Annotated in this window: 107 protein-coding genes and 3 pseudogenes (2 of these 110 only partly in view); 38 read left to right on the top strand and 72 right to left on the bottom strand. The window is 46.0% G+C overall.

The window, feature by feature from the left end; translation table 11 throughout:
* The 4 genes from NSQ12_RS04405 to glvA all read right to left on the bottom strand — a co-directional run.
* On the bottom strand, positions 1-1,578 hold the 5' portion of the coding sequence (locus NSQ12_RS04405; RefSeq protein WP_339176027.1) for a peptidase G2 autoproteolytic cleavage domain-containing protein. The gene continues 756 nt to the left of window position 1, outside the view; only the first 1,578 of its 2,334 coding nucleotides appear in the window; it begins with the start codon at positions 1,576-1,578; its stop codon lies off the left edge, out of view.
* 122 nt (positions 1,579-1,700) lie between these two features.
* On the bottom strand, positions 1,701-3,284 hold the full coding sequence (gene malP / locus NSQ12_RS04400) for a PTS maltose transporter subunit IIBC (protein WP_339176025.1): 1,584 nt from the start codon (positions 3,282-3,284) through the stop codon (positions 1,701-1,703).
* A 14-nt stretch (positions 3,285-3,298) separates the two neighbouring features.
* The gene (glvR, locus tag NSQ12_RS04395; RefSeq protein WP_029726859.1) at positions 3,299-4,063 is read right to left on the bottom strand and encodes a MurR/RpiR family transcriptional regulator GlvR; all 765 of its coding nucleotides are present in this window, start codon (positions 4,061-4,063) and stop codon (positions 3,299-3,301) included.
* 64 nt (positions 4,064-4,127) lie between these two features.
* Positions 4,128-5,477: a maltose-6'-phosphate glucosidase gene (gene glvA, locus NSQ12_RS04390; protein WP_014476180.1), complete on the bottom strand. Its 1,350-nt coding sequence runs from the start codon at positions 5,475-5,477 to the stop codon at positions 4,128-4,130.
* A 335-nt stretch (positions 5,478-5,812) separates the two neighbouring features.
* Between glvA and NSQ12_RS04385 the strand changes: the two genes are divergently transcribed.
* Genes NSQ12_RS04385 through NSQ12_RS04365 form a run of 5 tightly spaced genes read left to right on the top strand, consistent with a single transcriptional unit; the run spans position 5,813 to position 9,103 of the window.
* Positions 5,813-6,127 carry a WXG100 family type VII secretion target gene (locus NSQ12_RS04385; RefSeq protein WP_042978114.1) on the top strand — a complete coding sequence of 105 codons (315 nt, stop codon included), beginning with the start codon at positions 5,813-5,815 and terminating at the stop codon, positions 6,125-6,127.
* 5 nt (positions 6,128-6,132) lie between these two features.
* Entirely contained in the window at positions 6,133-7,356 is a 1,224-nt protein-coding gene (locus NSQ12_RS04380; protein WP_032723008.1) for a hypothetical protein, read from the top strand.
* A gap of 11 nt (positions 7,357-7,367) precedes the next feature.
* Positions 7,368-8,135, top strand: coding sequence for a hypothetical protein (locus NSQ12_RS04375; protein WP_003243767.1), 768 nt, complete (start codon positions 7,368-7,370; stop codon positions 8,133-8,135).
* 31 nt (positions 8,136-8,166) lie between these two features.
* A complete protein-coding gene (locus NSQ12_RS04370) occupies positions 8,167-8,724 on the top strand; it encodes a YfjD family protein (protein WP_339176020.1) in 558 nt (185 codons plus the stop codon).
* 49 nt (positions 8,725-8,773) lie between these two features.
* The gene (locus NSQ12_RS04365; protein ID WP_010886445.1) at positions 8,774-9,103 is read left to right on the top strand and encodes a YnfA family protein; all 330 of its coding nucleotides are present in this window, start codon (positions 8,774-8,776) and stop codon (positions 9,101-9,103) included.
* A gap of 35 nt (positions 9,104-9,138) precedes the next feature.
* On the opposite strand, the gene NSQ12_RS04360 is transcribed toward NSQ12_RS04365, so the two are convergent.
* From NSQ12_RS04360 to NSQ12_RS04305, 12 genes and pseudogenes are all read right to left on the bottom strand, one after another.
* Entirely contained in the window at positions 9,139-9,318 is a 180-nt protein-coding gene (locus NSQ12_RS04360; RefSeq protein WP_064671914.1) for a small acid-soluble spore protein H, read from the bottom strand.
* 53 nt (positions 9,319-9,371) lie between these two features.
* Positions 9,372-11,189, bottom strand: coding sequence for an acetoin dehydrogenase operon transcriptional activator AcoR (gene acoR, locus NSQ12_RS04355; RefSeq protein WP_339176017.1), 1,818 nt, complete (start codon positions 11,187-11,189; stop codon positions 9,372-9,374).
* A 115-nt stretch (positions 11,190-11,304) separates the two neighbouring features.
* On the bottom strand, positions 11,305-12,681 hold the full coding sequence (gene acoL, locus NSQ12_RS04350) for an acetoin dehydrogenase complex dihydrolipoyl dehydrogenase (protein ID WP_339176015.1): 1,377 nt from the start codon (positions 12,679-12,681) through the stop codon (positions 11,305-11,307).
* Positions 12,682-12,701: 20 nt separating this feature from the next.
* Positions 12,702-13,898 (bottom strand): acetoin dehydrogenase complex dihydrolipoyllysine-residue acetyltransferase, encoded by a 1,197-nt coding sequence (gene acoC / locus NSQ12_RS04345; RefSeq protein ID WP_015252544.1) that lies wholly within the window; start codon positions 13,896-13,898, stop codon positions 12,702-12,704.
* Positions 13,899-13,911: 13 nt separating this feature from the next.
* A complete protein-coding gene (gene acoB, locus NSQ12_RS04340) occupies positions 13,912-14,940 on the bottom strand; it encodes an acetoin:2,6-dichlorophenolindophenol oxidoreductase subunit beta (protein ID WP_339176012.1) in 1,029 nt (342 codons plus the stop codon).
* Between the two features lie 3 nt (positions 14,941-14,943).
* Positions 14,944-15,945, bottom strand: a complete 1,002-nt coding sequence (gene acoA, locus NSQ12_RS04335) for an acetoin:2,6-dichlorophenolindophenol oxidoreductase subunit alpha (RefSeq protein ID WP_003242898.1) — start codon at positions 15,943-15,945, stop codon at positions 14,944-14,946.
* Positions 15,946-16,179: 234 nt separating this feature from the next.
* Positions 16,180-16,275, bottom strand: a pseudogene (locus NSQ12_RS04330) (hypothetical protein); the annotation flags it as partial.
* A 61-nt stretch (positions 16,276-16,336) separates the two neighbouring features.
* Positions 16,337-16,789, bottom strand: coding sequence for a DUF6884 domain-containing protein (locus tag NSQ12_RS04325; RefSeq protein ID WP_088325455.1), 453 nt, complete (start codon positions 16,787-16,789; stop codon positions 16,337-16,339).
* 176 nt (positions 16,790-16,965) lie between these two features.
* On the bottom strand, positions 16,966-17,943 hold the full coding sequence (locus NSQ12_RS04320; protein WP_015252549.1) for a tRNA-dihydrouridine synthase: 978 nt from the start codon (positions 17,941-17,943) through the stop codon (positions 16,966-16,968).
* 733 nt (positions 17,944-18,676) lie between these two features.
* Entirely contained in the window at positions 18,677-18,961 is a 285-nt protein-coding gene (locus tag NSQ12_RS04315) for a YfzA family protein (protein ID WP_088325454.1), read from the bottom strand.
* Positions 18,962-19,567: 606 nt separating this feature from the next.
* Positions 19,568-20,968 (bottom strand): 23S rRNA (uracil(1939)-C(5))-methyltransferase RlmD, encoded by a 1,401-nt coding sequence (gene rlmD / locus NSQ12_RS04310; protein ID WP_003233644.1) that lies wholly within the window; start codon positions 20,966-20,968, stop codon positions 19,568-19,570.
* A 113-nt stretch (positions 20,969-21,081) separates the two neighbouring features.
* On the bottom strand, positions 21,082-21,945 hold the full coding sequence (locus NSQ12_RS04305) for a DNA-3-methyladenine glycosylase (RefSeq protein WP_339176009.1): 864 nt from the start codon (positions 21,943-21,945) through the stop codon (positions 21,082-21,084).
* A 117-nt stretch (positions 21,946-22,062) separates the two neighbouring features.
* On the opposite strand from NSQ12_RS04305, the gene corA reads away from it, so the two are divergent.
* Positions 22,063-23,022, top strand: coding sequence for a magnesium/cobalt transporter CorA (corA, locus tag NSQ12_RS04300; protein ID WP_339176007.1), 960 nt, complete (start codon positions 22,063-22,065; stop codon positions 23,020-23,022).
* 98 nt (positions 23,023-23,120) lie between these two features.
* Positions 23,121-23,981: an NAD(P)-dependent oxidoreductase gene (locus NSQ12_RS04295; RefSeq protein WP_327837964.1), complete on the top strand. Its 861-nt coding sequence runs from the start codon at positions 23,121-23,123 to the stop codon at positions 23,979-23,981.
* Positions 23,982-24,018: 37 nt separating this feature from the next.
* Here the strand turns inward: NSQ12_RS04295 and pdaA are convergent, their stop codons facing one another.
* Together pdaA and NSQ12_RS04285 are read right to left on the bottom strand one after the other, a co-directional pair.
* Positions 24,019-24,810 carry a delta-lactam-biosynthetic de-N-acetylase gene (gene pdaA, locus NSQ12_RS04290; RefSeq protein ID WP_327837966.1) on the bottom strand — a complete coding sequence of 264 codons (792 nt, stop codon included), beginning with the start codon at positions 24,808-24,810 and terminating at the stop codon, positions 24,019-24,021.
* A gap of 100 nt (positions 24,811-24,910) precedes the next feature.
* Positions 24,911-25,096: an SE1561 family protein gene (locus NSQ12_RS04285; protein ID WP_003223132.1), complete on the bottom strand. Its 186-nt coding sequence runs from the start codon at positions 25,094-25,096 to the stop codon at positions 24,911-24,913.
* Between the two features lie 144 nt (positions 25,097-25,240).
* Here NSQ12_RS04285 and yfkAB point away from each other — a divergent pair, with 144 nt between their 5' ends.
* Both yfkAB and mscC read left to right on the top strand, forming a co-directional pair.
* On the top strand, positions 25,241-26,362 hold the full coding sequence (yfkAB, locus tag NSQ12_RS04280) for a radical SAM/CxCxxxxC motif protein YfkAB (protein WP_003233655.1): 1,122 nt from the start codon (positions 25,241-25,243) through the stop codon (positions 26,360-26,362).
* The gene (gene mscC, locus NSQ12_RS04275) at positions 26,363-27,205 is read left to right on the top strand and encodes a mechanosensitive ion channel protein MscC (RefSeq protein WP_010886444.1); all 843 of its coding nucleotides are present in this window, start codon (positions 26,363-26,365) and stop codon (positions 27,203-27,205) included. It abuts the gene before it with no gap.
* Between the two features lie 38 nt (positions 27,206-27,243).
* Here the strand turns inward: mscC and NSQ12_RS04270 are convergent, their stop codons facing one another.
* Together NSQ12_RS04270 and cax are read right to left on the bottom strand one after the other, a co-directional pair.
* Entirely contained in the window at positions 27,244-28,038 is a 795-nt protein-coding gene (locus tag NSQ12_RS04270) for a YfkD famly protein (RefSeq protein WP_259266346.1), read from the bottom strand.
* 70 nt (positions 28,039-28,108) lie between these two features.
* Positions 28,109-29,164, bottom strand: a complete 1,056-nt coding sequence (gene cax, locus NSQ12_RS04265; RefSeq protein WP_259266345.1) for a calcium/proton exchanger — start codon at positions 29,162-29,164, stop codon at positions 28,109-28,111.
* 167 nt (positions 29,165-29,331) lie between these two features.
* Here cax and NSQ12_RS04260 point away from each other — a divergent pair, with 167 nt between their 5' ends.
* Complete coding sequence (locus tag NSQ12_RS04260; protein ID WP_259266344.1) at positions 29,332-30,507, top strand: MFS transporter; 1,176 nt, start codon at positions 29,332-29,334, stop codon at positions 30,505-30,507.
* Positions 30,508-30,705: 198 nt separating this feature from the next.
* Here the strand turns inward: NSQ12_RS04260 and NSQ12_RS04255 are convergent, their stop codons facing one another.
* From NSQ12_RS04255 to yfkJ, 3 genes are read right to left on the bottom strand one after another with little or no spacing between them, the layout of a single operon-like run.
* Entirely contained in the window at positions 30,706-31,533 is an 828-nt protein-coding gene (locus tag NSQ12_RS04255) for a YihY family inner membrane protein (protein WP_014479170.1), read from the bottom strand.
* Between the two features lie 23 nt (positions 31,534-31,556).
* Positions 31,557-31,877, bottom strand: coding sequence for a hypothetical protein (locus NSQ12_RS04250; RefSeq protein WP_003233665.1), 321 nt, complete (start codon positions 31,875-31,877; stop codon positions 31,557-31,559).
* A 17-nt stretch (positions 31,878-31,894) separates the two neighbouring features.
* Positions 31,895-32,365 carry a protein-tyrosine-phosphatase gene (gene yfkJ / locus NSQ12_RS04245; protein ID WP_003243480.1) on the bottom strand — a complete coding sequence of 157 codons (471 nt, stop codon included), beginning with the start codon at positions 32,363-32,365 and terminating at the stop codon, positions 31,895-31,897.
* Positions 32,366-32,567: 202 nt separating this feature from the next.
* Here yfkJ and NSQ12_RS04240 point away from each other — a divergent pair, with 202 nt between their 5' ends.
* Positions 32,568-32,783: a DUF1128 domain-containing protein gene (locus NSQ12_RS04240; protein ID WP_015715504.1), complete on the top strand. Its 216-nt coding sequence runs from the start codon at positions 32,568-32,570 to the stop codon at positions 32,781-32,783.
* A gap of 109 nt (positions 32,784-32,892) precedes the next feature.
* A complete protein-coding gene (locus tag NSQ12_RS04235; RefSeq protein ID WP_032723003.1) occupies positions 32,893-34,083 on the top strand; it encodes an MFS transporter in 1,191 nt (396 codons plus the stop codon).
* Between the two features lie 39 nt (positions 34,084-34,122).
* Here the strand turns inward: NSQ12_RS04235 and yfkM are convergent, their stop codons facing one another.
* A complete protein-coding gene (gene yfkM, locus NSQ12_RS04230; RefSeq protein ID WP_003233673.1) occupies positions 34,123-34,641 on the bottom strand; it encodes a general stress protein 18 in 519 nt (172 codons plus the stop codon).
* Between the two features lie 242 nt (positions 34,642-34,883).
* Between yfkM and NSQ12_RS04225 the strand changes: the two genes are divergently transcribed.
* Positions 34,884-39,272 (top strand): multifunctional 2',3'-cyclic-nucleotide 2'-phosphodiesterase/3'-nucleotidase/5'-nucleotidase, encoded by a 4,389-nt coding sequence (locus tag NSQ12_RS04225; protein ID WP_339176000.1) that lies wholly within the window; start codon positions 34,884-34,886, stop codon positions 39,270-39,272.
* 37 nt (positions 39,273-39,309) lie between these two features.
* On the opposite strand, the gene NSQ12_RS04220 is transcribed toward NSQ12_RS04225, so the two are convergent.
* The 4 genes from NSQ12_RS04220 to treP form a co-directional block, all read right to left on the bottom strand.
* Entirely contained in the window at positions 39,310-39,975 is a 666-nt protein-coding gene (locus tag NSQ12_RS04220) for an NAD(P)H-dependent oxidoreductase (RefSeq protein ID WP_003243096.1), read from the bottom strand.
* A 139-nt stretch (positions 39,976-40,114) separates the two neighbouring features.
* A complete protein-coding gene (gene treR, locus NSQ12_RS04215) occupies positions 40,115-40,831 on the bottom strand; it encodes a trehalose operon repressor (RefSeq protein ID WP_003233679.1) in 717 nt (238 codons plus the stop codon).
* 20 nt (positions 40,832-40,851) lie between these two features.
* Positions 40,852-42,540, bottom strand: a complete 1,689-nt coding sequence (gene treC, locus NSQ12_RS04210) for an alpha,alpha-phosphotrehalase (RefSeq protein WP_088325447.1) — start codon at positions 42,538-42,540, stop codon at positions 40,852-40,854.
* Positions 42,541-42,609: 69 nt separating this feature from the next.
* Positions 42,610-44,022, bottom strand: coding sequence for a PTS system trehalose-specific EIIBC component (gene treP / locus NSQ12_RS04205; RefSeq protein WP_003233682.1), 1,413 nt, complete (start codon positions 44,020-44,022; stop codon positions 42,610-42,612).
* 192 nt (positions 44,023-44,214) lie between these two features.
* Between treP and NSQ12_RS04200 the strand changes: the two genes are divergently transcribed.
* Genes NSQ12_RS04200 through NSQ12_RS04185 form a run of 4 tightly spaced genes read left to right on the top strand, consistent with a single transcriptional unit; the run spans position 44,215 to position 48,207 of the window.
* Positions 44,215-45,756 carry a spore germination protein gene (locus NSQ12_RS04200; RefSeq protein ID WP_015715500.1) on the top strand — a complete coding sequence of 514 codons (1,542 nt, stop codon included), beginning with the start codon at positions 44,215-44,217 and terminating at the stop codon, positions 45,754-45,756.
* Positions 45,737-46,891, top strand: a complete 1,155-nt coding sequence (locus NSQ12_RS04195; RefSeq protein WP_339175996.1) for a Ger(x)C family spore germination protein — start codon at positions 45,737-45,739, stop codon at positions 46,889-46,891. The genes NSQ12_RS04200 and NSQ12_RS04195 overlap by 20 nt, the downstream gene beginning before the upstream one ends.
* A 15-nt stretch (positions 46,892-46,906) precedes the next feature.
* Complete coding sequence (locus NSQ12_RS04190; protein ID WP_003233686.1) at positions 46,907-47,107, top strand: hypothetical protein; 201 nt, start codon at positions 46,907-46,909, stop codon at positions 47,105-47,107.
* A gap of 23 nt (positions 47,108-47,130) precedes the next feature.
* Positions 47,131-48,207, top strand: coding sequence for an endospore germination permease (locus NSQ12_RS04185; RefSeq protein WP_029726872.1), 1,077 nt, complete (start codon positions 47,131-47,133; stop codon positions 48,205-48,207).
* On the opposite strand, the gene NSQ12_RS04180 is transcribed toward NSQ12_RS04185, so the two are convergent.
* The 3 genes from NSQ12_RS04180 to NSQ12_RS04170 all read right to left on the bottom strand — a co-directional run bounded on the left by NSQ12_RS04180 (position 48,204) and on the right by NSQ12_RS04170 (position 50,292).
* Positions 48,204-49,619, bottom strand: a complete 1,416-nt coding sequence (locus NSQ12_RS04180; protein WP_339175994.1) for a sodium:alanine symporter family protein — start codon at positions 49,617-49,619, stop codon at positions 48,204-48,206. The two genes, NSQ12_RS04185 and NSQ12_RS04180, sit on opposite strands and share 4 nt — an antisense overlap.
* Positions 49,620-49,743: 124 nt before the next feature.
* Positions 49,744-50,136: a DUF1992 domain-containing protein gene (locus NSQ12_RS04175; RefSeq protein WP_339175992.1), complete on the bottom strand. Its 393-nt coding sequence runs from the start codon at positions 50,134-50,136 to the stop codon at positions 49,744-49,746.
* Positions 50,137-50,154: 18 nt separating this feature from the next.
* Entirely contained in the window at positions 50,155-50,292 is a 138-nt protein-coding gene (locus tag NSQ12_RS04170; protein ID WP_010886442.1) for a hypothetical protein, read from the bottom strand.
* 92 nt (positions 50,293-50,384) lie between these two features.
* Between NSQ12_RS04170 and ltaS the strand changes: the two genes are divergently transcribed.
* Positions 50,385-52,334: a lipoteichoic acid synthase gene (gene ltaS / locus NSQ12_RS04165; protein ID WP_003233694.1), complete on the top strand. Its 1,950-nt coding sequence runs from the start codon at positions 50,385-50,387 to the stop codon at positions 52,332-52,334.
* Between the two features lie 33 nt (positions 52,335-52,367).
* On the opposite strand, the gene nagE is transcribed toward ltaS, so the two are convergent.
* Positions 52,368-53,726 carry an N-acetylglucosamine-specific PTS transporter subunit IIBC gene (gene nagE / locus NSQ12_RS04160; RefSeq protein WP_003243372.1) on the bottom strand — a complete coding sequence of 453 codons (1,359 nt, stop codon included), beginning with the start codon at positions 53,724-53,726 and terminating at the stop codon, positions 52,368-52,370.
* Positions 53,727-53,897: 171 nt separating this feature from the next.
* On the opposite strand from nagE, the gene map reads away from it, so the two are divergent.
* From map to NSQ12_RS04140, 4 genes are all read left to right on the top strand, one after another.
* Entirely contained in the window at positions 53,898-54,647 is a 750-nt protein-coding gene (gene map, locus NSQ12_RS04155) for a type I methionyl aminopeptidase (RefSeq protein ID WP_003233698.1), read from the top strand.
* 81 nt (positions 54,648-54,728) lie between these two features.
* Complete coding sequence (locus NSQ12_RS04150; protein ID WP_003242951.1) at positions 54,729-55,043, top strand: DUF3243 domain-containing protein; 315 nt, start codon at positions 54,729-54,731, stop codon at positions 55,041-55,043.
* A gap of 106 nt (positions 55,044-55,149) precedes the next feature.
* On the top strand, positions 55,150-55,305 hold the full coding sequence (locus tag NSQ12_RS04145; RefSeq protein WP_032679057.1) for a hypothetical protein: 156 nt from the start codon (positions 55,150-55,152) through the stop codon (positions 55,303-55,305).
* A 156-nt stretch (positions 55,306-55,461) separates the two neighbouring features.
* Positions 55,462-55,599: a YflJ family protein gene (locus NSQ12_RS04140; protein WP_003239885.1), complete on the top strand. Its 138-nt coding sequence runs from the start codon at positions 55,462-55,464 to the stop codon at positions 55,597-55,599.
* A gap of 40 nt (positions 55,600-55,639) precedes the next feature.
* Here NSQ12_RS04140 and NSQ12_RS04135 read toward each other — a convergent pair whose 3' ends face one another.
* On the bottom strand, positions 55,640-56,305 hold the full coding sequence (locus tag NSQ12_RS04135) for an MOSC domain-containing protein (protein WP_339175988.1): 666 nt from the start codon (positions 56,303-56,305) through the stop codon (positions 55,640-55,642).
* Between the two features lie 66 nt (positions 56,306-56,371).
* Here NSQ12_RS04135 and NSQ12_RS04130 point away from each other — a divergent pair, with 66 nt between their 5' ends.
* Positions 56,372-56,647 (top strand): acylphosphatase, encoded by a 276-nt coding sequence (locus NSQ12_RS04130; RefSeq protein WP_003233709.1) that lies wholly within the window; start codon positions 56,372-56,374, stop codon positions 56,645-56,647.
* Here NSQ12_RS04130 and nosA read toward each other — a convergent pair.
* The 10 genes from nosA to NSQ12_RS04080 all read right to left on the bottom strand — a co-directional run bounded on the left by nosA (position 56,638) and on the right by NSQ12_RS04080 (position 66,926).
* Positions 56,638-57,729, bottom strand: a complete 1,092-nt coding sequence (gene nosA, locus NSQ12_RS04125) for a nitric oxide synthase (protein ID WP_044052598.1) — start codon at positions 57,727-57,729, stop codon at positions 56,638-56,640. The two genes, NSQ12_RS04130 and nosA, sit on opposite strands and share 10 nt — an antisense overlap.
* Before the next feature lie 118 nt (positions 57,730-57,847).
* A complete protein-coding gene (locus tag NSQ12_RS04120) occupies positions 57,848-58,642 on the bottom strand; it encodes an MBL fold metallo-hydrolase (RefSeq protein WP_144453930.1) in 795 nt (264 codons plus the stop codon).
* 55 nt (positions 58,643-58,697) lie between these two features.
* Positions 58,698-59,999 carry a citrate transporter CitM gene (gene citM / locus NSQ12_RS04115; protein WP_339175984.1) on the bottom strand — a complete coding sequence of 434 codons (1,302 nt, stop codon included), beginning with the start codon at positions 59,997-59,999 and terminating at the stop codon, positions 58,698-58,700.
* A gap of 42 nt (positions 60,000-60,041) precedes the next feature.
* Positions 60,042-60,167 (bottom strand): hypothetical protein, encoded by a 126-nt coding sequence (locus tag NSQ12_RS04110; RefSeq protein ID WP_268548357.1) that lies wholly within the window; start codon positions 60,165-60,167, stop codon positions 60,042-60,044.
* 25 nt (positions 60,168-60,192) lie between these two features.
* Positions 60,193-61,152 (bottom strand): tripartite tricarboxylate transporter substrate binding protein, encoded by a 960-nt coding sequence (locus NSQ12_RS04105; RefSeq protein ID WP_339175981.1) that lies wholly within the window; start codon positions 61,150-61,152, stop codon positions 60,193-60,195.
* 2 nt (positions 61,153-61,154) lie between these two features.
* Positions 61,155-61,835: a two-component response regulator CitT gene (gene citT, locus NSQ12_RS04100; protein WP_003242754.1), complete on the bottom strand. Its 681-nt coding sequence runs from the start codon at positions 61,833-61,835 to the stop codon at positions 61,155-61,157.
* A complete protein-coding gene (yflR, locus tag NSQ12_RS04095) occupies positions 61,807-63,435 on the bottom strand; it encodes a two-component sensor histidine kinase CitS (RefSeq protein WP_339175979.1) in 1,629 nt (542 codons plus the stop codon). The genes citT and yflR overlap by 29 nt, the downstream gene beginning before the upstream one ends.
* A 127-nt stretch (positions 63,436-63,562) precedes the next feature.
* Positions 63,563-64,999 (bottom strand): anion permease, encoded by a 1,437-nt coding sequence (locus NSQ12_RS04090; protein ID WP_003233725.1) that lies wholly within the window; start codon positions 64,997-64,999, stop codon positions 63,563-63,565.
* A 126-nt stretch (positions 65,000-65,125) separates the two neighbouring features.
* Positions 65,126-66,388 (bottom strand): pectate lyase, encoded by a 1,263-nt coding sequence (locus NSQ12_RS04085; protein WP_339175977.1) that lies wholly within the window; start codon positions 66,386-66,388, stop codon positions 65,126-65,128.
* A gap of 190 nt (positions 66,389-66,578) precedes the next feature.
* Positions 66,579-66,926 (bottom strand): general stress protein, encoded by a 348-nt coding sequence (locus NSQ12_RS04080; protein WP_003233729.1) that lies wholly within the window; start codon positions 66,924-66,926, stop codon positions 66,579-66,581.
* Positions 66,927-67,169: 243 nt separating this feature from the next.
* Here NSQ12_RS04080 and NSQ12_RS04075 point away from each other — a divergent pair, with 243 nt between their 5' ends.
* From NSQ12_RS04075 to NSQ12_RS04050, 6 genes are all read left to right on the top strand, one after another.
* Positions 67,170-67,538, top strand: coding sequence for a YfmB family protein (locus NSQ12_RS04075; protein ID WP_003233730.1), 369 nt, complete (start codon positions 67,170-67,172; stop codon positions 67,536-67,538).
* Positions 67,539-67,647: 109 nt separating this feature from the next.
* Entirely contained in the window at positions 67,648-68,595 is a 948-nt protein-coding gene (gene yfmC, locus NSQ12_RS04070; RefSeq protein ID WP_339175975.1) for a Fe(3+)-citrate ABC transporter substrate-binding protein YfmC, read from the top strand.
* 72 nt (positions 68,596-68,667) lie between these two features.
* Complete coding sequence (fecD, locus tag NSQ12_RS04065) at positions 68,668-69,669, top strand: Fe(3+) dicitrate ABC transporter permease FecD (RefSeq protein WP_015482945.1); 1,002 nt, start codon at positions 68,668-68,670, stop codon at positions 69,667-69,669.
* Positions 69,666-70,667: a Fe(3+)-citrate ABC transporter permease YfmE gene (gene yfmE / locus NSQ12_RS04060; RefSeq protein WP_003243506.1), complete on the top strand. Its 1,002-nt coding sequence runs from the start codon at positions 69,666-69,668 to the stop codon at positions 70,665-70,667. The genes fecD and yfmE overlap by 4 nt, the downstream gene beginning before the upstream one ends.
* Positions 70,668-70,679: 12 nt before the next feature.
* Positions 70,680-71,480 (top strand): Fe(3+)-citrate ABC transporter ATP-binding protein YfmF, encoded by an 801-nt coding sequence (gene yfmF, locus NSQ12_RS04055; RefSeq protein WP_003233737.1) that lies wholly within the window; start codon positions 70,680-70,682, stop codon positions 71,478-71,480.
* 104 nt (positions 71,481-71,584) lie between these two features.
* Positions 71,585-72,595 (top strand): NADP-dependent oxidoreductase, encoded by a 1,011-nt coding sequence (locus tag NSQ12_RS04050; protein WP_339175973.1) that lies wholly within the window; start codon positions 71,585-71,587, stop codon positions 72,593-72,595.
* Positions 72,596-72,657: 62 nt separating this feature from the next.
* Here NSQ12_RS04050 and NSQ12_RS04045 read toward each other — a convergent pair whose 3' ends face one another.
* Positions 72,658-73,104: a GNAT family N-acetyltransferase gene (locus NSQ12_RS04045; RefSeq protein ID WP_160243281.1), complete on the bottom strand. Its 447-nt coding sequence runs from the start codon at positions 73,102-73,104 to the stop codon at positions 72,658-72,660.
* A gap of 68 nt (positions 73,105-73,172) precedes the next feature.
* Positions 73,173-74,303 carry a DEAD/DEAH box helicase gene (locus tag NSQ12_RS04040; protein ID WP_003233750.1) on the bottom strand — a complete coding sequence of 377 codons (1,131 nt, stop codon included), beginning with the start codon at positions 74,301-74,303 and terminating at the stop codon, positions 73,173-73,175.
* A 172-nt stretch (positions 74,304-74,475) separates the two neighbouring features.
* Here NSQ12_RS04040 and NSQ12_RS04035 point away from each other — a divergent pair, with 172 nt between their 5' ends.
* On the top strand, positions 74,476-76,032 hold the full coding sequence (locus tag NSQ12_RS04035; RefSeq protein ID WP_003233752.1) for an ABC-F family ATP-binding cassette domain-containing protein: 1,557 nt from the start codon (positions 74,476-74,478) through the stop codon (positions 76,030-76,032).
* A gap of 119 nt (positions 76,033-76,151) precedes the next feature.
* Here NSQ12_RS04035 and NSQ12_RS04030 read toward each other — a convergent pair whose 3' ends face one another.
* Positions 76,152-76,307 (bottom strand): hypothetical protein, encoded by a 156-nt coding sequence (locus tag NSQ12_RS04030; RefSeq protein WP_080479521.1) that lies wholly within the window; start codon positions 76,305-76,307, stop codon positions 76,152-76,154.
* Between the two features lie 113 nt (positions 76,308-76,420).
* Between NSQ12_RS04030 and NSQ12_RS04025 the strand changes: the two are divergent.
* Positions 76,421-76,619 (top strand): annotated as a pseudogene (locus tag NSQ12_RS04025) (hypothetical protein); the annotation flags it as partial.
* Here NSQ12_RS04025 and NSQ12_RS04020 read toward each other — a convergent pair.
* From NSQ12_RS04020 to yfmT, 6 genes are all read right to left on the bottom strand, one after another.
* On the bottom strand, positions 76,603-77,793 hold the full coding sequence (locus NSQ12_RS04020; protein WP_003233759.1) for an MFS transporter: 1,191 nt from the start codon (positions 77,791-77,793) through the stop codon (positions 76,603-76,605). The pseudogene NSQ12_RS04025 and the gene NSQ12_RS04020 sit on opposite strands and share 17 nt — an antisense overlap.
* Before the next feature lie 65 nt (positions 77,794-77,858).
* Positions 77,859-78,281 (bottom strand): MerR family transcriptional regulator, encoded by a 423-nt coding sequence (locus tag NSQ12_RS04015; RefSeq protein WP_014479143.1) that lies wholly within the window; start codon positions 78,279-78,281, stop codon positions 77,859-77,861.
* 124 nt (positions 78,282-78,405) lie between these two features.
* A complete protein-coding gene (locus NSQ12_RS04010) occupies positions 78,406-78,852 on the bottom strand; it encodes a YfmQ family protein (RefSeq protein WP_003243426.1) in 447 nt (148 codons plus the stop codon).
* A gap of 122 nt (positions 78,853-78,974) precedes the next feature.
* Complete coding sequence (locus tag NSQ12_RS04005) at positions 78,975-80,864, bottom strand: ABC-F family ATP-binding cassette domain-containing protein (RefSeq protein WP_160243286.1); 1,890 nt, start codon at positions 80,862-80,864, stop codon at positions 78,975-78,977.
* A 133-nt stretch (positions 80,865-80,997) separates the two neighbouring features.
* Positions 80,998-81,858 (bottom strand): methyl-accepting chemotaxis protein, encoded by an 861-nt coding sequence (locus NSQ12_RS04000; protein WP_003233767.1) that lies wholly within the window; start codon positions 81,856-81,858, stop codon positions 80,998-81,000.
* A gap of 13 nt (positions 81,859-81,871) precedes the next feature.
* Positions 81,872-83,329, bottom strand: coding sequence for a benzaldehyde dehydrogenase (gene yfmT, locus NSQ12_RS03995; RefSeq protein WP_339175969.1), 1,458 nt, complete (start codon positions 83,327-83,329; stop codon positions 81,872-81,874).
* A gap of 249 nt (positions 83,330-83,578) precedes the next feature.
* Between yfmT and NSQ12_RS03990 the strand changes: the two genes are divergently transcribed.
* The 3 genes from NSQ12_RS03990 (at position 83,579) to NSQ12_RS03980 (ending at position 87,105) form a co-directional block, all read left to right on the top strand.
* Positions 83,579-84,964 carry an amino acid permease gene (locus tag NSQ12_RS03990; RefSeq protein WP_015715491.1) on the top strand — a complete coding sequence of 462 codons (1,386 nt, stop codon included), beginning with the start codon at positions 83,579-83,581 and terminating at the stop codon, positions 84,962-84,964.
* A gap of 92 nt (positions 84,965-85,056) precedes the next feature.
* Positions 85,057-85,764 (top strand): YjjG family noncanonical pyrimidine nucleotidase, encoded by a 708-nt coding sequence (locus NSQ12_RS03985; RefSeq protein WP_160243290.1) that lies wholly within the window; start codon positions 85,057-85,059, stop codon positions 85,762-85,764.
* A gap of 111 nt (positions 85,765-85,875) precedes the next feature.
* Positions 85,876-87,105, top strand: coding sequence for an MFS transporter (locus NSQ12_RS03980; RefSeq protein WP_003243467.1), 1,230 nt, complete (start codon positions 85,876-85,878; stop codon positions 87,103-87,105).
* Positions 87,106-87,134: 29 nt separating this feature from the next.
* On the opposite strand, the gene NSQ12_RS03975 is transcribed toward NSQ12_RS03980, so the two are convergent.
* The 7 genes from NSQ12_RS03975 to cypD all read right to left on the bottom strand — a co-directional run bounded on the left by NSQ12_RS03975 (position 87,135) and on the right by cypD (position 97,992).
* Positions 87,135-88,070, bottom strand: a complete 936-nt coding sequence (locus NSQ12_RS03975; protein WP_015482937.1) for a putative nucleotide-diphospho-sugar transferase — start codon at positions 88,068-88,070, stop codon at positions 87,135-87,137.
* Positions 88,071-89,249, bottom strand: coding sequence for a glycosyltransferase family 2 protein (locus NSQ12_RS03970; protein ID WP_003233779.1), 1,179 nt, complete (start codon positions 89,247-89,249; stop codon positions 88,071-88,073).
* A 28-nt stretch (positions 89,250-89,277) separates the two neighbouring features.
* A complete protein-coding gene (locus tag NSQ12_RS03965; protein ID WP_038428585.1) occupies positions 89,278-90,189 on the bottom strand; it encodes a putative nucleotide-diphospho-sugar transferase in 912 nt (303 codons plus the stop codon).
* 23 nt (positions 90,190-90,212) lie between these two features.
* A complete protein-coding gene (locus tag NSQ12_RS03960) occupies positions 90,213-91,181 on the bottom strand; it encodes a GDP-mannose 4,6-dehydratase (protein WP_003244102.1) in 969 nt (322 codons plus the stop codon).
* Positions 91,182-91,187: 6 nt separating this feature from the next.
* Positions 91,188-91,952 (bottom strand): glucose-1-phosphate cytidylyltransferase, encoded by a 765-nt coding sequence (locus NSQ12_RS03955; RefSeq protein WP_014479136.1) that lies wholly within the window; start codon positions 91,950-91,952, stop codon positions 91,188-91,190.
* 235 nt (positions 91,953-92,187) lie between these two features.
* Positions 92,188-94,107, bottom strand: coding sequence for a lipoteichoic acid synthase LtaS1 (gene ltaS1, locus NSQ12_RS03950; protein WP_198878967.1), 1,920 nt, complete (start codon positions 94,105-94,107; stop codon positions 92,188-92,190).
* 699 nt (positions 94,108-94,806) lie between these two features.
* Positions 94,807-97,992, bottom strand: a complete 3,186-nt coding sequence (cypD, locus tag NSQ12_RS03945) for a bifunctional P-450/NADPH--P450 reductase (protein ID WP_198878924.1) — start codon at positions 97,990-97,992, stop codon at positions 94,807-94,809.
* Between the two features lie 149 nt (positions 97,993-98,141).
* Here cypD and NSQ12_RS03940 point away from each other — a divergent pair, with 149 nt between their 5' ends.
* Positions 98,142-99,215, top strand: coding sequence for a DUF3900 domain-containing protein (locus NSQ12_RS03940; protein ID WP_198878925.1), 1,074 nt, complete (start codon positions 98,142-98,144; stop codon positions 99,213-99,215).
* A gap of 69 nt (positions 99,216-99,284) precedes the next feature.
* Here the strand turns inward: NSQ12_RS03940 and NSQ12_RS03935 are convergent, their stop codons facing one another.
* The 5 genes and pseudogenes from NSQ12_RS03935 to NSQ12_RS03915 form a co-directional block, all read right to left on the bottom strand.
* The gene (locus NSQ12_RS03935; RefSeq protein ID WP_204551429.1) at positions 99,285-100,754 is read right to left on the bottom strand and encodes an excalibur calcium-binding domain-containing protein; all 1,470 of its coding nucleotides are present in this window, start codon (positions 100,752-100,754) and stop codon (positions 99,285-99,287) included.
* 179 nt (positions 100,755-100,933) lie between these two features.
* A pseudogene (locus NSQ12_RS03930) lies at positions 100,934-101,272 on the bottom strand (FAD-dependent monooxygenase); the annotation flags it as partial.
* Positions 101,273-101,340: 68 nt separating this feature from the next.
* On the bottom strand, positions 101,341-101,985 hold the full coding sequence (locus NSQ12_RS03925; RefSeq protein ID WP_014479129.1) for a Bax inhibitor-1 family protein: 645 nt from the start codon (positions 101,983-101,985) through the stop codon (positions 101,341-101,343).
* A gap of 109 nt (positions 101,986-102,094) precedes the next feature.
* A complete protein-coding gene (locus NSQ12_RS03920) occupies positions 102,095-102,262 on the bottom strand; it encodes a YezD family protein (RefSeq protein WP_003244522.1) in 168 nt (55 codons plus the stop codon).
* Positions 102,263-102,415: 153 nt separating this feature from the next.
* Positions 102,416-103,288 (bottom strand): STAS domain-containing protein, encoded by an 873-nt coding sequence (locus NSQ12_RS03915; RefSeq protein WP_116316367.1) that lies wholly within the window; start codon positions 103,286-103,288, stop codon positions 102,416-102,418.
* A 197-nt stretch (positions 103,289-103,485) separates the two neighbouring features.
* On the opposite strand from NSQ12_RS03915, the gene NSQ12_RS03910 reads away from it, so the two are divergent.
* The 3 genes from NSQ12_RS03910 (at position 103,486) to hmoA (ending at position 104,864) form a co-directional block, all read left to right on the top strand.
* Entirely contained in the window at positions 103,486-103,980 is a 495-nt protein-coding gene (locus NSQ12_RS03910; RefSeq protein WP_003244106.1) for a hypothetical protein, read from the top strand.
* A 91-nt stretch (positions 103,981-104,071) separates the two neighbouring features.
* Complete coding sequence (locus NSQ12_RS03905) at positions 104,072-104,434, top strand: VOC family protein (RefSeq protein WP_198878927.1); 363 nt, start codon at positions 104,072-104,074, stop codon at positions 104,432-104,434.
* A 103-nt stretch (positions 104,435-104,537) separates the two neighbouring features.
* Positions 104,538-104,864 (top strand): heme-degrading oxygenase HmoA, encoded by a 327-nt coding sequence (hmoA, locus tag NSQ12_RS03900; protein ID WP_124059987.1) that lies wholly within the window; start codon positions 104,538-104,540, stop codon positions 104,862-104,864.
* A 36-nt stretch (positions 104,865-104,900) separates the two neighbouring features.
* Here the strand turns inward: hmoA and NSQ12_RS03895 are convergent, their stop codons facing one another.
* The 8 genes from NSQ12_RS03895 to NSQ12_RS03860 all read right to left on the bottom strand — a co-directional run.
* Positions 104,901-105,596, bottom strand: coding sequence for a DUF421 domain-containing protein (locus NSQ12_RS03895; protein WP_014479125.1), 696 nt, complete (start codon positions 105,594-105,596; stop codon positions 104,901-104,903).
* A gap of 74 nt (positions 105,597-105,670) precedes the next feature.
* On the bottom strand, positions 105,671-107,011 hold the full coding sequence (lplD, locus tag NSQ12_RS03890; protein ID WP_160243292.1) for an alpha-galacturonidase LplD: 1,341 nt from the start codon (positions 107,009-107,011) through the stop codon (positions 105,671-105,673).
* 8 nt (positions 107,012-107,019) lie between these two features.
* Entirely contained in the window at positions 107,020-107,907 is an 888-nt protein-coding gene (locus NSQ12_RS03885; RefSeq protein WP_042978042.1) for a carbohydrate ABC transporter permease, read from the bottom strand.
* A 13-nt stretch (positions 107,908-107,920) separates the two neighbouring features.
* Entirely contained in the window at positions 107,921-108,877 is a 957-nt protein-coding gene (locus NSQ12_RS03880) for a sugar ABC transporter permease (protein WP_014479122.1), read from the bottom strand.
* 54 nt (positions 108,878-108,931) lie between these two features.
* Entirely contained in the window at positions 108,932-110,440 is a 1,509-nt protein-coding gene (locus NSQ12_RS03875) for an extracellular solute-binding protein (RefSeq protein ID WP_129010169.1), read from the bottom strand.
* Positions 110,441-110,561: 121 nt separating this feature from the next.
* On the bottom strand, positions 110,562-113,135 hold the full coding sequence (locus NSQ12_RS03870; protein WP_160243296.1) for a hypothetical protein: 2,574 nt from the start codon (positions 113,133-113,135) through the stop codon (positions 110,562-110,564).
* A 43-nt stretch (positions 113,136-113,178) separates the two neighbouring features.
* Entirely contained in the window at positions 113,179-115,170 is a 1,992-nt protein-coding gene (yesZ, locus tag NSQ12_RS03865; protein ID WP_160243298.1) for a beta-galactosidase YesZ, read from the bottom strand.
* Between the two features lie 7 nt (positions 115,171-115,177).
* Positions 115,178-115,343: the 3' portion of a rhamnogalacturonan acetylesterase gene (locus NSQ12_RS03860; protein ID WP_198878928.1), read on the bottom strand. The gene runs 488 nt beyond the window's last position; the window shows 166 of its 654 coding nt (coding positions 489-654); its start codon lies beyond the right edge, outside the window; its stop codon occupies positions 115,178-115,180.

Genomic DNA, 115,343 nt, shown 5'->3' with positions numbered 1-115,343 from the left:
AATAATCCCGCTTCCTTTATGTTTAAACAAAAAGTACGGCGTCACAACGCCGCCAATCTTAAAATCTGTTTCGTAGCCTGAAAAGTCACAATTAGAAACATTAAGATCAGGGTCAACAGAAAAAATCCCAACTGTACCACTGTTATTTTTAGGCGATCTTTGCCCCCATACATTACTAACTACAGACTCGTACATACCGCTCCCAAAAACAACACCCTTTTCGGCTGAATCGATCAATGTCACACCATCAATCATTACCTTACCGACAGAATTGTCGCCACCTACAATATAAAGATCGTTATCAGCAGTTTTAAATCCTCGAATCGTTATATTCTTTAAATTGATTAGACGCCCTTTATAATACACGCTTACGACTGAATTTCCCTTATAGTTAATGGAGGAATCATCGCATATAGCATGAAAATTAACCACATTGACGCCATCGTAACCTGAAATTTGCAATGCATTCGGCCCTGCCCCTTTGTACAAATCACTCGGCTTAGGGTTATATGCGATACAGTTAGCCAGCTGAACGTCATGAGCTGATGCTGATTGAGGATCACTTGCTGTGTGGTGTCCTATATGCCGAATGCAAAAACTAATTGCATTTTCATAGGCACGGCAGTTCACAAGTTGAACTCTTTTTGCAGCCGGAGCATAATCATGAGCTTTAATTTCAAATCCTCGAACTCCTCCAATTGCGATGCAGCTATCAACCATTACATCCTGAGAGCCATCATCGATTTCAAAACAGTTTGTATTTGAAGACCCATCATTTAACCCCATCGGATGGTAAGAAAGACAATGACTGAAAGTCGTATGCTTTCCAAAGTGACATGTGAAATTATCATCGCCAGAGCCTGTTGCTTCGCAATATGAGAAGGTTACAAAGTTGCAGCCACCAGGCTGATAAAAGGTAGGATCATCATTTTCTCCGTGTCTGTTATAATTAGGGCTTGTAGCATCAAACCCGTGAAGGCCGGCATTTTTTGCAAAAACATGCTCTACAAAAGAGTAATCCACATTTGCAAAAAGCAAGCAGCTTGAAGTGGGCCCCTTAGGGATCTTCCATCCAGCAGGACGCGTATCTTTATTCCAGTCCAGTGTCAAATGTCCAATGTAGATATTTTCATTACCATTTGTATGATCACTATTGGTGAGTACAGAGTGACCAACTGGCGTATCGTCTAATAACTTGATGATGGTCCTTTTTTTACCCGCTCCAACCAGCATTGTATTCGAAGGAACGAGCAAGCCAGATATCCTAAATACGCCTGCAGGGACTTTTATGAGATAACCGCCTTCGGCCATCGCATCATGAAATGCTTGCGTATCATCTGTGACCCCGTCTCCTTTAGCTCCATAATCCATTACGTTTCGTTCATCAAGGTACTCAAATCTGTTCTCATACATTTTGAGTCTTTCATTTAAGTTTTCAAAAGTTGTTATTCCATTACTTAATGCAATCCCAATCTTACTATCAATCGTTTCGAAATTCTCGGCAAGCTTGGAATCAATTTCAATACTTTCAGTGCTTTCAGGTTTGTAAAGACCTAAAAACGTTGTATAATTTTCCATTTTTACTCCCCCTATTTGTTTCAGTTTTTAAGAAACATAACATCCCTTGCACTTATAAGTGGCAAACGTATGACAAACAAAAATGCGCTGTCTTTAAACAGCGCAAGATAAAATAATTTTGACTATTCATTCAGTAATTTTTCCACACGCTCCCGCATCTGCGGTACGCTTAATCCGATAATTACCTGAAACGCCTTCCCGTTCCTGACAACGCCGTGTGCGCCAAGCGCGCGGAATACGCTGTCGGGTTCAACCTTTGTTTCATCCTTGACACTGACTCTGAGGCGGGTGGCGCAGTTTGTGACTTCAGTGATGTTGTCTTTTCCGCCCAGCGCTTCAATATACAGAAAAGCGGTGTCATCAGCCGTTTCAGCAGCGGAGGCCGTTTCATCCTTGTTTTTTCTTTCTCTGTATTCCTTTTTCGAATATAGCTTTGTTTCCTGCTGTTCATCCTTTTCCCGTCCTGGTGTAGCGATATTGAATTTGAGGATTAAAAATCTGAAGACGAAAAAATAAATTGCTGTAAACGAGAGCCCGATCAAAATTTGATACACATATGTCATACCGTGGCTGCCAAAGAGCGGAATCCAGTTCAAGGTTACCGCCTCAATCAGTCCGCCTCCCATATTTCCGACGACGCCGGCCATATACATAACTGTCGACATTGTGGCGGCAAGCACGGCGTGAACCGCAAATAAGAAAGGTGAAATGAATAAGAACGTAAACTCAATTGGCTCTGTAATACCGGCGACAATCGCTGTCAGTGTGACAGGAATCAGCAGCCCTGCGACGAGTTTTTTCTTTTCCTTTTTGGCTGTCACATAAAAAGCCAGGGCGATACCCGGAATACCGAAGATTTTCGAGTTGCCGTGAAGCGCGAATCCGCCTTGCGGAAAGAGCTCCTTCAGCGGTTTGGCGCTTTGCGAATATTCGCCAAGATGCTGTGCCCAATACGTGACGATCCCGCCTTCCGCTACAGCCGGGCCATAAATAAACGGCGTGTAAATAAAGTGATGAAGGCCGGTCGGAATTAAAATCCGTTCCAAAAACGTGTATATCCAAACGCCCATCGCCCCAGAAGCAACCAGGAAGCTTTGAAGCGAGCCGATTCCCGATTGAACCATCGGCCAAATATAAGACACAGCCAAGGCAATTGGGATCATAATAAAGAAGGAAATCATCACGATATATGTTGAGCCTTGAAAGATGCCGAGAAAATCGGGCAGTTTTTTATCAAAATAGCGATTATGCAAAAAGACGACAATCGAAGAAATAAAGATGGCTCCGATAATGTTGGTATCGAGCGTTTTTATGCCCGCAATCATCGTTAACCCGCTCGTTCCGCCTACCTCTTGATTCATGTCGACGCCAAATGCTCCTCCCCATACCGTCAATATCGCGCTGACAAAATAGTTGAATGTCAGGTAGACAGTAAGCGCTTCCAAACAAGCGCGTGCCTGAGCTTTCTTCGCCAAAGCAACCGGGATGCCAATGGCGAATAAGAGCGGCATTTGGTTAAAAACAGTCCAGCCGCCCTGCTCAATAATATACCAGCACTGATACCAAAAACCGTCGGGATCGGCGAGCGGGCCCATGAGGGTTTTATTTTTAAAGAGCGTGCTGATACCGACGATAATGCCGGCGAACGCGAATAATAAAACAGGCACAAACATCGCGCTTCCAAAGCGCTGAATTTTTTGCATCATACCAGAACCCCCTGCTACTCATTGTCATTTTTTTCTGCCTCTTTGTAATCAACATATGCGCGGAACAATGCTTCGCCAACGAGAAAAAACGGTGCAAAAGCGACAATTTCCGTTTTATCGCTTAATGTCACAGGTTTGCTTGTCGCATAAAGATTATGCGGAGTCAGCTGGGCGAGGACATTGTTTTTTAAATTCGTAATGGAAATAAAGGGAATACCCTTTGCAGAAAGCATTCTTGCCTGAGGAATCAGCTCCGGTGTTTCTCCGGAAAGAGAAATGATGATAAACAGATCGTTTACTTTAAAATCATCGCGCATCAAATTAAATTCATTTGTGTCTTCAATTAAAATAAGATAGCGATGGCGCGGAATAAACATTCTTTGCAGGTCGCGGGCGCATATCTTTTGCGCATTTCCAGAACCGTAGACGAAAATGCGGTCAGCTTCATCAATCAGCTGGCACATGTCCGTCATGTCCTTTGTCCTTAAGAACTTCAAATTTGCTTCAATATCATCAAGCAGCTTTTCAAAACTCATACTCTCGCCTTCTTCCGGCTGATCTTCCCACTTTAAAAAGACGCGAAATTCACTGTAGCCACTGAAACCGAGCTTTTGGGCAAGCCGTAAAATTGAGGAACGCGATACACTGCAAGCTTTGGCCAGCGCGTCGATTCCAAGGTGATAGCATGTGTGCTTATGATTCAATATATATTTTAAAATATGAAAATCGTTGTCATTCAATTTGCTGTAGTGCTGATTGATCAGTTCTTCGAGCTGCATATCAGATCCCCCCATTTTCTTTCTATTATATACAATTACAGATTCGAAAATGGGGGAATTTCAGTTATGATATACGGGTCGGGCTTTGATCAAGCTCAGGCCAGAAGTCTTTGTTGGCCTCCATTAAATCCTCAAGAATGAGTCTTGCCACACGCGCGTTCGGCACTGTTTTTGACAAAATTAGCGCCTGCCACAGCTTTTGGAACGATTTCTCCGCCCACGCTTCAACAGTCAGCTTCTCAACGGATACCTGCTGCTCCATAAGCCCTTTTTGGAATTGCGGAATGGTGCCGACGGTAATCGGTTCAGGCCCATTTGAGCCGACAATGCATGGCACCTCGACCATCGCAGTCGGGTCAAAGTTCGCAATTGCGCCGTTATTTTCAACGATCAACAGCATTCTTTCACCTGTGTTGTAGGCAATCGCCCGGGCAAGATCAACGATATATGATGCGTGGTCATCGATTTTGATTTCGCTGTTTTCTGTGGACTGCTCACGTGTAATCATGTCACATTGGCTGAAAATAAAAGCTTCGCGCCCTTCCATCACTTCATTTGCCCGCGTATGATTCGGATTTGATTTTTTCACCATATCATCCGGGAACAAATAATATTGCAAATACGTATTCGGCAGTGTATCAGGATCTGCGGCCTGCACGTCACGCGCTTTGGCGAATGTGTCATTCCAGCTCGCTTCCACCGCTTCAGCCTCTGTTTTCGGAATATAGCCGTATTGAGATACATGCTCCTTCAGCTTCGGCATTAAATCGTTGCCCTCTTGATCCTGAATTGATGTCCACCAGCCGAAGTGATTTAATCCGTAATAGCGGACCTTCATTTCTTTTCTTGAGGATAAGCCAAGAATTTGCGCCATCCGGTCTTCGATCCCAACCGGCATATCACAGATATTGAGAATTTTAGAATTCGGTCTAAGGCGTCTCGTAGCTTCAGCCACAATTGCCGCCGGATTGGAATAATTGAGCATCCACGCATCAGGCGAGTATTTTTCCATGTAATCTAATATTTCAAGCACACCGCCGATCGAACGCATACCGTATGCGATCCCGCCCGGCCCGCACGTCTCCTGGCCGACAACTCCGTACTTTAACGGAATTTGCTCATCAAGCGCACGCATCGCGTATTTCCCTACTCTGATGTGCGCCATAACAAAATCGACATCTGTAAAAGCTTCTTCCGGGTCAGTCGTCGCTGCAAATTCAATATCCGGCGCTTTTTCTCTGATAAAAACGTCACAGGCGCCTGCAATTCGATCCTGTCTCTCCTTATCATTATCATACAGCTTCAGCTTTCTGATCGGAAACTCCTCCAAATGGTCCAAGAGCATGAGTACGATCCCTGGAGTGAAAGTGCTCCCTCCGCCCGCTATTACGATTGAGAACGATTTTTTCTTCATATGACGACCTCCTCGATAACGTTTACAATTCCATTTATACCATGAGATAGCCCGTCCCGTAACACGTTTGGCGCACTTAGGTCATTTGATCAACTTTAGTGTTTTTTCCCATAGAGCGGGAAATTTCTCATTTGCCTTATGTCTGAGGAATTTGTTTTTTTTACCTTTTTTGTAATCTTAAAGTCTCACCAACTGTGAATTTTAAGTGAATATACGCCCTTCCAATTCTTATGAAAAGGTTCTTTTGTACGATTCGGATACATGCCGAATTATTTATAATCATTTATATAAAACATCCAATTGTGCGTGAATTTAGAAAAGGCAGGGGACAAAAGTTGGACTCATATAAAGTCATTGAGCTGGCAAACAAGTACAGTGCGGCCGCAGAAGAGGTCAGAAGCTCCAAAATGCTGCTTGAATCCCGGTTATCTGCAATGGGAGATGCTTGGCAGGGCAAAGCAAGAGATTCGTTTGACCAGGATTTCGAGGAAACGAAAGCCGCCTACGATCAATTCGAACAGGAGCTGCTTGAAACAAGCCAAGAGCTGAAGGCTGCCGCTGTCAAAATAGAAGAACGAAAAGCTGAAATTGCCAGAATGGAAGAACTGGAGCGTAAAGCAAGAGAGGAAAGACATAAACTCGGGAGGTGAACGGTGTGTCAGGAAACATTGCAGTTGATCCGGATAAGCTCGAACAGCTTGCAAATGATGTTGTCACTGAATTAACTGATATGGAAAACAAATATAAGGACCTGCATGTGGAGCTGGGGCAGATGATTTTGCAATGCGATCCCCGCTACAGCAGCTGTTTTTCTGGAGTGGGCGATGCGTGGAGCTCAGGAAAGGCGCTCGTCACCAAGCTGAGTGACAATGAGATTTTCATCAGAAAAACGGGCGATAAATTTGTGGAACAAGATGATATTTTGCGAAAGCTCTACAATGCCTACGACAAATACGGTACGATGACAAGCTTAACCGCCCTTATGCTGACGCAGGGAAAATATTACGGATTAGGGCTTACGAAATTTGTGAAACAGCCAAGCGGCTTGCATACAGCCCAGCACTCAAAACTGCTCTTGGATATTTCTAGGGCCGTTGACAGCTCACGTTATCAAAAAGCGGCAAGAGTGCTTTTGAATCCTAAATATTTGTTAAAAAAGACCAACCGTCCATTTTCAGATTTGGTACATAAAAAGTTTACAAAATACTTTCCTCAGGACACGGTGGATTTTTCAAACAGCGTCAGAAGCTACACAAAAGGATTTCTTAATGAAGCCGGCGTACGCTCCACTTTGAAGGATGTGGGAAAAACGGGCTTGAGATTCGCGAAAGGAAATGCCATTACCGCCACACTGATTACCGGAGCGACCGAAACATTCGGAGCAGGCGTGAAAATTGCTGAAAATTATGCAAAATACCAGGACAAACCCGAAGTTCTCAAGCGTGAAAACGCCAAGGCCGTCGGGAATGCTGTGAATAATACGATTTTTGTTGCCGGCGGTGCCACAGCTGGTGCTGTTGTGGGCGGTGCAATTGGAAGCTTTGCAGGACCTGTGGGTACTGTCCTTCTTGGGGCAGCAGGTTCATACATTGGCGGAGTCGTCGGAGAACAAATCGCCAAATATACAGCCGGTTTTGCCGAAAAAGCAGCCTTAAAGCTGAAAGAACCGATCCATGCTGTCGTTGATACAGCCAAAAAAGGACTGGAATCAGCCGGCAAAGTCGTCAAATCAGTGAATGACGGCATAGATGCGGCGAATAAAACGATACATAAAGGGATAGACAGTGCGAAAAAAGGAATGGAAAAAGCAAAGAAAACAGCGGATTCGCTCATACACGGCGCAACCCATTTCCTTAAAGGGAAATTTTCATTTGGATAGGAGAATAAACAATGAAGCAGTTTACAATCAGTATAGAAGAACTCTTGTTTTGTTTTTACAGCGAAGGGTTTTTCGAACAGGGAATGGCCTTAAAACAAGCCTATTTTCCCGAAATAGAAGATGAACAGCTCGGCGCTTTGTTCGAAGCAGCTTGCCGCTCACTCTTAGCTAAGGATGCAGCGGAATATCGGAACCATCAATATCGGTTAAAGGACGAGTACTGTCCGTTTATCCATGTATTAAACGACGCTGACTATACAGTGAAGCTTTCTAAATTTAACGGGCAAGGCGCCGAACAGAATGTGTCCTGCCATGTATCAAAATTCGGCACCTACTCTCACGAACTCCTTTTTGATGAACAAGTCCATCGCATTACAAAAATGGAATCAAGTGAAGGGTTACTTGCTAAGACAGATGAGTTTTTACATATAATAGATACAGAGGATAAAAGAGAATCGATTGTGACATTGACATCAAATGAATTTGAAAAACTCTTGGAGGGCGCTTCAGACAACCCTTCATATCTAAAAGAGTTCCTTGAAAAACATGACCACCAAGAGGACGTTACCCGATTTGCAAATGATCTGGCTTTGCGGAAAGGGAAAATGGATACACTTATGCGTCTGGCATATGGCAAAGATAACACTCCTGAAGTGGCTGACATGGCATTCGTCCTGCCGGGGGCCCACCATACTTGGCTTGTCACAGGCATCACCCAGAATGAATTTTCTATCCTCCCTGCTCATAAGGATGTTGTAAATCAAATCATTTCAAAATGATAAGAATTGAATTAACAAAAGGAGAAAAGCATTGAAAAACCAAGAAATCATTGAAGTCAAAAGCAAAATGTTCCTGAGAATATGGGCTTTTGTCGGATCTGCCGGTATGGGATTAGCATGTTTGTGGCTCTTTTATATGGGTATTACGTTTCAAACGAAATATTACCTATTAGCCATACCTGCTGGCTTTCTGTTCACCTTGTTTTGTTTATATTTATTTATCATCTTCTTTCCGGCTTTCACCCCGCGGGGAAATACCATTTTCCGCATCAAGACAGGAAAAAATGGAGAAGTGTTCACTGACAAAGTGTCTGTTACGTTTACTGATATCAAGAAAATTGAGATGAGCCGCCATAAATTTAGTCTAAAAGGAATCTTCCAAGAAGATATATTGATCCAAACCGTTGATCAGAAGACCATTCGCATTCCCACTTGGAACATCATTCCGAATCCGTTGTTTTTCGAAGCGGTTGAACGCTATATCCTTCCCCATTTGAGTGAAGAGGCGAAAAGCAATTGGATCGGACAGTTTACAGAGGTTCAGCGAAAAGCGTATTTGAAGGAATTTGAGAATCATCCGAAGCTTTAAAAGCTCTCCTCCTCTATAATGAAAGATAAATGCAAATTGAGGAGTGCTCATGATGCTGATTACCATTCTTTTATTTCTCGCGGCAGGGCTTGCTGAAATTGGCGGCGGATATCTGGTTTGGCTATGGCTGAGAGAGGCAAAGCCAGCCGGCTACGGAATCGCCGGGGCGCTGATCCTCATTGTATACGGCATTCTTCCGACGTTTCAGTCCTTCCCATCTTTCGGCCGTGTATACGCCGCTTATGGCGGAGTATTCATCGTGCTTGCGGTCCTGTGGGGATGGCTTGTTGACCGGAAAACACCTGATCTGTATGACTGGATCGGCGCATTCATTTGTCTCATCGGTGTCTGTGTTATTTTATTTGCGCCGCGCGGATAACAAAATGGCCTGCTTATGAAGCGGGCCATTTTTGTTTAATCCTCTTTTAAGCTGTTCAGCTGCACTTCATGCTCCTCTTGCGGTTCGTCAAGCGGATAAATTCTTGCTGTTCCGTTTTCTTCATTCACGTGCTGAATGTATATAGGAACGCCGTTGTATGTTACTTTTTTCATGTCGGGAGATTCTACAATTTCTTTCGCCCTTTGAATATTCATCGTAACACCCTCCTTCAATACATAACGTTTCCATTTCCTGAAGGAAGTATGCTTTATGATTCAGCGGACAAGTTGAATTTTTTCAGGCGTTTGTAGAAAGTGCTTCGGGGGATCCCGCTGATTTTTGCGGCTTGAGAGACGTTTCCTTTTGCAGATTCAAGCGCTTTGATCATCATATCCTTTTGGATTTGCTCACGAAAAGTAAGCACGCCGGCAGCAGCCGGCTTTTTTTCTGCAGAGCTGGCCGGCAATCCAGCGGCTTCCAGTAAAGCGGGAAGCGATTCATCCCTCAGCCGGCCGTCCGGAAATCTGATAGAAAGACGTTCAAACACATTAAACAGCTCGCGGATATTCCCCGGCCACTTCCATTGCTTCAGCACATTACAAAAATCAGAAGGAAGTTCGCCTGGCCAATGATTCTTCTGTTTGTAGTACTCAAAGAGATCCGGGATATCCTCGGTGCGATCGCGTAATGGAGGGAGTTCAATTGGATAGACATGAAGACGGTAAAACAAGTCCTCTCTGATTTTTCCGTTTTCGGCAAGCTCGCGTAAATCACAATGTGTGGCGGCAATAACTCTGATATCAACCGGAATTTCTTTCGTCCCGCCGATTGGCGTTATCTTGCGTTCCTGAAGCACCCGTAAAAGTGCAACCTGCATCGAGTGGGAAATTTCTCCGATTTCATCTAAAAATAATGTGCCTTGATTCGCTTTTTGAAAGGCGCCTTTATAGCCATTTCGTTTCGCTCCCGTAAAAGCGCCCTCTGCATAGCCGAACAGTTCGCTTTCAATCAAATCAGACGGAATCGCTCCGCAATTGACAGCAACAAACGGACCGTGCCGTCTCTCACTGTTCTCATGAAGCGCGCGAGCCGCGACTTCCTTTCCCGTACCAGTTTCGCCCGACAAACAGACCGTTGCATCTGCCGCAGCTGCACGTTCAAGGTTCATCAGCATCGCTTGCGATCGGCCGCTTTTCCCGATCACTCCATTGAATCGGAACACCTTCTTTTTCTTTTGTTCCGAAAGATAAAAACAAGTGCTGCCATCTCCTATGGTGACAGCTTTTTCGATTGAGTAGCCCCGTTCCTTCAACTCATACAGGTGCCGGCCCTGCCAATCAGGCATTGAGGTTCGAATCGGTGTGCTCGCACTGATGATGTGCTGCTTGTTATTGCATAGCACCATCGGCACACTGGATGCAGCCCTCTCTCCAAAACGGCTGATCAGCTCGAGCTCTTTCTCACGGCTTTTAGCTGCGAGTTCCCGTTCAGCTGCATAGGCGATCGCAGTGGCAATACCGAGCATATGAGGATGATCGCCTGCCGCCGGACACGATATGTCAATCACACCCGCAAGGCTGCCATCCTCATGGTGAATCGGAGCGGCTGAACAGTTCCAAAGATGGGAAGCAATGGAGTAATGCTCTGATCCTTGTATCGCAACCGGCTCGCTGATGTGGAGCGCCGTGCCAATCGCATTTGTTCCGACAGCCGTTTCCGTCCAGCATGCCCCTTCGACAAAGTTGATGCGTTTGGCTTCATAGAGCGCGCGGGGATGGCCGTCCAATGCCAGAACAACACCGTCTGAATCAATTAGCAGCGCCATCATTTCCATTTCTTTTATGGCAGGCAGCAGTTTTTCGAGGTAAGGCTTTGCGGTCGTCAAGAAGAATGAATGTTTTTTTGACTGCTGATCCAGCTCCGTTTGCTGTAAAACCTTCGGGCCTTTTTCTAAATAAGGATTGACCTCAGCTTTTTTGCAGCGATGCCATGACTCTGCAATCCGTTTTCTTAATCGGGCTTCGTCAAGCACACCGTCTTTCACAAAACGTTTCCAGGTTTGCAAATCGTTTGGGACCGAATTCATTTCCTTGATCGCTCCTCCCTTACACGCCGTTTTCATCTATTGTAGGGGAAAAATAAAGCGCTTTCAACAATAAAAAAGCAGGCGCCTTATATCCATGCGCCTGCTTTTTCCTTTATTATGCATGTACCGCAAGGCCGATCGTGCTTAACAGCGCCTCATGCAATGTTTCCGATAAAGTCGGATGCGCGGCGATAAAATGCTCCGCCATATCTGCCGTCATCTCACCATTCATGATCGCTGCCGCTTGGCCGATGAGCTCGGTTACGTCCGGGCCAATCATCGAGACACCTACGATTTCGCCGAATTCCGGTTCAGCCACGAACTTGACCTTTCCTTCCGCTTGCTGTTTAATGAGTGCCTTGCCGTTTGCGGAAAAAGGAAATTCGCCAATTTTCACATCGCCGTATATGCTTCTTGCCTGACGTTCTGTCATTCCGATACACGCGATTTCCGGGGACGTATAGATGCAGCGCGGCACATGTTTCTCATTGATTTTGACATCCCTTCCGGAAGCATGAGAAGCAGCGATGATGCCCTCATGAAAAGCGGCATGCGCCAGCTGAATGCCCCCTATAGCATCTCCGCACGCGTAAATATGAGGCACGTTCGTTTGCATGTGCCCATTCACCGGAATGCCCTTTGGAGAAAAATCAACTTCGGCCTGTTCAAGCTGTAATCCGTCAAGACGGGGTTTTCTGCCGATAGCCACCAGCACATAATCGGCCTTCGTTTTAAACTCTCGCTGACCGCTTTTCCATATTGCCGTTTTGGCCGTCCGATCCACCCGCTCTAATCTGGATGAGGTATGCACTTCGACACCGTCTTCCTCAAGTTTCTCCTGAAAAAGACGGGCAATATCTTCGTCTTCAGCCTGGATCAGCTGGTCCGCTGTTTCAATGATGGTCACCTTCGATCCCAATCTGGAGAACAGCCCTGCATACTCACACCCGATGACACCGCCGCCGACAATGACTAGTGAAGACGGAATCTCGGAAAGAGAAAGCGCGTCTTTGCTGTCGAGGATCCATTCGCCGTCAAACGGGGCGAAAGGCAGCTCGATTGGCTCTGATCCGGAGGCAATCAATACTTGGTCCGCCTCTCTGATTTCTTTTCCTTTTTCTCCTTCGATTAAGAGCTTTCTTTCAGAAAGAAAGGAGGCTGTTCCCTTTACAACCTGTATTTGATTTTTCTTCATTAGGTACTGAACGCCTTGGACAAGCTGACTGACAACCTGTTGTTTTCGGCTTTGCATTTTACTCCAATCGACTGATATCGCACCTGCCGGAAGTTCGATCCCAAAGCTGTCGGCATGCTTGATTTTATCAAGAACGTTTGCGCTTTCTAACAAAGACTTTGTCGGGATGCAGCCTTCATTCAGGCAGGTCCCCCCAAGCTTGCCTTTGTCAATAAGCAGCACGTTTCTGCCCTGCTGTGCCGCGGAAACCGCAGCCGCATAGCCTGCAGGTCCGCCGCCGATAATGGCTAATGTCATGTCGTTTTCACCTGCTTTTCCTATAAAATTAATGCTGCGGGTTCTTCCAAATATGTTTTCATCGCCTTCAGGAATGCAGCGGCAGGGGCGCCGTCACACGCTCTGTGATCAAATGTCAGGCTGAGTGGCAGGATCGTGCTTCTGACGATCTCCTCCCCTTGATACACCGGCGTGTCATAGCTTGCTCCGATGCCGAGAATGCCTGTTTCCGGCGGATTTAGTATCGGTGTGAAATGCTCAACTCCAAACGCGCCAAGGTTTGTAATGGAGAAAGTAGATCCTTGCAGTTCTTCGCTTCCCGCACGTCCCTCGCGTGCTTTTTTGGCATTTTCTGAGATAGATTGAGCCAGTTCTATCAGCGATAGCTTTTCAGCATGGCGGATGACAGGCACCACTAAGCCATTTTCCAAGGCTACAGCCATACCAAGGTGCACATGGGGATGTGTGATGATGCGCTCATTTTGATAAAAGCTGTTCAGCACAGGGTGAGCTTGCAGAGCGAGAACGGCGGCTCTTGAGATAAAATGAGTGATCGTCAGTTTTGTGCCGTATCTCTCTTCCGCAGTTGGTGAAAGCTGTTTTTGAAGAGTGGCAAGCTTGGTGATATCAGCTTTCATCGTGATCGTCAGCTGCGCGCTGTTTGCCAGGCTTTCCTGCATTCGGGTAGCGATGACCTTTCTCATGCCTGTCACCGGGATTTCCTGCGCTTTCTGCTCCGACACAGGCTTTGCCTGATCTTTTTTCTGTTCAGCAAGAGCCTTTGTTACGTCATCCTTCACGATTCGTCCGCCTGGTCCAGTTCCTTTCAGTTGTTTTAGGTCTAATCCTGCTTTTTCTGCTATTTTCCTGGCGACTGGAGATATTTTCATTCGATCTTTTTTGGAGGCTGCGGGTTTGTTTTCTTGTTTGACGGGCTGAACGGCTTGCGGCATATTGTCTTCAGCAACAGGCGCGCTCGCCTCTTCCTGCACCGACTCATTGGCGTCCCCGATATAGCAGATCGCTGTGCCGGGCGGAACCTCTTCTCCCTCTTTCACTTTGATATCGATCAGCGTTCCTTTTTCAGGCGCTTCGATCTCCATTTCAATTTTCTCCGATTGAATGCTGGCAATGCTTTCTCCCTTTTCAACCGGGTCGCCTACTTTTTTATTCCATATCGATACTTCCCCTTGTTTCATGGCCATTCCCAATTTTGGCATCACTACTTTTACCGCCATTTGTGTTCCCCCTTTAATTCATTGCCGGCTCGCCAAGCAATTCAAGCGTGACGCTGACAATTTTATCTGGTGTCGGCAAATATTGATCTTCAAGCACTGGTGAAAACGGAACCGGTGTATGCGGCGCTGTAATCCGTTTAATCGGCGCATCAAGCAAATCAAAGCCCTTGTCAGCGACAAGCGCAGCAATATCCGTGGCAATGCTGCATCGCGGATTGGCTTCATCAATGATGATCAGACGATTTGTTTTTTCTAACGATGTGAAAATCGCATCCTCATCCAGAGGGGACAGACTGCGCGGATCAAGGACCTCGGCTTCGATGCCCCTCTCTGAAAGCTGTGCAGCCGCTTCAAGCGCAGTATTGACCTGCTTGCCGACTGCAAAGAGCGTAACATCATTGCCCTCGCGTTTGATATCCGCTTTTCCGAGGGGAATTGTATAATAATCTTCCGGCACCTCGCCCTTCATGTTGTAGGACGTTTTGTCTTCAAAGAAGAACACCGGATCATTATCTTCTATTGCTGCAAGCAGAAGACCTTTGGCATCATACGGATTGGATGGAACAACCGTCTTCAGTCCAGGGATGCTCGTGAAAAGGCCATACAGCGCTTGTGAATGCTGGGCAGCGGCCCGGAACCCTGCTCCGTATGTGGTGCGGACGGTAATCGGCACTTGCGCTTTTCCGCCGAACATATAACGGAATTTTGCCCCTTGGTTGATCACCTGATCAAAGCAAGTGCCGATAAAATCGTTAAACATCAGCTCGGCAATCGGTCTCAAACCGGTTGATGCCGCAGCCATAGCCGCACCCATATAACCCGCCTCAGAAATTGGAGTGTCCAGCACTCTTGTACGCCCGAATTCCTGTACGAGTCCCTTCGTGACCCCTAATACACCGCCCCATGCTTCATCATCCTGCAAATGATCGACCGCCGCTCCCCCGGCGACATCCTCACCGATCAAAAGCACATCTTCGTCTCTTCTCATCGCAAGCTTCATTGCTTCATTGATCGCGTCTGACATGCTTATGACTCTCGCCATCTCTTACATTCCTCCTTTTTCATATGACACGTACACATCTGTCAGCAGCTCCGAATCTTTTGGATATGGGCTGTCTTCGCTGAACGAGACGGCTTTTTCAATCGATTCGCTGACACGCTGTTCAATGTCTGACAGCTTATTAGCATCTGTTTCTTTTAAAAGGTAGTTTTTAAAACCTTGAATGGCATCCTTTTCTTCAAGGTGCTCAACTCTTTCATCCTTCGTTTTATAGGTTTGGGCATCTCCTTCGAAATGGCCGTAGTTTCTGTAGGTCATACATTCAATCAAAGATGGGCCTCCGCCGTTTCTTGCTCTTTCTATCGCTTCCTCGGCTGCCTGGTAAACTGCTAAAATATCTTTGCCGTCAACTGTAACCCCCGGCATGTTATAAGCAGCGGCCCGATCGGCGATTGAATCACAGGCTGATGCGTACTCAAATGGGGTGGCTTCGCCATAGCCGTTATTTTCGGCGACAAATACGACAGGAAGGTTCCATACAGCCGCTAAATTCAGCCCTTCGTGGAAGGTGCCTTGGTTATTTGCCCCGTCCCCGAAAAAGCAAACGCTTACATTTTTAGTCTGTTTATATTTAGCCGTGAGCGCTGATCCGCATGCGAGCGTAAAGCCGCCCCCGACGATTCCATTTGCGCCTAACATGCCTTTATCAAGATCCGCAATGTGCATAGAACCGCCCTTGCCTTTGCACAATCCGGTCGCTTTCCCGAAAATTTCCGCCATCATGCCGTCCAGGTCACAGCCTTTGGCGATACAATGTCCATGTCCCCTGTGGGTGCTTGTAATGCTGTCGCCATCATGTAAATGAGCGCACACCCCTACAGCCACGGCTTCCTCACCGGCATATAAATGAACGAATCCGGGAAGCACTCCCTGGGCGAACAGTTCATGCACTTTGTCTTCAAAGCCCCTGATCTCCAGCATCTTTTGGTACATCCACAGCGCTTTTTCCTCAGTTAATGACAAGCCTTCTCGTTTTAACAATTTCATTTTGTGCGCCTCCTTCTATTTAGGGTTCACCATTATAAATGCAAGAAGTGTGCCAGTCTTTTGAGCCCGTAAAATCAATCTTCTCGTCTTCACTTTGGAGACAGTTTGAGACGTGTGTCTCGTTTTGTCTCAAACTGATTCATTTGTCTCGTTTTACAGCCTGCAAAAAAAAAAAGACCGGATATCACCCGGCCTTTGACAATGATCGACGTATTTATTTCCTTGGAAATCTTTTTAACTTCCTAGTTCCTCTGCATCGTTTGACTGAATAGCTGCTTTTGAAAGAAAATCAATTGAATATTTGACATATGCGATACCGCCATCTTTTCGGCATCTGTTTTTAATAACCCGCTGGCACACATGTTCACACTCTTTTCTACATATGTGCGTGCTACAGTTCATGCTTTTCTTCAACAGCCCGGTTCAGCGCTTGGAGCATGTAGCCTATGCCTTTGTAAGATGATAGCGGCCAGCTGATATGCTGGTGTTCTCCGATGACGGCGTTTAGAACGCTTCGATATTTTTTTCCGCCAAGCATGACTAGCTCTTCGATATCAGAAAAGCCTTTTTCGTGAAATTGACGGCTCAGCTCGTCCGTTGTCATGATTTCCGGATGACCGGTGCCAAAAGTGACATCGTAATTTCCCGAAACGAGATCATCAGGGCGGAGGAACCCGTGCTTCGCAGACAAAATCACCCACTCATCGAAAAATGTTTTTGCATACCGCTCGCACGCCTGATGAAACGGGCTGAGATAAGCGTCCTCTGCTCTTACCGGCCCGGCATCAAGCTGGACGTCCCAGATTTTTTTCTTGCCGCAGGGGATGATGCATAGTCGTTTCATTTTCCTCTCCCCCTTTATAAGATATCTCCACTAAATATACCATTATTTACATACAATAAATTAGAGAAAAGACAGGCTGAGTAAAAGCTGCGTACAAAAAAGACCCGGATTTACCGAAAATCCAGGTTTATTTTAGTCAAGAATTGTATTAGCCTCTTTTGAATCAAGCACTGCTGTTACTCTATCCCATCAAGATACTTTCTCTCAAAGTCGTCGAGCAATGCACGCACTTCATCTGTTGACTTTGTGTTCATGCATTGATTTCTTAATTCACTTGCCCCTCGGAACCCGCGGAGATAAATTTTGAAAAAGCGAGGAAGAGGCTTGTACGGACGGGCTTCTAATGCTGAATATTTATCATGAAGATCCAGATGCAGCCTTAAGAGATCAAGCAATTCCTTGCTGCTATGCTCTTTCGGCTCCTTTTCAAAGGCAAATGGATTTGTAAAAATACCGCGCCCAATCATAATTCCATCAACACCGTATTGTTCAGCAAGTTTTAAGCCAGTTTGGCGGTCAGGAATATCCCCGTTTATTGTTAGCAATGTATCTGGTGCCACCTCGTCACGAAGTTTCTTAATCTCTGGGATGAGCTCCCAATGCGCATCTACTTTGCTCATTTCTGCCCTTGTACGCAGATGAATAGAAAGATTCGCAATATCCTGTTTCAAAATGTGTGTCAGCCACTCGCGCCATTCATCTACATCCGTGTATCCAAGTCTTGTCTTCACGCTTACAGGCAATCCCCCTGCTTTTGCAGCTTGTATTAATTCTGCCGCAACTGCAGGACGGCAAATAAGGCCGCTTCCCTTTCCATTCCCCGCCACATTAGGCACAGGGCAGCCCATATTGATATCTAGTCCTTTAAATCCTAACTCTGCCATGCCAATACTCATTTTACGGAAGTTTTCAGGCTTATCTCCCCATATATGGGCCACAATTGGCTGTTCATCCTCTGTAAAAGTCAAACGGCCGCGCACGCTATCCTTCCCATCCGGGTGGCAATAGCTCTCTGAGTTTGTGAACTCTGTAAAAAACACATCCGGTCTGCCTGCTTCACTTACTACATGCCGGAAAACAACATCTGTCACATCTTCCATTGGTGCCAGTACAAAAAATGGCCGTGGCAATTCACGCCAGAAATTATCTGTCATAATACATTCAAATCCTTTCATTATGGGATACGGCTGAACCTTTATCCCAAATTAAAAACTGACCATGCTTCTTTTTACACTTATCGCATGCGAAAGCATTTCTTATCAATCTATAGTAAATTTTGAACATTTCACGTGGGATGATTATCTACCCTATTTTTTATATTGTGGTTAACACTTGCGCTGACCTTCGTCTTTCTTAGTGGCCTTGCTTTTGAACTTTTTGGATAAAAAGGATTCCAACCTAAATAGAATATCATATGAGTTCTCCATATTACCAACGCAAAATAATTGCCCTGTTATTGAAGATAAGATATTTAACACTACACCATATCCGTATCTCTATATCATATTTGCGGAAAAACTAATAGAGATAAAGCAAATTGAGTTGGGGGTGGTATAACTGAGTACTCAAGAGAATGAAAAAACCTACTTAAGCTGCTACCACTTGTGAATCACATGGAGTAAAGAGGATGAGAAGAGAAAATAAACCCTTATTTAAAAGAATTCAAGAACTTCAATCTGAATCATTTGGGATTTGCTCATGATTTAGAAAATAACCAACGCAGCAAGTGGCAACCTACTATATATTTGTATAGGGTTATAATTCGGTAATCCTGATCCAGAACCATAAAATAGATTGCTGACTAAGTGTCGCAGTCTTCACTCATAAGATAATTAAGAAAGTGTTCATTTTCTTTCATCATTAAAAAAGGCATCAGAAGTTATTGCTTTAATTTCGAATATCCTTTGTTACCCCTGTAATTATTTGTATAATAGTGAAAACTCCCAAGAAAACAGTAATAATATTAAACCATGGATTATCATAGAATGAAAGATATGTTTGAAAGAAATCCAGTTCAACTATGTTTGCTGGGAATCCATTCATTTCTCTATACTTAGGACCCCATCCCGTTAATTCTACAAAATTAAAATAAAACTGAGATACTAAAAATGCCAAAAATGTTTGAAACCAACTTCTTTTATATAACGGTCGTTTTTTATATACTTTATCCATTTAATTATCCATTTCCTTCTCTGCAATACTTTTTAGCCAAGTGTCAATCTAAAATCATTATATTATGAAGCATGATTGTCGCAAGGATATAACCATTGTAGGTATTACTGTAATAGTTGTTATCGTCTCGGCACTATTATTTAATTGTTGTAGTGCTCATACGTTATGCATTTTAAAATGGGGTTGGCCATCATTTTCACCTCTTTCATTTATTACAATGTTTCAACTTTTTACATCGAATGACTCTTGAAATGATATACGCCATACTTTCCTTATATTCCTATCATCAATATTTCACACATAATAACTGCAAGTCAATATATAATTTTACAAATTATGAAAATACATCTATGATTTTACATCATTCTACTCATGTATTTTAAACATACTGGGAGGATATTTTTCCGGTTAAATAACGCTTTTTTTCACCTGCTTTTCAACACGTTTTTTCAATTCTTTTCGCCAGTTAAAATAAAGATCTCCGAGAATGAGAAGGAAGATAAAATTGAGAAAAGACAGTTAGGACAAGGGCTGCACATGAAAAAGACCTGGAAATCGGAATTGTTTATTTTACCGAAATCCAGGTCTGATTAGGTATTGTTTATTTTAGTTGGACGATTTTAATACAAGCCTCGCCACTGCTTCAACATGCGCCGTCTGCGGAAACATATCGACAGGCTGAATATAGTCCACGCGATAGTCCTTCGAAAGCGTCTGCAAATCTTTCGCAAGCGTGGATGGATTGCAGGAAACGTAGACAAAGCGTTTCGGTTTGACTTTTTTGATCGTGTCCAAGAACGTGCTGTCACAGCCCGTTCTTGGCGGGTCTACAATGACGACGTCCGGGCGGAAGCCTTCTTTCGTCCATTTCGGGAGCCAGTGCTCGGCTGTTCCTGTTACGTATGTGGCATTTGCCATGCCGTGTTTTTTGGCGTTTTTCTTAGCATCGTCAATTGATTCCTTGATGACGTCCATGCCGCGGACTTCCTTTGCTCCGTCCGCCACCCACATGCCGATAGTGCCGACGCCGCAATACGCATCAACGACTTTTTCTTTTCCGGTCAGCTGCGCCGCTTTTTTCACTTCATCATACAGCTTGACGGTCTGTTCCGGATTGAGCTGGAAGAAAGCGCGGGCGCTCAATTCAAAAGATACGTCGCCCAGCACTTCTTGAATTACTGTTTTTCCGGCGAGCTGTTTTGTTTTCTCGCCAAAAATCACTGAAGTTTTCGCCCCGTTTACATTCTGAATAATGGATTTGACCTCTGGCAATCGCTTTTGAATCGCTTTGACGATTTCTTCCTTGTGCGGAAGCGTTTCTTTTGCGGTTACAAGCACGACCTGCACTTCGCCTGTTTCAAAGCCGACTCTCGTCACGATCGTGCGAACGTCGCCTTTTCGTTTTCTTTCATTATAAACAGACACATTGAAGTCCTCTAAAATGCGGCGGACGATGCCTGTTGTTTTGTTCGTTGCCGGATGCTGAACGATACAGTCTTTAATCGGAACGATGTCATGAGAATCAAGGCCGTATAAGCCGGCGATGATGCTGCCGCTTTGCGAGCGCCCGATCTGGAATTGGCTTTTATTGCGGTAATTCCACGGGTTGTCCATGCCGATCGTTTCTTTGATTTCCATGTTTTCAACTTTAAACTTCGTATGGCGTTCAAGAGACTGAATGACGATATCGCGTTTTTCCCGAAGCTGCTGGCTGTATGCAAGGTGCTGAAGCTGACAGCCGCCGCATTGTTCATAAACAGGGCAAGGCGGTGCCACCCGGTGCTCAGATGCCTTGCGGATTTTCTTAATGCGGCCCTCCGAAAACTTCGGCTGGACCTTTGTGGCCTGCACAACAACTTCTTCGCCAGGAAGCGCGCCGGGCACGAAGACGACTTTTTTCTTAAAATAGCCGACACCTTCTCCGTTAATGCCGAGACGCTTAATCGTCAGCGGAAAAGTTTGTCCGACCTTCAGTTCGACGGGCGCCTGTTTCTTTTGTTGGTTCACGTTGTTCTCTCCGTTTCTATATGAAGCTTTCTGCGGATGGCAGAAAGTGAAATGGTTTTTTCACATCTTTCTAGTATAACACGTTTGCAGGATTTCCTTCATTGTCAGACGAATTATTCTATACTCCTCCACAAATACAAAGACGCATAGCTTAAATAAGGCTCCCACTCCTCGCTCATCGCCAGCATGACATCCTTTGCCGGCTTATCGTCCAGCTGAAAGTGGCGTTTGATGGCATTCTGGAGGCCGATATCGGCAAGCGGGAATAAATTGGGACGGCCAAGTCCGAACATGAGGACGTTTTGCACGGTCCACGGGCCGATACCCCTGATTTTGATCAGTTTCTTCATAATGTCTTCATCCGCCATATGCGGCAGCTCTGACAAGCTGAGTGTGCCTTCTGCGATCATCCTTGATGTATCAATGGTGTATTCCGCTTTTCTCATGCTGAATTGCAGATCACGCAGATCCTGATAATCGAGTTCCGCAATCGTTTCCGGCTTTGGATAGCACCACACGCCATCCTTCTGCTCGCCAAACGCATGAACAAACCGTTCTGTTAGCGTGTAAGCGAAGGAAAGATTGAGCTGCTGGTGGATAATGCATTTCATCATGCAGTTGTACACGCTGTAGTCCAGAACAAGCGGCGTCCCGGCATGCTCTTCAAAAATGGCGGACAGGCTCGTTTTTGAAAAATGATCCAGAACGTGCTGCAAATGATTTTCCCATTGAAAAATCCGCTTGATTTCCTTCATCATTTCTCCCTGATCCGTTTCCCCGCTGACGAGGAACTCAGGCTCGCCCGCATGTCCTAACGCCTGTACCTTTACAATACATACGTCCCCCGCTTGATTTCTGATTGGCACACGGACTTCCCTCGCCTCTCGATCAACAGCATTGAGGGGGTCTAAAGACAGCCTGTCCAGCACGCGGTCAAAATGATACGGAGGCGTGACAGATACTTTTTCCTTCCACATGAGATCCACCCTTTTTCCGTTTTTGTTCAGTATAACATGCCACTGGAATTAGGCAGAGAGTACCGTATACTTTTCTCATAAAGACCGCATGATATAATGGCAGGTGGAGGGTTGTTTATGATCAACATTACCGCAATCACAACAGAGCATCAGCTGCTGAAAAATATACCGATCGAACGAGTGGAACAGCCTGATATTGCATGGTACTGGGTTGATTTTTACGGCCCGGAGGATACGGAAACGGCGTTATTGAGAAATTTTTTTCATTTTCACCCGCTTGCCATTGAGGATTGCTTCCAGCACATGCAGCGGCCGAAGCTTGACCATTATGACGGCTATCGTTTTTACGTGATTCATGCGCTGAATAAGGAAACACTTGAGACGGAGGAAGTCGATATCTTTCAAGGCGAAAAATTTGTCGTCACCTTTCATTTACACGAAACGCCCGGAATCGCTAAAGTCCGGGAGCGTTTGTATGCTTCACCGGACATATTGAAAAAAGGGCCCGGGCATATTTCTTATATGATCATGGATCAGCTTGTTGATGAATATTTTCCTCTCGTGTATAAAATTGAAGACCGGCTGAATGAAATTGAAGAAAGCCGTCCCCACAAAACGTATGGAACGCTGATGAACGAGGTGTTTGATCTCAGAACAGACCTATTGCATTTGAGACGGACGATTATCCCGATGCGTGATTTGCTCTACCGGATTTTAAGCCTTGACCATGTGAAAGAGCAGCGGGAAACGAAAGCCTATTTCAGCGACATATATGATCATTTGTTAAAGTTGTCTGAAATTGTGGAATCCAACCGTGACATGACGTCTGACTTGCGTGACAGCTACGTGACGCTAAACTCAAACCGGATGAATGCGATTATGATGACACTGACGATCGTATCAACCATTTTTATCCCGCTCACCTTTATTGCCGGTGTATACGGTATGAACTTCGACTTTATGCCGGAGCTGCATTGGAAATACGGATATTTCGCTGTACTTGGCCTGATGGCCGCGCTTGTGATTGGAATGCTGATTTGGTTTGTACATAAAGGATGGTTCAATATTTTTAAATGAGGACAGCGAGCAGCTGTTCTTTTTTGTTGTAAGCCGATCGCTATGCATATTCTGTTCATATTGTTTATAATGGAAAAAATATTCAGGGAGTGATCAGATTGAAAATTGCTGTCATCGGACTCGGCAAAATGGGACAGCCCATTGCCCGAAATGTTCTTCATGCAGGCTACGAATTGACTGTCTATAACCGGACGAAACAAAAGACGGAAGACCTTGTCACAGAAGGCGCACAGGCAGCTGATACGCCGCGGCTGGCGGCAAACTCCGCTGATATTGTCATTACTATGCTTGCAGATGATGATTCTGTCAGCGCCGTGACATTCGGAGAAGACGGGCTGCTTGAAGGATTAGCAGAGAACGGCATTCACATCTCGATGAGCACAATCAGTGTTGAGTTCTCAGAAAAGCTCGCAGCAGCTCATGCAGAGAAAGGACAATTTTTTCTCGCCGCTCCTGTTCTTGGCAGACCGGATGCCGCAGCCAAAGCCGCGCTCCGTATCATAACAGCCGGACCGGCGGAAGCAAAGCAAGCTGCCAAGCCTCTGCTCGACAGCCTGAGCCAGCAGGTATTTGACGTCGGCGAAGAAAGCAAGACGGCAAATGCAGCGAAAATCAGCATCAATTTCTTGCTTGTGTCCATGCTGGAGGCGTTATCTGAATCCTTTTTAATGATGGAGAAATACGGCTTAGAACAAAAACAATTTTTAGAAATCGCCAGCGCGCTCTTTGGTTCTCCAGTCTATCAAAATTACGGAACCATTATGGCCGAGCAGAAATTTGAGCCGGCCGGCTTCAAAATGTCTTTAGGGCTGAAGGATACCAACCTGGCACTCGCCGCCGCAAAACGGGTTTCTGCAAATCTTCCTCTTGCCGAGCTGGCCAAAAGCCATTTTGAAAACGGGATTGAGAAAGGCTTCGGGGATCTGGACTGGGCCGCACTGATTAAATGTATAAAATAAAGAAAAGCCTCTCCGTTTAAGGAGAGGTCTTTCTCTTTTACAAAGACGGCAGCCTCATTTCTTTCTCAAACATCAGATCATCAATGCTTTTAAATGTGTAGCCCTGTTTTTTCAGATCTGTAATCGCGTCATCCAGCGCTTCTGCATTGTCCCTCGATACGGTGTGAAGCAGGTAAATGGCTCCCGGGTGCGCCTGCTTGATCATATGATCGTAGGCATATTTCTTCCCCTTTTGGTTGTTGATTTTCCAATCAACAAAAGCGACCGACCAGAAAACGGTTTGATAGCCGAGGCGTTTCGTTTCTTTCAGTACGTACTCACTGAACACGCCGCGCGGCGGACGCAAGTACAGATTGTCCTGCTTTCCCGTAATTTTATAAACCTCTTCGTTGACTGAATCAAGTTCATCCTGAATCTGATCAGCTGTTTTTGTCGTTAAATCCGGATGGTGAAAGGAATGGTTGCCGATAATATGGCCCTCATCTGACATACGTTTGATCAGCTGAGGCTGGTCCTTTACGAAATGCCCGGTGACAAAAAACGTTCCTGTTACGCGATGTTTTTTTAAGACATCAAGCACTTTTGGCGTATAGCCATTTTCATATCCGTTATCAAACGTTAAGTAAATCGTTTTTTCCTTTGTATTCCCTAAATAAAACGCGTCATATTTTTCAATTAAACTGTTCAGCTGCTTCCCGACATCTGGCGGCTGATGATTGACACTTCGTTTAAAGCCCCAATTAATCGGCTCATTCGGCACCGCTTCCGCCTGTGCTGCACCTCCGGCAAGCAATACGGCGGCGCAGCATATTGAACACATCCACTTCATGGCCAGCGCTCCTTCTGCATTTTTTCTTATTTTACAGATAGGGGCTTTGTTTTATACTGTTGCTTTATGCCAATAAAAAAACCGCGGCGGGCGCGCGGTTTTATTCCCAATCTTTTTTAAAACGTTCGTATTTGGCTTCCAGGTCATCAAGCATGCTGATAAGCCTGTCTATATCTTCAACGTCGGTTGCTTCAGGGTCTAATGAATCGATGACGTTCATAAACATGTCAAGTCTGTTCTTTAAATAATCAATCTGCTGATCTTTATTGTTTACGGCGTTCCCCATTCTGTTCCTCCAATCATTTTTTATTATGGTAGCTCATTTTTTGCCGTTTTTCAATCGCCGCGCTACTTGCGATCTTGGCAAATCAGGTCTAAAATTAACTGTTGGCAGCGTTAGTATGCCCATTTATAAAGGAGTTAGATAGTCATGACACAAAACACGAAGCTGCGTCCGATTACGCCCGAGTTCGACCCTTGGGAAGCCTATATGGATGTTGACCAATACGGAGACATGCAGCTGACAAACGTTGAATTCACAACGACGACACTGTGCAATATGAGATGCGAGCATTGTGCTGTAGGCTATACATTGCAGCCTAAAGACCCGAATGCTCTGCCAATAGATCTTCTGTTAAAACGGCTGGAGGAAATCCCGCGCCTCAGATCCATCAGCATCACAGGCGGAGAGCCGATGCTTTCGTTGAAATCAGTAAAAGAATATGTTGTTCCTTTATTGAAATATGCCCATGAACGCGGTGTGCGGACACAAATTAATTCAAATCTCACCCTCGACATCGAGCGGTACGAATGGATCATTCCGTATCTCGATGTGCTACATATTTCTCATAACTGGGGTACAGTTGAAGATTTTGCTGAAATCGGCTTTGCCATGATGGACAGAAAACCGACCTTCGAACAGCGCGCGCGCTATTTTGAAAAAATGATCGAAAACAGCCGCACGCTCGTGGATGCCGGAGTAATGGTATCTGCGGAAACGATGCTGAACAAACGAACACTTCCGCATATTGAGCATATTCACCGCCAAATCACAGAAGATATGAAATGTCAGCGTCACGAGGTCCACCCAATGTATCCAAGCGATTTCGCAAGCGCTCTTGAATCCCTCAGCCTGAAAGAGATGAGACAGGCCATTCACCGCTTGCTGGATATTCGTGATGAAAATACGTGGATGCTGTTCGGAACGCTGCCGTTTTATGCCTGCAGTCCGGACGAAGACGACCAAAAGCTGCTTCGCCGGCTTCGCGCGGCGAAAAACGTCACAGTTCGAAATGACCCTGACGGCCGATCCCGCCTGAATGTGAACATTTTCGACGGAAACATTATCGTGACCGATTTCGGTGATACCCCGCCGCTTGGCAACATTCAGACGGACAGCCTCCCTTCCGCCTATGAAAAGTGGAGAGAGACCAAGCTTGCGAAAGAACTGAGTTGCCACTGCCCGAATGTCCGGTGCCTCGGACCGAATGTTCTTGTCAAAAACAGTTATTATCAGGATACAGACTTCACAAAACGTCAAGCCAGGAGTTAGATGCGGATGAAAGAAACACTTACGGAGATTTTTCAAAATAAAATCGTCGATATTCTCCTCGTTGCGGTTATCCTTTGGATCGGTGTCTTTATCATCAACCGGCTGGTACAGCTATTTTTTAAACGGACGGACTTTATTGAAGAAAAAAAGGAAAAAACGATTGAAAGCCTTGTCCGTTCTGTCACCCAGTATACGGCGACAATTGGTTTTATCTTTTACGTTATTTCTTTATTTGTGCATGATTTCGGCAAGATATTGGCCGGGGCGGGCGTAGCAGGTATCGTGATCGGTTTTGGCGCCCAATCGCTGATCAAAGATGTGCTGGCTGGTGTATTCTTAATATATGAACGCCAGCTGCACAAAGGCGATTATGTCACCGTCAACAACTTGTTCAACGGGACAGTGGAGGAAATCGGCCTCCGCTCGCTGCAAATCAGGGAATGGAGCGGGAAGCTGCTCACCATCAGCAACGGCGAGGTCAGACAAATAGAGAACTATAATATTGATTTTATGCGGATTACCGAATCCTTTCTTATCAGCTTTAAAGAAGATCCGGACCGCGTGTACAGCGTGTTGGAAGAGGCATGTGACATGCTGAATGAAGAGCTTCGTGATTCATTGAAGCGGGATGAATTCGGCAATCCGACAGAACCGTTTCAAATCCACGGCATCACCGCATTGAATAAAATCAATCGCGGCGTCGAATTTACGGTTAAAGGCATGGTGAAAGATGATGATTATTTCAGTGCCAGCCTTGCAGTCAGACGGGTTCTCGTTCGCCAGCTCTACCAAAACAATGTGCAAATGCTTGAGGAAGCGGTCCGAATCGAGAGAACCCAATAAACAAAAAAACTGATTCCGAGTTGGAATCAGTTTTTTATTTATCTTGGCAGTGAGGAAAGCTGAAAGCCAAATGTGACATGGTCTTGAACCGGAATCCACGCGCCGATGCCCTGTGACGTGACATTTTTCACGACGAGTTTTCGTTTATTTCCTTTCAGCACTAAGTACACTTCTCCGTAAGTCACTTTTCCTTTTTCATTCACAGCCGGTGCATATGCATGTAGATAACCGATTTTTTTAGGAGCGACTTTATAAATCTGATCCCGTTTTGTGCCAGCCCCAATGACCGTCTCAAATGCAAGCGGAAGGTTCGTTTTCTTCATTGCTTTTTGCATCATCATGCTTTTGACATCTTCAGCATTTGGAACTTTAGCTGTCAGGCCGCCCTTCACTCTGTACTGCTGTTCCTGGGCATAATGCATTTCAGCCGTTTCTTTCCCGCCGCGGTTATCCGCACGGTTTATATTGATTTTTTTATATTCCCAGTTTGCGACTGTTTCATTTGATTCATAGCCGAGCGCCCATTTCCCGAGAAATATTGTCGCCCGGTACCCTACTGCAAGCGGTGTGCCGGATATGTTGGTTTCATTCAGCATTTTGATGAGATGCGGGTTTTCAATCTTCACCTCAGAATGATCGAGCAATTCCTTTGCCAGCTTGCTCGGCTGTAGCATTGGCTGATCCTGTGAAGCATTCGGATACGTGTTTTCCTTTGAAATGCTTGCGACAGAATTAGGAACCTTAAACTGCTTTTTCGCGTGGATGGGCTGAACGCCGAAAAAACTAAAGAATAACAACACGATAAGTGTGGAATGAAATAGCTTTTTCATCATATCACTCTTTCTATGGCATTTTCCCTTAGTCTTTTCATCCCGCTTTGTTGTTATCCATCATTTTTTCAGGTTAAAGAAGGAAAAAGCCGATCGCCATAATGACATATGCAGCAAGCAGTGTCGCACCTTCAAACCAGTTGGAATCCCCGTCATTCGAAATCGCGATCATCAAGAGAACCGCTGATACCATCGCGACGAGCTCAGGCAATGTAAATACAAGCGGCATGCTTGTCGGAAAAAAGATAGAACAGATGACGAGAACCGGTGCGACAAACATAGCGATCTGCAGCGTAGAGCCTACTGCAATTTCAACAGCAATGTCCATTTTATTTTTGAAGGCCATAATAATCGCTGACGCATGCTCCGCCGCATTTCCTACAATCGCCACGATGATGACCCCGATAAACAGCTCGCTCCACCCGAACTGTTCAGCCACCGAGTGAAAGGTATGGACCAGGTTTTCGGATATGTATGCAACCACAATCGTTGCCGCAAACAAGACAATCGTCGCAACCTTCCCTGACCATTCTGGCTCTTCCTCTTCTTCAGTCTGAGCGGCATTATTCGGCTGATAAACGCCCCGATGCGTGACAAGTTTAAAGTACAGCGCCGCCACATATAACAGAATCATAATGATGCTGATGCCGATGCTTAAATTGAGCTTGCTGGCGTTTCCCATACCAACAGAGAATACCTCCGGAATCACAAAGGCGACAATGATGGCAAAAATCAGAAGCCCGGAGTTATGGCGGGCATCATGGATATTAAATTCCTGCCGCTTATATTTTAAACCGCCGACAAAAAACGATAGGCCCGCTACCAGCAACAGGTTCCCCAGCACTGAACCGGTTAAAGAGGCAAGCACGATTCCTGTCAGGCCTTCTTTTAATGCAAAAAGGGAAATAATCAGCTCCACCGCATTCCCGAAAGTTGCATTCAACAAACCGCCGATACGCGGTCCTGCAATGATGGACAGTGATTCTGTCGCCCTCCCCATATAGCTTGCAAGCGCGATAATCGTCACGCAATAAACGGCAAATAGAACCGAGGAAGGCCAATGCATCAAACTGCCAATCACAGAAAGCGGAACACCGGCCGCCACTAAAATAAAAAAGATACGATTCATGGTGAAATAGCTCCTTTTTTATGACTTGTTTTATTTTTATTCTTCACAAAAACCTTCATGATTACACGAGGGCAAATGTATAGCGTGATATAGGCTTTTTTCAGGTTGCCTGCTTTTGGAAAACATTGTACGATCAACATAGATTCCATATAAGGAGAACTGACACGATGTCACGATTTCATTTCTTTATCCTTGTCTTGCTCGTTTCCATTTCCGGGTTTTCACAAGGCATGCTGCTGCCTGTCATTTCAATCATTTTTGAAACAAATGGAGAATCCGCTGCTATCAACGGCCTGCACGCGACCGGGCTGTATATCGGTGTACTTTTGGCTTCGCCGTTTATGGAAGCGCCGCTCAGAAAGCTCGGGTTCAAGCCGCTGATCGTCATGGGCGGAAGCATTGTCATTTTAAGCTTATTCGGATTTATTTGGCTTCAGTCAGTTTGGGTCTGGTTCCTGCTTCGCCTGTTCATTGGAATCGGCGACCACATGCTTCACTTTTCTACGCAAACGTGGGTGACCTCCATGTCATCAAAACAAAATCGCGGAAGAAACCTGTCTATTTACGGGCTTTCCTTTGGCCTTGGCTTTGCCGCGGGCCCGTTCATGGTGCCGCTTGTCAAGCTGAGTCCGTCGCTTCCTTTTATCGTGTCCGGCTGCATCAGTCTGTTTGCGTGGCTTTTTGTTTTCTTTCTACAAAATGCATACCCGGAAACCAGTCCTCATGAAACCAAATCAGACAATAGTTTCAGGCGATTTTATCAGGCCATGCTGTTTGGGTGGGTTGCCTTTATGCCTACATTTGGCTATGGCTTTCTGGAAACGGCGCTGAACGGAAGCTTTCCGGTGTACGCGCTCCGTTTGGGGATATCAGTAGACGCAGTAGCGTTCATCCTTCCCGCATTTGCGATTGGAAGCATTATCTTTCAGTTTCCGCTCGGCATCCTCAGCGATAGATACGGCAGGCGGAATGTGCTGCTGGTGATTTTGCTGACTGGGGCTCTTTGCTTTTTCATCGCCGGTGTATTTCCTTCGCCTTACGTGATCGGCGGCTGCTTTTTTATTGCAGGAATGGCAGTCGGATCAACCTTTACACTTGGCATCAGCTATATGACAGATCTTCTCCCGCCTCACCTCCTGCCGGCGGGGAACCTGCTTTGCGGCATTACATTCAGTCTCGGCAGCATCCTCGGCCCGGTTGCCGGCGGCTGGTATATGCAGACATTTGAAAGCGCAAACTTGTTCTACTTCATTACTCTCACGCTTAGCGCTGTGTGGCTGGCCCTTGTGCTGGGCAAACCGAAAAGCTGGTCACCGGCTGAAACCTATTCTTCATCTTCTTAATCAAAAAGCCTCCTGACATCATGTCAGGAGGCTTTTATGCTAATGGTAGCCGTTTTGTCCGTTGGCGCTTCCGCTTGTTTTATGGCTCGATTTGCTTTTCGAATTTTGTTTGTTATGGCTTCCGCCTTTTTTCGTATGCTTGGTCATCACGATATCCCCCCGACTTCTTTTTGAACCGAAGTTCGTTTATAGGGTGCGCTAATGGTAGGGATTTTCATCAGGAAGCTTTTTACGTTTATGTAAAAGAGCGTTGATTTCTCCGCCTAGGATAATTAAAATGCCGCTCAAGTAAAACCAAATCATCAGAACGATGATTCCCCCGATGCTCCCGTAAGTGGCGCTATAGTTCGCAAACGTGCTGACGTAAAATGAAAACAATGTGCTGACAACGATCCAGCCGATGGTCGCAAAGACCGCACCCGGCATGACAAACCGGAGAGACAGCTTTTTGTTCGGCGCAATCACATACAGCGCGGAAAAAACAATCAGTAGCACAAGCGGGCTGACACCCCAGCGAATGGCGGCCCAGACGGATAAAAACAGATCCGACGCGCCGACAAAGTCAGAAGCGAGCCTTCCAATCTCCCGGCCAAATACCGGCAGAAGCAAAGCCACTAAAATCGTAAATACCATGGCAATCGTCAAAAAAATAGAGGTTAGACGAACAATGATAAAAGAGCGGTTTTCTTCCACATCATACGCGTGGTTCAGCGACCGGACGATCGCGTTCATTCCATTAGACGCAGACCATAATGCGGCGATAATCCCGAATGACAGCAAACCGCCATTTCGATTATTTAAGGTTTGATGGGTAATGGATTCAACGAGAGACATCGCACTGGCGGGAGCATATTGTTCTATGACTCCTAAAACATCATCGGTAGAAAGCGGAAGATACGCGGTAAGCGTCAGCATAAAAATCAAAAACGGAAACAGTGACAATAGAAAAAAATACGCCAGCTCCGCTGATTTACTTTGTCCTTCATGAAGGGTGTATCTGCTGAAAAGCTCTTTCAAAAAACTCATGTCGTCTCACCTCGCATGTTTGATCATTTTTTTGAAAAATGCTCTTTCGTTTCTTGCACGAGTTCCATCACTTGCGGCGTTGTTTTCTTCAGCTCTTTCACCTGCTGGTTCACAAAGTCGACTTCCTTTGAAAGCGTTTGGGCGAGCTTTTTGGCCTCATCCACTTTTGTGATGACAGTGTTTTTTAACAGCTCTGGGTTGCTTTTGTACAGTGAAAGTTTATGCTTGCATGTCAGCCATCTCATGCCGCACGCCTGTCTTGTCGGCTTATGTAGCAGTGATAACGCCGCGCCTGCCGCAGCTCCGAGAAATATCCCTTTCAGCATTAAACGTTCGTTGTTCATGCAAATTCTCCTTTCACTCACAATTGTTTTTCTTTTTGAATGGATGCAAGCAACTGCTCACAGCCCGTTTTGATTAATTGGCAGACCTCTTCAAAGTTCCCTGTGTAGTAAGGATCGGGTACGTCAGCCAGATCTGAATCTTCAACATAGTCCAAGAGCCTTTTGATATGCGAGGTGTTTTTAAAACCCGCCATGCTTCTGAGGCTCCCGATATTTTCTGCGTCCATCGCAATGATGTAATCAAAATCGTCCAGATCCTGTTCGCTGACTTGACGCGCCAGCATGCCATCAAAGCTGATTCCTTCTCTGCGCAATATCTCCTGCGTTCCCTCATGCGGGGGGTTGCCGATGTGCCAGCCGCCAATACCGGCTGAGTCCGCCTTGATTTTCCCCTCTAATCCTTTTTTGGCTGCCAGGTCCCGAAAAATCGCTTCCGCCATCGGAGACCGGCAAATGTTACCTAAACAAACAAATAACACGCTTATCATGATGTGCAACCTCCCTATTCTTTGCCCCTATTTCTCTAAAAAGAAACCTTCATGAATATCTTAGTAGGATGTTCATTTCCTTTTCAACTGATGTCTTCACTTTTTTGGAATGAAAAGCCTGCTTTTAGAATAGGGTTTTTTTCTGATGGAATTCTGTTAGAATAAAACATACCTATATTGCGCATAGAAAGGATGGAACCATTTGTCCAGCCCAAATACAGAAACATTAACTCAAATGATTGAAGAGATTTCCCAAAAGCTGAACATGCTGAACGTCGGCGTAATCAAAGCGGAGGATTTCAGTGATGAGAAGATTGAAGACCTCACGTACCTTCACAGCATGGTGATGAGAAAAGAATCATTCAGCCCAAGTGAAATGCAGGCGATTGCTCAAGAATTAGCCTCGCTTCGTAAATAATGGAGACTGGCCGGAAACTCGGCGAGTCTTTTTTATCATTTCCCCAAACCAATTTTCCTTAGAACAGTAAACAGCAAAGTGTTCGAATAAGATTTGAAGGAGTACAAGCATGCAAACGACATCTATCAAAACAGCATCCGGAATGTATATCAACTACTTCTTTCTGGGGATGGTCAACATCATTCTCGCATCCAATATGTCTTCATTAACAAAACAGTGGAATACCGATCCGACCGGCATCAGTTATGTCATTGCCGCTATCGGGTTTGGCAAACTGCTGACATACGGCATTTCCGGCGTTCTATCAGATAAAATCGGCAGAAAGCCGCTTGTTGTCGCTTCTGCGGGAATTATGGCCGTCTTTTTAGTCGGTATTCCTTTATCACCGAGCTATGAGCTGGCGTTTGTGTTCGCCTTATTAGCCGGAGTCGCAAATTCAGCGATGGATGCCGGAACATATCCGGCCCTAACCGAGCTCTTTCCGTCTGCTTCCGGTTCGGCGAATGTCTTGGTCAAAGCCTTTATGTCTGTCGGGGCCGCACTTTTGCCGCTTTTGATCACATTTTTAGCAGACCACAGCATGTTTTACGGATTTGCTTTTTATCTGCCGGCAACGGTCTATCTCCTGAATATTATTTATTTATCAACACTTTCGTTTCCTAAAAAACATAAGAAACCAACTAATAGCGGCCAACAGGAATCTCCCGTTTTCTTGTCTGAACCCGTTTTTCAGAAAGAAGGCACTGCACTGATTATCATCGGTTTTACATCCACGGCTTTATTTACGGTTTCTCAAATCTGGCTCCCGAGCTACGCGCAAAAGGCAGCCGGTTTAGCTGAATCAGCATCTGTACAATTGCTGAGCTATTATAGTATAGGATCTCTGGCATCTGTTTTATTATTAGCCGTTTTGCTGAACAGATGGGTCAAACCTGTCTTCATAACGCTCTTATATCCTATTATTACTTTATGTACGCTCGCAGTCATGCTAACCGTTCATATCCCAGTTGTGCTGAACATCACTGCCTTTTTCTTAGGCTTTTCAACTGCGGGTGTGTTTCAAATTACCATTACGTTAATGACAGAGCTTTTCTGGAAGCGAAAAGGAACCGTTACCGGAATTGTAGCGACCGCTTCAAGCCTTGCATCGATTCTGCTGCCGATTGCAACAGGGCTTATCGCAAAAGCGGGGGGCATCGCCCATATTTTCATATTCGACTTCGGCATTGCGGTCATCGGAACGGCTGCAGCTGCTTTCTTGTATTACAGGTACAAGAAACTGACAGGTGCTCAAGCCTAAGCAACAAAAAAACGGACGCCCAAGAGCGTCCGTTTTTTCTTATTTCTCAAGCAATGCCAATGACTCGCGGTTAAATGCCGGTATATCGTCCGGTGTGCGGCTAGTGACCAATTGATCCTGGCAAACAACCACTTCCTTGTCCACAACGTCGGCACCGGCGTTTTCCATGTCAACACGAATGGACGTATAGCCCGTCGCTTTTCGGCCGTCGAGCGCTTTCGCATTGATTAAAAGCTGCGGGCCGTGGCAAATGGCGAATACCGGCTTTTTGTCAGTCATAAACGCTTTTGTAAATTGGACGAAACGATCGTCAGCGCGAAGCTGGTCTGGTGAAAATCCTCCGGGAATCAAAAGCGCATCAAAGTCTGAAGGATTTACGTCGTCAATGGACGCGTCAACCGTCACTTCCGCTTTTCCCTGCTTGCCTTTTACTGTTTTTCCTTTTTCATTTTCGATGACAGTCAGTTCATGTCCCGCTTCTTTAAAGGCTTTCGCAGGCTCAGTGTACTCGCTGTCCTCAAAATAATCTGTTAAAACAACTGCAATTTTTTTCCCCATGATTCATAACCTCCCGCTTTAGATGTCTACATAAAACACTCTACCCCAGCCACACTAAAATAAACATTCCGCGATTGTGACAAACGATAAGCATAAATGCCCAGTATTTGTCGTTTGATACTGCTACATAATACTCATTTTTCTCCCTTTTACAATAATCATAAAGAAACACCTACAAATAGTTACAAAATATTCTTACAATAGGAGCTGTAACACAAATTTCGTTGAAAGGTGGAGAACTGGTGAGAATACAGAAAAGACGAACACACGTCGAAAACATTCTCCGTATTCTTTTGCCCCCAATTATGATACTTAGCCTAATCCTCCCAACACCACCCATTCATGCAGAAGAAAGCGCGGCTCCTCAGGTGCATCTGAGTATTTTGGCTACGACTGATATTCATGCCAACATGATGGATTACGATTACTACAGCGACAAAGAAACGGCGGATTTCGGTCTGGCGAGAACAGCGCAATTGATCCAAAAGCACCGCGAGCAAAACCCTAACACCCTGCTTGTGGATAACGGCGACTTGATTCAAGGGAATCCGCTGGGTGAATACGCGGTGAAATATCAAAAAGACGACATTATCTCCGGCACGAAAACCCATCCGATTATCAGCGTCATGAATGCGCTGAAATACGACGCCGGAACGCTTGGCAATCATGAATTCAACTACGGGCTCGACTTTCTCGACGGCACAATCAAAGGAGCCGATTTCCCGATTGTAAATGCCAACGTCAAAACAACTAGCGGCGAAAACCGTTATACGCCGTATGTGATTAATGAAAAAACCCTCATTGATGAAAACGGTAATGAGCAGAAAGTAAAAGTCGGCTACATAGGCTTTGTCCCGCCGCAAATCATGACATGGGACAAAAAGAATCTCGAGGGGCAAGTTCAGGTGCAGGATATCGTAGAATCCGCCAATGAAACGATCCCGAAAATGAAGGCGGAAGGCACAGATGTCATTATTGCCCTCGCCCACACCGGCATTGAAAAGCAGTCACAATCATCAGGTGCAGAAAACGCCGTGTTTGACCTTGCCACTAAAACGAAAGGCATTGACGCGATTATCTCGGGCCATCAGCACGGACTCTTTCCTTCCGCGGAGTATGCGGGTGTTGCTCAATTCGACGTGGAAAAGGGAACAATTAACGGCATTCCTGTCGTCATGCCAAGCAGCTGGGGCAAATATTTAGGCGTGATTGACCTCAAGCTTGAAAAGGCGGACGGCTCATGGAAGGTAGCAGATTCCAAAGGAAGTATTGAATCTATTGCTGGCAACGTCACATCAAGAAACGAAACCGTTACAAACACCATTCAGCAAACACACCAAAACACACTGGAGTATGTCCGAAAGCCAGTCGGCAAAACCGAAGCAGATATTAACAGCTTCTTTGCACAGGTCAAAGATGATCCTTCCATTCAGATCGTGACTGACGCGCAAAAATGGTATGCCGAAAAAGAAATGAAGGATACCGAGTACAAGAACCTGCCGATTTTATCCGCTGGAGCGCCGTTTAAAGCAGGCGGCAGAAATGGAGCCAATTACTATACAAACATTCCAGCCGGAGATCTTGCGATTAAAAATGTCGGTGACTTGTACCTTTACGATAATACTGTTCAAATCGTCAAGCTGACAGGCAGCGAAGTGAAGGACTGGCTGGAGATGTCAGCAGGCCAATTCAATCAAATTGATCCAGCCAAAGGCGGCGATCAGGCCTTGCTGAACGAGAATTTCCGCTCCTATAATTTTGATGTGATTGACGGTGTCACATATCAGGTCGATGTGACAAAACCGGCTAAATACAATGAGAACGGAAAAGTGATCAATGCGGATTCATCCCGTATCATCAATCTTTCCTATGAAGGCAAGCCGATCAGCCCAAGCCAGGAATTTCTCGTAGTCACCAATAACTATCGTGCGTCCGGAGGCGGCGGGTTCCCTCATCTGACGAGCGATAAAATTGTCCACGGCTCTGCAGTTGAAAACAGGCAGGTGCTGATGGATTACATTATTGAACAAAAAACAGTCAATCCAAAAGCAGACAACAACTGGTCAATCGCGCCTGTTTCCGGCACGAATCTGACGTTTGAATCCTCGCTTTTGGCCAAGCCATTTGCCGATAAAGCAGACGACGTCGCTTATGTAGGCAAGTCTGCGAATGAAGGCTATGGTGTGTATAAGCTGCAATTCGATGATGATTCAAATCCAGATCCTCCTAAAGACGGACTGTGGGATCTGACCGTCATGCACACCAATGATACGCACGCCCATCTCGATGATGCAGCGAGACGAATGACGAAAATCAACGAAGTGCGCAGCGAAACAAATCACAACATTCTCCTTGATGCGGGAGATGTGTTTTCCGGCGATCTGTATTTTACTAAATGGAACGGTTTGGCCGATCTGAAAATAATGAACATGATGGGCTATGACGCCATGACCTTCGGGAACCATGAATTTGACAAAGGCCCGACGGTGCTTTCTGATTTTCTAAGCGGAAACAGCGCAACCGTTGATCCGGCGAACCGCTATCACTTTGAAGCGCCGGAATTTCCGATTGTCAGTGCAAACGTAGATGTGTCAAATGAGCCCAAGCTGAAATCATTTGTCAAAAAGCCGCAAACCTTTACGGCAGGTGAAAAGAAAGAGGCCGGCATTCACCCTTACATTCTGTTAGACGTTGACGGGGAGAAAGTCGCCGTATTCGGCCTGACAACAGAAGATACAGCCACCACATCAAGCCCGGGCAAAAGCATCGTATTCAATGATGCCTTTGAAACAGCACAATACACCGTCAAAGCGATTCAAGAAGAAGAAAAGGTAAATAAAATTATTGCTTTAACCCACATCGGGCATAACCGGGATCTTGAGCTAGCCAAAAAAGTAAAAGGCATTGATTTGATCATCGGCGGACACACTCACACCCTCGTAGACAAAATGGAGGTCGTGAACAACGAAGAACCGACGATCGTGGCACAGGCAAAAGAATACGGCCAATTCTTGGGGCGCGTTGATGTCGCGTTTGATGAAAATGGCGTTGTGCAAACAGACAAATCAAATCTGAGCGTGCTGCCAATTGATGAGCATACAGAAGAAAACGCAGAAGCAAAACAAGAGCTTGATCAGTTCAAAAGTGAATTAGAAGACGTAAAAAATGAAAAAGTCGGCTATACGGATGTGGCGCTTGACGGCCAACGTGAGCATGTGCGCACGAAAGAAACGAATCTCGGAAACTTCATCGCGGACGGTATGCTGGCAAAAGCGAAAGAAGCAGCCGGCGCCAGAATAGCGATAACAAATGGCGGCGGCATCAGAGCCGGCATTGACAAAGGTGATATCACACTCGGCGAGGTGCTCAACGTGATGCCGTTCGGCAATACGCTTTACGTGGCCGATTTAACCGGAAAACAAATTAAAGAAGCCCTTGAACAAGGCCTAAGCAATGTGGAAAATGGCGGCGGCGCTTTCCCTCAGGTGGCCGGAATCGAATATACCTTTACATTAAACAACAAACCTGGACACCGTGTGTTAGAAGTGAAAATTGAATCGCCTAACGGAGACAAAGTTGCTATAAATACGGATGATACCTACCGCGTGGCAACAAATAATTTTGTTGGTGCCGGAGGAGACGGATATTCTGTCTTTACAGAAGCCTCCCATGGTGAAGACCTTGGCTACGTTGATTATGAGATTTTCACCGAACAGCTGAAAAAACTAGGAAACAAGGTCTCTCCTAAAGTTGAAGGACGGATCAAAGAAGTATTCCTGCCGACAAAGCAGAAGGACGGCAGCTGGACACTTGATGAAGACAAATTTGCGATTTACGCTAAAAATGCCAACACGCCGTTTGTCTATTACGGAACACATGAAGGATCACAAGAGAAGCCTATCAATCTCAAAGTAAAAAAAGATCAGGTCAAACTTTTGAAAGAAAGAGAGTCAGATCCTTCATTGACGGTGTTCAACTACTGGTACAGCATGAAGATGCCAATGGCGAACCTTAAAACTGCAGACACTGCAATCGGAATCAAGTCGACGGGAGAATTGAATGTGTCATTGGCAGATGTATATGACTTTACAGTAAAGCAAAAAGGAAAAGAAATAAAATCATTCAAGGAGCCCGTTCAGCTTTCGCTTCGCATGTTTGATATTGAAGAAGCCCATAACCCTGCCATTTATCATGTCGACAGGAAAAAGAAAGCTTTCACAAAGACAGATAACGGATCAGTTGACGATGATATGGTGACAGGATATACAAACCACTTCAGCGAATACACGATCTTAAATTCCGGTTCGAACAACAAACCGCCGGCATTCCCGTCCGACCAACCGACAGGCGGTGATGACGGCAGTCATGGCGGAGGCTCCGACAAACCAGGCGGAAAACAGCCGACTGACGGAAACGGAGGAAATGATACGCCTCCCGGCACTCAACCGACTAACGGCTCTGGAGGAAACGGTTCGGGCGGATCAGGAACAGACGGTCCGGCTGGCGGCCTGCTTCCGGACACAGCCACATCCATGTACTCGATACTGTTGGCCGGATTTCTTATCAGCGCACTCGGAACGGCAATGTACTTACATCAGAGGAGAAAACAGAATAGAACGAATCAGGCATAAAAAAAGAGCTGCTCGCTAAGCGAGCAGCTTTCTTTATTTAAACCCACTTCACAACATCTTCAACAGCAGATCTTGTTTTCGGACGAGGGTCTCTCACTCGGTAGCCAAATGCCACCATCACAGAAATATCGAAGCTTCCGTTTTCCAGAAGGCCTTCTTCTTCAAGAATACGGTGAATGTGATCGTACTGGAAGCCTTCGATCGGGCAGGAATCAACACCGATTTGCGCAGCGGCAGTCATCATGTTGCCAAGCGCGATATAGGTTTGTTTTGATGCCCAGTCAAACAATGTTCTGTCACTTTCAAGCAAATGCAAATCGTTTTTCTGGAATTCTTCTGTTTTGCTTAAATAGCCTTCGTACACGTCTTGAGGCATTTGTTTTACTTCTTTTAAATGCCGTTTGATGTAGTCCGCATTATATTTGATATCCTTCGCTGTACGCGCAAGAATCAGGACGAAATGGCTTGCGGTCGGCAGCTGCTTTTGCGCGCCCCATGTGTATTCACGAAGCTTCTCGCGGAACTCCGGATTTTGGACGACGACAAATTTCCAAGGCTCAAGGCCGAGTGAGCTCGGAGACAGTCTTCCTGTTTCTAAAATAAATTCAAAATCGCTGTCTGACACTTTTTTATTCGGGTCAAATTCCTTAGTCGCATGCCTGAAATTGTATGCATCCAGAATTTGTGTCTTTAGATCTGCCATGTAAAACACCTCTCCTTTAGGTTACTCTAATCTCTATTGTAGCCATTATGATAAAAAGTAAAAGTACGCACATTTTTGTTGGATAGTATCAATTTTGATACTAAACAAAAAAGCGCGCTGCCGCAGGCAGGCGCCTCTCTCATTTCCCCCGCCGCGCAAAATCAACAAATCGGAATTTGTCGAGACGGTGTCTGCTTTCCGTATATTGAAACAAACTGGTATCCTCCAAAAAGACGTAGTTTCTCACCACGACCATATGGTCATAGCCGCGTAAATCGAGCAGCTCTCTGTCCTCGTCCGTACACGGCTCGGCGACAATTTCTTTTTGGGCGTAACTGATCGAAAGACCGAGCTCTCCTTCTATATATTCATATATGGAGTTTTCACAAATTTCTTTCGTCAGGTGAGGGACATGCTTTCTGAAAAAGTAATCCTTGTCCAAAATCACATGTTCCCCGTCAATCTTTCTAGACCTGATGACTTCCCAGATGTCGTCATCCAGATTGGCCCGGAGCTGTTTTTGGATCAGCTCTGACGGAGGCTCCAGCCCGAATTTGTGTACAGTTGTTTTCGTTTCTTTGCCAAGCGTTTGCGCGAGCTCCTTGAAGCTGACAAGGCCCGAAACGGGAAACTGCATTTTTTCACGATTGAGCACGACGGAGCCTTTTCCCCTGATTTTCTGGATATAACCGTTTTGCGCGAGCATATGAAGCGCCTTTCGGACCGTTTCTCTTGATGTACCGTACTGTGCGGTCAACTCATGTTCAGACGGAAGAATCTCCTCCGCTTTCCATCGGCCGCCTTCAATTTGCTGTGCGATGTCTTTATAAATTGTGATGAATTTATTCACCTTCATTATGGACCACCCAGCTTAGTTTAACACGGTTTCGTTAAACGATAAACAATGGACTCATACGGGCGAAGCGTCATGTTCTGAAGCCCTCCCCTTGCTTCATCGTTCGTCAACAGCACCTCTGCCTTCCATTCGTCAGGCGCTAAAGAGTCCGGCAGTGTAAAGGCCGCCTCTGTCCCGTAAAAATTATTGATCACGAGCAGCTTTTCATTGCTGCCGTGTCTGAGATACGCAAAAATGTTCGGGTCATCCTTTGCGATTAACTCATACGTTCCCTCTGTCACAATGTCATACATTTTGCGAATCTGAATCAATTTTTGATAATGGTAAAACACCGAATTTTGATCCCTCAGCGCCGCTTCAGCATTGATTTCCCGATAATTTCCTGCAACCGGTATCCATGGTGTGCCCGTTGTAAAACCGCCATTCTCCGTAGCATCCCACTGAACGGGGGTTCTGGAATTGTCACGGGATTTCGCCTGCAAAATGGCTGTGATCTCTTGATCAGCCATTCCTTTATCCTTAAAGGCGTGATACATGTTCAGCGATTCGACATCCCGATAGGAGCTGATGTCAGTAAACTTCGGATTCGTCATCCCCAGCTCCTCGCCCTGATAAATATAAGGCGTGCCCTGCATCATATGAATGGCCGTAGCAAGCATTTTCGCCGATTTCACCCTATATGCGCCATCATCTCCATATCTTGATACAACGCGCGGCTGATCATGATTGCACCAGAACAGAGCGTTCCATCCCCCTCCTGCGTGCATCCCCGTTTGCCAGTCGGATAGGATCTCCTTCAGCTTCAAAAAATCAAACGGCGCCAAGGCCCATTTTTCGCCGTTAGGATAGTCAACCTTGAGATGATGGAAGCTGAATGTCATATCAAGTTCTTTATTGTCAGGATTCGTATACCGGATACAGTGGTCTACGGTTGTTGAAGACATCTCACCGACCGTCATGCTGTCGTAATGTGAAAACACCTTTTCGTTCATTTCATGCAGAAATTCGTGCACTCGCGGCCCGTCAGTGTAAAAAGAGCGGCCGTCGCCGCCGTCCTCCGCATTCAGAAAGCGCTGATCTTTAGAAATCAGGTTGATGACATCAAGCCTGAAGCCATCTATTCCCTTTTCAAACCAAAAATGCATCATGTCATAGACATGCTTTCTGACCTCTTCATTTTCCCAATTCAAATCAGCCTGCGTCACATCAAACAGATGCAAATAGTATTGGCCCGATGCTTCGTCAAGCTCCCATGCCGAGCCGCCGAATTTCGATTCCCAGTTTGTCGGAAGAGAACCGTTTTCCTGCGGGTCTTTCCATATATAAAAATCACGATACGGGCTGTCTATGGAAGAGATCGCCTCGCGAAACCATTTGTGCTCTGTTGACGTATGATTGACAACAAGATCCATGACGACTTTCAAGTCTCTTTTATGTGCTTCGGACACTAGCCGCTCAAAATCCTCCATCGTACCATATTCAGGATAAATCGAGTAATAATCACGAATATCGTACCCATTATCATGCTGAGGAGAATCATAAATCGGCGTCAGCCAAAGCACATCCACCTGAAGTGTTTTTAAGTAATCAAGCTTTTCAATAATGCCGTTCAGATCGCCGACACCATTTCCTGTCGTATCGTTAAAGCTTTTCGGATAAATTTGATAAACCACAGCTTTTTTCCACCATGGTGTTTGTTCTGTTTTCATCTGTTTCCACCACCATATTTAAATTGAAAACGGGAAAAGGGAACGTTCAACACGTCCGCTCCCCATTTGTTATTTATGTTTGAATCTCGCATACGCGTATGTTCCGGCAAACGGCACGATCAATACAATAGCCATCCCGATTGCAAACGCGCCCCAGTACTGGCTCATGATTGAGAAAATCCCCGGCACGCCGCCGACACCGACGGAGCTTGCCAGCACACCTTGAGAAGAAATATACATTCCGGCCAGGCCAGAGCTGACCATTGCAATGATAAACGGGAATCTGTATCGCAGATTCACCCCAAAGATGGCAGGCTCTGTAATGCCAAGATAAGCAGAAATCCCTGATGTGAGGGAGAGGCCTTTTTGTTTCTCATCCTTCACGATAAACATCATGGCCAGAGCCGCCGAACCTTGTGCGATATTAGAAAGCGCCAGCATCGGCCATAAAAAGGTGCCGCCGAGCTTTGAACCGATGAGCTGCAGGTCGACTGCAAGAAACGTGTGATGCATACCGGTAATCACGAGCGCTGAGTAGAAACCGCCATATAACAGACCGCCCAGTGCGGCAAAAGAACCAAACACCGAGATAAGCCCTGAAGTCAGTACATTACCGATCGCAAATGTAATCGGGCCGATAATGATAAAAGAGGCAAATCCTGTTAAGAGAAGCGTAATTGGTGCGACAACGAGCAGCTGTATGCCCTCAGGTGTGCGTTTTGTTAAAAATACCTCAATCTTCGCCAGCATATAAGAAGCAAGCAAAATTGGGAGCACCTGGCCCTGATAGCCGACTTTCTGCACCTCTAGGCCGAATAGATTCCATACCGGGATCTCTCCGCTTTGTTCTGCGGCGCCATATCCCCACGCATTCAGCAAATCAGGATGCACGAGCATAACCCCGAGCACAATGCCGAGAAGCGGATTGCCGCCGAACCGCTTGACTGCAGACCATCCGATTAACGCAGGCAAAAACGTAAAGGCCGTGCCTGCAATCAGGTTAATCATATTAGCAAGATCCGCCCACTGCGGATAAACCTGCACAATCGATTTTGTGCTGAAGAAAATGCCTTCCGCCGTTAAAATGTTATTGATCCCCATTAAAAGACCCGCCGTGACAATCGCAGGCAATATTGGAATAAAAATATCTGCAAGCGTTTTCACAGCACGCTGCAAAGGATTCATATTTTTTTCTGAGGCCTTCTTCACTTCATCCTTTGTTGACTCGCCAATCCCCGTTTCCTTAACCAGTTCAGCATATACTTTATTGACAGTTCCCTGGCCGATTACGACCTGAAACTGTCCGTTTGTCGAGAATGATCCCTTTACCACATCAATTTGATCAAGCATCTCTTGGTCAACCTTGCTTTCATCTATTAAAGCAAAACGCAAACGTGTAACACAATGAGTTGCCGCTGCAATATTTTCAGCACCGCCGACTGCTTCGACAATCTGACGTGCCGATTTGTTCAGTTCCCCCATGCCAACCCCTCCGTATCCGTTTTTATAACTTGTATATACAACTTATAATCATATTGTATTCCTGTATATACAGGTAGTCAACACTTTTTTATAGCGCTTTCATCCTAGTCTGGAATATATGAAACAGACAAGGTTACCCTAAAAGTCACAAGCACTTATTGAATATGACATTAAAAAGCAGGGTGAGCCTCTATGAATAAACGCGACAAAGCGCTTCAGCTCATCAAAGAGCTTGAAGACAATCAGGACAGACCGATCTCTCCCAATTTGAAGGAAAACCTCGATAATCTGACCTTATTAACAGAAGGCTGCTCAGACATCGTATTTAGACAATTTGACTTTGGAAACGGGCTGTGCGGATTTATTGTTTATATCGAAGGAATTGTAAAATCTGAACATATTCAGGATCACGCCCTCCGCCCTTTCTTAATGCATTTGACGGATCAAATAGATGAACATGAAGAGGCGCTGCAAAATACTCTATCAATTTCAAGTGTTGCAACAGAAACGAGTATGAGTAAAGTGGCTGCATCCATCATTGAGGGGAACGCGGTTTTATTTGCCGACGGGCACTCAAAAGGCCTGATCTTAAATATAAAAGGCGGACAAAGAAGAAGCATTGAAGAGCCGATAACAGAATCGACCATCAGAGGGTCAAGAGAGGGCTTCACTGAAAGCCTCAGGGTCAATACCGCTCTTGTGCGCTTTCGCGTCAAAACGTTTCAGCTTAAAATGATCTCGTTTAAAATCGGCACGAAAACCAAAACCGATGTTGTCTTGGCCTATATTGACGGGCTTGCCGATCCAAAGGTCATTGACAAAGTAAAAAAAAGAATCAAAAAGATAAAGATTGATGCTGTCTTAGAAAGCGGATATATTGAAGAGTTTATCGAAGACGACACGTACTCGCCATTCCCCCAGCTGCAATACACAGAAAGGCCGGACACTGTCGCCGCCCAGCTTCTCGAAGGCCGATTTGCCATTTTCACAGATAATACGCCCTTTGTCTTAACAGGCCCGATTACGTTTTGGCAGCTTATGCAGGCCAGTGAAGATTACTATGAGCGTTATTTGATGTCTAACTTAATCCGCTGGCTTCGCTATATGTTTTTATTCGTTGCTTTATATTTGCCGGCTATTTATGTTGCCGTTATTACATACCATCAGGACTTAATGCCGACAAACTTAATGTTCAGTGTGGCCTCCGCTCGTGAACCGATTCCTTTCCCCGCCATCATAGAAGCATTGATTATGGAAATTTCTTTTGAGGCTCTCCGTGAGGCGGGAGTGCGCCTGCCGAAAACCATCGGCCAGACCGTCAGTATTCTCGGGGCCCTAGTCATTGGGACAGCCGCTGTTGAAGCGGGAATTGTGTCTGCCCCCATGGTGATCATCGTATCGTTAACAGGGATCGCGTCATTTACAATTCCGCGGTTTAACTTAGCTATCTCCATCAGGATGCTTCGTTTCCCGCTTATGTTTTTGGCGAGTATTTTCGGGATTTTCGGCATTATGCTTGGCACGATTATCTTAGTGCTCCATTTATGCAAGCTGCAATCTTTCGGTATTCCTTATTTATCCGGGATTTCTCCGTTTAAACGAGATGAAGTAAAAGATATTTTTGTCAGGGCGCCTTGGTGGACGATGACCAGAAGGCCGGGCACGTATTCGCGCGGCAACGGACAGAAGGGAGCGAAAAGAGAGGACCCAAAAGATGAAGAAAACAATATATAAGTGTGTTTTGCCGCTTCTCATTTGTATCCTTCTAACGGGGTGCTGGGACCGGACAGAAATCAATGACATTGCATTTGTTGTCAGCTCAGCCATTGATAAGAAAAAAGATCAGTATCGAGTGGCCATGCAGATTCCCTTGGTCGGTCAATTAGGCGGACAAACAGGGGGCGGCGGCGGAACTGCCGGTTCAAAAACATGGTATGTTGATTCAGCTTCCGGCACTACGATCAGAGAAGCGAACAACAAGCTGCAAACCTCCTTGTCACGGACAATCAATACGTCCCACAGACGTACAGTCATTATTGGAGAGGATATGGCGAGAGACGGCGTTGCCCCAGTCTTTGATATTTTAACGCGAAATCCGCAGAACAGATTAACGGCGCTCATTTTAGTCAGCCGGGGAGAAGCGCGGGACATTTTAAACACCGATGTTCAGCTTGAACAGTTTCCGGCGGAAATGATTCGGGAGCTGGCCATTATCGCAACGAGCCGGCCCGTTTTCTTAAGCAGATTCATGTCTGATCTAGTAGAAATAGGCAGTGATCCGTATGCACCGGTCATCTCTGCATCTAAAACAAAACCTGGAGGGAAAGGCAAATCTAATTTGAAAATTGACGGGCTTGCGATCTTTAAAAAGGACAGATTGATGGATATTTTCAAAGATGTACACATGACAGCAGCCCTGATGTTGCTGAATCAAGCCCGCCAGCCAGAATTCATAGTAGACCTGCCGAATCAAATGGGACAAGCATCCATTCAGCTTCAAAAGTCCAATGTATCCTTTCATGCCGCTGAAAAAAACGGAAAGCTGTCAATGACAATCGAGATCAGAGCCAAAGGAATTATTATGGAAAACCAATCAACCTATGAGACGAGAGAAAATGACCAGTATTACATCATTCAAAAAGCACTAAACAGAACCATAAAGAAGGACGTGATCAGCACCGTTCATCGTTTGCAAAAGCTAAAGGCGGACCCGGCCGGCTTTCAAGACAGGACCATCAGAAGCACGGCAACCACGAAGAATCTGCTGAAAAAGGAATGGGAAGAGGTATATAAGGATATGGAGGTTCACGTCGTCCCAATTGTGACGATTGAGCAGGACGGTGTCCTATACAAAACGATCAGCCATTAATGGAGGTGCGTCAGCATGATCAGCTATATCGTACAGACATTGATTGTGTGCATTGCCATATACGCATATGAATGGAAGAATTTTCGTTCCGCTAACAATCTAACAAAATGGGCCTTCAGCCTGCTGATTGCAGGAAGTGCTTTTCTATGGATTTATATGAGAGTGAATCCCCTGCTTCCGCGGCTGGGGCACCTGTTTAAATATATTCCGTTTTGAACATGACAGAAAGGATGTGCTTTATGGACAAGACCTCTGCATACCAAGGATTATTTTTCGGAGCTCTGTATACGTTAGCAGTCGGATTAAAGCATGCTCCGATTCTCATGATCGAATCAGCAAAACAAAATGCCTGGCACAGCTACATCCTCGGCGTTGTCATCGTGATTCCGGCACTCTGGCTCATGCATAGGCTGATGAAAAAGCATCAGGATAAAAATATCTATGAGCTGCTGAGCGATTCCTCACCAATCGCAGGCCGGATTATCATTTTACTGTTTTCTTTGTATTTCCTGTTAATCAATGCTCATGACATCCGTTTTTTCATCAATTTGATTAACATTTTATTTCTCCCGAGAACACCAATGGCTGTTCTTGGCGGTGTTATTATCTTTGTGGCGATCTGTATTGCCAGAGAGGGAAAAGAAACATTGACCAGAATGGCGCAGATATTCCTATTTCCATTCGGCATCCTGGTCTTGTTCCTTCCATTTACGCTGGCCACACAAATTGAGCTTCAAAACTTGACACCTGTTTTTGAAGGTCTAATCCCATACCTTCAATCAGGCTATTACGCGTTTGGGACAATGGGGGAATTGATTATCCTTCCGCTTCTCTTCTCAAACCGGAGCGTCCCGCTAAAATACACCATTTTCGCGATACTGCTGGGCGCTTTATTGCTGGCCGTGATGTTATTTTCTTCAATTTCTGTCTTTGGTCCCAACCTGACATCTACTTTCTTTGATCCTGCTTATATGGTCATCAGGCAGATCCGCATTACGGATTTTCTGGATCGCTCAGACCTGATCATCGCGGCTTTTTGGATTCCAGTCATTATGGTGAAGATAGCAGGTTCCCTATATATCGTGGTATACGGCCTTTCGTTTTTACACTCAAAAATCGACCCGAAAGCCATGTATACACCAACCGGCATGTTCTCAGTCGTATGCGGCTTTTGGTTCTTTTTAAATACAAATCAGCTAATCGACTTTAACAGAATCAAACCAATCATTAATGTAGTGATTTCTCTTTTGCTGCCTTTACTCATTTATTTGATCATAAAAAGCAAAGCGTTGTTCAGCGCCAAAGCAAAGCACTAGGAATTTTTAGCTTCTTTTGTTTGATAAACAGGATTCTGTTTTGTTTTTCTTATATCTTTCAGGTAGTACTGTTCAGATGTAAAGAATTCGGTGTACAGCGCTTTTACCTTTCTGCTCAATAACAACAGCGCAATCACATTTGGAACGAGAATAAAAGCCAATGCTAAGTCCAAAAAGCCCCAAATGGCTTTTGCTCCGCCTGCGGCACCTATGATAATAGCCGCTAAATATACGAATTTAATCACGTGTCCTGCCAGCCGCCCGAACAGAAATTCAGCTTGCTTTACGCCGTAAAAAATGACAACCATAATGGTTGATACGACAAAGAAGACTAGGGAAACCGAAACGAAGTACCCTCCGCCAGAACCGAAATAATGCTGAAATGCAGCCGTCGTCAGTGCTGCCGGGTCAATTGAGGCGTTCTTCCCTGTCCAGACACCAGATGCAAGAACGACAAAAGCGGTGGTCGTGCAGATGATCAAGGTGTCAATGACAATGCCGATCACAGACCAAAACCCTTGCCGCACAGGATGATCAGTCATTGCTGCCGCATGTGCAATCGGGGCTGTTCCCATTCCGGCTTCATTAGAATACAGCCCGCGGGCAAATCCCCAGCGAACGGTTTCCGCCAACGCAGCACCTGCGAACCCTCCAACTGCTGAAGAAGAGGTAAACGCATTTGAAAAAACGAGAGAGAAAAACGCCGGCACTGATGATAGATTCATGAGAACAATCAGGAGACCGGCACCTGCGTATGCCCCTGCCATAAGAGGCACGACAAACTCTGTTACTTTTCCGATCCGCTTTACCCCTCCTATCACCACTAACCCAATCAAAAATGCAATTCCGATTCCTACGTATATTTTATTGAAAGAAAACGTCTCGGCAAGCGAAACTGAAACCGAATTTCCCTGAACCATAATGCTGGGAATCAGCTCCACAATCAGCGCAACAGAGAAGAATACGCCGAGCCATTTCATGCGCAGCCCTTTTGTTATGTAATACATCGGTCCCCCGACGTATTCACCCTGCTCATTTTTTTCTCTGTAATGAACAGCAAGAACACTTTCAGAAAACTTAATCGCCATGGCAAATAAGGCAATAAGCCACATCCAAAAAACCGCTCCCGGCCCTCCAAACATAATAGCTGCGGGCACACCGACAATGTTCGCTGCACCGATCGTTGAACTGAGGGCTGAGGTCAATGCCTGAAGCGGTGTGACTGTGCCCTCTCCCTTCGGTTTTTTTCCTACGCTGCCGATTGTCTGTTTGAAAATGTATAAAGGATAGCGAAATTGAAAACCTTTCAGCAAAATAGTGAAATACAACCCCGTTCCCGTCAGCAGGATGATTAGCGGCGGACCCCACAGCCAATCAGATATATGCTCTATCCATACTAATAGTCGTTCCATCCCATCACCCTTTTTTCGTTTATGGGTCATTTCCCATAGATGGAAAAACATAAACCTTTTGACATAGAACTTGGAACATAAAAAGGATGGCTTTTATCAATCGCCATCCTGCAGATCAGACAAATCAGCTGGAAGAAGGTCTGTTTCGTCCAAGCAGGTCATATACTTTATTCTTATAAAAAGCGGATGCTGGCTTTGAAAACATGCCTTTTTTGTCGACAAGCTTATCAAGCAGCAATTGCTTTTCAGATTTTTTTCTGATTAATTGCTCGCGTTCTTTTTCGTCATAGCACTTTTCGATTAAATGGTCGATGGTCATAAGCTCTTTTTTGAGCGCGCCCTCGTCCTCTGCCATTCCCGCGTTTTTCAAAATACGATAGCCCATGCGCAGCGCTTCCGGCAAGTGTGCCGCGTCATCCTTCGGCAGCGGCTTCCCCATTCCCGGGAGGTTTTGAAAGTCCCCGTCTTTGATGGCGCGCTTAATTTTATCTTCAGACACAATATGGGAAAAATCCATCATTTCACCTCTTTTTATCTATACCTTATATTTTATCATACAATTCTCAATGTACCATTTTATTCCTTTATTTCTAGAAAGATACCTTGTTTTACATTTGGTAATATCAAAGCGAAACGTTGATTCGACGGCGTTTTTCGCCACTTTCTCCCTCATACGATTTTCACTTTTCTAATCTGCTGATTCGTGTTATATTGGATACGTTCGTTTTTTCTATTCGAACTGGATCGGAAAAAAGGAGTGTAACAATGAAAACATTTATAAAAGAAAGAGGACTGGCCTTCTTCTTAATTGCGGTCGTCCTGTTATGGATCAAAACGTATGTCGGTTATGTCCTGAACTTCAACTTAGGAATAGACAACACGATACAAAAAATATTGCTTTTTGTGAATCCTCTTAGCTCAAGCTTGTTCTTTCTTGGCTTTGGACTCTTGTTCAAGAAAAAATTACAGCAGACAGCCATTATAGTGATTCATTTTTTAATGTCTTTTTTACTGTACGCCAACATTGTGTACTACAGATTTTTCAATGATTTTATTACAATTCCGGTCATTATGCAGGCTAAAACAAACGGCGGCCAACTCGGTGACAGCGCATTTTCGCTGATGAGACCGACTGACGCCTTTTACTTTATCGATACGATCATCCTGATTATCTTGGCGATCAAAGTAAACAAGCCTGCCGAAACGTCAAGCAAAAAATCGTTCCGAATTATTTTTGCGTCTTCAATTCTTGTGTTCTTGATCAACCTGGCAGTTGCGGAATCAGACCGTCCTGAATTGCTGACAAGATCATTCGACCGGAACTATCTTGTGAAATACTTGGGAACATACAATTTCACGATTTATGACGCTGTACAGAATATCAAGTCCAACAGCCAGCGCGCGCTTGCCGATTCCAGCGACGTAACGGAAGTAGAAAACTACATGAAAGCCAATTACGATGTGCCGAATAACGTGTATTTCGGCAAAGCGGAAGGAAAAAACGTCATTTACGTTTCACTTGAATCTTTGCAGTCATTTATCATCGACTATAAAATTGACGGCAAAGAAGTGACACCGTTCTTAAATAAACTGGCACATGATAACGAAACGTTCTACTTTGATAACTTTTTCCACCAAACGGGACAAGGTAAAACATCTGATGCTGAATTTATGATGGAAAACTCTCTGTACCCGCTGGCTCAAGGTTCAGTTTTCGTAAACAAAGCGCAAAACACGCTGCAATCAGTTCCGGCGATTCTGAAGTCTAAGAATTACACATCTGCTACTTTCCACGGGAACACGCAGACGTTCTGGAACCGTAACGAAATGTACAAAGCGGAAGGCATTGATAAATTCTTTGATTCTGCTTACTATGACATGAACGAAGAAAACACGAAAAACTACGGCATGAAAGACAAACCGTTCTTCAAAGAATCAATGCCGCTGCTGGAAAGCCTGCCGCAGCCGTTCTATACGAAGTTCATTACCCTGTCTAACCACTTCCCATTCGGAATGGATGAGGGGGATACAGACTTCCCGGCTGGAGACTTTGGTGACTCTGTCGTCGATAACTACTTCCAGTCAGCCCATTACCTTGATCAGTCCATTGAACAATTCTTCAATGATCTGAAAAAAGACGGGTTATATGATAAATCGATTATTGTGATGTACGGAGACCACTACGGCATCTCTGAAAACCACAATAAAGCGATGGCGAAAGTGCTTGGCAAGGATGAAATCACTGATTACGACAACGCCCAGCTTCAACGGGTGCCGCTCTTTATCCACGCTGCCGGCGTGAAGGGCGAGAAAGTTCATAAATATGCCGGCGACGTTGATGTGGCTCCTACCATTCTGCATCTGCTCGGAGTGGATACGAAGGACTATCTGATGTCCGGTTCTGATATTTTATCGAAAGAACACCGTGAAGTGATTCCGTTCCGAAACGGAGACTTTATTTCACCGAAGTACACGAAAATATCCGGTAAGTATTACGACACGAAAACCGGAAAAGAACTCGATGAATCCGAAGTCGACAAGTCAGAAGACTCGCTCGTCAAGAAGGAACTTGAAATGTCCGATAAAATCATAAACGGAGACCTGCTGCGGTTCTACGAGCCGAAAGGTTTTAAGAAGGTGAATCCTTCCGATTATGATTACACAAAACATGACGAAGATTCTTCCGAAACGTCAAAGGATAACGAAGATAAATAAGAAAAAGCGGAGAGGGCAACCTCTCCGCTTTTTTTATTTGACAGCAGCCCTCAATTCTTCCGCCGCAAATTCCACATTCGGGCCAATAATGACTTGAACCGATTGCCCCCCTGATTTGACAACCCCTTTTGCGCCTGCTTTCTTTAGCAGCGCTTCATCCACCAAAGCGGTATCCTTCACAGTCAGTCGCAGCCTTGTGGCGCAATGATCAATGGTTTGAAGGTTTTCTTTTCCGCCGAGCCCTTTCAGCATGATGTTTTCATTTACATCCTGGACAGTATTTTCATCCAGCACTTCATCTACATCATCGTCTTCCCGTCCAGGTGTTTTTAAATTCAAAGCCTTAATCAGTACATAAAACACGATAAAGTATACTGCCGCATAGCATATACCTACCAAAAGCAGAAGCAGCGGTTTTTCTGCGATTCCATAGCTGAGCACATAATCGATAGCTCCAGCTGAAAAAGAGAAGCCTGAGCGGATGCCGAGCCAGTTGACGATAAATAAAGATAACCCGGTTAAGACCGCGTGAACAGCGTATAAAAGCGGAGATAAAAACATAAATGCAAACTCAATCGGCTCCGTAATCCCTGTGATAAACGCCGTTAAAGCAAATCCAATCATCATTCCAGCCGTCGCTTTCCGTTTAGACGGCTTCGCAGTCACAACCATAGCCAGACACGCCGCCGGAAGTCCGAACATCATGATTGGGAAGAATCCGGTCATGTATGTGCCCGCTGTCGGATCTTTCGCAAAAAAGCGCGCCAGATCCCCTGTCACTCCGTTATATTCTCCGAATTGGAACCAGAAAATATTGTTCAGCACATGGTGAAGGCCAAGCGGAATTAACAGCCTGTTGAATAGGCCGAATATGCCTGCCCCGATGCCGCCGAGCCCGAGCATCCACTCTCCAAACGAGTTGATACACGATTGAATCGGCGGCCAGACCACTCCGAATATGCCCGCTAAAATGATCGTAATAATGGCTGTTAAAATCGGCACAAGCCGTCTGCCACTGAAGAACCCGAGATATTCAGGCAGCTTGGTATCCTTGAAGCGGTTATAGGTGTAACCGGCAATTAAACCGGCAATAATTCCCCCAAACACCGCCATGTTATTTGTTTTATCAATTGTCTTTGTTGCCGCGTCAAGCATCAGATACGATATCGCCCCTGATAAACCCGCTGCCCCATTGCTGTCTTTTGAAATGCCGATGGCAATACCGATCGCAAAAATAAGCGGCAGATGATCAAAAACCGCCGTCCCCGCCTGATAGACAAACGGGATATTAAATACATCCTCTCTGCCAAGCGCAAGGATAATTCCAACTGCAGGCAGAACCGCAATCGGGAGCATAAATGACTTCCCGAGTTTTTGTAAAAATGAAAGCATACCCATCCCCCTCATACCCTTTTTTTTCAAATATACCATATAAGATATCTAGTGATCTATACCAATTTTCCCGGGGGTATTTCTTTTTTCCCAGGTCCGTGTGTTTCCTATTTTTAAGACAGTTGTGGTAAGCTTAATCTAGATTATTTAAAAAGAAAGCGGGAATGACAGATGATTGTAACAAACGATCAAGAATTAGAAGGCCTGAAAAAAATCGGAAGAATCGTCGCGCTTGCGCGTGAAGAAATGAAGCGGAAGGCAGAGCCCGGCATGAGCACAAAAGACCTTGACCTTATCGGAAAAGCTGTGCTTGATGAGCATGGCGCCGTTTCAGCTCCTGAGAAGGAATACGATTTTCCAGGCGTGACATGCATCAGCGTAAATGATGAAGTGGCTCACGGCATACCAAGCACATCCAAAATTTTAAAAGCAGGGGACCTTGTCAACATCGACATCTCCGCTGAATTTGGCGGGTTCTATTCCGACACAGGCATCTCATTTGTGCTCGGTGAAGGAGAAGAACGCCTTCATAAGCTTTGCCAATGCGCGGAAAACGCTTTTCAAAAGGGGCTTCAGCAGGCAAAAGCGGGCAAGCGCCAAAACCAGATCGGAAGAGCCGTTTATCATGAAGCACGCTCTCAAGGCTTTACCGTCATCAAAACCCTGACCGGCCACGGAATCGGCCGAAGCCTGCATGAAGCGCCGAACCACATCATGAACTATTATGATCCGTTTGATAACGCACTGTTCAAAAATGGCACAGTCATCGCGCTTGAACCGTTTATTTCAACGAAAGCAGAAACGATTGTTGAAGCTGGAGACGGCTGGACGTTCAAGACGCCGGATAAAAGCATGGTTGCCCAAGTTGAACACACGATCGTCATCACAAAAGATGAACCGATTATCCTGACGAAACTGTAAAACACATTCCGGGCTTCCGGCAGGTTTAACCTCCTCCAATTGCAGGTAAAGCATCATTATTCTGTACGAGGAGGTCTTGCAATGAACAGAGATCAAGAAAAAATCCAAATTGAAAACGAAATGAACGCGATGCATGGCACAATAAAAGAAGACATTTTAAAAGACTTTGAGGAATTTAAAGGCTACCTGAAAAAACAAGTCAACCGAGGCAAAAAGCTGGGATTGGATGACGGCAAGCTTGTAAAAAGCGCTGCGATCCTGGGAGACTACCTCGCAAAGCATGAAGAGCCGCAAAACGGTGAAGAAATGCTGCTGCAAGAGCTTTGGAGCGTTGCAGACGAAGATGAGAAAGAACATTTGGCACAGCTTCTGGTCAAATTGGTTGATAAACAATAAAACATGAGCCGGGCGATATGCGCCCGGCTTTCTTGATATTGTCACAGCCCGGCTCTTTCAGATATGCTACACTACTATTATGTCTGTGAAAGGAGCCTTTATCTGCATGTGGTTTATTATTTTCGGCATCATTTTTTTCATTGAAGGCATCATTATGACCGTTTATGGCATTAAGAAAAAAAACGGGATGCTCACATATATCGGCATTGTTTTCGCCATTATGACATTTGGCGTTGTCATGATCAAACTAACCGGCCATTAAATCATATTCGGCTTTTGCTCCGCATATACATACAGAAGAACATTCGCACATCTAGTTCGAAAGGCTCAGTTTTCCCCGCATCTCTTTTCAGCATCTTTTTATAGATGTTACAATGCCAATCGTTTCGAAATCAGATAGGGAAAGGAGTTTTCTGACATGCATTACGGCAGTAAAGGCTGGTATGTGGCAGAACTAAAAAAGCAGGGGATCACGCACCATGAGGGAAGAAAGCTTCAAAGCTATAAAACCTATTTTCTTGCCAACCTGCTTGAAACAAAGAAAAAACAATCTTAAATATGGCAAAGCCGCGCACGTTGATATGCGCGGCTTTTTTCTATTCAACCGGCAGCAGCCTGTCCTTTTTTTTCATAAAGGACGCTCTCCAGCTTTCCGATAGTGCAGCCTCACTTAAAATCCGTTCAATGGCGGTGAGATTTTTTGCATCATGGTAGTTGATGCGGTTGGCGAACTGGACGGATATGCCCTTCTCTCCTCTGGACAGCAATTCAAGGTTCGCGACGGGAGACACCCTGCCCTCCTCCAGCACGCGAAAATAAAACCCTGTATAGCCGGTTTGCTGGACCTTCAGCACCATTTCTTTTACACCAAACTTTTTCGCCAGCTTTACACACGGCTGGCGCGGCTGGCTGACCTGAACAACAGCTTCATCAAGCCTGAACACATCCCCGATGCAAACATTCTCCTCAGTCAGGCCCGCGACCGTCAGATTTTCTCCAAATGCGGCATTTGACAGCGGTCTTGAGAGGAACTCTTCCCAAAACGGATAATGCTCCGCCGGGTAGACACAGACAGCCTTATCAGGTCCGCCGTGGTTGACGAGGTCCGCCTGTCCGTCTCCTTCAAAATTCTCCCGATACAGCATGACGGCTGATTCAGCCGGCCGCTTCATGATGCCGGTTTCGATTTTCTTTCCGTCATATTCAAGCGTCTGCGGTTTTCCCAGATTAAGAGAAAGAACTGAATAGCGCTCTGGTTTCATACAAACACATCCCCTTTACAGGTTGTAAAATGATTGATTATCATAAAAAGAAAAGGTGGTTTTTACATGCTTCAATACCGAATCATTGTAAACGGCCGGGTTCAAGGTGTGGGCTTTCGCTATTTTGTTCAAATGGAAGCTGATAAGCGAAAACTGGCCGGCTGGGTCAAAAACCGTGATGACGGGCGTGTCGAGATTTTGGCAGAGGGTCCGGAAAACGCCCTGCAATCGTTTGTTGAGGCTGTAAAGAACGGAAGCCCTTTCTCAAAGGTTACCGACATCTCTGTGACTGAATCCCGCAGTCTTGAAGGCCATCATCGCTTTTCTATTGTTTACTCATAAGGCTTATCTTGATAAAAATAGTTCGGCTTAACGATTGAGTTATCATAGGATCGGTGGAAGATATGAGTGGCAGCGGGTGAAATTGGCGGAATCAGCCACGTCCAGTCTCCCGTCAGCTTTCTGCCCGCTTCTTCCTCCTGTTCTTCAAACCGTTTAAACTGGCTTGCCGCTGTATGATGATCAACGATGCTGACACCCTGCTTTTTGTACGAGTGCAGCACAGCTTTATTCAATTCAACTAGCGCTTGATCCTTCCATAAATCCGTATTGTAATCAGCGGCGATGCCGATCACGGACGCTACTTTTTTCAGCTTGTCGTACCGCTTTTCATCTGCGAGGTTTCTCGCTCCGATCTCCGTGCCCATATACCAGCCGTTAAATGGCGCGGCATTATAATGAATGCCCCCGACCTCAAGCTTCATATCAGAGATGATAGGCACGCCGTACCACTTCAGCTCCAAATCAGAAAACGCCTCGATGTCCGGATGTATGATTGGAACCTCGATCACAAGTGAACGCGGCAGCTCATACCAGACAGGCTGTTCGTCGCCTTTCATGCGAAAAATGAGCGGCAGCAGGTCAAAATCCGTTCGCTCTCCGCGCCAGCCGAGCTCTTCGCAGGCTGCTGTCAGGGAACAGGAAGCCGGGTCGCCGATTCTTTCTCCGTCTGACTCATATCCAGCGTACCGGATCAGCTGATGATTCCAGATCTCGACTTGCTTTTCACCCTTCTCTTCCGGAGGGAAAATCGTAATGGTCGGTCTGATTTTCCCGTTATTGGTGGCGGTTTCAATATGGTGAAAGAGGGCGTCACGCACTTCCTCCTTCGTCCGGACGTCTCGTCTGTCAATAACATTCAGCGAATTCCAGAACAATCTGCCGATGCAGCGGTTGCTGTTTCTCCAAGCCATTTTCGCTCCGTGCTCCAGCTCTTCCTTCGTATGTACATAGCTTCCGGTCAGGTCAATTTCGCTTTTAATGTCCTCGAGACGGTCTTTCACTTCCTCCTCCTTTCCCAATTCCTGATAGCATGCGGCAATAAACGCTTTCGCTTCGTTCCAGAGTATTTCTTTTTCTTCCAACAAACTCTCCCCTTCACATCACTTCATGCTTTTCATTGTATCGTTTTTAAGCGGCAAGACAAATGATTTTTCTGCAACTTCCTGGAAAACAATAAAAAACACCCGCGTGGTGCGGGTGTCAAATAGACGATAACCGATTTGCCAATTCAGTTAATTCACTTCGAAAGTTTTTGCCGGTCATCGGTATGCCGTGCCCTGTCAATAACGCTTCCGGTTCAAGACCGGCCAGCTTCAGAATGGACTCCGCGGCCGTCTCTGTGTCAGGCGTGAAATAAGCCGGCGGACCGTGAAGCTCCTGTTTTTGTATCAAGACGTCAGCCATTTTCTCCTGTTCCACTGTAATAACAGCATCACCTGCCACAAGCACGCGGCCGTCATCGCGGAATAACGAAATATGGCCCGGCGTGTGTCCTGGTGTCGCGATCCACATCCACTCGTCAAGAAAAGGAACTGAACCGTCTTCCGGCAGTGCCTGGACATGTGAGGAAATATCGATGGAGTGCCGCGGAAACAGCGGCGACAGCTTGGCGACCAGCCCGCTCTTGCTGTCAGGACGAGCCGGAGGATAATCCTCTTTACCTGTTACATAAGGCATTTCCCGAGAATGGACATAAACAGGCACATCCCAATGCTCAAGGATCTCTTCGATTGCCCCAATATGGTCAAAGTGCCCGTGTGTGAGGATAATCGCCTTCAGCTGAAACCCTTCACCGAATCTTTGTTTGGCTTCATTGACAATCATGCCGGCTGATTGAGGCATGCCGGCATCAATTAAAACAAATGAGTGAGGTTCAGAAGGCAGCTGAATAAAATAGACATTCGCAATTTGCACAGTCAGGCCGTGCACCCCTTTTGCCGCTTCGAACCCCGTTCCGCTTCTGACTGAAGTCAGCGGCATATAAGGATCACTCATAATGACACCTCCGGAATGTTGTATGCCGTTAGTGTGTGTCATTACGCCTGAATTATCATACGGAAATAGAGATCGCACCGATGAATAGAGCGATAGCCGTCATGACGATCACTGCGAGAACCGCCCATTTCAATGCGAATTTTTGATGGTCATCAATAGAAACTCCGACGAGTCCGACAAGCAAATGAGTGGATGGCACAAGCGGACTCAGCATATGAATCGGCTGGCCGATAATAGAGGCTCTGGCAATTTCCACTTTATCCACACCGTATGCGACAGCTGTTTCTGATAAAATCGGCAGCACCCCGTAGAAATACGCGTCATTCGGCATCAAGAATGTGAAAATGCCGCTTGTTAAGGCAACAATCGCCGGGATCAATCCGCCCATTTGTTCCGGTATCATGGACACGAGCGAGATCGCCATTTCATCAACCATTTTCGTGCCTGTCAAAATCCCCGTGAACACCCCCGCGGCAAAAATCATTGAACCGATAGCCAGCACGTTGCTGGAATGCGCCGCGATGCGCTGTCTCTGATGCTCGAGATTGGGATAATTCACAATCAGCGCAATACAAAACGCAATGACAAACAGTACGGTTAAACTGACTTTACCCGATACTAAACATACTATTAAAGAAAGCGTTAACAATAAATTGAACCACCAAAGCTTCGGCCGCTTCCACTCATCTTCAACCGCAGCAGCCGGTTCATTGGCATTGGCTGGCTGTTTCAGTTCAATCACACCAAGGCGCTTTCGTTCCGCTTTTCCAAGCACATACGCAACTGCCACCATACAAAGCATCCCGCTTGCAATGACAGGAATCATCGGCCCTGTAAGCTCAGCTGGATCAACCCCCAGCGCACTCGCCGCCCTCGGCGTCGCACCACCCCATGGAATCGTGTTCATGATTCCCATGCCGACTCCCGCGATTCCTGCCAAGATAATTGGCCGGATGCCTAGCAGCAAATAGAGCGGAAGCATGGCGCTTGTCGTAATCATGTACGTTGTCGAGCCATCTCCGTCCAAGGCGACGAGCATTGTAAGGACCGCTGTCCCGACAACAATTTTTAAAGGGTCTCCTTTGACCATGCTTAAAATTTTGCCAACCATTGGATCAAACAGGCCTGTATCAATCATAATTCCAAAATATAAGATCGCAAACATAATCATGACCGCAGTCGGCGCGACTTGCTGAATCCCCGAAATCATCATGTCCCCAACTTCAGTAAATCCAAATCCGGCGATAAGCGCAAACACAATCGGCGTCAAAACTAATGCTGTTAAAACAGAAAGCCGTTTTGTCATGATCAATGCCATAAACACAAGCATCATGAGAAAGCCTAAGATTGCTAACACATCCATTCCCCCTTAAATGAATCCGCTTACATTTTTTCTCCCTTACTCCCCTTTTTGTCTTGCCTTTTTGCCATCGTATGGGAAAACCAACCGCAAGTAAATAATTTGGTTTTTTTGTATTTTTAATTTTTTAAAACCGTTTTGTTCTTTTTGATCATTTTTCGGCATGAAAAAATCCCGGGATGCCGGGATCTTAATTTCCTGTCATGATGCTTTGATAAAAAGCAGATTGCTCTTCTAAAAACCGTTTCGTTTCCCTGCTGTTTAAATAAAAGCTTTCCCAGTCCTGTTCGTTTATTTTCCGCTTCCATTCAGGTGAAGAGGTGACCTTCTTTAGCGCTTGATCCCAGTAAGAAATCTCTTCCTCAGACATATTTTTCGGGCCCAAAATCCCTCTCCAATGAGAAAAAACAAACGGGATTCCCTGCTCCTTCCACGTCGGTACATTTGGAAAACCGGGAAGTCTTTTATCAGATGTTACAGCGGCTAACGTGATATCGCCGTTTCGTTCATATGGTTTCGCTTCAGAAAGTGTCATGGAAGCTGCTTCTATCTCATGTCTGATCAGCGCCTGAATGAGCTGTTCACTGCTGTCATACTGTGAGAATTGAATGTCAAACGGGTCAATGCCGTACATATCTGCCGCTCTGACGAACGAGAGCTGATCATCATTGCCAAACCCCGGGGCAAAGCCGATTCTCACCTTGCCGGGATGCATGTTGATCTCATTCAGCACATCCTTGCCATTTGTTAACGCTGATCCTTTTGGCAATGCAACCGTCTGCCATTCCTTGGAGAGAATGGCGAGCGGCGTAAAATCGGCCATTTTTAATTTGCTTTGCCCGAGAAGATCATTGCTCAATATTAAGCTGGACGTCATGCTGATGGTTTGTTTGCTGCTTTTGTTGACATATTTCCAGCCTTTCTCTCCCCCGCCGCCGGATTTATAGACGATATGAACATCACCCTTCACGATCTGCTTCTGCCTCAAAATAGATTGGATCGCCTGCGCTGTGACATCCCAGCCGCCAGAAGGTTCGGCGGGGACGACAATTTCTATCGGCCCGTCCGGCAGGCGCGGCGCAGCCGCCTGCCTGATATCACTCTGCATAAAGATCAATAGAAAAATCAATAATATTATAGATTTTTTCATATCTAATCCGCCGCCAAATAATATTTTCTCTCCGGCCTGCCGATAATCCCGTATTCAAGCTCGGCTCTTGCTTCTTCCTTTGACACAAGGTACTCGGCATAACGGCGGGCAGTTGTTCGTGACGCCCCCATTTTTTCTCCAAGTTCCTCCGCTGTCAATCCTTCTGACGCAGTCTGAAGCGCTTCCTTAATTTTTCGCAGTGTAATCGAATTAATGCCAGTCGGCAAATCCTCTGCCGGCAAAGCTGTCTTCACACCGTTCCCAAAAATATGGTCGATCATGGATTGGCTGACCTCCGGCTGAGACATGAGCAGCTTTCTTTTTTCTTTATACTGAAGCAGCACCTGCCTGAACTTGTCAGCCGTTACGGGTTTGATCAAATAGTGGGCAATTCCTGCCCTTAGCGCTTCCTGCAAATGCCGGGTTTCTGTTGCCGCTGTGATAATCATAATGTCCACTTCAGGAAATCGGCTTCGTATATCAGGAATCAATGCGGTCCCAAGCTCGTCCGGCATATAAATATCCAGCAGAAGCAAATCAGCCTTGTGTTCCTTCAAAAGCGCCAATGTCTCTTTTGCGTTAGCCGCCTTGCCGATAATCTTGAATCCATCAAGCTGTTTAATCAATCTCTCATGGATTTGCGCAACTCGAAAATCATCCTCCGCAATCGCGATGTGAATCAAATGGATTCCCCCTTTGTTTCTCCTTCGGTATAAACACAGTGAATACCGCCCCGCCAGTTTTTTGATTCGCCAGTTCGATCCAGCCGCCCAGTTCACGCACTGAGTCTTTCACATTGGCCAGACCGTAGCCTCTCCTCATCCCCTTTGAAGAATAGCCTCTCTCAAACACAGCTTCTATTTTCTCTGGCGGCACACCGGGCCCTGTGTCTGATACTTCAATGACAATGTCATGGCCCATATCCGTGATAAAAAACAAAACTTCCTTCACGCTTTGCTCCGCTACAGCTTCGAAAGCGTTATCAATTAAATTGCCAATAATCGTAATAAGATGGGACAAGCCAATATGTGCAGGAAGAGGCGCGAGTGAGCTGTTCTCATCAATCACCAGCTTGACCTTCTTTTCCGATGCCTTGCTTATTTTCCCTAACAAAATGGCCTGCACCTGCTGCGAATGGATGTTATGGAATAAAAGATCATGCTGTTCATTTTGTATCGCATATTCCTCTTTTATCAGATCAATGGCTTCATCATACTCCCCAAGTTCAAGCAGCCCTAAAATCGCATAAAGCTTATTTGAAAATTCATGAGTCTGCGCCCTGAGATCCTCAGAATATTTGCGAACCTCTGTCAATGTGTCGATCAGCTTCTTCAGCTCTGTTTTCTCCCTGAAGCTGACGACAATCCCATACGCCTGCCCGCCTTGATTCATCACTTTCGTATTGATAATAAACACTTGATCGTTGACGCTTACCTCCTGGTTCGGCAGCATTTCTCCTTTTTCAAGCACAGACATCAGCCCTGCTCCCGGCATGACGTCATCTATAGGAAGATGGATCACAGGCTCGGGCAGCTTCAGCATCTCGGCCGCCGATACGTTCATCATGGTGACGACGCCTTCACGATTGGTGGCAATAATCCCTTCTCGAATCGCGAAAAGCATTGCGTTCCTCTCACGATATAGAGCCGCGATCTCATGCGGTTCAAGCCCAAGCGTATCCTTTCTGATGCTTTTCGCCAGCACGGCGGCGCCAATAAATCCGAGCAGCAGTACAAGCACAGCAATCACACTCAAATTTTTCAAATGCTTTTTGATGCTTTGCTCTGTCTCCGTTTGCAGAAAATCAACAGATACGCTGCCGATCACTTGGCTGTATCCCTTCTGTTCTTTTATAATCGGCGCGCTCCCTCTGATCACTCTTCGTCCATCCGCTTTTGTTTCAGAAACATGCGAACCGCCAAACAAAATTTCTCTGCTGCGCTCCAGTTTCTTTAATCCGCTTTTTCTAGAGGCGCTGCGAATGTCTCCTTTTTCGTCCAAAACATAAATGGCAAACGCGCCAGTCTGTTCTTTCATTTGTTCAATGACCTCTTGCGTCTGAGCCGCATGTCCGTCTTTTCTCTCAATGAGCTCTTTAACCGGCGGCATATAGGAAATGGTTCTCGCCGTTTGAACCGCCAGCTGCTCTGCCTGTCTCCGTTCTCCCTGTGTATGCTGAACGGCTAACGTAATGGTCAGCACACCAATGACAAAGACCAGCAGAGCCGCAATCAGCCCCATTATTTTTGTTTGCAGGGAAAAATGGAACCGCTTTTTCACCACAGCACCAGCCGTCCTTTCTACCTAGATCATACCATTTTTCACAGGAAATTTTCTCATTTTTCAAAATCCGTTTTCTTGCGAAGGAGTGAAAATAAAAAAAAGGCAGACCGCGTCTGCCTTTTTCTTTCTACCATATTCCTAGTACTTTCCACCATAATCCGCCGATCACAAGCCATACGATGATATGAACAATCGACAGGATAAATCCGATGGACCACCATTTGCCTTGCGGGATGTAGCCTGCTCCGAAGAAGACCGGAGCCGCTCCAGAACCGTAGTGAGTCGTTGACCCGAACAGGTTACTGATGAACGCGAGGCTCAGCGCTGCTAAAAGCGGCGGTGCGCCCGCAGCCACGACGACAGCCAAAAATGCTGAATACATCGCACTGATGTGGGCTGTCGCACTTGCAAAGAAATAGTGAGAGTAATAATACACAACAATTAAAATGATGAATGCCACAATCCAAGAGAACCCTGATACGGATGATTTCATGGCATTACTGAACCAAGACACCATGCCTAATTCATTCAAGAAGTTGGCGAGCATGACAAGCGCCGCAAACCAAGTGAGCGTATCCCAAGCGCCCTGTTCTTTCTTGATATCATCCCAAGTCAGAACTTGTGATAATAAGAGAACGGCCAAACCGATCAATGCGGTTGTGGTTGCGTCGATGTTGAAGCTGCCGCCAAAAATCCACAGCACAAGCACCAAAAGAAACACGATAACCATGGAAAGCTCCGATTTTTTGAACGGTCCCATTTCTTTCAGTTTTTCTGTTGCGATTTTCGCCGCATCCGGTGTTTCTTTGATTTCCGGCGGATACAGTTTGTAAATCACAAGCGGCGTGATGATTAAGCTTACAAGTCCCGGTACAATCGCGGCAATTGCCCAGCTTGTCCATGTTAAGTCCACCCCTGCGACATCATGGGCCAGCTTGGCAATCAGCGGGTTCGCCGCCATCGCTGTCAGGAACATAGCAGATGTGATCAGATTCCCCTGAAAACCGGTTTTTAATAAGAATGCACCGATTTTTCTCTCTGTTCCATTTGCCGGGCTTGATCCGAATGTTTCGGATAATGATCTGATAATAGGAAATATAATGCCTCCTGCACGCGCCGTATTACTTGGAATAGCAGGTGAAAGTATTAAATCACTGAATAGCAGTGAATAAGAAAGTCCAAGGGTTTTTTTCCCGAATTTCTGAACGAATACATACGAAATTCTCGCACCGAGCCCGGTTTTGATAAATCCTCGGGAAATAAAGAATGCGATAACGATAAGCCAAATGGTCTTATTCCCGAATCCGCTTAATGTATCCTCAATTGATAGTGTTCCAGTTAGTGCAGTAACCGCCAATGCAAAAATTGCAATTGCACCCATTGGCAAGGGCTTGGAGATAAAGCCGATAATTGTTGCGACAAAAATCGCAAACAAATGCCAAGCTTTAGGTTCAAGTCCGGACGGAGCGGGAATAAACCAGATGATTAGTCCCACAGCGACAGTAATAAGCAATGGAACAAGCTTTACTGCTGACTGTTTTCCTGCGTCTTTTTCTGAAGCCATAAATAGGTCTCCTCCTATATACTTGTTTTCCGATCCCCTTTCCCATTCTACTCCTTAACTAAGTTAATAAACATTTTAATTAATTAAAAAACACAAAGGTTAGCACCCTTTGTGTTTTTCACTTTCTTAATTTAATTTACCCGCACCCGCTTGATTTATAACATTTGATTTTACATTAGCAGAAGCATCAATCGCCCCATGCAGAGACGGCGTCCAGCCGACAGAAGAGCTCAGCCCGTTTGCAGCCGATGCGTTGATCTGTGTGCCGTTCAGCAACGTGCCGGAGTCATATAAAGCCGTTCCCCCGCTGAATACGCTGATCGTTTTAGCAGCTGACAGTCCCGGTACGTCAATGACATTGTTTTGGGCATAGATTTTAGATGACTTTCCGATTCCCCATGCATAGCTGAAAGGATAACTTGAAGAGCTTGTGCTTCCTTCATAATAATTGTTGTATACGTGCACTTGCCCGAAGCGGACTCTCGGCGCGCGCTGGACAATATTTTTATAGCGGTTATGATGCAGCGTAATTTTTAATTTGCCGTCATCGGAGGTTTTGCTGTCACTTGATCCGAAAATGGAGCTTTTATCATGATCGTGATAATAGTTGTAGGACATCGTGATATAGTTAGCACCGTTGGAAGCATCCGTTTGGCCGTCATGGTGCTGATATTCTCTTCCATAATATTTCGGTGATGTGCTGTCCGGACGCGAACCGTCATTAAATGTACAGTGATCAATCCAGATGTGTGTGCCGCCGTTTATCGTGATGTTGTCGTATTGTGAGTTCCAGTTCCCTGAGCTTCCGTCAGTCGGATCCCATTGCGGAAAATAGTCATAGGCATCCTGGAATTCAATGTTGCGGATAATGACGTTATCACTCTTGATTTGGAAGTTTCCGCCCACGACTTTAGCGTTAGTCCCTGAACCGACGATCGTCGTGTTTGCCGGAATATCCACCATGACCCGTGCTTTTTGGTTTTTCTGAGAGCGTGCTCTCGCTTCTTCTTGTGTTCCCGACGGCTCTTTTTTGCCCCATGTGCTAGGATCATAGGCTTTCAAATATTTGTCCAAATCATACTCCGGATCTTTATAGTCATTTAGACCAAGCGGCTTCAGATTTTCATCCACGTTCATGTCAATCGTTCCCTTGATATAAATGATTTTTGGCGTTGTGTTCGTTTCCTTCCCTAATGCCGAGACAAGCTGGTTTCTGTTGCTGACGGTATACACATTTGAGGAGGATGCTTTTGATCCGCCTGTCGTGCCGGTCGAGTACGCGCCCCAGCCATCATTGGATCCCAACGTCTGGTGGCCTAAATCAGCTGCGTTCGCGCCAGCTGGAGTCAATCCTAAAAACAGAGCCGTAGCTAACACCACTTTTTTCATCCACTATGTACCCCCATTTTCTATTTTGTGAGATTTTATTCCAATTTATCACAAAAATATAATAGCAAATTGAGGGACATGCAGAACCGAAAATGTTCCGCTATCCTATTGCGGCATTCTGCAAAATCCCACCGCAAAGACCGCAAAAAAACCAAAAGGCCGACATTGGCCTTTTGGTTTTTTCCTTGCTTTATGCCCAAGCTTTCACTTTTTCGTTATCTGTCACAAAGAGAAGCACTTTTCCTTCATCTAAGCGTTTTTCAAATTGAGCGGCTTCATCTTCAGAAAAACCGATTTCGTGAATTTTATTGCGGAGCTCGTCTCCTTTTTTATTGAAGATATTTCCCACCGCGTGCTTGAAACCTGTTTCTTTGGCTCCGATCGTATTGGCATTCGTGTTGTCTGCCAGGCGTTCCGTTCTGTCATCGTCGTGAGCTAAGACGTATACATCCTCTTTCGCAACACCCATTTTCTGTAATTCCTCTACATCCTTCATGAGCTGTTCGTCATTTGTATACTCTTTTACAACTGGTTTCATGTCGATATTCCTCCTTCATGTTTTCTATATTTCTTTCATACCCGATCGTCTGTACCTGAAACAGATTCCAGAACATTGAATAGAAAAACAGGAAGAATGGTAGTAGCTATTTATTTTCCGTCCATGGTAAAGTGATAGGAACAGGACCATTTTCAGAAAAGTCAAAATTAAAGAGAAGCCGCTGCACGGAGCACACGACCATGAAATGCTGCCTTTATTCCGTACGAGCAGGAGGTATGTCTAATGCAATATTTTTCACCAGAACAGCAATACAATGCTTGGATTGTGAGTGATTTAGTCAAACAGATTTTCCATAAGCGTGCCGGATGTTCACCAGGAATTCACGAGCTTGCGGTTTTTGCCGAGGAACATTTTCATATCGATATCGACTTTGTTTTCTCGATTATCATGAATATCGGCGACATTGAATTTGCACTAACAGATGAAATAGAAAAGAAATTGTCCGGTTATCTCAGCACTCTCCTTCCTTATGTCACTGCTGATATGTTCGAAACCTCTAAAGCCAACGCCCATGCGTTTTTGTCTCGAAGACACGGTAACGCTGCATACCACTTATTTGTGTCTGATGATGCTTTCATGAGAAAGCAGTAAAAAACGCAGCTTTCTTTACTAAAAAAATATTGACATGATAAGCCATGCTATTATAGTGTTACATGTGATAATGATTCTCATTACTAAATCTGAAAAAAGGAAGAATGACATGCGCACCTATTCTAACAAGTTGATTGCCATCATGAGTGTTTTATTGCTCGCCTGCCTCATTATATCCGGCTGTTCATCAAGCCAGAATAACAACGGAAGCGGCGAAAGCAAGTCTAAGGATTCCAGAGTGATCCATGACGAAGAAGGAAAAACGACAGTAAGCGGCACACCTAAGCGGGTGGTTGTGCTTGAGCTTTCATTCTTGGATGCCGTTCACAATCTCGGCATTACGCCGGTGGGCATCGCCGATGACAACAAAAAAGATATGATTAAAAAGCTTGTCGGCAGCTCCATTGATTACACATCTGTAGGCACACGCAGCGAACCCAATCTTGAGGTCATCAGTTCCTTGAAGCCTGATTTAATCATCGCTGACGCTGAGCGCCATAAAAACATTTATAAACAGCTGAAAAAAATCGCCCCGACGATTGAATTAAAAAGCCGTGAAGCGACATATGACGAAACGATCGACAGCTTTACGACCATTGCTAAAGCATTAAATAAAGAAGATGAAGGAAAAGAAAAGCTTGCCGAGCACAAAAAAGTCATCAACGATCTAAAAGCCGAACTTCCGAAAGATGAAAACCGCAACATCGTTCTCGGCGTTGCAAGAGCGGATTCCTTCCAGCTTCATACATCATCATCCTATGACGGAGAAATCTTTATAATGCTAGGCTTTACACACGCTGTGAAGTCAGATAACGCCTATCAAGAGGTCAGCCTCGAGCAATTGAGCAAAATCGATCCTGATATTTTGTTCATCTCAGCCAACGAAGGCAAAACCATTGTAGATGAGTGGAAAACGAACCCGCTCTGGAAAAATCTCAAAGCGGTGAAAAATGGACAAGTCTATGATGCGGACCGTGACACTTGGACAAGATTCAGAGGCATCAAGTCTAGTGAAACAAGCGCCAAAGATGTGCTTAAAAAAGTGTATAATAAATAGGACAAATGAGAAGCGAGGGGAAATCCTTGCTTCTTCGTTTTTGCAACCAGACGCAGTAAGGAAGTGAGACTGTTGTATCATTCAGCCAAACGGCGCTCATCATCAAGACTGATGATGTTTATCATTGCACTGATTATTTTTATATTTGGGCTTGGGCTGAATCTTTCAGTAGGAGCCTCAGACATCGGCATCATAGATTCATTGAAATATCTTTTTGTATGGGACGGTTCAAAGGAACAGCTCATCATCTCTACTCTTCGCCTTCCCCGCACATTAATCGGCGTTTTTGTCGGCGCCAGCCTAGCTGTAGCAGGGGCGCTGATGCAGGCTATGACCAGAAACCCTCTGGCTTCACCCCAAATTTTCGGTGTGAATGCGGGTGCATCGCTTTTTGTCGTTGCTTCTCTCGTCATTCTGCCGGCATCGCCCTATTCATCTGTTATATTCGCTTTTGCGGGTGCGGCAGCAGGCGGCGCGATTGTGTATATGATTGCCTCATCCGGCGGAATGACACCTGTCAAGCTGGCGCTGTCAGGAATGGCCGTGCACTTGTTCCTCTCCTCTATGACACAGGCCATCATTATTTTAAATGAGTCAGGTGAGGATGTTCTGTACTGGATGACAGGCGCAATCGACGGCAGCAACTGGCAGGACGTCATAACCATCGCTCCTTTTTCTGTCATTGGCATCGGGCTTGCCCTCGTATTTTCCGGTTCTGTTTCTGTTCTCGGTCTCGGAGACGAAACAGCAAAAGGGCTTGGACAAAATATGAACGGCATCAGGATTCTGATCAGTTTGATTATTTTAATCCTTTCCGGCGCTTCCGTAGCCGTCGCCGGGCCGATTGGCTTTGTCGGGCTGCTCGTCCCGCATATTGTCCGCAAGCTGATCGGAGAACATTATCAATACGTGCTTCCGTTTTCGGCACTGTTCGGTGCCATTTTGCTGGTGTACGCAGATGTTCTGGCCAGATGGATTGCATTTCCTTATGAATCACCGGTCGGCATTGTCACCGCGATTATCGGAACGCCGTTTTTCTTATATTTGGCAAGGAAAGGGCGGCATCTGAAATGAAGAAAACAACCAGAAAACAAAAACGCCCCTTGCTGGCGATACTCATATTGGCCGTGATTTTAATCGTTCTGTCCGTCATCAGCATTGGAATCGGTGCATTATACATTTCACCTGATGCGGTAGTGACGAATCTGCTGGGACTGGATCATTCCTTTGAATTTATCATCCAGCAATATCGTCTGCCCCGCATTATATTAGCGATTTTGGCCGGTGCTGGGCTTGCCGCTGCCGGAGCGATTTTACAGGGTGTGATCCGAAATCCGCTCGCTTCCCCGGACGTTGTCGGCATTTCAAAAGGCTCCGGACTTGCAGCGATGGCTGTGATTCTCATCTTTCCTGAGTCGCCGGTATACGTGCTTCCGTTCTCCGCATTTGCCGGAGCCGCCATTATTGCTGTACTATTATTAATGATAGCCCGAAAAAAGAGCATTCAGCCCTCTTCACTGGCTTTATCAGGCATTGCTTTAGGCGCGGTCTGCCACGCCGGAATGCAATATATGATGGTCAAGTTTCCGGGCGACGTGAATGCTGCACTCATTTGGCTGACAGGAAGCCTTTGGGGAAGAAACTGGGAAGAAGTCAAGCTGCTTGCGCCATGGCTTTTGATTCTTTTTCCGATCGTCTGCATACTCATACCGAAGCTGGATCTTATGTCACTCGGGGATGAGCTTGCACAGGGTCTCGGAGAAAACGCAAACCGGCTGAGATTCATCCTGATTTTCACCGCGGTGGCGCTGGCGGGAAGCTGTGTAGCCGTCGTCGGCTCAATCGGTTTTATCGGCTTGCTTGCTCCGCATATCGCCAGACGGCTTACCGGAGAAAAAGCTAAATATTTACTGCCTGCATCGGCATTGATTGGTGCTATTATATTATTAATTGCAGATACGTTAGGGCGCGGCATCATGCCTCCGGTTGAAATACCTGCCGGAATACTGACAGCCGTGATCGGCGCGCCTTATTTCTTATATTTATTGAAATTCGAAGCGAGGAAACAGTAGGGAGAGGATACCATGGGAAAACTGGCTGCAGACCAGCTCACTCTTTCATATGACAGTACAGTGATTATTGACGGAGTCGACTTAAAGATAGAAGAAGGAAAAATCACTGCGCTCATCGGCGCTAATGGCTGCGGTAAATCAACAATCCTCAAATCGCTCGCCAGGCTGATGGCCCCGAAAAGCGGTACAGTGCTACTAGAAGGAAAAGACATCCACCGCCAGCCATCAAAAGAAGTCGCAAAAAAACTGGCCATTCTTCCACAATCTCCTCAGGCTCCTGAAGGATTGACGGTAGAGGAATTATGCTATTTTGGCAGACATCCTCACAAAAAGCTGTTATCCAAGCATACCCAAGAGGATCATGATATGGTAGAGTGGGCACTGGAAGCAACGGGCATGATTGAACTGAAGGATCGGACACTTGATGCCCTCTCAGGCGGCCAAAGACAAAGAGCCTGGATTTCCATGGCACTTGCGCAAGGCACTGATTTGCTTTTGCTTGATGAGCCGACCACGTATTTAGACATCTCACACCAGATTGAAGTGCTTGAACTGCTGAAAAAGCTGAACCGCGACCATGGCCGCACCGTTGTCATGGTGCTCCATGATTTAAACCAAGCCGCTCAATATGCTGACTATCTGATCAGTGTGCTGGACGGAAAAATCTACAATGCCGGAACACCGGAAGATGTGTTCACCCAGCCATTTTTCCGTGAAGTCTTCGGCTTGGAATGCTGCATCATGAGAAGCCCGATCGACCAGAAGCCAATGTGCCTGCCGACGGGACTGTGCCCGAAATTACGGGCGAAATGAAAAGGAGAGGAGCCCCCTCTCCTTTTTTGTATGCCAGCTTACCTTTTGTATTTCCTCTCCTGTCCATGTTACAGTGGTGTCAACCAAGTGATAGGAGGATGAAAATGACAGCATCTCAGCAGCAAATTCAATTAGCAAGACGTCCACAAGGTATTCCTGTTCATGAAGACTTTCGCTTTGAAACCATTCCGGTTCCTGAACCCCAGCAAGGGGAAGTGCTTGTCAAAACGCTTTATGTTTCGGTTGACCCCTATATGCGCGGCCGTATGCAGGATACGAAGTCATATGTTAAGCCGTTCGCCTTGGATGAAGCGCTTTCTGGCGGGGTTATCGGTGAAGTTGTGTCTGACGGGAATCATCTGAAAAAAGGCGATATCGTCATCGGAAATCTCAGCTGGCAGGAATTTTCCGCTGTGAGCGAGTCTGCCTTGCGAAAAATTGATACAAGCCTTGCTCCCGCTTCGGCCTATCTCGGCATTTTGGGAATGACCGGCTTAACAGCATACTTCGGATTGCTGGACATCGGACGCCCGAAGGAAGGCGAAACCGTGGTTGTCTCCGGAGCTGCCGGAGCCGTCGGTTCAACAGTCGGGCAAATTGCCAAAATCAAAGGCGCGCGAGTTGTCGGTATCGCGGGTTCTGATGAAAAAATCGACTATTTAAAACAGGAGCTTCAGTTTGACGAAGCCATCAATTACAAAACAGCGGATGATATCCAAAAAGCGCTTCAAAACGCTTGTCCTGACGGTGTCGATGTGTATTTTGACAATGTCGGCGGACCGATTTCAGACGCGGTGATGAATCTGCTCAATGAATTTGCCCGCATTCCGGTGTGCGGCGCCATTTCTTCCTATAACGCAGAAAGCGAAGCAGATGACATGGGTCCTCGTGTCCAATCAAAACTCATTAAAACGAAGTCGCTGATGCAAGGCTTTATCGTAAGCGACTACTCCGATCGTTTTTCTGAGGGAGCAAAACAGCTGGCCGAATGGCTGAAGGCTGGTAAACTCCATTACGAGGAAACCATCACAGAAGGCTTCGAAAACATTCCTGACGCGTTTCTCGGTTTATTTAAGGGAGAAAATAAAGGGAAACAGCTGATCAAGGTCAAGTGATCCGAGCTGAATGAAGATGAAAACGGGAGGGCTTTTTGCCCTCCTTTTGTGTTTCGATGAGATCAGCTGCGAAGAATCAGCGTAAGAAAACCATCTTCATCAGGTTCCGTATCTTCCAAAGTGAATCCTGCTGCTTGAAAGCAAGCTAAACTGATTCGATTGTCTTCTTCAATGCATGCCACCCATTCCCGCACGCTAGTAAAATCAGGTTCGGTCATCAGCTTTTGCAATATCCGTTTTCCGTACCCTTGAAGCCGGTACAAAGGATTGACGATCAATCCAATATATGTCCGCTTCTCCCCGAACTCAATAACGACCATCCCTGCCGGCAGCTGTCCATCATACGCCATGATGACAGTATCGTGTTTATCTTTATTTACTCGTGCATACCACTCATCTAATGGCAGCATCCCATCCATTCTCCGTCTGGTATCCTCATTCTCAAACCAGTGTTCAAGGATTTTCAGCTCTGGCTCCTGCATTACTTGAAACCTGTCTATTGAAGCCATTTTCCCACCTCCGCGCAAAATCTTTTTCTATTATTTTACAACAAAAAAAGGGCTTTTCGCCCTTCTTTTTATTTCGTCTTCAGTTTTCCGCCTGCATACACAGCTTCACTCAGTTCAACACCAAGCTTCTTCGCCATTTTTTTCAGCTTTGATTCCTCCAATTTCGTCACAAGACTCAGCACGTTGCCTTCTTTTCCGGCCCGGCCTGTTCGTCCTGATCTGTGGACATAGCCATCTTCATCAGGAATATCAGCATGAATCACGTATGGCAGGTTTTCAATGTCTAAACCGCGTGCGGCAATGTCAGTCGCCAATAAAAGAGGAAACTCTCCGTCTTCGAATGTGGCAATGATTTTCGCTCGCTCCATTTTTTTCGCTTCACTGTGCAAAACGCCGAGTTCAACGTGGTGATATGCCAGTTTTTCCGCATATACACTCAGGTTGCCAATGTCTCTCACAAATACGAGTGCCTGCATGCCTTCAAGCCTTGACAGCTTTTGCAGCAGCTTCACTTTGTCGCGCTGGTCGCAAATCAGGTATTGATGCTTCACTTTCCCTGCCTCCGCCTTGCTTCGCTGCACCTTCAACACCTCAGGCTCTTGCGCCAATTCGCGGAGCACGTCCTCTGTTTCCTTTTTGAGCGTGGCAGAAAAACATAGAAGCTGGCGGTCTCTTAATGTTGTTTTAATGATTTGCTTCATCGTTTCGCGATGCTCCGGCAGGACGAGCTGATCCGTTTCATCAAGCACGATCGTTTTCACTTCATGCATTTTGAGTTTCTTCGCTTTAATCAGTTCAAACACCCTGCCTGGCGTGCCGACGATGATATGCGGATGTTTCTTCAGCTTTTCGACCTGTTTCTTCACATTCGCCCCGCCGATTAAGGAAGCCGCGCGCAGCTCTGAGCCCGCTTTCCAATCCTGAATCACCTGAAAAATCTGCATGACCAGCTCACGGGAAGGCGCTAAAATCACCGCCTGCGGATGCTTTTGCTCTGGTTTGATCCGCTCCAAGACCGGCAGCGCATACGCCAGCGTCTTCCCTGTGCCTGTCGGCGATTCTGCAATGACATCCTTTCCGTCCATGATCAGCTGGGCTGCCTGCTCCTGAACAGGGGTTGGCTTTTGAAAGCCGGAAGCATTCCAATTCTCTTGTATAAATGATTGTGCATTATGTAAAAATGGCCAAGTTTGCGTCATTTTGTTCTCCTCAATTCCTGAAATCTATTCCATAGTATCTCAAAACCTCGCCCGGAACGCAATTTTTCTTTTTCTTTCCTATACCTTTCAACATTCCGAATCCTCCTTTATAATCAAAAGGGTGAATATTACACGCCGATTGTGCGTGTTTGATAACGATAGAGGTGTAAACATGAGTATTTTATCTGTAAAGGATTTAAGCCACGGTTTCGGGGACCGGGCCATTTTTAATAACGTTTCCTTCCGCCTGTTAAAAGGCGAGCACGTCGGCTTGATCGGCGCAAACGGTGAAGGAAAATCAACCTTCATGAATATTATTACCGGAAAGCTTGAACCTGATGAGGGAAAAGTCGAATGGTCAAAAAATGTCCGTGTCGGATACCTTGATCAGCATACCGTGCTGGAAAAAGGAAAATCCATTCGCGACGTCCTGAAAGACGCATTCCATTATTTATTTGCGATGGAAGAGGAAATGAACGAGATTTACAACAAAATGGGCGAGGCTGATCCCGACGAGCTCGAGAAGCTGCTTGAAGAAGTCGGCGTCATTCAAGACGCGCTGACAAACAATGATTTTTATGTCATTGATTCCAAGGTGGAAGAAATCGCCCGCGGTCTCGGTTTGAGCGATATCGGTTTAGAGCGAGATGTCACCGATTTGAGCGGCGGACAGCGCACAAAGGTCCTTCTCGCTAAGCTTCTCCTTGAAAAGCCGGAAATTCTGCTTCTCGATGAGCCGACCAACTATCTTGATGAACAGCATATTGAATGGCTGAAACGCTACCTGCAGGAATACGAGAACGCGTTCATCCTGATTTCCCACGATATTCCGTTCTTGAATAGTGTCATCAACCTGATTTATCACGTTGAAAATCAAGAGCTGACACGTTATGTCGGCGACTACCATCAGTTTATGGAAGTCTACGAGGTGAAAAAACAGCAGCTTGAAGCGGCCTACAAAAAGCAGCAGCAGGAAGTCGCGGAGCTGAAGGATTTCGTCGCCCGCAACAAAGCGCGTGTCAGCACGAGAAACATGGCGATGTCCCGCCAAAAGAAACTCGATAAGATGGATATGATCGAGCTTGCGGCAGAAAAGCCAAAGCCGGAATTCCACTTTAAGCCGGCGAGAACGTCAGGCAAGCTGATTTTTGAAACGAAGGATCTCGTGATCGGTTACGATTCCCCGCTGTCCCGTCCGCTCAACCTCCGCATGGAGCGCGGCCAAAAAATCGCCCTTTACGGCGCGAATGGGATCGGAAAAACGACATTGCTGAAAAGTTTGCTTGGTGAAATCCAGCCGCTCGAAGGCTCTGTTGAACGCGGTGAGCACATCTATACCGGCTATTTCGAGCAAGAGGTCAAGGAAACAAACAACAATACGTGCATCGAAGAAGTATGGAGCGAATTCCCTTCTTATACGCAGTATGAAATCCGTGCCGCTCTGGCAAAATGCGGGCTGACGACAAAGCATATCGAAAGCCGCGTCTCCGTATTAAGCGGAGGCGAAAAAGCGAAAGTCAGATTGTGCAAGCTAATCAACTCAGAAACAAACCTGCTGGTGCTCGATGAGCCGACAAACCACTTGGATGCCGATGCCAAGGAAGAGCTCAAGCGCGCCCTGAAAGAATATAAAGGCTCCATTCTGCTCATTTCCCACGAGCCAGACTTTTATATGGATATTGCGACAGAAACGTGGAACTGCGAGTCTTGGACGACGAAAGTGCTTTAATTTATAAAAAAACCCGCCTGCTAAAGGGCGGGTTTTTTACTGCCATTTTTTCTGAACGATTCTCAAAAGCTCTCTGTCTTTTAAAATGAGCTGCAATGGAGATGTGAATTCATCAAGTGTCAGCTCTCTTTTGGCAGACAGCTCAAAATCCTCCTCATCTTCCCAAGCGGTAAACCACTCGACCGAGAAAAGCTGTTTTTCATGACGCTGTGTATGTATTGATAGAGCGTTTCTAAACATTTATGATCATATTCGTCAGGTTTTGCCTTATCCATGGCAAACGTCCCCTCTACAGCATGAACCATCACTTGAAATGGCAATCGTAAATGAACGGACACATTCTCAGCTTCTGCAAGATAAATCCCAGCCGCATCAATGCCTGACCGAAGCGGATGCCAACGCAATTAAAAAAATCTCACTGAATGTCCTGGAAACAAACGAAAGGATTTGAAGCAGAAGGAATCTTAAAAAAGGAGAAATTGCTTTCTGACGGAAATTACTATAATACGGTAGTAATGGGAAATTCCACGATTAAAAAAAGACACTGCATCTGTGCAGTGTCTTTCGTTATTAATGCCCCGCCTTAATTCCAGCAAGATGTTTACGTCCCATGAGAAGGACAAGCATGCCGACAAAAACGACGATTCCGCCTACTGTATATGGTGTGCTTGCAGTAAAGTGTTCTGACAGCATTCCTGCAATCCACGGGGCGAGCGCGCCGCCGATGAAGCGGACTGAGCTGTAGGCTGAAGACGCGATTGAACGTTCAACCGGCGCAGAACCCATCACAGCGGTTGTCATGATCGTATTCACCATACCGAGGACAGCACCAGCGACAACGATACATGTAATAATCAAAGTCTGATGGTCTGTCCAGATCCCCATAATAACGAGAATGGCCGCAAAGGCGATAAAGAGAACGACGAGCGAACGCACTGTGCCCAGCGCTTTGTGCACGAGCGGCGCCGTAAAGACTGACGTAATCGCCAGCAGAAGGCCCCAGCCGAAGAAGACATATCCAAGACCGTGTTCATCTAAATCCAGTACGAACGGAGAATAAGCTAGCAAAATAAAAAATCCAAAGTTGTATAGGAATGCCGATACCGCCATTGTCAGCAGGCCTTTATATTTGAGTGCCTTCATCGCATCAAACACACCGACGCGTTTCGCCGGTTTCGGCAGCTTCGGAAGCATGAAAGAAATCGCGATTAACGCAATAAACATCAGGACAGATACTCCAAAAAACGGTGCGCGCCATGAAATGCTTCCGAGCTCTCCGCCTGCAAGCGGCCCGACAGAAATCCCGAGACCGAGCGCGGCCTCATACAAAATAATCGCTTGGGCGCTGCCGCCGACTGACACGCCAACGATGACCGCAAGCGCTGTTGAAATAAACAACGCATTCCCTAATCCCCAGCCGCCGCGATAGCCGACTAACTGAGCGATTGAGCTTGAGCTGCCGCCAAGCCCCGCAAACACAATAATAAAAATAAGTCCGAGAATTAATGTCCATTTCGCGCCGATGCGGCTGGAAATGGCTCCTGAGAAAAACATCATAAATCCGGTTACAAGCAAATAACTTGTAAACAAGAGTGATACTTCACTAGGTGAAGCATGCAATTGTGCGGCAATGGCCGGAAGAATTGGATCGACCAGCCCGATTCCCATAAAAGAAATCACACAGGCAAACGCGACAGCCCATACCGCTTTTGGCTGGCTGAGCAAACCCGTTTTCTGATTCACTTGTGTTGTCTTATCCATTTGACCTAACCTCCATCTTTATTCCATTAAAAGAAACGCTACAAAAATAGCGTTTAACAAACTTTTCATTCGATTGATTGAATGGCGCGTTCCGCTTTGCCTTTCATGCCTTGCAGGCGTTCTTTAAAGCTTTGGAATGTGCGGATTTTCTCATCAATCAAACTCAGCTGGTGATTCAGGGTTTCCTGAATTTCCTCCAGTTTTTCTTTCCGTTCCTTAGGATCCAGTGACAACAAATACCCCTCTTTGTTTAACTCTAGCTGGCGGCTGGTTTCCATGAAATGCTGAAGCTCCTGAAGGGAAAAACCGAGCACCTCTTTTGTGCTGATGACTTTCTCAAGCTCCTCCATATCATCCTCTGAATAAAGCCTTACGCCGCCGTCTGTCCGTTTCGGCGCCGGAATCAAGCCGATTTCTTCATAAAACCGGATGGTCCGCTTTGTCAGTCCGCTTCTTTTGGCCACTTGATCAATCTTCATCCATTCCAAGGTAAATCCCCCTTCGCCGTTTCTGTTACCATTATACACCTTTTGAACCTTAACGTAAACGTTAAGTTTTAAAAAACAATAAAAAAGACGAGCAGCATAAAGCACCCGTCTTTCACTTTCCTGTTTAAGCTAAACTTCCCGCCACTGACAGAGACTCTTTTTGAAGGCTTTCAGAAAGCACTCGATACGCGATCACTTTCTTCTTGTACTGTTTCACGACGTCGATATGGTCGTCGTAGCGGTACACGAACAGCTTCACGTCTTTTTTTCCTTTTTTTGTATCTATCACCAGCGGCGTGCCGCCGTTTTCCGGATGTAAATAACGCTCTTCATCACCTGGATAGATATAATATTTTTCCAGGAAGATAGCTTCGTTAAATTGATCAATCACTTTCTGCTTCTCTGCACCCTCGAGGCGTTTTCCATCTAGAGAGAGACTCGCATTTTCGTCACTCAGCTTGGCGTGCACTTCAAATTTGCCGAGCAGCCATTCTATGACGCCTGTAGGAAGACAGGTTAATACGATTTTCACCAGACTCATGAGAATTAACATCACGATTGCCCATGTCATACTTCATCATCTCCGTTAGTTTTCCATGTGCCGCTGACACACAATTTTATCCTAACATAAGCAGGCCGGTTCGTTTTTGTCCATTATGTGAAAAAAAGCGCGGCCTGCTGCGGCCACGCTTTTTAGCTTTCCAGTTCTTCAATCATGAGGGACAATTCTGTCCAGCGGTCCATAGCAGCCTCAAGCTCTTCCGCAGTTTTCGCCTGCTCGGCCATCAGCTCTTGGATTTTGCCAAAATCACTGCCTGCTGCGGCGATGTCAGCTTCGAGCTGTTCATGCTTTTCTTCCAGCTGGGCAATTTTATCTTCGATGCCGTCCCATTCCAGCTGGTCTTTGTAAGAAAGCTTTTTCCGTTTTTTCTTCGGCTCGGCTTCAGCCGTTTTTTCCTCAGCTGCCGGTTTTGGGGCCGCTTTTTTCGCTTTTGACTCCTCCATATAGTCGCTGTAGGAGCCTTGAAAGCGGGAAATGACGCCATTTCCTTCAAATACAATCAAACGGTCGACGACGCGGTCAAGGAAATAGCGGTCATGGGATACGGTGATGACGACGCCAGGGAACTGGTCAATATAATCCTCAAGAACGCTTAATGTTTCAGTATCCAAATCATTCGTCGGCTCATCGAGAAACAGGACATTCGGCTCCTGCATGAGAACCTGAAGCAAGTATAAACGGCGTTTTTCCCCGCCGGACAGCTTGCGGATATACGTCTGCTGCATCGAACGCGGGAAGAGGAAACGCTCGAGCATTTGTTCAGCTGTAATCATATCGCCATCTGCCGTTTTTACGACCTCCGCCGTTTCTTTTATATAGTCAATGACCTTTAACTCACCGTTCATTTCACTATGATCCTGAGTATAGTAGCCGATTCTGACCGTCTGTCCGATCGTAATATCGCCTCCGTCCGGTGTATGACGGCCGGCAAGGGCATTTAACAGCGTTGTTTTCCCGATGCCGTTTGGCCCGATGATCCCGATCCGTTCACCTGGTATGACAAGTTCATTAAAACGGTCGACGAGCATGCGGCCGTCATAAGCGATCATGACGTTCTCCGCTTCAATAACTTGTTTTCCGAGACGGTGCGAGCCAATGACAAAATCGAGTGAACCTGATGACTGAGGGCCTTTCTGCTCTTTAAGCGACTCTACCCGGTCAATTCTCGCTTTTTGTTTTGTGGAGCGGGCTTTCGCTCCTCGTCTGAGCCAAGCCAGTTCGCGGCGCAGCAGGTTTTGCCGCTTCGTTTCCTTTTGCTCAGCCTGCGCTTCCCGTTCCGCGCGTTTTTCTAAAAACACTTCATAGTTGCCTTTGTACGTGTAGAGGCTGCCTCTTTCAAGCTCATAAATGCGGTTAGTGACACGGTTTAAGAAATATCTATCGTGCGTCACCAGCATGACGGCGCCGGGATATTGGCTTAAATACCCTTCAAGCCACTCAATCGTTTCATTATCCAAATGGTTTGTCGGCTCGTCCAAAATGAGCAAATCAGCGGGCTGAATTAAGTTTTTGGCAATGGCCACCCGTTTTTTCTGGCCGCCTGAGAGCTCATTGACCGGTTTTGTTACGTCGTTGACGCCCAGCTTAGACAATACGGTTTTTGCCAAGGTGTTTGCATCCCATGCATTGTTTGCGTCCATTTTCGCTTGTGCTGCCAGCAGGTGTTTCTGGCGCTGTTCATTTTCGGGATCTTTCCCCAGTTCATACAGCGCTTTTTCATATTCACGCAAGGTTTTCATCACAGCCGATTCACCGGAATAGATATGCTCCAGCACTGTTTGCCCCGCAGGCAGCTCCGGGTCTTGATGAAGAAATTCGACCTGCACGCTTCCGGATTTCGTAATTTCTCCTTCTTCGATAAATTCCAAGCCGGCAATCACTTTCAGCAGCGTTGATTTTCCTGTTCCGTTCGGCCCGATTAATCCGATTCTCTCATTCTCTTCAATATGAAAGGAGATATGGTCAAATAATGTTTTATCTCCGTATGTTTTATAAAGATTTTCCGCTTTTAATATGCTCATGGTTCCTATCAATCCTCACGTAAGTTCATGTGTACATTTTAAATCAGCCGCTGGAATAAAACTAGTAAAACGTCAGACAAATTTCACGGAAATGCAGGATAGAAAAAGACCGGGGACATTTGTCCCCGGTCTCTTACTCTTCCTCAAGCGCTTTTTCGGCCATTTTTGCAAGATGCTGCGCGCTTCCTGAAATCTCCTGCATTGTGGCGGAAATTTGTTCAACAGCAGCGGCTTGTCCGTCTGTATGCTGGTTAATCGACTCAATGGATTCCTCGAGCCCTTTCAGCAGGCTGTGGATTTTTTTCGTAATCTGGTCAATTTGGCCGACATTTTCTTTTGAATGCGTTGCTAGCTTTCTGATCTCATCTGCGACGACAGAGAAGCCTTTACCGGACTCCCCTGCTCTTGCCGCTTCGATCGCGGCGTTCAAGCCGAGCAGATTGCTTTGGTCAGAGATGCCTTTAACAGTTACTGAAATATCGGCGATTTCACCGGCGCTTTCGCTTACTTTTTTCGCCTGAGAGGAAATGCCCGACATTTGAGTTGAAAACCCGTTAATTGATTCAGAAATGTCGGAAATAGCCGCGGCTGTTTGTTCAACGACAGCTGATAAGCTTTCCGCCACATCATGCAGCTTCGACGACTCCTCAAGGCTCGTTCCGAGGCCGACGCCTCCAATGACTCTTCCATTCTCGTCGTGCAGCGGGATGGCACGCGCGATCAATGGGAAGCCGAACAATTCTTTCGGAACCATGCTCGTCTTCTTCTGATTGCTTCGGATGGCATCTGTGATGATATCCCCTTCCTGCAGCGGATCGCCGGCTTTTACGTTCAGCGAAAAGGTTTTGGCCGGTATATTCACGAGCAGTTTTTCCGTATCATAAATGCCGATTGTAATATCATCCTGAACCAGGCTGTTTAAATAAGGGGCTACTTTGATAAATGCGTCCAGAATATCTGCGGTTTCTTTTTCCGTATTTATGGTCAATTCCATTCACTCCTTTTCATTAATAAGGGAAGCTGCGTTTTTCGTGCTGGACCGAGATCCATTTCAGCGTTGTAAATTCTTCGAGGCTCCACTCACCGTTTAAACGGCCGAGGCCTGATTGCTTTTCACCGCCGAAGGCTACATTCGGTTCATCATTGATGGTCGTGTCATTGACGTGAATCATGCCCGTTTCAATGCGTTTCGCAAAAGCCACGCCGCGCTCAAGATTTGACGTATGTACGGCACCGCTCAAGCCAAACGGGGTTTCGTTTGCGATATCCACCGCTTCGTCTTCTGAATCAAACTTCATAAAGGAGACGACTGGTCCGAACAGCTCTTCCTTGGCAATGCTCATGAACGGTTTGACGTCTTTTAAGATCGTCGGTTCCACGATCGTCCCGTTAAATCCGCCAAGCTTCACTGGTACAGCGCCTTCTTCAATTGCTTGCTCAACAGTCTTCATCAGCCCGTCCGTCTGTCTGCTGTTGATTAATGGCCCGATAATCGTATCAGGATCCATTGGGTCGCCGACTTTCAGCGATTCCACTTTTGCCTGGTACAGCTCAAGGAACTTGTCATAAATAGAAGAATGAACAAGCACGCGGTTGGCTGACATGCAAATCTGTCCTTGATGTGTAAATCGGCTGAACACCGCCGCATTGACCGCATATTCTATATCTGCATCCTCAAGTACGATGAAGGCGCTGTTCCCGCCAAGCTCAAGAAGCGGCTTTTTAAAATGCTTCATCGCAAGCTGTCCGATGTAGCTGCCGACTTTCGTAGAACCGGTAAATGAGATGATCCGCGGCACTGGATGCTCAACGAAGCTGTCGCCGATTTCAGCAATGTCTGTGACAACAACATTCAGCAGCCCCGCTGGAATTCCCGCGTTCTCAAAAATTTTCGCAATCAGCGTTCCGCCGCAAATCGGCGTTTCCTCATGCGGCTTTAGCACAACGCCATTGCCGGCTCCGAGTGCAGGCGCCACTGATTTCATAGATAAAAAGAATGGGAAGTTAAACGGACTGATGACACCGACAACGCCTGCCGGCACACGATATAATCTGTTTTCCTTGCCATCTATTGTGGACGGAAGAATTTTCCCCTCCATGCGAATTGGGAACGTTGCCGCTTCTTTCATGATGTTTTTGACAAGTCCGATTTCAAAAGCCGCTTTGAGCCTTGTACCGCCTAGCTCCTCCATAATCAAATAAATAATGGATTCTTCATTTTCTTCAATATACGTGACGGCTTTTTCTAAAATGGTTCTTTTCTCAAACAGGTTGACCGCATCCCATTTTTTCTTTGCCAGCGCCGCTGCCCGATACGCTTCATCTACATCGTCAGCAGTCGCTTTACGGAATGTTGTGAATGTTTTTTGAGTATAAGGATTTTTGTTTTCCAATATATTTGGGCTGCTGCCCTCCTGCCATTTCCCGCCGATAAACTGTTTATTCAACTCTTCATATTGAAACATGGTCAGCATCTCCTTTATAACCGCAAATCAAAATATGGGCGAATCTATTTTTTCTATCGGTTCATCTTGCATAAAATTGAATATACGATTAGTAAAAATTACTATCCTATGATACGACAACGCTGTTTCGCTTCTATCATTTAAAGCAGAAAAATATTTTATTGACTGCGTCAAATTTCGACAATATAATACAACAAGAACTGTATATAATGATTAGAATATTTTGAATATTTACAGGAGGAACTTTTGATGAGTTCATTATTTAGAAAAAAACCGCTTGAAACATTGAGTGCGCAGAGCAAGTCAAAAAGCCTTGCCCGTACGTTAAGCGCATTTGATTTAACCTTGCTCGGTATCGGTTGTGTCATCGGTACAGGGATTTTTGTCATTACAGGAACAGTGGCAGCGACCGGTGCAGGTCCCGCCCTCATCATATCGTTTATTTTAGCGGGGCTCGCCTGTGCGCTGGCTGCTTTCTGTTATGCTGAGTTTTCGTCTTCCATTCCGATTTCGGGAAGCGTGTACTCATACTCATACGTGACACTTGGAGAGCTGCTCGCCTTTTTGATCGGATGGGATCTCATGCTTGAATATGTCATTGCACTGTCGGCGGTTGCCACCGGCTGGTCTTCATACTTTCAATCACTGCTTGCCGGCTTCAATCTTCATATTCCGGCTGCACTGACAGGAGCGCCGGGAAGCACGGCGGGCGCCGTATTTAATCTTCCGGCTGCGGTGATCATTCTCCTCATCACCGCGATTGTCAGCAGAGGCGTCAAGGAAAGCACACGCTTTAACAACGTCATCGTACTGATGAAAATCGCGATCATTTTATTGTTCATTATTGTCGGCATCGGCTATGTAAAACCGGACAACTGGTCTCCTTTTATGCCATTCGGGATGAAAGGCGTCATTCTTAGCGCTGCCACTGTATTCTTCGCGTACCTTGGGTTTGACGCGGTTTCTAACGCTTCTGAGGAAGTGAAAAATCCGCAAAAAAACATGCCCGTCGGCATTATTTCAGCTCTAGCCGTCTGCACGGTTCTGTACATCGCGGTATCGCTTGTGCTGACAGGCATGATGCCTTATGCCAAATTGAATGTCGGAGATCCTGTATCCTTTGCGCTGAAATTCGTCGGACAGGACGCTGTTGCCGGAATTATTTCTGTCGGTGCGATTATCGGGATTACGACGGTGATGCTCGCTTTGCTGTACGCTCAGGTTCGTTTGACATTTGCCATGAGCAGAGACGGCCTTCTGCCTGGATTGTTCGCAAAGGTTCATCCGTCATTTAAAACCCCGTTCCGCAACACATGGCTGACAGGAATCGTTGCAGCGGGAATCGCCGGCTTTATTAACCTCGGAACGCTGGCCCATCTGGTGAACATGGGAACACTTGCCGCGTTTACGGTCATTTCCGTTGCTGTCATTGTGCTAAGAAAAAAACATCCTGAAATCAAGGCGTCCTTCAGAGTGCCGTTCGTTCCGGTTGTGCCAATTATCAGCGCAGGCATCTGCCTTTGGTTCATGTACAGCCTTCCCGGCGTCACATGGCTTTCATTTGTCATCTGGATCGCTGTCGGAACGCTGGTTTACTTCCTATATTCGAGAAAACACAGCTTATTAAACAAATAATCTCTTTTTAGCCGGCGGTGCCTCACCCGCCGGCTTTTTCCTTTTTTTATGTGCTATACTTTGAATACATATGAGGAAAGGGAGACACACAGATGAAACGATACCGCCCTTTATTATTTGATGTAGATGATACCATCCTTGATTTTCAAGCGGCAGAAGCTTTAGCCCTGCGTTTGCTGTTTGAAGATCAGAACATTCCTTTAACAAATGACATGAAGGAGCAGTATAAAACCATCAATCAAGGTCTCTGGAGAGCCTTTGAAGAAGGTAAGATGACACGGGAAGAAGTCGTAAACACACGTTTCTCCGCTTTGCTCAAGGAGTACGGTTACGAAGCGGACGGCGCTTTGCTTGAGCAAAAATACCGCCGCTTTCTTGAAGAAGGACATCAGCTTATTGACGGTGCATTTGATCTCATCTCAAATCTGCAGCAACAGTTTGATTTGTACATCGTGACAAACGGCGTGTCTCACACACAATATAAGCGTCTCCATGATTCAGGATTATTTCCATTCTTCAAAGACATTTTCGTTTCTGAAGACACAGGCTTCCAAAAGCCGATGAAGGAATATTTCGATTACGTGTTTGAACGGATTCCTCAATTTTCAGCAGAGCACACATTAATCATCGGGGATTCACTAACTGCTGATATCAAAGGCGGACAGCTTGCCGGGCTTGATACGTGCTGGATGAACCCTGACATGAAGCCGAATGTGCCAGAGATCATACCAACCTATGAGATTCGTAAGCTTGAAGAGCTATATCACATTTTGAATATCGAAAATACCGTCAGCTGCTAATCAGGCTGACGGTATTTCTTTCATAAGAATCTTTTTTCCTCTTGATAAATTCTTCACCTTATGAATAATATGGTGGTATGCTTTGGTTATATATGTAAGGAGGAGACTCAATTGGCTATCGCCGCCCCGTTAAAAGAAAAAACAGTTCAAAAACCAGGCACCACGGTGTATCCGATTTTGATTATTATCGGAATTTGCCATATGCTCAACGATTCGCTTCAGGCTGTGATTCCGGCCATGTTCCCTATTTTGGAACGCTCCATGAGCCTGACGTTTACACAGCTCGGCATCATTGCTTTCACATTAAACATGGTGTCATCCGTCATGCAGCCTGTTGTCGGCTGGTATACCGATAAACGGCCGCGGCCGTATGCGCTGCCAGTCGGTTTGACCGCCAGCATGCTTGGCATTTTGGGCCTTGCATTTGCCCCGTCATTCATAACGATCTTATGCTGTGTGTTTTTCATTGGATTAGGCTCGGCCATTTTCCATCCGGAGGGCTCCCGTGTGGCGTATATGGCCGCCGGCACAAAACGCGGGCTCGCCCAGTCGATTTATCAGGTGGGCGGAAACTCAGGCCAGGCGATGGCGCCGCTGATCACCGCGCTGATTCTTGTGCCGCTCGGGCAATTCGGCGCTGTTTGGTTCACGCTTGTCGCCGCGCTTGCTGTTATGTTTCTCATGTATATCGCGAAATGGTACGCCTCACGTCTCGGCAGCCTTGCCCAGAAATCAGGCAAACAAAAGAAAACGGCTGAAAACACGGCCATCACCAAATCTGTTGTATCTGCTCTTATTATTATTATATTTCTCATTTTTGCTCGTTCTTGGTATACAAGTGCGATCGGTAACTTTTACACGTTTTACGCGATGGATACCTATCACGTAAGCATTCAGCAGGCACAAAGCTATATTTTTGTCTTCTTGCTGTTCGGCGCGATCGGCACGTTTCTCGGCGGCCCGCTTGCAGACCGTTTTGGAAAACGCTTCGTTATCCTCGGTTCGCTGTTATGCTCGGCGCCGCTGGCGATTGTGCTGCCATTTGCCGGCCCGGTTCTTGCCTACGGCGTGCTCGCATTGATTGGCTTGGTTCTGATGTCGAGCTTTTCTGTAACGGTCGTCTACGCACAGGAGCTAGTTCCTGGAAAAATCGGCACAATGTCCGGTTTAACCGTCGGGCTTGCCTTCGGGATGGGCGCAATCGGCGCTGTGGCGCTGGGCGCTCTGATTGACGCCGCGGGACTGACCCCGACGATGATCGCCATTGCCTTTCTCCCTGTTCTCGGCATCCTTGCCTTCCTATTGCCGAGTGACCAGAAGCTGAGAGAATGGCATAGCTGAAAAAACCCCTGCCAGGCGGCAGGGGTTTTTTAATCCAGCTGGATAAAATGAGTGTCAGGCACTGCGTGCTTCGGGATAAAGCCATCCGCAAAGTCCGGAAACGCCGACTGTATTTCATCAATCCATCTTTTCAGATTTAATATATAGGGCATATAAATCATCTCAATTGTCGCTTCGTCTTCAATCCGGTAGTACCAGCAAAGATTAAACTCTTTTTCTGTCACCAGCGTAAACCCAGAGAAATGATAGAAAATCAGCGGCGTTTCATCTATATACACGCGGCCGTCCTTTTGCCCGACCTTATAGTTTTCGATATTCCAAAGCGCTGTATTGGCTCCTATTGATTTGACAACATGAACACCTTTAAACTGCGCCGGCCATTTCTCCACATATCTTTGATCACCATATGTCTTTCGTTCCGTATCCATTTCGACCGTGCAAAATTCAATACAGTCCTGTCTCCACTGCCACACCGCTTCATATGCTTCCTTTGTATTACCGGCACCGACAAAGCCTGTATTAAAGCGTCCGGTTCGGTCGTAGTAGGACATGAAGCGCGGCGAATTACGATGATCAGTCAAATACAGAGACGCCGTTGGGTTTTCTGCAAAAATACGTGCCGGATCAGAAAAGAAAAATAGATCCGTATCCATATGGGCAAAGTATTCAGCGTCATCCCACTTGCTCATCACATGAAACAAAAAGGCGGGCTTTAACGTCCAGCAATATTCATGAAACGTTCTGTTGCTTTTCGCTTTCAGCAGCTCCGGGTCTTCCATTTCATGCAGCTGCACAAAGGTTACATGCTCCCATGGCACGTGCTGAAGCAATTCATACGCTTTCTGGTCGACACACAGCACATATAAATGAAAATCATCGCAATGCTCATGGAGAGAATGAATCATAGGCATGAGCTTAAAGATATGTGTCCTTGACACTATCGTTGAAAAATGAAATGTACTCACTTATACCACATCCAATGATCTAAGATCCACGTGCAGCAAATCGTTGACAAGCGCATACAGTGCGTTGGCAAAATCGTTCACGCCTAGCTTTTTCTTCGCCTTAGGCAGAAGCTTGCGGACAGTTTGTAAATCAAAGCTTTTCGCCGTCACCCTTGGGGATTTCTTTCGCCAATCCGGATCAATGTTGCGCTCTTTAACAACATGCAGAAGCTCAAGAAACAGATTCAGCAGCATATCATATTTCTGTGATTCCAGCAGCTTTTGAATATCAGCCATGATTCTGTTCGTCATATCAGGCGGGAACGGACCATTAAAAGCGAGATGAACGTCTAAGGAGCGGATATTGTTGTATTTATCGCACATATAGGCAATGTTTGCCCGAATATCGTCTACAGACTTACAATTGCTTGGATGTTCCTGATGAACACTGACAATATCGCGGCGAAGCCTGAAGGTCAATCCGGCCTGATGAAGCCTGATCCCGAGGTCATAATCCTCAAACCCGTACCGCACAATGCCTTCGTCAAATAAACCGAGGTCAACCACATGCTTGCGTTTCACAGAGGAATTATTCGTGATAAAAAAGCGCCATGGCATATGATAGCCTTTCAAGTCATCGCCGTACTCATCTAAAATCTTCTTGAGCACGTCTATAAAGTCGGTATCGAGGTCAAAGCTTTTATCAAGAAAGCTTCCGTTTTTGATGTCCGCTTCCTCCAGCAGCTTTTGTTTGTCTTTCTTCGGCATTTCACCTGTGAGCTTTGCGAGCTGTTCCTTATGTTCTTCTTCAAACCGTTCATAGTAAAAACTGTAGATCCGTTTCCAAAACAACCCGCACACGACGAGATTCTCTTCGTTCTCATGGGCTTTAATATGTTTTGCCACAAGGTCCTTTGCCGCAAGCATATCGCTGTCATGGAAAATCAGGATGTCTCCTCTGGCATTGCGAAGCGCCTGATTTCGTCCGTACGCAATGCCCCTGTTTTCTTTAATCCGTGTAAAGATCAGCGGAAAATCAGCTTGAAATGACTCAAGCATCGAGAGCGTCCCGTCCTCAGAGCCATTGTCCGCTACAATGACTTCGAATTCTTCATCGCACTCCTGCTGGTTTAATGACAGAAGGCTGTTGTAAAGACGCTCCTTCGAATTATATGCAGGAATAATAACGCTTGCTTTCACTTCATTTTCACTTCCTGTATTTACTCATTTATTTGTTGTCATCTTTTGAAGCAAAACCGTTAAATTCAGGGTCTAACGTTTTGATGTGCTGAATGATATGCGGCAGTGTCTCTTGATACAGTTCATGCACAAACGGCAGATCTGTGCGGGTTGTTTCATGAATCTGTTTGATTTCATTGATGCTGACGATTCGGTATCCGCTGAAATGATAAAAGATCAGCGGACTGCCATCCTCCAGCACGATCCGGCCATCTTTCCAGGAAAACGTATGCTGCCCATAATTCCAATGGCCGATGTTCACGCCGGGTGTTGTAATGTCACACACATTCGGAAACAGCTCAGACATATAATCCAAATAGCCCTGATCACCGAATTTTCCTTCACCCGGTGCATTTTTGCATTCCTCAAGACAGCGTTCCTTCCACCACTCCAAGCAATCCGTGCCTGCATCATCATGCTTGAAGCTGATAAACCCGGAATTATATCTGCCTAAAAGACGCTGCAGCATGTCAATCTGCTCTTTCTCAAAAGAAGGGATTACAATATCCCCCCGTGAAAGCAGCACCGAGCAGTCCGGCTGGTTTTCAAAAATCGGCGATGGATCTGCATAGAAAAAGAGGTCCCCATCAATATACGTCACGCGCTCCAGCTCAGGATTGCTGTTCAGCACAGCTTGCAGAAAGATCGGCTTCATCGTCCAGCAATACTCACTTTGATCTCTAGTTTCCTTCAGCTTCAATAGCAATTCATTTTCAAGAGCGGCCACCGGCACAAGGTTCAGCTGCTTCATCTTCAGCTTCTGTAACACGCGGTGCGTATCTTCATCCATGCAAAGTATAAAAATGGGACTGTCTTGATCAACTTGCTCTAACGACTTAAACAAAGCGACTGCCTGATATAATCTTCCTTTTGATAAAACGGTGCAATACGCGCTGGTCACAGTCTTGTTCACCTCGTTTCACATTACTTTTTGAAGAATTCCGTATACCACTCAATCGTTTTTTCAAGTCCCTCATCAATAGTGTAGGCCGGTGTCCAATTCAGCAGCTTTCTTGCTTTTTCCGCGGATAAATATTGATGTTTGATTTCATTGCTTCCCTGATTCAGCACCTTAGGTTTCAGATTACTGTTCATTTTCTTTAATATTTTCTCTACCAGTTCAAGTACGGTCAGCTGGATCTCATTGCTGAAGTTAAAGGCCTCTCCGGCAAGATTGTTTTCTTCCATTTTTTCTGCAAGAAGCAGATAAGCCTGAACGGCGTCTTCAATATAGAAGTAGTCCCGTACAAAGGTGCCGTCGCTTCGGATTTCCGGCGCTTCCCCGTTCAGCACAAGCTGAATCGTCTGAGGAATGATGCGGTTGAAGTTCAAATCTCCGCCGCCGTATAAGTTTCCGCAGCGCGTAATGCAGACCGGAAGCCCGTACGTGTGAAAATAGGTGTGGCTGATCAGATCTGCGCAGCTTTTTGAGACGTCGTACGGGTGCTTGCCTTGCAGCGGCATGTTTTCATCGTATGGAAGGTTTTCTTGATCGCCGTAAGCTTTATCACTTGAAGCGACAATGACCCGCTTAATTAACGGATGCTTGCGGCAGGCTTCGAGAATATTCCAGGTGCCGAGGATATTCGCTTCAAAGGTAGAAATCGGGTTGCGGTTTGCCACGCCGACAATCGCTTGTGCAGCAAGATGAAAGACTGTGTCGATCTCATACTCGCCAAGCGCGCGTTCAATCACAGCCAAGTCCTCAAGAGAGCCCCGCACGATGTTCATTTTCTTGATATGTTCTCCCTGATAAAGATTGGATTGAGGCACATGATCCCTGACAAGCCCCGTAACGTTTGCGCCCTGTTCAATCAGCTCTTTCACCAAATAGCTTCCTAAAAGACCTGTGCATCCCGTGACAAATACGTTTTTATTTTTCCAGAAACTCAAATCGATTCACCATACCTTCCATACTTGTTGTCCTTGATTCCACATTTTGTTGACTTCTAAGAGATTTTTATACGTATCGATGGCCGTCCAAAATCCGTAATGGCGGTACACAGCAAGCTCCCCGTCTTTGGCAAGGTTCTTCAGCGGTTCATCTTCGAACATCGTGTTTCCGTCCTTCGGCAAATAATCGAAAACCTTTGGACTGAGAACGAAGAATCCGCCGTTGATGATTCCGTCACTTGATGTCTTCTCAGAAAATGTTTTCGCCATGCCGTCCTCAACCGTCAAGGTGCCAAACTGCGAGACTTTGTCAATGCCGGTGACAGTCGCGGCAGCACCTTTTGTCTGATGATAGCTGATGAGATGGAAAAGATTGATATTGGCCAGCCCGTCCCCATAGGTAAGCAGAAATGTTTCATCACCGATATAGTCTTTCGCCTGCAAGATTCTTCCGGCTGTCAGCGTATCTTCCCCAGTCTCCAAAAACGTAATTTTCCACGTTTCAGGCTGCCCCAGCATCTGTACCTCTCCCGTAGAGCTGTCGAGTGTCAGACTGTTGTGCTTCCATTCATAGTCAAGAAAGTATTCCTTGATTTTTTCTCCTTTATAGCCCAACAGCAGAATAAACTCGTTTACTCCGTAGTACTGATAAATTTTCATAATATGCCATAGAATCGGTTTGCCGCCTATCATGGCGAGCGGTTTAGGAATGTCATTCGTGACTTCACTCATTCTCGTTCCTTTTCCGCCGCAGAGAATGACTGCTTTCATCTCTACCCCTCATCTCTATGAATATTGAGTTCGAAACCTGGTACATCTTCACAATCTATCAAGGCATTTCCCCGATAATTTGTCCGATTTCAATCCGGTTTCAAAATCTACTGTAATGATATGAGAGAAAGCCAGCCTTGGTGACCAAATGGAATCTATTTTTTCAAGTTGGTTGTATAACCAAAAAAAGAGCCTTGAGCGAAGGCAATACGCCCGCTCAAGGCTCTTTTTCATCTTATTTGATTTCTTTTTCCTTGCCGTAATGATAGTCTGACGGATCAACGGCTTTGAAATCATTTAGTTTATGGAACCTCAGCAAGTCTTTGTACAGGACACTGTCTGAAAGGCTCAGCTGCTGGTTCACTCTTGTTTTCAGATTCTTCGTTTCTTCATTCGCTTTCAGTTTTTCACCTGTCTTCGTATCGTAAATGATATTGTCGACTGATGTGTACTTCGGCGTTACGAAGTCTCCGTTTCTGAATGCCACCGTATCGTCGTGGTCTTTAGAGAATAAATCAGTACCAAAGTTGATATATTTCTGAGAATCAATTCCTTCTAAGTGCAGAAGTGTCGGCATGACGTCAATTTCGCCGCCATACGTATGGTTCACTCCGCCTTTTTTGCCAGGAACGCGGATCATCAGCGGCACACGCTGGTTCTGTGCGTTTTGATAATCTGTGATCTCTTTTCCAAGAATCTCTTTCATCGCTCGGTTATGGTTTTCAGAAATACCGTTATGGTCACCGTAAATCATGATGACTGAGTTGTCATACAGGCCGGCTTCCTTCAGCTCCTTGAAGAATTGCTCAAGCGCTTCGTCAAGGTAACGCGCTGTCTGGAAGTAGCTGTCAACTGTGTTATCGCCTGTTGTCGCTTTTTTAAGAGACGCGTCTTTTTCATCAAGGTTAAACGGATAATGGTTTGTCAATGTAATCAAATGCGCATAAAATGGCTGTTTAAGAGATTCAAGCTTTGGAATCGATTCTGTAAAGAACGGCTTATCCTTAAGCCCCATATTAATCACATTTTCATCTGACATATCATACGTGCTTGCGTCGAAGAACTTGTCATATCCGATATGTTTGTAAATCTGGTCACGGTTCCAGAACGATTTGTAATCACCATGCAGGACGGCGCTTGTATAGCCTTCCTTCTGGTCTAAAATCGCAGGAAGCGACTGGTAAGTGTTTTCGCCTTTCGTCACAAACGCGGAGCCTTCAGGAAGACCGAAGATCGAGTTATCCATTGTCAGCTCGGCATCAGATGTTTTTCCCTGGCCTGTCTGATGGAAGAAGTTATCAAAATACGTCACATCTTCCCCGCCGTGCGCAAGTTTATTTACGAAAGGCGTCACCTCTTCACCGTTTAGCTTGTAGTCAATCAGGAATGACTGGAAGCTTTCGAGGTGGATTTTAATGATATTTTTGCCTTTGGCAGAGCCGAAGTACTCGGCGTTCGGTTTCGCATAATGAGACGTCGTGTAATTCTCGACACTTGTTAAATCATCGCTGCTTGCATAGGCCCGTTGCGTTTCTGTTTGAGCCGTCTGCACACCGTCATAAATGGTGTAGTTGTAAAGACCTAAATACTTCACGATATAATTGCGGTCAAACGTTCTTGTTAGCAGCTGCGGACGGTCTTTTTCCGCATAGTGCAGGTTGATGAAAAACAGTGCGATCCCAGAAAGGATCACTAAAGACGCAAAGCGTTTTTTCATTTTGTATTCTTTTAATTCAGGTCTCCAGATCAATACCGCAATCAAAATGATAATATCTAAGAAATAGAAAATATCATGACCGGCCATGATACTGAAAATCCCGTCTCCCATGTTTCCAACGTTTCCGGACTGTTTAATGTTCGGGAACGTCAAGAAATCGTCAAAGAAACGATAGAATAAAATATTTGCATATAACACAAATGTCATCAAGAAATCGATAATCAGCATAATAATGGCTGATTTACGCCCTTTCGCCAGCAAAGCCAGTCCTAAAAAGAAGACGGCGCTTGAGAATGGGTTAAATATCAGGAGGATCTCCTGAGTTGTGCCTTTTACCCCAAGATTAAACTCAGTCTTGTAGGATAAATACGTTTTTGCCCAAAACAGTATAACAGCCAGCACAAAAAAGCTAAGTTTGTAAGAAAAAAGTTTCTTCATGGCAACCTCTACTTTCTTAAACACTTTAAGTTCTTCATTCATATTTACCTGCTCTTTATATCCTGCCTTCCAATTCCTTCTTTCCAAACAAAATCAAGGCATCACACAACAATAAATACACCGCGGCAAGCCGGAATATTTATGTTTCGCACCATATCATTTTTATTACAACCATTTGGAAACCAATCACTGGACGAAAGAAACCTTCATTTCGTTTCACATTTTTTTCTCGGAAATAAAAAAGGATTTCTTTTGTCATGTGTGCCTTTGAAAAAAGAAATAGATACCGAGTATAAGAATAACATAAACTAGCAAAAACGAAAAATAGGTTTTGCAGACAGCCCGCCCTTCCGTCGGACTGAAGTTATTGTATGCATCAATGTTTAGCGCGATCACCATTTTTTCGAAAGGACTAAAAAGACTGGATGTCTCCAGTCTTCCAGATTGTTGACAAAATCCTAAAATGGTTTTCATTTTAGGATTTTGTCATCTTTTCAGCATGATTGAAAACCCTTGAAGTCTAGGAAGGACGAGCATAGGAGCGGGCATTCACAGGATGTGATGACGACGGCGTTTAGGCAGGGCGCCTGAGAATTTAGCCGTTGATCCACTTCGCATTGAGCACCGAAGCGCAGTCCTGACAACGAATGCGAGGGTTTGCCGACACGCTGAAAGACTGGATGCTCCAGTCTTCTTTATCTATATCCCTGCCCAGACATCCTTAGCGTACATACCGGTATCCTGCAGATGTCTCAGCCAGTTTTGCGCTTCTTGCTCCCCGGTGCCATGGACAGACTGATACGCCTTTTGCAGTGCCGCCTCCACATCCGGGGCCATTTTGCTGCCGTCACCGCATACATAAAGCCTGCCTCCGCGGTCAAGGATCGATATTAACGTTTCTGCATGGTCAGCCATGACATGCTGGACATACGTTTTCGGCATGCCTTCTTTACGGGAAAAGGCTGTGTGGACAGTGACGATTCCGTCTTTTTCAAACTGCTCAAGCTCATCGCGGTATATAAAATCACGATCGTTCCTGCATCCAAAATAGAGATGAGCTTCACCGAGCGTTTTCCCCTCCCGTTTTAAAACTTCGCGGGCTTGAAGGAAGCCGCGGAATGGCGCGACTCCTGTGCCTGGTCCGACCATAATGATTGGCGTTTCAGGGTCTTCCGGAAGCTGAAACCGGGATTCCGGTGTGCGGACAAACATCACGACATCATCACCGGCTTTACGCTCAGCTAAATCATTTGAAGCCACGCCCCTGTATTCGCCACGGCCGCTCCACGAAGGGCCGCGCACGACGCCGACTGTGATCGATGCTAGCCGCGGATTCACTCTTGGAGAGCTTGAAATTGAATAATATCTCGGTTTTAGCGGACGTAAAAGCTCTAAAAATCGTTCAAACGGCATGTCGCATGCTTCGTACTTTTCAAGCAGATCCAGCATGGAAATTCGTTTTTTCAATATTTGTTCCTGATAAACACCCTCTGCTGTCAGTTCTTCTAATTCGCGCTTATGCGGCGGACACACTGTAAAAGCGGCCAGTTCACGTATTTGCGCTCTTGTGGCTGCTTCCTGGACCTCAACGCTGTAGCTGAGAAGATCATGCAGGCTGACAGGACGGCCCAATGGCAGATGCCCTGCACTCCGGCCGCTTGCCGACAATGTCACTTGATCGGTTCCCTTCAGACCGAATCTGTGGAGAATCCGGTTGACATTGGTTTGGCTGTTTTTTGGCAATACGCCAAGATGGTCGCCCTCTTGATATTCAACATCCGGCGGCAATGCAATTTCGATATGGCGAGTGCTTCGATCGCTGTCTGCGGACTGGAGTTCACGATTTTCGGCAATGGATGCGTGAGAGGCTTCGTACGATCTAGCGAGCGGAGACTCGCCCAGCCCTCTGACAAACTGAAGGCTTAGCGTGCTTCGTTCCTTATCGGCGTTTTCATTCAGCTCCAGTCCGAATGCCTTAATGGCGTCCGCCCACATGCTTTTTTTCCACTCGTCAAGCTGCCCTTCAAAATCACCGCTGACATCACCTTCCCCGCGCGCAGAAAACCGAGTCGCGCCTTTCTCCGCAAGCTGCTCATCAATGAATCTCGGCACGTATTGATACGTGCTCGCCCAGTTGTGGTCGCCGCAGCCAAATACCGCGTAATGGACGCCCTCAAGCTCACCCGGTTTGATTTCTTGAAGCCACTGCACGAATTGTCCGGCATTGCTTGGCGGCTTTCCATTATAAGACGAGGTCACAATGACAACCGCTCCCTCTTTCGGCAGCTTTCCAATCCGGTCGTTCAGAGGTGCTGTCTTTGTCCTTACGCCGTGAAGACTGGCAGTATCAGCAAGCTCCCGGGCGACGCCTTCTGCGGTGCCGGTATCTGAGCCGTACAGCACGAGAAGCGGGCGGTTGTTAAGACCGATGACCGATGCACCCTTTGCTTCCGTTTTCTCCTTTTGCTCATCAGGCGCGGCTTTTTCAGCTGCCTGGACGTCTGCATGAATGGCTTCCTGATGACGGCTTTGAACCCTGATGTGAAAATCGCCCGGCTTAAGTGTTAAGGTTTGTTTGATATCAAGCTCATAATTCTCATGATCAATCAATGTGAAATATTTTAGAATCATGCCTAACACAAGTGTGGCTTCATGAAGGGCAAACTGCATGCCGATACAGGCCCGTTGTCCATTTCCGAATGGTTTGTACGCATGATGAGGCACTTGGTCCCGATGCTCAAACCGTTCCGGCCGGAATTCTTCTGCGTCCTTTCCCCAAGCGTCTCGATCACGATGAAGCTGCGGAATCAGCACAGAAATTCTGTCATTCGTCGTGATCGGAAATTTTCCGCCAATGACTGTGTCTTCTTTTGGATAAAGGCTGAAAGCCGGAGCTGTCGGCCATAAGCGCAGTGATTCATTTAAAATCATCCGTATGTATGTAAGCTCCAGCACTTGTTTATAGGTCGGCGCTGCATCCGTCAGCACCCGATCGACCTCTTCATACGCCTTTTTCAGTTTGTCAGGATGCTTCAATAAAAAGTAAGTCGCAAAGGAAAGCAGGCCGCTCGTTGTTTCATGGCCGGCAATCAAAAACGTGATGATCTGAAAGCGGATATTTTCGTCGTCGAGCTTTTCACCAGTTTCCGGATCTTCCACATTCAGCATGCGGGCGAGCAAATCTTTTTCATCCTGGTCTCCATTCGCCCTGCGCTCTGCAATAATGCTGTCGACTAACGAAAACATCGTTTGAATATCATGGCGGAATTGCCGCTTTGTTCTGACCATAAGCTTATCTTGAACATCAAGCCGCTGCATTTGATGCATCGCTTCATCAAGCGCCCGCACCATGCTGTTGATAAACGGGTGGGGCGTTTCTCTGTAGTAACTGTTAAAGCGGTAGTTAAACCCGCATAGCCCAATGGTGTCGAGCGTCAGCCGGGTCATATCTCCCGGGACATCGACTGCTTCATTCGGATTGAGCCTTGCCCATTTTTGAATGAGCTGAACAGCGATATCGACCATTTTCTCATGATAGTCCTTCATGGCCCGCTGGCTGAACGTCGGCATCAGAATGTTGTGCGCTTTTCTCCAGTTAGGCTCATGCGTCCAGCTCGTAAACAATCCGTCACCGGAAAACGCGCGGACCTTTTCCAAGGCGCCTTCAATGCTTTTATCAAACCGTTCTTCATCACAAACCTCTTTCACCAATTCGTGGCCGGACACTACAATGGTCGTGCCCGCGGGTGTATGGATTTGAAAAATCGGGCCCTGTTCTTCCGCCAGTTTGATCAGCGAAAGCGTCGGCTTGTCTTTATCGATTAAAGGCAAATTGCCGAGCGGCCCAAACGTCTTCGGTTGAGGAATCAGGCTTGTTTCCTTCATCGAACCATTCCTTTCCGTATGAGATGCCTTCTATTTGACTACATTTCCCTTTCATGGTCATGATTATTCCGTTCTCCCAATTGACGCATGATCGCTGTTTTTTCTATACTTGAGAAGCTGTACAATACGCGAATAAGGTGAGTTTATATATGGATTTTGAAATTCGGTTTTTATCCTTTTATGTCATACAGGTGGAAGGCAAAGATGAGCAGGCGAACAAGCAGTTCAAGCACTTCCAGACCCTTGATACGGGCGAATTTGAAGAAAGCGAGCTAAAGGACTTTCTCGACGGGGAACTGAAAAAAATCGTCAAACGGAAAGCCGACCGCCATCCGCAGTCCGAGCAGGTGCCGACGAAAATCGGCCATTTTATCGTCGAGCCCGGCCACGAGCTCGATTCCAACCCAAACTACAACATGTTCAACCGCGCGCGTCTGGCGGAAACAAAAGAAGACTTCAATGAGCTGAGCGAGCAGTTCGTCCGCACGTACCTTGACACAAGCGCGGTTCGCGGCGGCGTGTTTCTCGTCGCTTCGGCCGTACCGAGAAAATACTTTGACGAGTCATTTGTCTTTATTATGAAATGTGATTTTGAGCCGAAGGTCGCCCGCATCTCTGACACGTCTTCTCTCATTAAAAAAGTCGAAATGGCGATCACGACAAAAAACATGAAAAGCATCCAATACCCGTACATGCCAGAGGAAGGAATGGTCGAAGAAGGTGAGCTAAAAATCCATCAGGCCTCGCACGCCCGCTATTTTGAGGACTTTCTGAAATTCGTCGAGTACGGCGAATCGATGCCGGAAATCATGAAAAATCAGGTCATGAACATGGTACAGGAGCACGTCTACGAGACATTTGAAGACAACAGCGAAGAGCTCAAGCAGTTCGAGCACGACATTGAGATTTGGGAAGCAAGCGAAAAGCGGGAAATCCAAGAGCGTCTCGACACCCATCAAGTCATCGAAGCCTCCGCCCAAATCATCGAGCACACGCCAGAGGCCCAGCTGAAAATGAAAGTCGGAGAAACAGAGATTAAGGGATTGCTAGCGGATTTTGGCGATTCTATTCATCTCGCAAAAGTAAACGGGCGCTATGTCGCGCTGATTGAAGCCGAGACAATTTCGTTTGAGAAAGGCAGTTCACCGGTGGAGTTTTATAAGCCTGAGGGGCTGCATGAGGTGATTGAGCGGATAAAAGGGAAAAATATAAATGACGATTAACGTTTGTTGAAAATAATAAAAGAGAGAATATTTCAGTATTCTCTCTTTCTTTAGATAACCATATATGAATTAGCGATCACAAGCAATTCCATCACCATCACGGTCAAGATGTTTTGCATATCCCGGTTCACCAGAATGGATAGGTGCAACACCAGCTTGCCGTGCTACGGTACAATTTTTGTAATAGACATTCGTCTGTTGTTCTTGTGCCTCTGCTTGTTGTATCTCTTTCTCTTGCTTACGCTTTTCTTGTGCTAGTCGCGCTTCTTCCTCTTGCTTGCGCTTTTCTTGTGCTAGTCGTGCTTCTTCCTCTTGCTTGCGTTTTTCTTCTGCTAATCGCGCTTCTTCCTCTTGCTTGCGTTTTTCTTCTGCTAATCGCGCTTCTTCCTCTTGCTTACGTTTCTCTTCTGCTTGCTTTTTTGCTTTTTCTTCTTTCTTACTCTTATTATCTTGTTGTTCATTACCTTCCTGTTTGCTTTGATTTTCTGTCTGTTCTTCCTTTTGTTCGGTCTTTGAAACAGCTGTTTTATCACTTGATTTTACAGAGCTAGCTTCTTTATTGTTTTCACCAAAAAATGCGTTAAAGGTTAACAGTAATATCAGCAGGTAAACCAATGAAGCAATAGCTCTCTTCCACCACTTACCACTTCGGAACCCTAGGATTTTTTGGTACCATTTCCTCTTCTTCTGATGTAGGGGAATATTTGCATTATTTAAAATAGAAACAAATTCCTTGCCAGATAGATTTATAATTAAACTTTTTCCTGTCTCCGTAACATTGATAACTGTTTTTATTGCAAATCGATCAATAACCGCATGAGAAAAATATTTAAAATCCCACTTATTTAATAGTTTGGCTTTTCTTTCTTTATTATTAAATTCATATAAGTACACCACTTGATTGTCGAGTACAATAAAATTACCCTTACTTTGTCTATCCTCTTGAAAAAAGCCTTCCGCTATCAAGGAAGCACCTTTATGCTTTTCACGCAATAATCGTTCACCATTTTTCGACAGATTTAGATTGTCCCTCTTCATTAGAAATGAAGTAATTTTAACATTTCGATTTTGTAAATCATTTAATTTTTCAGCATGTAAAAAATAATCAAAATCATGTGTAACTGTCGTTAGAATTTCTTTTGATTGATTAGCTATTATGTATTCTAAAATCTCTATAAATTCTTGGCTATCATCGTTTTTCTTAATATCATCGAATGTACGTTTTGAACGGCCTATTTTAAGGCTTAAAATCCAACTATTTTTATTTTTTCCATTAGTCCTTACTTCAATATCATTAATTTGTGAATATTCATAAGTCATTTGTTCGTGCTTAGAAACAAAGAAAATGGATTGTGTAGTAAGTGCTAATACCCCTTTTAATTCTCTACCACTTTTTTTATCACATTCAGCTTCGATAATCTTTAGAACGCTTTCCTGCGACGATAAGGTTGCGATTTCTACTTCTTGTAATAATCTTTCATACTTTGTTACTAAGGTTTTTTGACCTACTGTAGGGCGTTTACCTATCCACTTTTGCATAATGTCCCCCTATTTTACATAATGATATTCTAACAGAAACTTATATTTTTTGACTTAATTTTACCAAATACCGGATGATTTTACATCATTTATCGTTATCAATTTCTAGATAATTTAGTCAAACATTTGTTTCTTTCTAAACAAAAAAGTCCAGAAATCACTTTCTGGACTTTTCCTATTTAATACCCTTCCCTCAACACCGCATAGCACTCCCCAATCAGTTCTTCCGCTCCCGGCTCTCCTTTCAGCCCGCGGCGGACGATTTCCGAGGATAAGTTCTGGACTTTGAGCGCTTGTGGGGCTCTTCTTTTGTAGTACGCCTGTAATGCTGTTTCGTGGTCGGCGTGGTTTTGGAGTTCTTCGGCGAGGACGATGGCATCCTCGATCGCCATTGCCGCTCCTTGCGCCAGGGTCGGCGCGCCGGCGTGGGCAGCGTCTCCTCCGATGACAACGCGGCCTTTATGCCATGGCTCCTGCACGGCGACCTGCTCCAGTGTATTTAAAATGATAGGATACTCATAAACACTCCATCTGCCCTTTTTATGTATGGAAAAAAAACGCCTATCCAATGACAGGCGCTTTTTCATTAATCATCACTGCTCAAAATGCCGAAGAAGCGGAGCAGGTTGATGAACAAGTTGATAAAGTCTAGGTACAGCGATAACGCCATAACCGGAATCAAGTCTTCCGTAATGTGGCGGTGCTTGATTTGGTTCAAATCATACAAAATGTAAAGGGAAAAGACGATGGTTCCGATCACGGAATACGCCATCATCGCCGCTGAGTTTAACGGGCTGAAAATGTTGAAAATCCCTACCACTGCGAGGGCGAGCACCGCAACCAGCAGAAATGACCACAGGAAGGATAAATCCTTCTTCATTTTTGCGCCGATTGTGCCTAAGACGGCAAAAATGACAAATGTAGAACCAAAGGCTTCAAGCACGACATAGGCGCCGGCGATGGAAGCGTAATGGCTGACGATCGGAAATAAGGTAATGCCGGAAACGAACGCGAATGTATATACAAACGCATACCCGACCGCTTTTCTTCTGCGCATCCAGAAGGCCAGAATAATCATCACCACTTCAAGAATAGAAAGCGGCAGCATCAAAGCGACAGGAACAAATTGGCCGATAAAAAGGCCGACAGTCGCGATCAGCAAAGTAAAGACAAAGACTGTCAAAATGCGTTGCATGATCGATTGCTTACTCTCGTGAACCGTAGCTTGCATGTCAAAAATCCTCCTAAAAAATGATCTTAAAGGTCTATTATATAAAAATTGGATGAAATATGTATATGTTTTAAGGAGAATTTAATGAAAACAAACGCCCTTTACATTATCATTTTGATTCTTTCCTTTTCAGCGAAAAACGGTGCTTTTCTATTTTCTCAATTTGGGTAATCTGAGAATCATGAACCGTAATTTGAACGGTGCCGAAATCGAGTGTTTCCAGCGAGCTGATTATTTTTTCAATCACTTCCGGATCAATCGTTGATTTTGAAACCAAAAGACCTTCCCCCCTGTCGAATAGGTTTAATTCACAGTATTCTTATAAGAATTATAATATTATGTTTTTTTTGATAAATCAATGGTGATTTCTGTTCAAATCAAAAAGGCATATGATCACCCGGTGACGGACAATCATATGCCTGGAAACTTCCTATTTGTTTTCTTCCAATTCCTCAACAATACAGCGGACACCCATATTTTCTAATGCCTGCTTCAGCGTGCCGTACGTTTCATATTCACTAAAATCAAGCCCCAATTGAATCGATGTTTGGGCCACATCCGGGCGAATCCCTGAAAATACGGCTTTGACGCCTAATAAGAAAAGCGTTTTAGACAGGTTGTACAATTGCTGAGCCACCATGGTATCCACAATCGGAACACCCGAAAGATCAACGACGAGGCTTGTGATTTTTCTCTCGACACAGCGGACCGGCACTGTTTCTAAAATGACCTGTGCCCGTTTTGTATCAATGGAGCCGATAAGCGGCAATATCCCGATTCCATCGGCAATGGAAATGACCGGGCAGCCAAGCTCTGAGATCAGTTCCTGCTGAGATGTGAGCCTCATCAGCATGAATTTTTGGTACTGCTCAGAGAATTCAATAATCAGCTTATCGAACGACTGATTCACAATGCGGTTCCATCGGTCTGCATCCTCATTTGTCACGATCTCCTGATTCTCTTTTATAAATGTGGCGACTGCGTCCCAGAATGAGATTCTAGAGTTGGATATGGCTTCTACGACCTCATGAACTTGAACATCCTGCTCTACCCTGTTTTTCGCAACGTTTTCCGCCCATTTTGTCATGTTGTCTTGAAAATCGGTTTGATCCTCCAGAAATGCGCTTGCGATTGTTATATTGGTAAATGTATGCTGCTCGGTTAAAAGTGTTTTCGTTTCTTCACTTAAATGGCTGGCGGAATATAGCTCGCCTTTTAGCTGGCAACGCAAACTGAACCATTTCTCAGTAATATCCGCAGTGTTGTCTATGATATATTGATATAATAATTGATCGATATTCACGGTCTGTCTCCTTTTTCGTAATAGAAGCACTTTCATTATAAAATGATAAATCGGAATTGTGAATAAGACTAGAGAAAAATCAAATGATTCTGCTCTTTGAGAGCATTCCAGCTTCATATCCTTAGGCGAATGCACCAATAAGAGTCCGCCCGCATAAACTGCAGTGTACAGTTTACAATGAGAAAGGACGTTATCACATGTATTATGTTGATCCTTATATGTTTGCGGGGCATTTTTATGAGCCTTGGCCTGCTTTTGAATATGAATACCGATATCCATGGCCTGGCATTGGCAGCGGTGCTGTTCCGGGCTCTGGCGGCGGCTCCGGCCCTGGTATTGGCGGTGGCGCTGTTCCAGGTTTTGGCGGCGGCTCCGGCCCTGGTATTGGCAGCGGTGCCAGCCCAGGCTTCGGCGGTGCGCCCCAGGGACCTCCTCCTTCCCAAATACCAGCGAAACCCCCAAAACCGCAGGGTTCTCAAGGAGCCGTTTTGTTAGTTGAACCAATCACCATTCGGCCTTGCCTTTTCCGATTTACCTATGTTTGGTTAACCAATGGCCGCTCATTTTGGTTCTACCCAATTATCCTTGGCAGAAGATCCGTCGGCGGCTTTTATTGGGATTCCTCACGGCGCCGCTGGGTTTATTTCGCCTTAGACACAAATCACATCGATGTTGTAAGCTGCTCATTTTAATAATCAGCCGGTTTCCCGGCTGATTTTTTTATGTTACTTCGGCCGTAAACAGGTTATAGTATTATTATCTTTTCAACTTGGAGGTTTCCCTATGATCAAACAAATTAGCACTGTTGCTGTATATGTCGAGGACCAGCAGAAAGCGAAGCAATTTTGGACAGAGAAGGTAGGCTTTGATATTGCAGCGGACCACCCAATGGGACCTGAAGCAAGCTGGCTGGAGGTTGCGCCAAAAGGGGCCGAGACTCGTTTAGTCATTTACCCGAAAGCCATGATGAAAGGCTCAGAGCAAATGAAGGCTTCTATTGTGTTTGAATGCGAAGACATCTTTGGTACATACGAGAAAATGAAGACAAACGGTGTAGAATTTCTCGGTGAGCCCAATCAAATGGAGTGGGGCACCTTCGTTCAATTTAAGGACGAAGACGGAAATGTGTTTTTATTAAAAGAATAAACTGTTGCGCACGGCGGTTCGATTCCGCCCTGCGCTTTCTTTGACATTGAGAATGAATTTCATTTACAATTATTCATATGTGAGAATGATTGGAGTGAGACAAATGTTTGTACAGTTAAGAAAAATGACGGTTAAAGAAGGCTATGCAGATAAAGTCATAGAACGTTTCAGCGCTGAAGGAATCATTGAAAAACAAGAAGGTTTAATTGATGTGACAGTGCTTGAGAAAAATGTACGCCGCGGTGATGAAGAAGTTGTTGTCATGATTCGCTGGGAATCAGAGGATCGCTGGAAGCAATGGGAAAAAAGCGATGCGCATATCGCTGGCCATAAAGCAAACAAAGGCAAACCAAAGCCTGACTATCTGATCAGCACTGAAGTGAGCATGTACCATGTACGTGCTGTCAAACAAGGGACATACAATCAATAAAAAGCTTGCGCCTTGCTGCAAGCTTTTTTCTAAGAGTCATGTTGATCTGCTTTGTTCGTATGTTACGGTATACAGCGGCTTATTTTTATGCCATTCTGCAAATAACACGTCCTCCGTCTTATCAATGTTCTTCTTTTTCAATTCTTGCTTCAGCCACTGTTCATCCACACCTGCTTCCTTCAGATTATCCCGGACAATCTCTCCATCTATGATTAAAGTGATCGGCAGGGAAACAGACTTCGAAGGAATCTGCAAATCCTTATTGGTCGGTTTGTCAAAGTCTGATTTTGGAAGCACGCTGACCATCCCGTTTGTTTCCAAAATCGCATATTCTACTTCTTGAATCGAAAAGCTCCCAGCTTGCCTCAATAGGCTTTGCAGCTGGTTAATGTCCATCTTATTTTTCTTCAATACTTTATATTGAAGCTCCCCTTTGCGGATGACGATATTCGGCTCACCCTCCAAGAACTTCCGCGATGATTTCATTTTTTGCGTGATAAATTCAATAATATAAATCAGCACGCCCCACAGCAGCGAAGCAAAAATAATTTCTTTGATCTTGATTTCATGATCGTAAACGGCATTTCCGACCAATTCTCCTAAAATTAAAGCAGAGATAAAGTCAAACGGCGTAATTTGAGAAAATTGGGTTTTCCCGAGAAGCTTTAAGATGATAAATAAAATGCCTAAACCGCAGACCAGTTCTACCGCAACACTTAAATAATTTCCCATATTGATAGCACCTACTTCTTGATAATACTATCAGTATGGTCAATGGTTTCTTTTCTAAACCGGAAAAGCTCCGCTCAACGTTGCATGGTGCATTGGAGCATGTCATTGAAAAGCTGCTCTGCATCACTGCGATCAATCTTGACAAGCGGGTCATTGAGGAAGGCTTGAAACGCGAGGCCAGTATCCTTTGTTAAACCTGCGTCCGCCACTGCCTCCTGATTGAATATATGCCTAGCCGCCAGCATTTCCACACCTTTCGGAAGCGCTCCGGACAAAATCGGCTGGACACGGTTCCTTGTGATGAATGCGTTTGTTTCGACAATGGCTTGTATAGGAAGGTTTGAGACCTGGCCTTGATTCGGCATATTTACATTTGTGACGAGTTCACCCAATCCGAGAAGAGCCGCTATGATGTTCACGCCTTCTTCTCCCGAAGCTTTCTCAGCAACGCCCCGTTGTTGCACGATCAACCGTTCTGTTTCTTGTCGTTTCTCTGCTCTGTCTTGTTTTCTAAATGATATAGGTGTGAGATGAAATTTCCATACTTCAGGCTGTTTGAGGTATGGGCCGGGAAGAAACTCTGCCAGATGCCTGTCACCCGCAGCAGGGATGGCGCCATACGTTTCAAATAAATCAAACGCAACACGGTGTGCCGAACAAAAGACGCTGTCCCTCCAGCATTCCCCCTCCAGCTCATATCCTGATTCCCCATAGTGCGCGCTGAATTCACGGAATATAGGCAGCAGGTCAATATGGCGGTAAGAGGCTTCCGTAATCCATGTAAAATGGTTAATGCCGAGCACATTAACGCGGATATCCTCACGCCGCGGCCCCTCTATCCCCAGTCTTTCCGTGACCATTTCCGCCAATAGCTTTTGCGTCCCGAATACCTCGTGGCAGCAGCCAATCGCTTTGATGCCGGGAAACACTTTATACAGCACTCTTGTACAGACAGACATCGGGTTTGTATAATTAATGACCCATGATTCAGGTGCGTAGTCTCTTATTCCCCGGGCAATTTCCGCAAATATCGGCACAGCACGCAAGCCCCTGATGATCCCTCCAGGCCCGACAGTATCACCTACAGACTGATAAATACCGCAGCGCTCAGGCAAGTGCACATCGACTTCCATATCATCCAGTGATCCCGGCAAAATGGAAATAATGACGATATCCGCGGCTGATAACGCCTTTTTCAAAGTAGAAACAGCCTCATATCTCCATCTGCCGTTCCCGCTGTGATTGCCGATCACTTCATTTTTCTGAGCGGCTTCAAAATCAAGATCATAGAGCGCCACCGTGCCTGACATCCGTTCATCAATCGACAAATCACTCATCAGGCTTCTGGCCCAGCCTTGGGACCCCCCGCCGATATAGGCAATCTTAATCTGATCTAATGTACTGATATGAAACACTCCCTTTCTCAGCCTTTCACCGAACCGATCAGCATTCCTTTTGCAAAGTGTTTTTGTAAAAATGGATAGACCGCCAAAATCGGCAGCGTTGCAATGACAATGACAGCGAGTTTAATTCCCTGCTCCGGCGGAACGGCATTTTGCATCGTATCGCCATTGGTCGCCGTTAAATCCGATAAAATCGTGACTTGGCGAAGCACCATTTGCAGCGGCCATTTTGCACTGTCATTGATATATAAGAGAGCGTGGAAGAAATCATTCCAAATCCCGACCGCATAAAACAGCGCAAAGGTCGCAATAACCGGCTTTGACAGGGGCAGGGCGATCCGCCAGAAGACGCCGATTTCGGAACAGCCGTCAATTTTCGCTGATTCCTCCAGCTCGCGCGGCAGCTGCTGAAAGAAGTTTTTGATAATAATAAGGTTGAACGGATTAATCGCCATCGGCAGAATCAATGCCCAATACGTATCCAAAAGGCCAAGTGATTTTACGACAAGGTACGTCGGAATCATGCCGCCTGAAAACAGCATGGAGAAAATCACCAGATTCAACAGCAGATTCCGTCCCTTCACATGCCGCTTCGCCAGCGGATACGCCATCGTGAAGGTAAAAAACAGCTGTACAGCCGTCCCAACCACCGTGATGAAGATGGACACGCCCATGCTTCGAAGGAACGTCGGTGTCGAAAACACATACTTGTAAGCATCAAGTGTAAAGGTTTTCGGGAAAATAAAGAAGCTCCGCTGGGCGAGTTCCGCTTCTGTCGCAAAGGAACCGGCGATAATATATAAAAACGGCAAAATGGTAATCGCGCCGATACCGCCGAGAAACAGAATGTTGCAGACGTCAAACACCCGTCCGGCTTTGGTGTTGTGCATCGTGTGAATTTCAGCCATACCTCTCCCTCCTCTAAAACAATCCTTCCTGATCAAACTTTTTCGCAATGTAATTGGCGCCAAAAATCAAGATAATCCCGACAACTGATTTAAACAAACCGACTGCCGTGCTGTAGCTATACGCCCCTTGGGTAATCCCCATCATATACACATACGTGTCGAAGATGTCAGCCACACTGCGGTTGAGTGAGTTCGTCATCAAATACACCTGTTCAAAGCCAAGATTCAAAAAGCTGCCGATTCTTAAAATCAACAAAACGATAATGGTGCTTCTAATCGCCGGCAGCGTAATATGCCACATTCTCCTGAACCGCCCCGCTCCGTCCATGATGGCCGCTTCATACTGCTCTTGATCAACCGTAGCAAGCGCTGCCAAAAATAGAATCGTTCCCCAGCCTGTCTCCTTCCAAATGCTTTGCATCACAATCATTGGCCGGAACCAGTCTGCATCCGACAAGAAAGAAATCTGCTCACCTGTCAGGCTCATAATCAATTTGTTGATCACACCTGTATCGACAGTAAAGAAAACGAAGGTGATGCTGACCACAATTGTCCATGATACAAAATGGGGTACGTAAATAAAGGTTTGGATACATCTTTTATACACGGCCTTTCTTACCTCATTCAAAAGCAGGGCCAAAATGAGAGGCGCGGGAAAGGCAAACAAAAGATCCAGACTCGCCAGCATGAGGGTGTTGCGCAGCAGCCGGAAAAAATCCGGATTCATAAAAAAGTCTTTGAAATAATCAAAGCCGACCCATTCGCTTTTCCAGAAGCCGAGATATGGCGAATAGTCTTTAAAAGCGATCAGCACACCCCACATCGGCAAGTATTTGAAAATCAAGAAATAAAGCAGACCGGGAATAAGAAGAAGATAAAGCCATTTGTCCCGTTTGAGCGCAGCCATCCAGCTGATGCCTTTTCCAGCGGTGAGAACAGGTGCATCTCCCTTCTTCGGCACTGTTTCCATATCTGTTCTCCTTTCGTGATACCGGGGCGCCCGCCGAAAGGCAGGCGCATCGGTTTATTTTGACGATTGGTACAATTTGTTCAAGTCCTTCATCAGGTCATTGCCGCCGCTTTTTTTCCAAAGCTCCACCGCATCATCGAACCCTTTTTCATCAATTTCTCCAATGATAAATTGTGTTCTCGCGTCGAGGATGATGTTGTCAAGCTGGGCTCCTTTTTGGGTATAGACATCAGATACAAGCGACTCAGCCGGGTTAAAGACGGCTATTTTTTCTCCTTCGGTTATGATGTCCTTGCGATGCTGGAAGAGCTTGGTTTTCTGGTCTTCGATGTAATACTCGCTTTTCGGAATCGACATGCTGAACTGTGCCAAGCCTTCATGCTCATACAGGAGAGATTTATTGTTTTTTTCAAGTGAGGTGAATACGCCGTCCTTGAGCTCGTAATTGCGGCCCTTCACTCCGTTGTTCGTGAGAATCTGCGCTTCCTTATCATTCATCTTATCGAGGAAGGACAGCACCTCTTTCAGCTCTTTTTCGGTTTTGACGCTTGATTTTGGTATCGTGATCATGCCTGAATAACCAGATGTCGGGAAGGTGCGCTTGCCATTCGGTCCCTCAAGCGAGCCGACGATATCAATGATATCCTTGTTCGACTCATCCGCCTCCTCCATCGCGCTTTGGATTTGAGACGCTCTTGAGCCTGTATCAACGATGACACCCGCTTTTCCTTTTACAACCGGATCATTCCACTTCGCAGAATCCATGACAGCAAAGTCCTTATTGATCAATCCCTCATCATAGAGCTTTTTAAAAAACGTGAGCGCATCCATGTATTCCTTCGTTGTAAAATCCGGAATCAGCTTTCCGTTTTCAACACCGTAGCGGTTCGGAGCGCCGAACCAGATTTGCAGAACATCCCATGGGCTTCCGTTGCCGAGTCCCATCCATTTCGGCACGACCATGCCGTACGTATCATCCTTGCCGTTTCCGTCAGGATCTTTTTCCTTAAAGGCTTTCAGCACTTCATAGAAATCATCAAGCGTTTCCGGCATATCCAGACCGACATTTTTCAGCCAGTCGGTTCTGATGATCATACACGCCCTGATCAGATCCCTCGTTCTATAGATTCCGTACACCTCGCCGTTCACCGAGCTGTTCTTCAAAATCTTTTCATCTGCCTGGCTTAAATTCTTGTAGTCTTTTAAATAAGGAGACAGCTCCCAAAACGCCCCTGCTTTGACAGACTTGATAAAGCCGGCTGACTTATCTTTAATGACAATCGCGTGAGGCATCTCTCCTGAAGCCATGACGATGTTGAATTTGTCGTTGTAGGATGAATCAGGCACCCATGTGACCTTAATCTCTTTGCCTGTGTATTTTTCGAGTGCTTTTAATGAAGGGCTCTTATCACTCGGGCTTTCCGGCGATAAAAGCGGCGCCATAATTTTGATCGTATCTTTCGAACCGCTTGCTGAATTGGATGTTTCCGAATGGCTGCATCCGGCGATCATCATGGCAGCAAGCGGCAAGGCCATCCATTTTTTTCGCATTCTTATTTTCATGATGCGTAAGTCCCCCTTTTTTCAATTTGCATTTCCCCTTTGCCCCTCTCAATATAAAGCGCTTACATAAATTCTTGCAATCTTCATTTTTTGCACCATTTCTCCTATGAAATTCCGGCTGTTATCCTTTTTTGCCCGATGTTTCTTTTTTTGCCGGAAGGGAATCTCCGATCAGTTCCAGTGCCGCTATGACATTTAAACACCATTGAGAGACAGTGTTCGTTGTCACCCATGGAAGCTCCTCTAGCTGCGTCCATGTCTCGATGCGCTCCGGTTTGATCGGAAGCGGCGTATGGCTGAGCTTATCATCGAGCAAAAGATTCCACGCTTTGGCGGCGAGATGAGGATCTTGTTTTTTTCTCGCGGCGTAGGCTGTCATACCGGCGGCGAACATCGGCCAGTGAAAATGCCCGTCATGAAGAGCGCCTCCGCTTTTTTTTCGTTTTTCCTCATCACTTAGTGTGTAAAATTCGCCGAATTCACTCAGCATATCCTCCCATTCCCGGTCATCAAGAAGCTCAGCCAGCTCCATCCACACTTGCGGCGCGCCGAAGGCAATGATCATATGATATCCGCCCGCAATGCCGTCTCCCATGTGATGAAGCATCGAGGTCGCCGGGTCATATTCAAATGTCGGGCCGGATAATAAGCGGAGCGGCAGCCGCTTCAGACAGTTGATTCCCGTTTTGATTTTTTTGAGATATTCCGGATTTTCGGTCCGCTCCCATTCCGTCAGCCAGTTCGAGCAAAACGCCGCCCAGTCCGGTCCCGTTCTGGCGTGAGTCGGGTGCTTGCCTTTCTCGTAAAAAGCGCGCATCGGATCGGTTTTGACGAGGGCATAATCGGCATCCTTCACTTCTGTCAAAAGATCTCCCGTCCGCTCATCACCCGTCAGATAATAATAGAATTTATAAAGCCCGGCCATGCTGATTCTCGCTTCCTTGCAGCCGCACCCCCAGTGCACAACGTTATGCCGTGAACCAAGTCCTGCGTATTCACCGAGGTGAAAGCTGTCCGTTTCGCTCGTATGGCGGGTCATGGCTTCTGCCATGCGAAAGATATCCTCTTTGCCTGAGCGGAAAAACGCCTGCCACAGCCATAAGGTCGGAACGAGCTCATTGTTTTGCCATGCGTATCCGCCGAGATCGTACCGCCACATATGCCGGATCGGGTCATACGTATGCATGACATCGCCATAATGCCAAAAACCGTACCATCTGCGTTGCTCTACTTCCTTTTTATAAAACAGAAAGGCCGCATCGAGCTGTTCTTCCAGCTCTTTTTTGAGCGGATGGGATGTGTCAATGATGCTCCAAACCCCGAGTGCTTGTGATTCGTAATAGACGTCCGGCTCGCATACAATGAGCGGCGGCGCCTGCCATTTGTCAGCGAGTGCATTGAGGACTTCGTCAGACGGCATGTGCGAAAAGCACGCCAAGCTGATTTCATTTGTGTTCGCAATGCCTGTCGGATCAGAGCGCATTTCATCAAAGCCTTCATACGCGCTGGCCACGTGGGTGTTTCCTGTATAATGCCGCAAATCCATCGCTTCGCCGTCCGGAGGCCAAAGCCAGATAGTCATTTTGGGGCGGCTGCCGGCAAGACCTGTGATTTCCAGTGCTGACGGATATTTCTCAAAGAAATACCGCAGGCCGAGAGCCACACCGCCATTTTTTCCGCCCGCATAGCAAAGCCCCTTCGCCCGGCTGCCATGCAGCATTCCAACCCACGCATAATCTTTTCCGGTCCGTTTTGACTGGCTGTAATGATCGCTGGAATCTTGCACGAGCTTGACATCGTCCCAAACCGCATTCTGTGTGCCATGTGCAAACCATTCCTTATGCTCTTCATCTGGAGACAGCATTTCGCCATTGATTTGTTTTTCATAAAGCGGATATCGTTCATTGAATTTACGTGTGCCAAACAGCTGGGAAGGTTCTTTATACATCCCTTTCTCTCCCGCAAAGCGGAAATGGCGGTTGTACGGCTCTCCCTCCAAAAAAAGGGCAAATTCGATGCCGAGCCCCTTAATGAATTCTTGTTTACCGCTCCTGTCAATCAGCTGCGTGTGCACAAGGCCGATCTCAGACAGCCCGGCATAAAACGTCAATCGGATGACAAACGGCAGCCATTCTTCATTCGTTTTATGGAGCACATGCACTCCCTCGATTTTGACTACTGCTTTGACAGGACCACTCTGCTCAATCGCAGCCCGTTTGATAAAGCTGACAGACCTTTCATGCAAAAGAACCGTTTCCGCCGCCGACTCCTTTCTCGTTTCTCTTATCGCGACGAGCCTCCCGCCTGCGGCGATCGGCTTTCCATTGATCTGCAATGATTGAATGAAATCAGATCCTGTTTTATGAATGGTACAAACGAGTGCTCCTGTATCCACTTGGATATCATGCTCTGTCTCATGAATGCTGAGCGATTCAGTTGGCTGCGGCACTTCTCTTTTGTGCACTGTAAAGCTTTGGTTTTCCTGACCGCCAAACACCGCCGCGTGCTTCGTCCACTTGATGCTCCCGTCCGGCCAATAGGCCGACGGTTCGCTTTGCACATATCGCGTTTCCGCGTTTTCATTCATAAGCGCCAGACGGTCACCCTTTTTTAATTCTCCTTTTTTCCATGGCACGCCCCACGTCACACCGCTTATCACCTTTGGCTGTCCTGATAACCATTTGATCTTTTTCATCGGTCTCTCCCTCCATAGAAAAAAGCTGATTCGATGCAAAGAATCAGCTGGGATTGTCAAATTGAATCACACGGTATTCATGCGGTCCGATCGCCAGCCTCCCCGCCTTTTCCAAGCGGTGCGTCAACAGATCTGTTCCCGCTTCCGGCAGTGTCACACTTCCTCCTTTTCCATCCATATTCACGATGATCCACACAAGGCCGTTATCGCCTTTGCGCGGGGCAACGATTGTGCCGGGCGTAACATGCGACCGGCTGGAAATAACAGCTTCCTCCGCGTAATGCCTAACGAGCGCTTCCAGCATCGCATCCCCTTCTTTCCCGGATGGAAGCGAGCCCAGCATGACAATTTTCCCCTCGCCGTAATTCCGTTCCGTCAGAAATGCATGGCCCGCCCCCGGTCCTGATTCAACCGTGCCAAGGGTGTTTCCGCTCTCTGTGTCAAACACCGCGCTCCATAGTCCGAGCGGCGCCGTGATGCCAAACGCTTTTCCTGTATTCACGTTCTCATTCATCGGAAAGGTAAACAGTGTTTTGATCCCTGACGTTTTCTCAAGTTCGCCAAGTCCGCAATCGGTATGAATCGTATGCTCGCATGTGCGCCCTCCTGTCAGCGGCCCGGCGATCCAGATGCCGCCCGCTTCAGCGAATGCCGAAGCTTTTTTGATAAATTCAGCAGACAAATACGGCACAAATGGCGTAAACAGCAAGCGGTAGCCGTCCAGCGGAGCGCCTTCCGGAATAAGGTCACGGTGAATCCCCGTGTTGAGAATACGTTCATAAAAATGCGTCACAAGCGAACGATGCCGGAGTCCCCGGTGAGGCTCAGTTTTAATAAATGCTTTTGCTCTGTCACAGTAAGTCATCGCCGCCTCGGCTTGAACGGGTTCAGTCGATAGAATAATAGGCTCGATTTCCTTTCTTGCCCGCTCAACCGCCAGCACATTTTGATAGCCGATGGCGGGTTCGCCCCAGGCACTGAGAACCGAACCGTGGGAAATCTCGCTGCCTGAACGCTGCTGCCGCCATAGCCAGTAGCAAAACCCCTGGCCCCCTAAGGCATAGGACGATACGGCTTCGGCCTGCAAATACCCGTCTGCGTGCGGGTAAGCGGAGCTTTCAAGCGAGGCGGCATACGACGGACTCGTTTCCAAAATCCAAAACGGGCGCCCTTGTTTCAGATTTCTCCATAAATCACAGTTCAATAAAAAGGCAGAGGCGTTTTCCTGCGAAGCGTACGTGTCATAGGAGGCAAAATCGAGATTCTGAAACATTCGCTCATTGTCCACGCTGAACATGACTGATCCGTTATGCGTGATCGGCGCATCTGAATAGCAGCGGATGATTTTGGCCTGTTCATCCGCAAACGAAGCGATCATCTCCATCGAAAACAGCTGATACATAGTGCTTAAAGAGGCATGATGCAGAAACGGGGCCGGTCCCGGCTGCGGGACTTGCTCAAACGTCTGATAGGTTTCGCTCCACACATCGGTTCCCCAAGCTTCATTCAACCGCTCAATCACCCCGTAGCGATTTTTGAGCCAGTCATGCCATAAGCGCAAGCATGTCTCACACATGCATTCTGCAACATGGCATTTAAACTCATTATCTAGCTGCCAGCCGATCAGCCCCGGGAGCCGGCCAAGCTCCTTGGCGATGGCTGTGGTGATAATGGCGGCTTTTTTTCGAAAATACGGGTTGTTCGTGCAGGCGTGCTGACGGGAGCCATGCCCCATGATCTCTCTTTTTTCATTGACATGCATGCGTTCGGGCCGGCCGTGTGACAGCCAAATCGGCGGGGTAGGCGTCGGCGTGCACATGATCGTTTCGATCCCGCTGTCATACAGCCGGGTGATGATTTCTTTGAAAAAACCGATGTCTATTTTTCCTTCTTCAGGTTCCATGACAGACCAGGCAAATTCACCGATCCGCACAACATTTACGCCAACTTCACGCATGATGTCAATGTCCTGCTGAATCGTCTCTTCATCCCATAATTCCGGATAATAGCAAGCGCCATGATACAGTTTTCTCATCATATTTTCACCTTTCTTTGATGATCGATTCTGTCAATGGCAGGCCGAGCTCCTTTATGCCTTTTGCTACAAGTTTCGCCATTTCATTTGCGCCTTTTTTTGTAAAATGCGTGTAATCGTTAATCCCTTCTGAAATCATAAAATAGGTGTATACTTTTTCCTCGCCCTTCTCA

It is taken from the genome of Bacillus sp. PS95 (genome assembly GCF_037963565.1).
Taxonomy (GTDB): Bacteria; Bacillota; Bacilli; order Bacillales; family Bacillaceae; genus Bacillus; species Bacillus subtilis.
This window is presented reverse-complemented; position numbering and strand designations above follow the sequence as displayed.

What these genes read in the sequence shown, in the direction of transcription:
- malP (WP_339176025.1), bottom strand. Translation starts at nt 3,284, where the DNA reads ATGATGCAAAAAATTCAGCGCTTTGGAAGCGCGATGTTTGTGCCTGTT.
- glvR (WP_029726859.1), bottom strand. Translation starts at nt 4,063, where the DNA reads ATGCAGCTCGAAGAACTGATCAATCAGCACTACAGCAAATTGAATGAC.
- glvA (WP_014476180.1), bottom strand. Translation starts at nt 5,477, where the DNA reads ATGAAGAAAAAATCGTTCTCAATCGTAATAGCGGGCGGAGGGAGCACT.
- NSQ12_RS04375 (WP_003243767.1), top strand. Translation starts at nt 7,368, where the DNA reads ATGAAGCAGTTTACAATCAGTATAGAAGAACTCTTGTTTTGTTTTTAC.
- NSQ12_RS04365 (WP_010886445.1), top strand. Translation starts at nt 8,774, where the DNA reads ATGATGCTGATTACCATTCTTTTATTTCTCGCGGCAGGGCTTGCTGAA.
- NSQ12_RS04360 (WP_064671914.1), bottom strand. Translation starts at nt 9,318, where the DNA reads ATGAATATTCAAAGGGCGAAAGAAATTGTAGAATCTCCCGACATGAAA.
- acoR (WP_339176017.1), bottom strand. Translation starts at nt 11,189, where the DNA reads ATGAATTCGGTCCCAAACGATTTGCAAACCTGGAAACGTTTTGTGAAA.
- acoL (WP_339176015.1), bottom strand. Translation starts at nt 12,681, where the DNA reads ATGACATTAGCCATTATCGGCGGCGGACCTGCAGGCTATGCGGCTGCG.
- acoC (WP_015252544.1), bottom strand. Translation starts at nt 13,898, where the DNA reads ATGGCGGTAAAAGTAGTGATGCCAAAATTGGGAATGGCCATGAAACAA.
- acoB (WP_339176012.1), bottom strand. Translation starts at nt 14,940, where the DNA reads ATGGCGAGAGTCATAAGCATGTCAGACGCGATCAATGAAGCAATGAAG.
- acoA (WP_003242898.1), bottom strand. Translation starts at nt 15,945, where the DNA reads ATGAAATTGTTAAAACGAGAAGGCTTGTCATTAACTGAGGAAAAAGCG.
- NSQ12_RS04325 (WP_088325455.1), bottom strand. Translation starts at nt 16,789, where the DNA reads ATGAAACGACTATGCATCATCCCCTGCGGCAAGAAAAAAATCTGGGAC.
- NSQ12_RS04320 (WP_015252549.1), bottom strand. Translation starts at nt 17,943, where the DNA reads ATGACAGATAATTTCTGGCGTGAATTGCCACGGCCATTTTTTGTACTG.
- NSQ12_RS04315 (WP_088325454.1), bottom strand. Translation starts at nt 18,961, where the DNA reads ATGGATAAAGTATATAAAAAACGACCGTTATATAAAAGAAGTTGGTTT.
- NSQ12_RS04305 (WP_339176009.1), bottom strand. Translation starts at nt 21,945, where the DNA reads ATGTGGAAGGAAAAAGTATCTGTCACGCCTCCGTATCATTTTGACCGC.
- corA (WP_339176007.1), top strand. Translation starts at nt 22,063, where the DNA reads ATGATCAACATTACCGCAATCACAACAGAGCATCAGCTGCTGAAAAAT.
- pdaA (WP_327837966.1), bottom strand. Translation starts at nt 24,810, where the DNA reads ATGAAGTGGATGTGTTCAATATGCTGCGCCGCCGTATTGCTTGCCGGA.
- NSQ12_RS04285 (WP_003223132.1), bottom strand. Translation starts at nt 25,096, where the DNA reads ATGGGGAACGCCGTAAACAATAAAGATCAGCAGATTGATTATTTAAAG.
- yfkAB (WP_003233655.1), top strand. Translation starts at nt 25,241, where the DNA reads ATGACACAAAACACGAAGCTGCGTCCGATTACGCCCGAGTTCGACCCT.
- mscC (WP_010886444.1), top strand. Translation starts at nt 26,363, where the DNA reads ATGCGGATGAAAGAAACACTTACGGAGATTTTTCAAAATAAAATCGTC.
- NSQ12_RS04270 (WP_259266346.1), bottom strand. Translation starts at nt 28,038, where the DNA reads ATGATGAAAAAGCTATTTCATTCCACACTTATCGTGTTGTTATTCTTT.
- cax (WP_259266345.1), bottom strand. Translation starts at nt 29,164, where the DNA reads ATGAATCGTATCTTTTTTATTTTAGTGGCGGCCGGTGTTCCGCTTTCT.
- NSQ12_RS04260 (WP_259266344.1), top strand. Translation starts at nt 29,332, where the DNA reads ATGTCACGATTTCATTTCTTTATCCTTGTCTTGCTCGTTTCCATTTCC.
- NSQ12_RS04255 (WP_014479170.1), bottom strand. Translation starts at nt 31,533, where the DNA reads ATGAGTTTTTTGAAAGAGCTTTTCAGCAGATACACCCTTCATGAAGGA.
- NSQ12_RS04250 (WP_003233665.1), bottom strand. Translation starts at nt 31,877, where the DNA reads ATGAACAACGAACGTTTAATGCTGAAAGGGATATTTCTCGGAGCTGCG.
- yfkJ (WP_003243480.1), bottom strand. Translation starts at nt 32,365, where the DNA reads ATGATAAGCGTGTTATTTGTTTGTTTAGGTAACATTTGCCGGTCTCCG.
- NSQ12_RS04235 (WP_032723003.1), top strand. Translation starts at nt 32,893, where the DNA reads ATGCAAACGACATCTATCAAAACAGCATCCGGAATGTATATCAACTAC.
- yfkM (WP_003233673.1), bottom strand. Translation starts at nt 34,641, where the DNA reads ATGGGGAAAAAAATTGCAGTTGTTTTAACAGATTATTTTGAGGACAGC.
- NSQ12_RS04220 (WP_003243096.1), bottom strand. Translation starts at nt 39,975, where the DNA reads ATGGCAGATCTAAAGACACAAATTCTGGATGCATACAATTTCAGGCAT.
- treR (WP_003233679.1), bottom strand. Translation starts at nt 40,831, where the DNA reads ATGAAGGTGAATAAATTCATCACAATTTATAAAGACATCGCACAGCAA.
- treC (WP_088325447.1), bottom strand. Translation starts at nt 42,540, where the DNA reads ATGAAAACAGAACAAACACCATGGTGGAAAAAAGCTGTGGTTTATCAA.
- treP (WP_003233682.1), bottom strand. Translation starts at nt 44,022, where the DNA reads ATGGGGGAACTGAACAAATCGGCACGTCAGATTGTCGAAGCAGTCGGC.
- NSQ12_RS04200 (WP_015715500.1), top strand. Translation starts at nt 44,215, where the DNA reads ATGAATAAACGCGACAAAGCGCTTCAGCTCATCAAAGAGCTTGAAGAC.
- NSQ12_RS04195 (WP_339175996.1), top strand. Translation starts at nt 45,737, where the DNA reads ATGAAGAAAACAATATATAAGTGTGTTTTGCCGCTTCTCATTTGTATC.
- NSQ12_RS04190 (WP_003233686.1), top strand. Translation starts at nt 46,907, where the DNA reads ATGATCAGCTATATCGTACAGACATTGATTGTGTGCATTGCCATATAC.
- NSQ12_RS04185 (WP_029726872.1), top strand. Translation starts at nt 47,131, where the DNA reads ATGGACAAGACCTCTGCATACCAAGGATTATTTTTCGGAGCTCTGTAT.
- NSQ12_RS04180 (WP_339175994.1), bottom strand. Translation starts at nt 49,619, where the DNA reads ATGGAACGACTATTAGTATGGATAGAGCATATATCTGATTGGCTGTGG.
- NSQ12_RS04175 (WP_339175992.1), bottom strand. Translation starts at nt 50,136, where the DNA reads ATGGATTTTTCCCATATTGTGTCTGAAGATAAAATTAAGCGCGCCATC.
- NSQ12_RS04170 (WP_010886442.1), bottom strand. Translation starts at nt 50,292, where the DNA reads ATGAGGGAGAAAGTGGCGAAAAACGCCGTCGAATCAACGTTTCGCTTT.
- ltaS (WP_003233694.1), top strand. Translation starts at nt 50,385, where the DNA reads ATGAAAACATTTATAAAAGAAAGAGGACTGGCCTTCTTCTTAATTGCG.
- nagE (WP_003243372.1), bottom strand. Translation starts at nt 53,726, where the DNA reads ATGCTTTCATTTTTACAAAAACTCGGGAAGTCATTTATGCTCCCGATT.
- map (WP_003233698.1), top strand. Translation starts at nt 53,898, where the DNA reads ATGATTGTAACAAACGATCAAGAATTAGAAGGCCTGAAAAAAATCGGA.
- NSQ12_RS04150 (WP_003242951.1), top strand. Translation starts at nt 54,729, where the DNA reads ATGAACAGAGATCAAGAAAAAATCCAAATTGAAAACGAAATGAACGCG.
- NSQ12_RS04145 (WP_032679057.1), top strand. Translation starts at nt 55,150, where the DNA reads ATGTGGTTTATTATTTTCGGCATCATTTTTTTCATTGAAGGCATCATT.
- NSQ12_RS04140 (WP_003239885.1), top strand. Translation starts at nt 55,462, where the DNA reads ATGCATTACGGCAGTAAAGGCTGGTATGTGGCAGAACTAAAAAAGCAG.
- NSQ12_RS04135 (WP_339175988.1), bottom strand. Translation starts at nt 56,305, where the DNA reads ATGAAACCAGAGCGCTATTCAGTTCTTTCTCTTAATCTGGGAAAACCG.
- NSQ12_RS04130 (WP_003233709.1), top strand. Translation starts at nt 56,372, where the DNA reads ATGCTTCAATACCGAATCATTGTAAACGGCCGGGTTCAAGGTGTGGGC.
- NSQ12_RS04120 (WP_144453930.1), bottom strand. Translation starts at nt 58,642, where the DNA reads ATGAGTGATCCTTATATGCCGCTGACTTCAGTCAGAAGCGGAACGGGG.
- NSQ12_RS04110 (WP_268548357.1), bottom strand. Translation starts at nt 60,167, where the DNA reads ATGCCGAAAAATGATCAAAAAGAACAAAACGGTTTTAAAAAATTAAAA.
- NSQ12_RS04105 (WP_339175981.1), bottom strand. Translation starts at nt 61,152, where the DNA reads ATGAAAAAATCTATAATATTATTGATTTTTCTATTGATCTTTATGCAG.
- NSQ12_RS04090 (WP_003233725.1), bottom strand. Translation starts at nt 64,999, where the DNA reads ATGGCTTCAGAAAAAGACGCAGGAAAACAGTCAGCAGTAAAGCTTGTT.
- NSQ12_RS04085 (WP_339175977.1), bottom strand. Translation starts at nt 66,388, where the DNA reads ATGAAAAAAGTGGTGTTAGCTACGGCTCTGTTTTTAGGATTGACTCCA.
- NSQ12_RS04080 (WP_003233729.1), bottom strand. Translation starts at nt 66,926, where the DNA reads ATGAAACCAGTTGTAAAAGAGTATACAAATGACGAACAGCTCATGAAG.
- NSQ12_RS04075 (WP_003233730.1), top strand. Translation starts at nt 67,170, where the DNA reads ATGCAATATTTTTCACCAGAACAGCAATACAATGCTTGGATTGTGAGT.
- yfmC (WP_339175975.1), top strand. Translation starts at nt 67,648, where the DNA reads ATGCGCACCTATTCTAACAAGTTGATTGCCATCATGAGTGTTTTATTG.
- yfmE (WP_003243506.1), top strand. Translation starts at nt 69,666, where the DNA reads ATGAAGAAAACAACCAGAAAACAAAAACGCCCCTTGCTGGCGATACTC.
- yfmF (WP_003233737.1), top strand. Translation starts at nt 70,680, where the DNA reads ATGGGAAAACTGGCTGCAGACCAGCTCACTCTTTCATATGACAGTACA.
- NSQ12_RS04050 (WP_339175973.1), top strand. Translation starts at nt 71,585, where the DNA reads ATGACAGCATCTCAGCAGCAAATTCAATTAGCAAGACGTCCACAAGGT.
- NSQ12_RS04045 (WP_160243281.1), bottom strand. Translation starts at nt 73,104, where the DNA reads ATGGCTTCAATAGACAGGTTTCAAGTAATGCAGGAGCCAGAGCTGAAA.
- NSQ12_RS04040 (WP_003233750.1), bottom strand. Translation starts at nt 74,303, where the DNA reads ATGACGCAAACTTGGCCATTTTTACATAATGCACAATCATTTATACAA.
- NSQ12_RS04035 (WP_003233752.1), top strand. Translation starts at nt 74,476, where the DNA reads ATGAGTATTTTATCTGTAAAGGATTTAAGCCACGGTTTCGGGGACCGG.
- NSQ12_RS04030 (WP_080479521.1), bottom strand. Translation starts at nt 76,307, where the DNA reads ATGGATAAGGCAAAACCTGACGAATATGATCATAAATGTTTAGAAACG.
- NSQ12_RS04020 (WP_003233759.1), bottom strand. Translation starts at nt 77,793, where the DNA reads ATGGATAAGACAACACAAGTGAATCAGAAAACGGGTTTGCTCAGCCAG.
- NSQ12_RS04010 (WP_003243426.1), bottom strand. Translation starts at nt 78,852, where the DNA reads ATGACATGGGCAATCGTGATGTTAATTCTCATGAGTCTGGTGAAAATC.
- NSQ12_RS04005 (WP_160243286.1), bottom strand. Translation starts at nt 80,864, where the DNA reads ATGAGCATATTAAAAGCGGAAAATCTTTATAAAACATACGGAGATAAA.
- NSQ12_RS04000 (WP_003233767.1), bottom strand. Translation starts at nt 81,858, where the DNA reads ATGGAATTGACCATAAATACGGAAAAAGAAACCGCAGATATTCTGGAC.
- yfmT (WP_339175969.1), bottom strand. Translation starts at nt 83,329, where the DNA reads ATGTTTCAATATGAAGAGTTGAATAAACAGTTTATCGGCGGGAAATGG.
- NSQ12_RS03990 (WP_015715491.1), top strand. Translation starts at nt 83,579, where the DNA reads ATGAGTTCATTATTTAGAAAAAAACCGCTTGAAACATTGAGTGCGCAG.
- NSQ12_RS03985 (WP_160243290.1), top strand. Translation starts at nt 85,057, where the DNA reads ATGAAACGATACCGCCCTTTATTATTTGATGTAGATGATACCATCCTT.
- NSQ12_RS03955 (WP_014479136.1), bottom strand. Translation starts at nt 91,952, where the DNA reads ATGAAAGCAGTCATTCTCTGCGGCGGAAAAGGAACGAGAATGAGTGAA.
- ltaS1 (WP_198878967.1), bottom strand. Translation starts at nt 94,107, where the DNA reads ATGAAGAAACTTTTTTCTTACAAACTTAGCTTTTTTGTGCTGGCTGTT.
- cypD (WP_198878924.1), bottom strand. Translation starts at nt 97,992, where the DNA reads ATGAAGGAAACAAGCCTGATTCCTCAACCGAAGACGTTTGGGCCGCTC.
- NSQ12_RS03940 (WP_198878925.1), top strand. Translation starts at nt 98,142, where the DNA reads ATGGATTTTGAAATTCGGTTTTTATCCTTTTATGTCATACAGGTGGAA.
- NSQ12_RS03935 (WP_204551429.1), bottom strand. Translation starts at nt 100,754, where the DNA reads ATGCAAAAGTGGATAGGTAAACGCCCTACAGTAGGTCAAAAAACCTTA.
- NSQ12_RS03925 (WP_014479129.1), bottom strand. Translation starts at nt 101,985, where the DNA reads ATGCAAGCTACGGTTCACGAGAGTAAGCAATCGATCATGCAACGCATT.
- NSQ12_RS03910 (WP_003244106.1), top strand. Translation starts at nt 103,486, where the DNA reads ATGTATTATGTTGATCCTTATATGTTTGCGGGGCATTTTTATGAGCCT.
- NSQ12_RS03905 (WP_198878927.1), top strand. Translation starts at nt 104,072, where the DNA reads ATGATCAAACAAATTAGCACTGTTGCTGTATATGTCGAGGACCAGCAG.
- hmoA (WP_124059987.1), top strand. Translation starts at nt 104,538, where the DNA reads ATGTTTGTACAGTTAAGAAAAATGACGGTTAAAGAAGGCTATGCAGAT.
- NSQ12_RS03895 (WP_014479125.1), bottom strand. Translation starts at nt 105,596, where the DNA reads ATGGGAAATTATTTAAGTGTTGCGGTAGAACTGGTCTGCGGTTTAGGC.
- NSQ12_RS03885 (WP_042978042.1), bottom strand. Translation starts at nt 107,907, where the DNA reads ATGGCTGAAATTCACACGATGCACAACACCAAAGCCGGACGGGTGTTT.
- NSQ12_RS03880 (WP_014479122.1), bottom strand. Translation starts at nt 108,877, where the DNA reads ATGGAAACAGTGCCGAAGAAGGGAGATGCACCTGTTCTCACCGCTGGA.
- NSQ12_RS03875 (WP_129010169.1), bottom strand. Translation starts at nt 110,440, where the DNA reads ATGAAAATAAGAATGCGAAAAAAATGGATGGCCTTGCCGCTTGCTGCC.
- NSQ12_RS03870 (WP_160243296.1), bottom strand. Translation starts at nt 113,135, where the DNA reads ATGAAAAAGATCAAATGGTTATCAGGACAGCCAAAGGTGATAAGCGGT.
- yesZ (WP_160243298.1), bottom strand. Translation starts at nt 115,170, where the DNA reads ATGAGAAAACTGTATCATGGCGCTTGCTATTATCCGGAATTATGGGAT.